Genomic DNA, 90,477 nt, shown 5'->3' with positions numbered 1-90,477 from the left:
AAAAAGAAATATGCTGAAGTAAAACAGCGGTTTGACGTAGTAGAAGCTGATTATTTACAGCAAATGAAGAACAACAGGGGGAATCCCGTCGATAGTAAGGCATTCCGAACCCTGGAAAAGGAGTATCAGGTCCTTAAAAATAAACTGGAACACCTTCCCGGGAAGCCTGGTTAAGCAGGTTTAATAATTTACCGGAAGAACTTTCATGTATTCGCTTAAAGGCATGTGGTCTGCTTTTCTGAAAGGAGAATCAGTTTGCCTTACCTTTACAATTCTGGATACCCGGAAGTCCCGGTATTCTTTCCGTAAATGACACCAGCCTATTAAATGCCAGTTAAAAGCATAAAAAATTAATCCTATGGCTTCGACTTCGCGTTTGCTTGTTTCTTTGTTGTTATTGCTATACTCTATTTCAATGATGCATTGGGCCGATATGGCATTTTGTAAGAGAGAAAGATATTCAAACTCATTATTTATAGATTGGGGTAATTGGAGCTTGATGTTGTTGTTCAGAAACTCCAGCTTTTCCTTTTGAGAGTTTCTCAGCACTGCCTTTACTTTGTTCAGGGCATTGGTATAGTGGTTTAGAATAGATTTATCTGCAAAGCCGGCCACAAGCCGCTCCATAATAAGTAGTGCATTTGCCTCTTCTGAGTTAAAGGAAACCGGAGGGAGGAAATAACCTTGTACTATATAATAACCTTTAGGTTGTTCAAAACTGATCGGGATTCCCTGCTCTGCCAAAGCTTTAATGTCACGATAAACCGTACGGACACTAATTTCAAAGCGGTCTGCGATTTGGTCTGCGGTTACGTGTTTCTTGGTTTGAAGTAAAAGCAGGATACCAAAAAGTCTGTCTATGCGGTTCATGAGGTTTGATTGATTAGAGGCTGATAAAGTTAAGCATCTTATGCTTTTTAATGCACAAAATATAAAAAGGAATTTAGGGGATCATCTAAAGGTTGGGAGCCTTGTCTGATTTTAAATAAATTTTGAAATATACATATTATACAATAAAGATATTTATTGTATAATATGTATATTTGAGGTGTTGAAATTCATTGAAACATGAAGGAAAGATTAAGGATGTTAGAAGATAAGCTGGATACCTTTATAGATGCGGTTCAGTCGGCTTTTGAAAAGATTGATAAAAATTTCGAATCGTTTAACAAAAGATTTGACACCATTGATACTAAGCTCAGTGCAATCAATGAAAAAATAGATTTATTACAAGGTGGTTCTTCTTCAACTATTGAAATCCTGGAAACAGGGTTTAACGATATTAAAACAAAAATCATCAAAAATGTAATCGTATGGCAAAGATAAATATTAAAGGGACCGAAGTAAGATTGATGTCTAAAGATAATGATGATCGAATTTGTCTCACTGATATGATAAAAGCAAAAGATGGGGATTTTTTTGTTAGTGACTGGTTGCGTAACCGCAATACTCTGGAATTTTTATCTGTCTGGGAAAAACTAAATAAGCCGAATTTTAATTATGGCGAATTTGCCATAATAGCATCAAAAGCAGGTTTAAATAATTTTAAGATAAGTGTTAAAGACTGGATTGAAAAAACTGGAGCAGTAGGCGTATCTGCAACTGCAGGAAGATATGGAGGAACATATGCTCATAAAGATATTGCATTTGAATTTGGCATGTGGATTAGCCCTGAATTTAAATTAATACTCATAACCGAATATCAAAAGCTAAAGCAAGAAGAGGCAGGCAGATTGAGTTCTGGCTGGGATTTTCGACGATTCTTGGTTAAAACAAACTATACTATACATACTGATGCTATCAAGGAGCATATAATTCCAGAGTTAACGGAGGAGCAATCTAAGTATGTATATTCAAGTGAGGCTGATATGTTAAATGTTGCCTTGTTTGGTTTGACGGCAAAAGAATGGAAAGATCAAAATCTAAGTCACGCAAAGAGAGGGCTTAATATGCGAGATTTGGCGGATATTCATCAGTTAATCGTATTAAGTAATCTAGAAAACAATAACGCATATTTAATAGAAAAAGGAATGTCTCAAGAGGGGAGATTGCTTGAATTAAGAAAGATAGCCGTCACCCAATTAAAATCATTAAGAAAGTCCTCTTATACGACGGAAAAAATCCAAGCAAAACTTAAAAAATCCATTGATAAAAACAAATGATAGTGTTGAATCTGATTTAATTATTATTTATAATAACAAGATGTTGTGCAAAGAAGTCCCTCGCTTTGAGGCAATAATTTGTGACCTCAAAGGATAATTTAGAGATAAGTTTACGCTATTGAGTTTTACACAACAGGTGTAGAATATTAACAAGGAATTTGATAATTGGAGGTCACAATTTGTGGCCTCAAAGCCAAAAAAAGTGGAGAGTTTGAGAAAGGTTCAGCTACTCGAAAAAATTCGAGTAGCTCAAAAAGGGGGTAGCAGAGATATAGCCCAAGAGTTCGGCTTATTGGTTATGGTGTTACCACCCGGTAACCAATAAGTTTTTAGCGGCACGAAGGCTGCATTTTTGATATTTGGAATAAGCTGCTGCTGCGCGTTGCTGAATTTGCTCATTGCTTTCATTGTTCATGTAGCCATTGAGTGCATCGTGCAGACTGTAAGCTTCTGGGCACATGAGGTTGCTGGTCCAGACCAGAGGATTAACCATTTTTTTGTCTAAATGGGGACCGAAAAACCTTTTGCTGTAGCAAGCCAGAATGATCACATCCCGTTTTTTCTTGTCTACATTGGCAAATTCATTATCCAGATTAAAGTCCATCAATCCATCGTGGCCGATATAGGCCATTAGCCTGGCGTTACCAGAGATTCCAATCGTTTTTTGATCTACCTGTAGCGTTTCCTTTAACTGACCGCTGCTACTTTTTAGAAAATTGATGGTACACTGCTTAATCTCTTTACCATTATACGCATCTGCAATCAGGTAATAATTTTTAGACCTATGCTTGTAAACCAGCCGCTCCAGAATTAAGCTATTAAGTTTTTGTTTTCGGATTAGTTTCCATTCGTTGCTCCGGTTAAAATATGTTTTGATTCCATATTGACAGCCCCAATAGAGGTTATTTGCTGGGTCTTGCCCATTGCCAATAGCCTTCGGTACGGGGACAATGCCCTGATGAGCATTGTCACAAAGGGCTACGAAGACATGTATAGTTTTTGCTGTGGAGTCATAAGAGGTGCTCGCTGGATTGCCTTGTTGAGGTATTTTGTTTTCCTTATTTTTGGAATTGATACAAGCCAGGTGGATTAAGCAGGATAATAATAAGAAAGAGTAGTAGTGATAAGGTTTCATTGGCTTGATGTTTAAAGGCCTATCTAAGGTAAAATAATTTTGATTACTTAAATGATTACAGAATTTGTTTAATCTTGTTCCTGAAAATGAGGTTTGGGTAAGACAGTTTAATTGATATATGAATTTTATAAAAGAGATTTTAATTAAAAAAAGCATATCAATGGAGGAGCTGTTGAATTGTTTTGAGCAGGTAAAAAATAAGGGTGATATCGCCTTAATAAAGTTTGATGGTCAAAGAAACGAAGATGAGTATACTGTACTTATCGCTTTTCCAGAGATCAAAAAAAGAGAAATGATTCGGGCTGACGAAAGCAGTTTGAGAATTGCATTAATAAAAGTGCTGACTGAGTACGTAGAAGGAGACCGTTAAAATTGATTTTCAAACGAAATGTCTTTTCTTTGTGATTATGGTTTCCTACATTTCTGCATCATACATCTATCCCGTATCAGCCGCCCCTTTGAAAGACGGGGTGATTGGCGTCGATTCCGAAGGCTTAATTAAAGAAATCCTTACTGCTGATGAGGCCGCGACTAAAGGGATCACTGACATCAAATACTATAAAGGAGCGTTGGTTCCCGGATTCGTGAACGCCCATTGCCACCTGGAACTTTCACATTTACAAGGTAAGATTGCCAGACATACCGGACTTCCTGGTTTTGTGGAGCAGGTGATCCGCCAAAGACAGGCTGAAGAATCAGAAGTAATTGCTGCAATGGAAGCGGCCGACAGAAAGATGTATGAAAACGGAATTGTGGCGGTAGGAGATATCTCCAATAAACTCATTTCAAAAGAAGTAAAGGAGATTAGTGGTATCTATTACCATACTTTTATCGAAGCAATGGGTTTCAATCCGGTTAAAGCCGGAGAAATTATCAAAGCTGCTATTGACTTAAAAAATGCTTTTAAGCCTTTGTCTGGTTCGATTGTTCCTCATGCTCCTTACTCAGTCTCTGATGAATTGTTTCATGAGATTCGTACAGAAGGAGAAAAGAACAATGACCTGATTAGTATTCATAACCAGGAAACTCCGGATGAAAATGCCTTTTTTGAACATAAAACAGGAAGCTTTTTGAAATTGTATCAGTTTCTGGGATTGGATATTGATTTTTTTGAAGCGACAGGAAAACCCTCTTTACCTTCTTATCTGCCTGAACTTTCTGCTACGCAAAAAACGTTACTCGTACACAATACGTTTACCAGTAAATCAGACCTTGACTTTGCTGAAAATCATCACCAATTGTTATACTGGTGTTTATGCCCGAATGCAAACTTGTATATAGAAGATAAACTGCCAGAACTAAAACTCCTGCAGGAGGCAAATGTTAAAATTACCCTTGGTACCGACAGTCTGGCAAGCAATGATCAATTGAGCATCATTGAAGAGATGAAAACCTTACAGGAACATTTTAAAGTTTCTTTTGATGAGCTGTTGAAATGGGCTACATGGAATGGTGCTGAGTTCTTAGGAATTGAAGACCGTTTTGGTAGCTTAGCTGTTGGAAAGACGCCTGGTATTGTCCTCCTGGAAATTGTGGAGAACCTTGTGGATAAGCCTGTGGATAACTATGTGGATATCCTGGTAAGTGGCAAAATTAAAAGAATAGCTTAGTTGATATGTCGAACAGAATTACAACTTTATTTAATATACAATATCCTGTTATTCAGGCGGGAATGATTTGGTGTAGCGGATGGAAACTTGCTTCGGCGGTTTCTAATGCTGGCGGATTGGGAATTATTGGCGCAGGGTCTATGTACCCGGAAGTGTTGAAAACTCATATTCGTAAATGCAAAAATGCCACTTCAAAACCCTTTGCTGTGAATGTTCCCTTGCTCTATCCAAATGTGGAAGAAATCATGAACATCATTGTAGAGGAAGGTGTAAAGATTGTATTCAGTTCTGCAGGGAATCCGGCCAGCTGGACCGGCTTCCTGAAAGAAAAAGGAATTACAGTGGTGCATGTCATCGCCAACACAAAATTTGCGTTGAAAGCTGAAGCCTGTGGGGTAGATGCGATCGTTGCAGAAGGCTTTGAAGCCGGTGGGCACAATGGTAGAGAAGAAACCACTACCTTATGTTTAATTCCTATGGTGAAGGATCAGGTGAAAATTCCGGTGATTGCTGCCGGAGGGATTGGAAGTGGGAGGGCAATGCTGGCAGCTCTTGCTTTAGGTGCTGATGGGGTACAGATCGGATCAGCTTTTGCTGTTGCAGAAGAATCCTCTGCACATCCTGATTTTAAAAACAGGGTCATTAATGCCACTGAGGGAGATACCAAGCTCAGAATGAAAAAGCTCGTTCCGGTCAGGTTGCTGAAAAATACGTTTGATGAAACCATTGCCCAGGCAGAAGCCGAAGGCGCGGATGCAGAAACATTGAAACAGCTTTTAGGGCGTGCACGCGCAAAATTAGGTATGTTTGAAGGAAATTTGGAAGAAGGTGAGCTGGAGATCGGACAGGTATCCGCCATGTTAAAGGGGATTAAGCCCGCTGCATCCATCCTCAACGAGATCTGGCAGGAGTTTTTAACAGAAAAACAACGAATCAGTTCGCTGGAATTTTAAGACAATTGAAAAATAATATTTGAATAATAAATGAATCACATCAAGATAAGAATTACCGGAAAAGTGCAGGGTGTATCTTTCAGGCAAACCACAAAAGCAATCGCAGATCAGATGAGTGTCCGCGGGATTATCAGGAATGAGAAAGATGGTAGTGTGTATATGGAAGCTGAAGGTGATGAGACTTCATTAGAAGTTTTTCTGGAATGGTGCAATGAAGGTCCGGACAGGGCGAAGATTGAAAAGGTTGAAGTAATTTCAGGGGAACTGAAGAACTATCGTAATTTTGAAATCCTCAAAAAATAGCACGTGTCTGTAATTAAAAAGTTCCTCGGTCAGACAGCAATTTATGGTTTGAGTACTGTGTTCTCCAGACTGTTTAGCTTCATCCTGACTCCAATCTATACCGGGAAATTTGCGGCAGGTACTTATGGGATCATGACGACCCTCTTTGCCTATGCCTCGATGATCAATGCGGTATTGGCCTTTGGAATGGAGAGTACCTATTTCAGGTACCTGAATAAACATGAAGACAGAAAGCAGGAGGTTTACAACAATTCCTTTTTGTGTGTGGCCTTTATTTCTGTTTTGTTCCTGATGACTGGCCTGGTTTTTTCCAATTCGATTGCCAATTACCTGACCGATGATCCTAAAAAACTGGAGGATTATAAAAACTACGTCCAGTATTTTCTGTGGATCCTGTTTACCGATGCGATATGCGTGATTCCGTTTGCCAGGTTAAGAGCTGATAATAAAGCCTTCAAATATAGCCTGATTAAGTTTTTGAATATTGGATGTTTTGTGGGGCTGAACCTCATGTTCATTTATGCCATTCCTTTTATCATTGATCAACAATGGCCTTTATCTGGATGGTTAAGTTCCTGGTTTCGCGGAACCTGGCTTGGGTATATATTTATCTCAAACCTTGCTGCAAGTGTGCTGACCTTTCTGTTATTGTTACCACAGTTCTTAAAGATTCAGTTGAAGTTTGATAAGGAGTTGTTTGGTAAAATGTTCTCTTATTCCTGGCCCATTCTGGTGGCCAACCTTTCCTTTATCGTCAATGAAAACCTGGACAAGGTGGTTTTGAGCTGGTTGTTGCCAGAGAAAATTGCAGATCATGAGGTAGGGGTATATGGTGCGGTTTGTAAGATTGCGGTATTTATCAGCATCTTTATTACGGCCTTCCGTCTGGGTGCGGAACCTTTCTTCTTCAGTCATGCGAAGAATGCAAATGCGAAAAAGACCTATGCTGCCATTCTGCATTATTTTGTAATTGCGCTGGCCATTATGTTTGTTGGCCTGGTCACCAATATCGAAATCCTGAAATACTTTATCCGTAAAGAGGAATATTGGGTTGGCCTTCCAGCCGTTCCTTTTCTGTTATTTGGTTATGTTTGTTTAGGGATCTATATGAACCTTTCCATCTGGTACAGGTTATCGGATCAGACCCGTTTCGGGTTATATATTTCGGTGATCGGAGCGTTGATTACCATTGCCCTTAACTTTGTGCTCATTCCCAGGTTCAGCTATATGGGCTCTGCATGGGTGTCTATGCTGGCTTACGCGGTAATGATGGTCATTTCGTACGTACTAGGGCAGAAATATTATCCGATTCCTTACAACCTGAAAAGAATCCTGACCTATCTGTTCATTTCTGTGGTTCTGGTGATTTTATCTTTCTGGGTATTTAACAGAAATATTTATATCGGAAATGCAATGCTGATCGTTTTCATTGCAGGTATTGCTTATTTTGAGAAGGACGATCTGAAGGCTATATTATTTAAGAAATAACCTGAAAGAGAAATAACCTGAAAGCCGTATTATTTAAAAAATAAAATAACAACAATATATACAACAATGAAGATTAATATCATTAACAATTCCGGACATGCATTGCCTCAATATGAAACTGCTCATGCCGCGGGAATGGACATGCGTGCTTTTACAGAAACTGAAATCACCATTAAACCTTTACAGCGTGTGTTGGTTCCAACAGGTTTACATATTGAATTGCCGGTAGGTTATGAAGCGCAGATCCGTCCACGTAGTGGTCTGGCCTATAAACATGGCATCAGTATTGTGAATTCTCCGGGAACGATCGATGCCGATTACCGTGGAGAGATTAAAGTATTGTTAGTGAACCTTTCTGATACAGATTTTGTAGTCAATAATGGTGACAGGATCGCGCAGATGGTGATAGCCAAGCATGAAACAATTTCATGGGAAGCAGTGGAAGAGCTAAGCGACACTGCACGTGGTGCAGGTGGATACGGACACACTGGAAAGTAAAACATACAAAATATGAAGCAAAGGTTTCTTTTACTGCCCTTACTTGTTGTGGGCCTGTCGGCTGTAGCACAACAGCCTGTAAAGCCCCTATTGGATAGTAATGCAGTAAAAAACCTCTTCTTTGCCGGCCTGAAAGAAAAGCTGAATGAAAATTATAGCAAGGCCGGGGAGAGCTTCAACAAAATATTAACCATAGACCCGAATAATGCAGCGGTGCATTATGAAATTGCAAACCTTAACTACCGGCAGAATAAGCTGGAAGAGGCAGAGATTTCGATTAAGAAAGCAGCGGCACTGGATGCCAATAACCTTTGGTATTGGAAACTCCTGGCCGAATTGTATAAGCGCAAAGGGAATATGGACGGGTTGGTCACGGTCTTTACACAAATGATCCGTTTGTCACCGGAAAATGATGCCTATTATTTCGATAAATCCAATGCTTACCTTTTAATGGGCAAGACAGAAGAGGCCCTAAAGGGTTATGATGTACTGGAACAAAAGTTTGGGCCATCAAAAGCATTGACCCAGGCCCGGCAAAGAATTACGCTGGGCACAGGGAAAGCTGCTACAAAACAGGAAGTGGAAAAGATTCTTGCAGAAGGGCAGGAGGATGTGAAAGGACTACTCGAAATGAGTGAGTCGCTGATGGAAAAAGGGCAATATGAAACCGCCCTGCCATTGCTTCAGAAAGCCAAAACGGTAGAGGCCGATAATTATGAGGTGGATCTTGCCCTTGCGGATTATTATAGAAATACAAAAAATAGTGTAGCGGCAGGTCAGTCGTTAAGGACTGCCTTCGCCAGTCAGATGATGCCTCCGGAGCGGAAGATGAAGATTGTCATGATGCTGCTTGGAGGAACAGGTAAAAACAAACTAAGGATTCAGGAAGCAGCAGATCTGGCAAAGATCATGGTACAGTCTAACCCAACGGATCCGAAAGCTCAGGCCTTGTATGGTGATGTGTTATACCAACAGGGGAATCTCCCTGCAGCCCTGGAGCAATATCAGGGAGTGTTGAAAATAACCGAAGATCTATATCCGGTTTGGGAGCAGGTATTGAACATTCAGACCAGTCTGGGATTATATAAAGAAGCGGTGAAAACGGGAGATGCAGCCCTGGGAATCTATCCCAATCAGGCGGTGTTGTACTATTATATGGCTTTTGCTTTACACCGCGATAACCAGAATGCGACCGCTTTAGGAAATATCAAATCGGCCTTGCAGCTGGATGGCGACAATAAAGAGCTTCAGGCACTGGTCTTGGGATTGCAGGGAGAAATATTCATTGATGAAAAGAAATTCTCTGAGGCCAATGCTGCTTTTGATAAGGCAGTGGCTCTGGCACCAGGCAATTACCTGCTTTTAAATAATTATGCTTTTTATCTTGCTTTGCGGGATCAGCATCTGGATAAAGCAGAAGCGCTGATTGCCAAAGCAGCTGCAGCAATGCCCGCTAACTCTTCCATTGCAGATACTTATGCATTGGTGTTGTTGAAAAGGGAAAAATACGAACAGGCTAAAGTCTGGGCAGAAAAGGCTCTGCTGGATAATGGTTCAAAAAATGGACTTTATCTGGAACGTTATGGTGACATTCTGTTCCTGAAAGGAGAAAAAGACCTGGCATTGACCCAATGGCAAAAAGCAAAAGAAGCCGGAAATGACTCCCCGAATTTAAACCGAAAGATCAATGAAAAGAAATATATTAAGTAAGGTCATACTCCTGGCATTGGTGGCATTCACGATGGCTTGTAAGACGAAAAAGAAAGTCGTTGTGGTGGTACCCCCGGTTTCGGATTCTGTGGTGGTAGACCGTAAAAAGTCAGAAACCTTACAGTTATTGCAGCAAAAAGATGTGGCTTTTACCACTTTGTCTTTGAAGGGAAAGGCCGTTCTGGAAATCAATGGGAATCCGAACGATGTCAGTATGAACATCCGCATCAGGAAAGATGAAGGAATCTGGGTAAGTGTTACCGGATTCATGGGGATTGAAGGGGCCCGCGCACTCATCACGCCAGATAGCATTAAGGTGTTGAATAAATTGCAGGGTGTTTACCTGAAAAAGCCTTTTAACTATGTTCACCGCTTCTCGAACCAGCAGGTGAATTTTAAAATGTTACAGGCGATCTTATCGGGGAATACGATTAATGAGCTCATGACTGAGGGTTCAGACCTGCAGCTGGAAAACGGCGTTTGGGTAGTGGAAGGGGAGCAGGCAGCGCTGGGCTACCGTGTTTTATTTAATACCCTGATGAAAGTTTCCGAGAACAACCTGAACGACCTGAAGTCATGGAAGTCGCTGAAGGTAGTTTACGGAGATTATCAAAATATGAACGGTGCTTTATTTCCTACCAGTTTAAGTATCAATTCGATGGCAGGTACACAAAAGATCAACCTTAAACTGGATTTTTCAAAAGTAGAAAGCAATGTTCCGGTTGAATTTCCGTTTAATGTTCCAGGTAAGTATGAAGTAATAAACTGATTTTTTTCATACTTTTGACGCAATGAAGCTAAATAAATTACTTTTACTCCTATTATTGGTATGCTCCGCAACAATCGCCGTTGCGCAAAACAGTTCAGAGCTTAAAAGAAAAAAGGAAGCTATTCAGCGTGAAATAGAACTCTTGCAGAGGAACCTCACTAAGACTGCAAAGAATAAGAAACTTACTCAGGCCCAGATCAATGCATTGAATACTCAAATCACTTTGATGCAGAACAAGATCACGGTCATCAACTCTGAGATCAAAAACCTTGACAATCAGATCCATGAGAATACCAATACCGTAATTAACTTAAAAGGGCAGCTTTCGCAGCTCAAAAAAGAATATGCAGGCATGATCCGTTTTGCACAACGCAACCGGAATGCCTACGAAAAGATCATGTTTGTCTTTGCAGCCAGCGATTTCAACCAGGCTTATAAGCGGATCAAATACCTTCAGCAGTTCGGTCAGTACCGTAAAAAGCAGGCCGGATATATTCAGGGAACACAAAAAGATCTGAATTATAAGATCGTTGTACTGGATAAAAATTTAAAGGAAAAAAGCAGTCTTCTGCACGAACAGGAGAATGAAAAAGATAAACTGGGCAAGAATAAAAACGAACAGGCTCAGGTACTGAATAAGATCAGTAAGCAGGAAAAGCAATACAAACAGGATATTGTAACCCGCAAGAAACAACAGGCACAGATCGATAGAAATATCCGTGCAGCCATTGCCCGTGAGATTGCCATTGCTAAAAAGAAAGCGGAAGAAGCAGCAAGGGCTGCGGAAAGAGCTGCCGCTGCAAAAGCTGCTGCCGAAAGGGCTGCTGCGATTGCCAGAGCGAAAGCTGAAAATAAACCAGCTCCTGTAGCTGCGGTGGCCAAGCCGAAAACGGTAACTGCCAATAGCAATAACAATTACCTGACTGCCACTCCGGAAGCTGCAAAACTGTCTGCTGCCTTTGAAAGCAACAGAGGCTCTTTACCATGGCCAGTGGCTACAGGTACCACTACAGAGAGCTTCGGTAAGCATAAAGAAGGTCAGGCGAGTTACGATAATGCAGGGATTACCATTCAAACGAGTGAAGGTGCTGCGGTAAGATCGGTATTTAACGGAAAAGTTACTAAAGTAGGAAATGCCCTTGGAAGGTATTATGTGCTGATCAAACACGGACAGTTCTTTACCGTTTATCAGAACCTGAAATCGGTGAGTGTAGGGCAGGGAGACGATGTGAGCACAAAACAGACCATTGGTACAGTGGCCTCATCGGGAGACATGCCGGAACTTCAATTCCAGATCTACAGAGGAACAGTTGCTCAGAATCCTGCAGGATGGCTTTCTGCAAAATAGAGGATTGAGCAAGAAATGTTTATATTTGTATTATAGATTTAAAAAATAGGGAGTAAAATGTATACAGGACCATTATTGGACTTCTTGAATATGGGTAGTGGAGAGATCATGCTCATTCTTGCTGCGGTGCTTTTGTTGTTTGGAGGTAAAAAATTACCCGAACTGGCACGTGGTTTAGGAAAAGGAATCCGTGATTTTAAAGATGCCTCGGAAGGGGTGAAAAGAGAAATCCACCGCAACATTAATTCCGTAGGTATAGTGGACGACATTGAGTCGGTGATTAAGGACAACAACAACGACCGTCACCACCCGACGGAATCCAGCCTGGATGAGCAAATGTATCCTGGCAGCAGTCCTGCGAAAGAAGGAATAGATTTAGAAAAAAAGGAAGTCGTTGCTGAGCCCAGCAATGAGAACCCTAGAATAGAAACAGATAAAACACAACTTTAACTAAAATATCATGTTAAACACAACCATATTAGCCGCTATTGGTGGCATGGAAATCGCCGTTATTCTTGTCATTGTATTGCTACTTTTCGGTGGTAAAAAAATTCCTGAATTGATGCGCGGTTTGGGTAAAGGTATTAAAGAATTTAAAGATGGAAAAGAAGGTGTGGACGGTACTGATGCAGTAGAACAAAACCGCACTAACAAACCTTTATAGGTTTTATAGTCCAATTTTTAAATTTAACCTATTCTTGAAATTTGAAGAAGTATAGCTCCTTATCAGAGATACAATCCCTTATTGCTCAAAAAAAACTAAGTTTATCTGAGCTTCTGGATCACTATTTTAAGCAAATAGAAAGTCATCAACACCTCAATGCTTTTAATGAGGTGTTTTTTTATTCTGCGGCCGCCCAGGCTAAAGCAGTACAGGAGAAGATTGATCAGGGAACTGCCGGCAAGCTGGCAGGGATGGTGATCGGTATTAAAGACAATATCTCTTATAAAGACCATGAGGTTACGGCCTCTTCCAAAATGCTGGAAGGTTTTATTTCTCCTTATTCCGCTACCGTTGTTGAACGTTTACTTGCCGAAGATGCCATCATCATCGGAAGGTTAAACTGTGACGAGTTTGCAATGGGTGGTTCTAATGAGACTTCTTATTATGGAGTGGTAAAAAATGCGGCTGATACTTCTCGTGTGGCCGGAGGTTCTTCAGGTGGATCTGCAGTAGCAGTACAGGCAGACCTTTGCTTATCGGCTCTGGGAACAGATACCGGTGGCTCTGTCAGACAACCAGCGGCATTTTGCGGATGTATCGGATTGAAGCCTACTTATGGCCGGATTTCCAGATATGGCGTGATTGCTTATGCTTCTTCTTTTGATCAGGTAGGAACCATTACTTCTTCGGTAAGCGATGCGGCCATTTTACTGGAAGTACTCGCAGGAGCAGACGATTATGACAGCACCGTTTCTCAAAGTGCAGTGCCGGATTATAAAGCTGCCCTGGCATCAGGAGGACCTAAAAAAATCGCAGTTTTAAAGGAAACGCTGGAAAGTGAAGCCCTGGATCCTGCCATAAAAGAAGCGATATTACAGGCAATTGAGCGTTTTAAAAGTCAGGGGCATACAGTGGAATATGTGTCTTTTGATTTGCTGGATTACCTGGTGCCTGCGTATTATGTATTGACCACGGCAGAGGCTTCTTCGAACTTATCCCGTTACGATGGGGTTCATTACGGACACCGGAATACGGAAGCAGCCAACCTGAACGATTTGTACAGGACTTCCAGGGCGGAAGGTTTTGGAGAGGAAGTGAAAAGAAGGATTCTTCTGGGAACTTTCGTGCTCAGCGCAGGATATTATGATGCTTATTATCAGAAAGCACAGCAGGTGAGAAGACTGATCCGTGAACGGATGGAGCAATTGCTGGTAGATTTTGATGTGATCTTAAGTCCCGTAACACCAACACCACCTTTTAAAATCGGAGAAAATATTGAAGATCCATTGGTCATGTATATGGCAGATATCTTTACCGTATTGGCTTCTTTGACGGGAATTCCGGCAATCGCTATCCCATTGGGCAATAATAAAGAAGGATTGCCGTTAAGTTTACAGCTTATGGCAAAGCACTTTAAGGAACAGGAACTACTTTCCCTGTCCCATACATTTTTAACCTAGACCCATGTCACGACACATTGTCTGTGAAACCTGCCTGCAAGTTTCATAGCCATTGAAGACAACTAAATGCCTATGAAAATAAATGTACTTTTTGCATCTTGTATTTTAGCACTAACCAGCTTTTCAGCAATTGCTCAGCAACAACAGGCTTTAATTCTAAACGACACTGTTTCAGTCCCTGTTTTACCGGAAACCCCAACTTTTTACAACCATAATTACGGCTACAAGGCCAGACTGGATTCCATTCAGAAAATGGTGCCGCTCAGTTATAATGAACATGTACAGAAATACATCGATATTTATAGCGGACGGAAAGACATGATGGGAAAAATGATCGGTCTTTCCGACTATTATTTTCCGGTTTTCGAGAAAGCATTAAAATATTATAATATTCCTGAGGAGATCAAATACCTGCCCATCATAGAATCTTCTATGAATGCACATGCGGTATCCAGAGTAGGTGCCACAGGTCTGTGGCAGTTCATGTTTGCAACAGCAAAAGATTATGGACTGAATATGGATAACTTTGTAGACGAAAGAAAAGACCCTATTCAGGCGAGCTATGCGGCAGCAGCTTATTTCAGAGATGCTTACGAAGAGCTGGGCGACTGGCTTCTGGCCATCGCGGCTTATAACTGCGGAATGGGAAATGTGAAAAAGGCGATGCTGAAAGCAGATTCCCAGGACTTCTGGGAAATCAGGGCTTACCTTCCTCTGGAGACCAGAAATTATGTGCCTGCATTTATTGCGGCAATCTATGTGATGAATTATCCGGGGCAACACCAGATCAGGGCGCAGAAATCACCATTTGTAAAAAATACCGACACAATTCATGTGAACCGCTTCGTTTCCCTTCCTCAACTGGCAGGGGCACTGAGCATCGATGAAGATGCTTTATGTAGCCTGAATCCTTCTTATAAGAAGAAAATTGTCAATGGAACAGAAATCGAACCTAAGCGGATCATCATTCCTAAAGTGAATATGGCTCAGTTTGCGCAGATCTATGAAGTGTTAAACAATACAGAACTGGATGTGAATCAGCATGTGGTATTGGCTTCCAATGACGACCGCAGAAGAAAGAAAAAAATCACTGAACGCCCTTTGGCTGAGGTTTCTTATCACAAAGTCCGGCCAGGACAGACCCTCAGCGCTATTGCGGATCAGTATCATGTGGAAGTTCAGGATTTAAAAGTCTGGAACGGACTCAAAGGCTCTTCGATTGTTCCGGGTCAAAAACTCAAAATCCACAATCCTAAATCTTCGAAAAAGCGGAAAATGGCTGTAAAAGGCTAATCACTGCTGCGCTATCCTGATTCTTTTTTATTTCTGGGCTAATTAAAAGATTGTAACTTTGGCCCTTTATAAATGACTGATTTATGAGTAAAATTAACAGGAAGCAAGATGCTTTGGACTACCACTCGCAAGGGCGACCGGGAAAAATACAGGTAATACCTACAAAACCAACCAACTCGCAGAGAGATCTGGCGTTGGCGTATTCACCGGGTGTGGCTGAGCCTTGTTTAAAGATTGCAGAAAACACAGAAGATGTTTATAAATATACAGCAAAAGGAAACCTGGTTGCTGTTATTAGTAATGGAACGGCGGTTTTAGGTCTTGGTGATATTGGTCCTGAAGCAGGTAAACCTGTAATGGAAGGTAAAGGCCTTCTTTTCAAGATTTTCGCCGATATCGATGTTTTCGACTTAGAACTGGATACCAAAAACGTTGATGATTTTGTTAAAATAGTAAAAGCCCTTGAGCCTACTTTCGGTGGGGTGAACTTAGAAGATATTAAAGCACCTGAATGCTTTGAAATTGAACGTCGTTTAAAAGAGGAGATGAATATCCCTGTAATGCACGATGATCAGCATGGTACAGCCATTATCTCAGCCGCAGCATTGATCAACGCCTGCGAATTGCAGAAAAAGAAAATGGATAAGATTAAGATTGTGGTAAATGGTGCCGGTGCTGCCGCGATTTCCTGTACCCGTCTTTACGTTTCTTTAGGTGCTAAAAAAGAAAATATCGTGATGTGCGACCGTAATGGCGTGATCCGTGATAACAGGGAAAACCTGGATGCCATTAAAGCAGAATTTGCAACTTCAAGAGCACTGACTACACTTGCAGATGCCATGAAAGATTCGGATGTATTCATCGGTCTTTCTTCGGCAGATTGCGTAACGGTAGACATGTTGAAATCAATGGCGAAAAACCCGATTGTTTTCGCAATGGCTAACCCTAACCCGGAGATTGCTTATGAACTGGCCATCAGCTCCCGTAAGGATTTGATTATGGCAACAGGACGTTCCGATTATCCTAACCAGGTGAACAATGTACTGGGTTTTCCATACATCTTCAGGGGAGCATTGGATGTAAGGGCAACGAGCATCAATGAGGAAATGAAAATTGCAGCAGTGAAGGCAATTGCTGAACTGGCCAAAAAATCTGTTCCTGAGGCTGTAAATATGGCCTATAATGAAAAGAATATTAAATTCGGTAAGGACTATATCATTCCAAAACCGGTGGATTTGCGTCTGATGACCAATGTTTCTTCTGCAGTGGCTAAAGCGGCAATAGAATCTGGTGTGGCACGTAAAGTGATTACCGATTGGGATGCGTACACCGAAGAGTTGAAACAACGCCTTGGAATGGATGATGCAATTATGCGTGCCATCACCAATAAAGCGAAGTCTGACCCTAAGCGTGTGGTGTTTACAGAGGCCGATAACTATAAAATCCTGAAAGCAGCTCAGATTGTAAAAGATGAAAATATTGCCATTCCAATTTTATTGGGAAATAAAGAAATCATCAAACAAATCATTGAAGAGAATGCTTTGGAACTGGATGGCGTGGAAATCATGGATCCTTTCTTAGAGCCTGAGCGCATGAAAAAATATGCGGAAGCTTTGTATCAAAAGAGACAAAGAAGAGGCGTAACCTTGTTTGAGGCAAATAAATTTTTGCGCGACAGGAATTATTTCGGTGCTTCAATGGTAGAATTTGGTGAAGCAGATGCCATGATCTCTGGTCTGACCAAGAATTATGTATCTACGATTAAGCCTGCATTACAGGTGATCGGTACAGAGCCGGGTGTAAACCGGGTTGCAGGAATGTACATGATGATGACCAAAAAAGGACCCGTATTTTTCGGTGATACCACCGTTAATGTAGACCCTACTGTAGAGGAATTGGTAGACATCACTTTGTTACTGGAACGTGCGGTACGTAAGTTCAATATCCAACCTAGAATTGCCTTACTTTCGTACTCAAACTTCGGTTCGAACGAAGGAGTAGTACCTGAAAAAGTAAGAAAAGCAGTAAAAATTCTTCACGAAAAGCACCCTGATATTATCGTAGACGGTGAAATGCAAGGAAATTTCGCAATTAACAATTCTTTGCTGAAAGATAACTTTCCTTTTAGTAGCTTAGTAGATGCTCCCGCAAATACCCTGGTATTCCCGAACCTGGAGTCCGGAAATATCGCATACAAGCTATTACAGGAACTGGGTGGTGCAGAAGCAGTTGGTCCGATCTTACTTGGACTGAACAAACCTGTTCATATTGTTCAGTTGGGAAGTTCGGTTCGTGAGATTGTCAACATGGTGACTTTAGCTGTTCTTGATGTGCAGTCGAAAGAGCAGGAAGCAAACGCCAGAAAAGGCGGTTTATTAAAAAGAATAACTAAGAAATAAGCAATTATGTTTGAATATATTGATGGTAAGCTGACCTTTAAATGCCCCGCTTATATTGTTGTGGAGGCCGGAGGAATTGGTTACCATATCAATATTTCACTGAATACTTATAGCAGTCTGGCTGATGTGGAACGTTGCAAGGTATATACCTGGCTCCACGTGAAAGAAGATGCACATACTTTATACGGATTTGCAGATGAGGGAGAGCGCAGGCTCTTCCTTCATCTGATCTCTGTTTCCGGAATCGGACCCAATACGGGGAGGATGATGCTCTCATCTATTACGCCTACAGAAATTCAAACAGCTATTGTGAATGGTGATTTGCCTTTAATCCAGCGGATTAAGGGAATTGGTGTGAAATCTGCCCAGCGCTTAGTGCTGGAATTGCAGGATAAATTGAAGAAAGAAGGTACCGGATCATTGATCGCAGCACCTTTAAATAATACTGTTAGAGAAGAAGCTTTATCCGCTTTGATGATGCTGGGCTTTGCAAAGCAACCCGCAGAGAAATCAATTGATAATGCAGTGAAAAACGGTGGTGTGGACTTATCAGTAGAACAAATGATTAAAATAGCCTTGAAGAACTTATAAACTTACCCTTGAGAACCTTATTAACGCTCCTTCTTATTTTTCTTCTCTGCCTTGGCGGACAGCAAGCATTTTCCCAAACGGGAACGCCCGGAAAAAGAACCGATACTACTAAGAACTCCTTCAGTCTGAAGGAAAAACAACGATTAGGACTCCGAAACCTAAACAATTCTTTTAAACCCCTTCCGGAAAATGTGAAGCGGGAAGTCGAATACGACGCAAAAAACAGAAGATATATCATCAGGCAACTGATTGGTAACCGACTCTTTGCTGCACCCCAATACCTGACTGTTGAAGAATATCAGCGCCTGGTGAACAGTGAGATGAAACGGGACAACTGGCGGATGTATTCCAGTGAAGAATTAAATGAAGTCAGAAAAAATGGGTTCATTCCAAGCCTTAAAATCAATAGTAAGGCTTTTGAACGTATTTTTGGAGGCACAACGATAGATATTCAGCCTCGTGGAGAAGCCGAACTGACCTTTCTTGGCAGAATCAATAAAAACGAAAATCCGCTGTTCAATGAACGCCAAAGGGTACAGTCGAACTTCGACTTTAACCAGCGTATCCAGATGGATGTCATCGGAAATATTGGTACACGGATGAAAATCAATATGAACTACAATACGGAAGCTCAGTTTGATTTTGAAAACCAGGTGAAACTGGACTATACCGGAGGGAAGGATGACATCATTCAGAAGATCGAAGCGGGAAATGTTAGCTTACCGCTGAACACGACCCTAATCAATGGAACACAGGCCTTATTCGGGGTTAAAACACAATTACAATTCGGGAAACTTAGTGTGAGCTCGGTCTTCTCTCAGCAGAAATCCCAATCCCGTGAGATCCGCATTAACAACGGAGCTCAGCAGAATGAATACCGCGTAACTGTGGACAATTATGAAGCGAATAAACACTATTTCTTAGCGCAGTATTTTAGAAATAACTACAATAAAACCTTATCAACCCCGCCTACGATTACCTCCGGGGTGCTCATTACCAAAATCGAGGTCTGGATCACCAATAAAACAGGAAATACACAGGATTCCAGAGATGTACTCGGGTTTATTGACCTTGCTGAAAATGCACCTTTTAACCCAACCATAGCGGGTGGAGGATCGGCCTTGCCTTCGGCATTTGACAATCCTCAGTTTCCAAGGCAATCCAACGACCTTCTGTCGCAATTGCCTCCAGGAGCAAGGGAGACAAATTCCAATGACATCATTGGTTTCTTTGCTGCAAATAAAGGAACAGACAATTATGCCAAGCTGACCTATGCGCGGAAATTGGCCGACAGGGAATATACCTTTCATCCTCAACTGGGATACATCTCCCTGAACAATGCTTTAAATACAGATGAAGTATTGACAGTAGCCTACCGTTATACCTATCGTGGGCTAGAATATCAGGTGGGAGAGTTCTCGACTGATGTTTCCTTTGATCAGGCGAAACCAAAGGTATTGTATACGAAATTATTAAAAAACGAAACAACAAAAACCATTCTGCCTACCTGGGACCTGATGATGAAAAACATCTATTCTATTGGCGGTTACCAGATCAGCCCGATGAACTTTAAGCTGGACATCTTCAGGATTGATGACAAGACCGGGGTAGAGAAACCATACATTGATGAGGGCGAGAAGCTGGATGCCGACCGCAGGCCATTGAAAAACAAACAATGGATTCAGGTAATGGGTTTAGACCGTTTGAACCAGCAAAGAGAACGGAGTCCGGATGGGATTTTTGACTTTGAAGCCGAGAACAAACCTTTTGGCTCTAACCAGAACATTGCCTTTAATACCCCGATTAATAACAACAACAATCCTAATGGAGGAAATACAAATGGCTCCAATACCAACCTGAGTAATTTCTCTACGAATACCAGCAATGGTTATGTAACGATAGATCCATTGAACGGACGGATTATCTTTCCATTGATTGAGCCTTTTGGTAAAGATTTAGCGAGTCAGTTTAGTCCGGCAGAGCAGGCATTGATTGACAAGTACACCTATCAAGCTTTATATGATACGACCAAGGTGATTGCCCAGCAATCGTTTACGAAACAAAACAGGTATATCATTAAGGGCGCTTACCAAAGTCGGGTGGCCTCAGAGTTCAGCTTAAATGCGATCAATGTTCCGGAAGGATCGGTAAAAGTATTCGCGGGAACAATCCCCCTTCAGGAAGGTGTGGATTATACGGTGGATTACCAGGGAGGTAGGGTAAGGATATTGAATACTGCGATCCTTATTTCCGGTCAGCCGATAAAGATTTCTACAGAAAATAATGAGCTTTTTGGTTTGCAGCAACGCTCGCTGTTTGGAACCAGGCTGGACTATAAGGTAAACAATAAGCTGAACCTGGGGGGTACGATTATGAACCTCACAGAAAAGCCGCTTACGCCAAAAGTAAACCTTGGCGAAGAGCCGATCTCAAACACGATGTGGGGATTGGACCTGAACTACAGCTCTCCTTCCAGGTTCTTAACAAAGCTGGTGGATAAGTTGCCCTTCATTTCTACTAAAGTACCATCGAGCTTTACGGTCTCAGGAGAGTTTGCACAACTGATTCCCGGACACCCTTCTGCTTTGAACTTCGGTGGTAAAAAGGGTGGGGTAAGTTATCTGGATGATTTTGAAGCATCGCGTTCGATCATTGACCTGAAAAGTGCGGTTGCATGGCAGTTGTCGGGTACGCCTCAGATGTTTTCTGAATCTTCAAGAATCAATGACCTGAGCTATGGATACAATAGGGCGCTGATTGCTTTTTATAACATCGACCCTATCTTTTACAACAAGAGTGACGCAACTCTTCCTTCCGCATTGAGGAATAATAAAAACGAACTTTCCAATCACTATGTGCGTCAGGTGGTGGAACAGGAAGTATTCCCTTTTAAAGAAATCGGTACGGGACAGCCTTTTGCATTGCCTACTTTAGATGTGGCGTTTTATCCGACTGTTCGTGGTCCTTACAATTACACGCCTACAGGCTTTAATCCTACAGGTGCCCTGAATAACCCGCGTTCCCGCTGGGGAGGTTTATTCAGAAGAATAGAAACCAATGATTTTGAAGCTTTGAACATTGAGTTTATCGAGCTTTGGGTGATGGATCCGAATATCTATAAGCCCAATTCTGCCGGTGGGGATCTGTACTTCAACATTGGTAACATCTCGGAGGATATTTTGAAAGACGGACGCAAGTCGTTGGAAAATGGTTTGCCTGCAGATGGTGATCCTAATAAATTTGAGGAAACCGTTTGGGGAAGAGTGCCAAAATTACAACCGGTAGTTCAGGCATTTGACAATAGTCCGGATGCACGTAAAGCACAGGATGTTGGTCTCGACGGAATGGGCAATGCGGATGAACAGAGAAAGTTTAGTACGTTAATCAATCAGATCAAAGGACAGCTAAACCCTGATGCCGCTGCTCAGCTTGAGAGGGATCCCTCATCTGATGATTATACTTACTTCAGAGGACCAGACCTTGACCGTGAAAATGCAGGGATCTTAAAACGTTACCAGAAATATAACGGAACGGAAGGAAACTCAAAAACAGCACAGCAGTCGCAGGCTGAACTGGGTGTGGAAAACTCTGCTTCAACTTCTCTGCCTGATGGTGAAGACATCAACAGGGATAACAACATGACACAGTCTGACGAGTATTTCCAGTATAAGGTATCTATGCGTCCGGCTGATCTGATGGTAGGATCGAAATATGTGACCGATAAAGTGACTTCACAGGTGAAACTGGCGAATGGGCAGACACAAGCGGTTACCTGGTATCAGATCCGTATTCCTTTGGCACAATATGACGAGAAAGTTGGAGGCATTCAGGATTTTAAATCGATCCGTTTCATTCGGATGTTCATGACCAATTTCGCAGATACTACGATCCTGAGGTTCGGTAAAATCCAGTTGGTAAGAGGAGAATGGAGACAATACAATGCGCTTAATGAAGCTTCACAGACCATCGTTGATCCGGGTTTAGGAACCATCAGTCCTGATGCTTCTACGATTGAAGTAGCCACTGTAAATATTGAAGAAAACGGTAAGCGTACTCCAATCCCTTATGTGATCCCTCCGGGAATCGAAAGGGAACGTGATTTCAGTAATTACCGCGGAGATACACGCCAGAATGAGCAGTCTTTATCGGTAACGATTAAACAGCTTCGTGATGGTTATGGCCGTGCAGCTTTTAAAACCGCGTTTAACGATTTCAGGTCTTACAAACATCTGGAGATGTATATCCATGCGGAAGCCTTAGGTTCAACGATTCTGAACGACAATGACCTGAGCGCATTTTTACGCATTGGTACAGATAATCAGGACAATTACTACGAATATTCGCAGCCTTTGAAGGTGACACTTCCGGGAACGAGTGATCCGGGAAACATCTGGCCGGAACAGAATAAAATGGACATCCAGCTGGAGTTGTTCCAGAAAGCCAAACTGGCAAGAAATAATGCAAAGACAAATACCGGCGCTCCATGGCCGATTAACATTCCTTTTAACTATATCGTAGACGGTAAAGTGATCACGGTAAAAGGGCAGCCGGATATGAGTAAGGTGAGGGTCTATATGCTTGGGGTGAAGAACCCATATAAGAATGTGACCGGCAATGACGATGGGCAGGATAAGACGGCAGTGGTCTGGTTTAATGAGCTTCGCTTAACAGAGTTTGATGAGCGCGGAGGTTGGGCAGCTACAGCGAGGTTAAGTGCGAAACTGGCTGACTTTGCGGATGTGAATGTTTCGGGAAGTAAATCGACGATTGGATTTGGTTCACTGGAAACCCGTGTGAGTGAAAGAAACAGAGCAGACAATGTCTTCTTTGACATTTCTTCCAGCATGGAGCTTGGTAAATTTTTCCCTAAAAAAGCAGGGATCAAGGTGCCGATGTTTATCAGTTATTCGAGCCAGGTAAGTACACCTCAGTACAACCCAAGTATGCCGGATATTGAGTTGAAAAATGCATTGGATGCAGCGACGAAATCACAGCGTGATTCTATCCTGAACTTTGCACAGGACTTCACCACAAGGAGCAGCATCAACTTCACCAATGTGAGAAAAGAAAGAACCAATCCGGATCAAAAGCCAAAGATCTGGGATATAGAAAACTTCAATGTCAGCTATGCCTATACCAAATATTCGCATAGAGATTTCATTATAGAAAACAACTTCCAGAAAACATACCGTGGTTCCCTGGCTTACAATTATGCGGGGCCGACAAAAACTTATGAGCCTTTTAAAAAGCTGATCAAGTCGAACAAACTGGCCTTGTTAAAGGATTTCAATTTCAGTCTGATGCCTACGGCGATTAATTTCAGAATTGATGTGGACCGCTTCTATTCGGAAAACAACCTGAGAAACAATGACCCGATGAATTCTATTCCTGTAAACACCACTTTCAATAAAAACTTCCTGGTATCGAGGGTTTACGGAATTGCATGGAACCTGAGTAAATCATTGACCCTGGATATCGATGCAACCAATTATTCGATCATCGATGAACCTTATGGACGGATAGAGGGATTGAAAAGAGATACTTTATGGCAAAACATGATGAAACTGGGCAGGACAACGGATTATAACCACAACCTGAACATTACTTATGCACTGCCAATCAATAAGATTCCCGGCATGGACTGGATCAATGTAGCCACACGTTACGGAACCAATTTCAACTGGCAAACTGAACCGCTTTCTACCCTGAGAGATCCAAACATCAATCTTGGAAATACAGTGCAAAACTCAAGAACGATCCAGATTAACCCGACGTTTAACCTGGCTTCACTTTACAATAAATTTGGTTTCGTCAGGAAATCGGGTTCAGGAGGAGCAGGGGCTGCACAGACCGGGTCTGGTGTGTTGGTCGGTTTGCTTACGAGTATCAAAAATGTGGTGGGTGCCTATACGCAGACCAAAGGAACTTTCTTGCCTGGTTATTTACCAAAAACAAATGTTTTCGGGATAGATAATGCCACAGGTGCTCCCGGACTGGGCTTTGTTTTAGGAAGTCAGCGGGACATCAGGGAAGAAGCATTGAGAAGAGGATGGATCACGACAGATACTTTGCAATCTCAGCTTTACATCAATACCATGAGAGAAGACCTGAGCATTACAAGTTTAATCGAACCAATCAAAGACCTGACCATCACGCTGACAGCGAACAGGAATAAGACGATGAACTATTCTACGAATTTCAGGTATGACGACCTGAGCAAAGGGTTCCAGAATTTCAGTCCTTTTACAACAGGTGATTACAGCGTTTCCTTCATCAGTCTGGGAACGGCATTCTCGGAACAATCAGGAAGTACGATGTCTAAATTGTTTGAAACGTTTATGTCCAACCGATCGGTGATCTCCCAAAGATTGGGTTCAGAAAACCCCAACTCTGCAGGAACAAGAGGAGGTTATGCCGATGGTTACGGACAGAACTCACAGGACGTGGTGATCTCTGCCTTCCTGGCGGCTTATACCGGCAAGAGCGCTTCTTCCTCAAGCCTGAATTCTATGCCTAACATTCCATTGCCAAACTGGCGTTTGAACTACAGGGGGCTAACGAGAATCGCTTACCTTGCGGAACACTTCAGTTCGATTGATCTGAGGCATTCTTACCGCTCGGTTTACAGCATCAACAGCTTTAACTCTTTATTAAAATATCAGGAACGTAATGGCATGTCGAGCAGCAGGGATCAGAACGATAACTTCCTTCCGAAATACCAATATGCACAGGTGACGATTGCGGAACAGTTTTCGCCACTGATCGGAATAGATACCCGTTTGAAGAATAACCTGACCGCAAACTTTGAGATTGGCAGAACACGTTTATTAGGGCTGAGCCTGGCCAATAGCCAGCTGGCACAACTCACAGAAAATAACATGGTATTCGGTCTGGGCTATCGTACCACGAAGTTTCGCTTCCCTTTCGGCTTGTTTAAACAATTGAAAATGGACAACAATATGGACTTTAAACTGGATATTGCCATCAGGGACAATAAGACGGTGATCTATCGTGCGGATATTCTGGAAGCAGAAGTTTCCTCGGGAGCAAAGAACATCACCTTAAGACCAAGTGTGGATTATATCCTGAACCAACGTTTTAACGTAAGGGTGTTCTACGATTCTAACATTACCAAACCATATACTTCTCAGACGTTCAATACTTCATTTAGTAATTTTGGATTTAGTCTGAGGGTAACACTGAATTAGAAAAGACTTTCATTTTGCCGCTTTACGCGCATATATTCTTAGAAATATATGCGCGTTTTTTATTGCCTTTACTTTTGGCCTCCTTTGTAGCCCTATGAAATTTGTATATTTAATTCCCGGATTGCAAATAGACCTAAGGTTGGGGCGTTTGCTAAATAAGCTAAGTGATGTGGAGCGACAGGTATAATTATTACAATATACAAAGTGATGAAGGTTACACTAAAAATGTAGCGCGGGAGAGGTTGTTGCAGCTTTTTCTGAACACCGGAAATTTCCTTCAGAAAGATCATCAGACCTTAGGTAACGCTGATCATTTTCCCTGGCTGGAAATTGTGTTGGCTGAAACAAAAGATGGTAGTTTTGCCACCTCTGAAAGGGAAGTCCCTGATGTGAATCTGATTGCAATTGTTTGCGCCAAAGGAGCACATATTGACCAGCAGGTTTATCTGAAAATTTTCCTGGAAATAGCCGGGGCACTGAGCTGGAAACTCTATTTGGAAGAGGATGACGAAGGAAATGAAGATGTTGAAATTAAAAATAATATGAATACTTATAAATAATAGTAAATTCGCAGAGGATAACGCGTGTTTTTTGCTGATTCCTATTTAAGTAACACATGATTTTTGTGCGTAACTAATTTATTATTAATATTATATAAAATGAATTTTCCATCAGAACTAAAGTACACTAAAGACCACGAATGGGTTAAGATTGAAGGTAACGAAGCCTATATCGGTATTACTGATTTTGCACAACGTGAGTTAGGTGATATTGTATACATCGATATCAATACCGTAGGTGATGAAGTAAGTAAAGACGATGTTTTCGGAACAGTGGAAGCTGTTAAAACGGTATCTGATTTATTTATGCCATTAACTGCAACCGTATTGGAAACCAATGCAGAATTGAATGACAATCCTGAACTGGTAAATTCTGATCCTTATGGAAAAGGCTGGATGGTGAAAGTATCGATCTCAGACGCTGCACAAGTGGATGGTTTATTAGATGCTGATGCTTATAAAGCCCTTGTAGGAGCTTAGTCAATGAACAACATAAAAGCGTTAAAATATCAGATCTGGGCCATAGTATGGACAGTTGTTATTTTGATCCTTTGCAATATAGAAATGCCTGCCTCTAATGGGACAGGCTTTTTTTTTGAAGGATTTGACAAGATGGTGCATCTGGGATTTTTCTTTGTCCTTACGATACTACTGTTTTACGGGAGAATCAAATACAGACATAACTATAGTTTTCGCTCACTGACTATATTTAAGGTGATCCTGATCACCGCAGCATTGGGAGGAGCGATAGAGATGCTGCAATGGAAAGTGTTTACCTACAGGTCTGCAGAATGGTGGGATTTTGCCTGCGACATGATCGGTGTATTTATGGGCGTTTTCAGCTTTATACTCTTACATAAATCTCATTATAATGAAAAAGAATCTCAGTAGATTTTTCCTGTTGATACTGGTACTTACAGCGAGCAGCTGCAGTATTTTTAAGCCAGGCTGTAAGTGTCCTCCGGTAAGTTATCGCAGCTACCCGCAGCGATAAAAACTGCCTGTATTCATTATGTTACTTTATCGTGACTTTTGGATTGCAGAATTCATCCTTTAGCTGCCCTGAAAGCCCTTTCCGGTAGGTCAGGGTGTTTTCGTTTATTTGGAACTATTATAAATTAAGCCTAAATTGCGCCTTGATTAGAGAAGGAATCAATATTGTCCTTCAAGAATTAAAATAAATTAATAAAGATGAAACTTTCACAATTGAATCCAGGGGAACGAGGAACTATAGTGGCATTTACTGATTTAGAAATGTCTGTTAAACTAATGGAGATGGGCTGTTTGCCTGGAGAAGTTGTAGAAGTGGAACGGTTTGCCCCACTGGGCGATCCGATTGCCATCCGTGTTTCAGGTTATCAGCTTTGCTTGCGTAAAAGCGAAGCATCGAGTATTATAATTCAGTAGTAATTTGGCAAAGGATTTGAAAATAGCTCTGGTTGGGAATCCCAATACAGGCAAGTCTACTCTTTTTAATCTGCTCACAGGATTAAATCAAAAAATTGGAAATTTTCCGGGTATTACCGTTGATAAAAAGGTCGGTTACTGCAAGCTTCCTGATGGCAGACGCGCAGAGGTGACCGATTTACCGGGTACCTATAGTTTATACCCTAAAAGTAAGGATGAAAGTATTGTCTTCCAGGTATTGGCCGACAAGAACAATTCCAGTTATCCTGATATGGTGGTATTGGTTGCCGATGCGACCAATCTGCGAAGAAATTTATTGCTTTACTCGCAGGTAGCCGACCTGCAGCTGCCGGTTATACTGGCGCTTAACATGACCGACCTGGCTAAAAAGGAAGGGATTAATGTAAATGTTAACCTGCTTGCGGAAAGATTGGGCATCCAGATTGTCGCGATCTCTGCGAGAAGTAATACCGGGCTTACCGAGCTGAAGCAAGCGATCGGCAATACCACAAAGATTGCCACGCAGTTAAAAGGTACCGATGTACTTGCCCTGGCTCCTGAAGCGATTCAGAAAGTCAAAGCCAAGATCGGAACAGAGAATGACTATTTTGCATTGCAGGTATTACACCAGCATTATAACCTGGATCATTTTTCTGAGGTAGACCATGCAGGATTTGATCAAATCAAAAAAGCAACTGGTTTTGAAACCTCTAAATTGCAAACTGAGGAGACGGTTGCACGTTACCGGGATCTGGGAAAGGCCCTGACGGGGGTAATTGAAGATACCGGAGCAGCAAAGAAGTTTGCTTTCAGTGATAAAATCGATTCGGTCCTGACCAATAGGTTTTGGGGGCTGATTATATTTATGGGATTGCTGTTCTTCCTGTTTAATGCCATCTTCTCCTGGTCGGCTTATCCGATGGAGATGATTGAATTTATCTTTGCGAAACTGCAGGAACTGGGACATGAATATTTACCTGCCGGACAGCTCAGTGATTTATTGCTGGATGGGGTGCTTGCAGGTTTAGGCGGAATTGTGGTTTTCATCCCTCAGATCGCCATCCTCTTTGCTTTTATCTCTATTCTTGAAGACACAGGTTATATGGCCAGGGTGACCTTTATGATGGATAGAATCATGAGAAAATTTGGTTTGAGCGGTAAATCTGTCGTTCCAATGATCGGAAGTCTGGCCTGTGCCGTTCCCTCCATCATGAGTGCCCGAAACATAGAAAACTGGAAAGACCGTATCATTACCATTATGGTGGCTCCTTTGGTGAGTTGCTCTGCAAGGTTGCCTGTGTATACCTTATTGATCAGCCTTGTTGTTCCTGAAAAAATGATTTGGGGATTCATTAACCTTCAGGGCTTAACCTTGATGGGAATGTACCTGATCAGTATTGTCGCAGCTATACTTGTGGCTTTTGTGATGAAGTTTATCCTGAAAGCAAAAGAGAAATCTTATTTCATCATGGAGATGCCGGTCTATAGAATGCCAAGGTGGGGGAATGTGCTTTTTACCATGTACGATAAGTCTAAAACCTTTGTATTGCAGGCAGGTAAAGTGATCATTGCCATTTCTATTGTGTTATGGGTAATGGCCACTTATGGTCCTTCAGAACGCTTTGAAGCAATTGAGAAAAAATATGCTGCTATAGAGGCGCAAAAAGATAGTGTGCAGATTTCCACGCTGGAAAGAGATAAGTCGGCTGAGAAGCTTGAAAATTCGTATGCAGGGATTCTGGGCCATGCCATAGAGCCGGCAATCCGGCCATTGGGGTTTGACTGGAAGATTGGTATCGCATTGATCACTTCATTTGCTGCAAGGGAAGCCTTTGTGGGAACGATGGCCACCATTTACAGTGTGGAAGGGGGAGACGAGAATGTATTGCAGATACGGGACAGCATGCGACAAGCGGTAAATCCGGCAACAGGCTTACCGGTGTTTACTTTTGCTACAGGATTTTCTCTGATGTTGTTTTATGCCTTTGCCATGCAGTGTATGAGTACGGTAGCGGTTGTGTTCAGGGAAACGAAATCCTGGAAGTGGCCGATCATACAGCTGGTATATATGACGGTAATGGCTTATATAGCCGCTTTGATTGCTTATCAGCTTTTAAAATAATATATTGAATCCTAAAATACACAGGTCATGAATAAAAGAATGGAAAAATTGCTCAATGAGCAGATCAATTTAGAGATGTATTCGGCAAATGCCTATTGGGCAATGTGTTCCTGGTTTTCTGATAAAGACCTCGATGGATTTGCCAACTATTTTAAAGTTCAGGCAAAAGAAGAACTTTTCCATGCAGAAAAGCAATTCAATTATATTCATGATGTTGGGGGTAAGGTAACGATCGGAGCGATTCAACAACCTGAATCTGATTTCAATTCCGTGCTGGAAGTTTTTGAAATTACCCTGTCACATGAAAAGGCAGTGACCAAAAGCATCGGGAATTTAATCAAAGCAGCATTTGAAGAAAGTGATTTCGCTACGCATACTTTTTTACAATGGTTCGTTACCGAACAGGTAGAAGAAGAAGCTACCGTATCTCAAATCATCAGTAAGCTGAAAATGATCGGTGACAATTCTTCTGCATTATATCTGCTGAATACAGAATTGGCTCAAAGGACATTTAATGCAGCTACAGGTGGTGCAGCCTAAGCGTCTCTTTTAATAAATTTCCTTATCTTGGGGGAGTGAAAAAGGAGGAGATTTTAGCGCAATATATGCCCCCGGCTGCAGCGCCAATCATCGCGAAGTGGATAGACTATTTTCAATGCGAGTTTAAAATATCTAAAAACAGAACGACGAAACTTGGTGATTACCGGCATCCTTACCGGGATTTAGGGCATAAGATATCGGTCAACAATGACCTGAACGCCTATGCCTTCTTAGTGACCACGGTGCATGAATTTGCACACCTGCTCACCTGGAATGACCATAAGAACAAAGTGAAGCCCCACGGTGCAGAATGGAAGCATAATTTCAAACGCATGATGGCTCCTTTTATCGAACAGGGGGTCTTTCCTCAGGATGTTCAGCAAGCGATCGTAAGTTACCTGAATAACCCTTCTGCAGCCAGCTGCACTGATCTGAAACTATCCCGCGCTTTAAAAAAGCATGACCTCCCCAGGGATGCTTCCAGACTGGAAGAGTTGCCTTTAGATGCTGTATTTACCATAAAAGATGGCCGGCAGTTCAGAAAGGGAGAAAAGCTGAGGAAAAGATACCGTTGCCTTTGTCTGACCAATGGTAATGTCTATTTGTTTAACCCCCTGGCAGAAGTAACTCTGGCAGCTACAGGTACATAAACGGCCTCTTTATCTTCCACTTTCCATTTAAAATTTAGTTTTTCATTTTTGAAATTTCCAGGCAGGGCTTTGAGGCTGTCTGTAAATGCGTCTGGTTCTTTTACCAGGATGCTGGCTGTAAAGCCATTTTGGGCCTTGCTTTTCAGCTGAATGATGTTTTCGCCAGGAATGTCGATATACTGATCAAACCACATTTCGTACTGGTTAGTTCCGGCAATGGCCTCATCCCATGTCCTGATGTTTTGCTGGTAATCATCTTCTTTAATGGAATTGTCTTTAATCGATTTAAGGGACAGGTAGGGCTGGGTTAGTAAGGCAGAGGCGGAATTGCCCTTGCGCTGTTCTTTGCTGAAAGCAATGTTATTTCTCAGAAAAACCCGGGTATCGGTATATTCATTATTGGATTTATTGCTTTCCTGTACCATTATTAAACTGTCGTTTTTGAAGTAGTATTTTTTAGTGCTGCTGTTGATAAGGCCATTATCTTTCTGTTCCACATATAAGATGGCTTTGCCATTGGAGCTGTACCTTTCTGCGTACATGGATTGCTCCCCCTGAAGGTACACCAGGCTGCTTTGTTTTTCCAGGTGATCCAGGTTGGCATCTATAGAATCTGCTAAAATCCGAATGGTTTTATCTGTCATTGCCGTTGCGGATGATTGCGTAATGAGATCTGCCTGCGGGTGCCTTGGCTGCTGGTTACAGCCTGATATTAAAAGACTGGCCGAAAGGGAGTATACAATATAAGAGATCTTCATAACGTTTTATTTAGGTATTGATAAAGGCGATTATCATGCCAAATGGCTTTCCTGTTATTAAAAAGAAAAAACCATGAAAAACAAATTATCCCCTTTCACTCTATTTCAACCTGCCAAACTAAAGGTCCTGTTGTCCCTGGGCTTTAAAGGTTATCTGGCCGAAAAAGGTTGGTTTGATGCCTACCGGACCAAGTCAGCAATCAGTGAAGATGGCGATCCCATTGCCTGGGTCACCTATTCTTTTATTGATTTTATTAAGGAGAGAATCAATAAGCAACATTCCGTGTTTGAGTTCGGTTCCGGTAATTCAACCTTATTCTATGCAAAACTTTCCAAGGAAGTTTATTCCGTAGAACATGATAAAAGCTGGTTTGAAAAGAATGCAGAACTGGAGGCTGCAAATGTCAATATGATTCATTGCGATCTTGCTGAAAATGGCGATTACTGCCGGAGTGCGAAGGACACCGGAAAGAAGTTTGAGCTCATTGTTGTGGATGGGAGAGACCGGCTGAATTGTTGCGAACAGGCCATTAGCTCCTTAACTGAAGATGGGGTGGTGGTGCTGGATGATTCTGAAAGAAATAAATATGCAGCAGCATTTGAGTTTTTTAAAAGACACGGGTTTAAACACCTTCCATTTACAGGAATGGCGCCCGGAGTGATCGTCTCTAAATGCACTTCTATCTTTTATAAACCGAATAACTGTCTGGATATTTAATAATGAGACGTTAATAAGCTGTTAATTTCTGGATGCTTGCTTTCAGGCGGCTTTTGGCAAGAAAACTTTCTTCCAGGATTTTGCTCATTGGAATGGCAGTGTCTGAACTCGCACAACGCATTACAGGGGCATCCAGGTGCTCAAAACAATGTTCGGCAATCCATGCTGCCAGTTCTGCTCCAAAGCCGTTGCTCAGGGTATCTTCATGCAGGATCAGTACTCTTCCTGTTTTCTTTACAGTTGCGGCTACTGCTGCTTTATCCCATGGTTGCAGACTACGTAAATCCAGGAGATCCGCACTGATTTCCGGATGTTCGTCCAGATAGGAAAGGGCCCAGTGTACGCCGAGTCCATAAGTAATGATACTCAGTTGTTCCCCTTCTTTGATCAGATTGGCTTTGCCTATTTCCAGGTTATATTCTCCAGATGGGACTTGTCCGCTTAAGCTGCGGTATAAATATTTATGTTCAAAAAATAATACAGGATTTGGATCGTCAATTGCCGAAAGCAATAATCCCTTCGCATCGAAAGGGAAGGCCGGATAGACGATTTTTAAACCAGGCGTTTTTGTGAACCAGGCCTCGTTGCTTTGGGAATGAAAAGGGCCTGCACCGGTTCCGGCTCCTGTAGGCATCCTGACCACCACATCGGCTTTTTCTCCCCATCGGTAATGGGTCTTTGCCAGGTTGTTTACGATCTGGTTGAATCCACAGGTCACGAAATCAGCAAACTGCATCTCCACCACCGCTTTATAACCATTGATAGAGAGGCCTAATCCGGCCCCTACAATTGCCGATTCACATATTGGGGTATTCCGGACCCTTGATTTGCCGAAAAGGTCTACAAACCCGTCAGTGATCTTAAACGCACCCCCATATTCCGCAATATCCTGTCCCATCAACACAAGGTTATCGTGTTTCTGCATACCGGTTTTTAAGGCATCAGTAATCGCATCAATGTACCTGACTTCTGTGGATGCTCCGACTGGTTCAATAGCTTGATAAATATGAGGAGCATACATGTCTTCCATCTCCCTGTCAATATCTGCTGCCGGTTCTTCTTCCAGGAAGGCGGCTTCCACTTCCTGTTCGATTCCGGCTTTAAAATCCGCCTTAATCTCTGCAATACTTTCCCGGCTAAGCACTTTCTGTTCCAGCAGGTATTCCTCAAAACACTTTACTGGGTCTTTCTTTGCCCAGAGGTCAAATAGTTCCTGTGGAACATATTTTGTTCCTGAGGCCTCTTCATGGCCCCTCATTCTGAACGTAAGGCATTCTACCAGAACAGGTTTAGGATCATTCCGCATCTTTTCTGCGATATCAGAAAGGGTGTCGTAAACTTCAAGAATGTTATTCCCATCGATTTGAATGCCTTCAATTCCATATCCTGCGGCTCTATCCACAAGGTCTTTACATTTAAATTGCTCGTTTATTGGTGTAGAGAGGCCATATCCGTTGTTTTCAATTAAAAAGATCACGGGCAGGTTCCATACCGAAGCCACATTTATGGCTTCATGAAAATCACCTTCACTTGTGGCTCCTTCGCCTGTAAATACAAGGGTAGCCTGTTTCTTATCTGCAATAAGATCTGCAAGGGCAATCCCATCGGCAAGTGCCATCTGAGGCCCCAGATGGGAAATCATTCCAATAATTTTATACTCCTGTGTGCCGAAATGGAAAGAGCGGTCCCGACCTTTTGTAAAGCCGGATATTTTACCCTGCCATTGGGCCATCAGCTTTTTTAAAGGGATGTCCCGGGCGGTAAATACCCCCAGGTTTCTATGCATTGGAAGAATATATTCGGTTTCCTTCATCGCTAAAGTACTTCCTACGGCGATGGCCTCTTGTCCGATTCCGGAAAACCATTTGCCTATTCTGCCCTGACGTAATAAGATAAGCATTTTTTCCTCTACCATCCGGGGGTAAAGCAATTGCGTGTATAAATCTAATAAGGTAGCATCATTCTTATCTTTTCTGTCAAACTGCATAGTTATATGTTTTTGTCCGCTTTATTTTTCTCCTGATAGCGTTTGGCAAAGGACTTTGGTGCAACTTCCGGCATACTGCGGTATTTGCCCCAGGTCTTCTTGAAAAGGAACTTCAAAAAGAAGTTTTTGATCTTTCCGCTTACCATATCCATTCTTGATCTTTTTTGCATCCCTGTATTGAACAGTTTCCAGCCAATCTCTTCAGATTTGCTGTTCTCATGATCTGCAGCTGCATCTCTTCTGTTGAGCAGGAGCATTTTATGGATGTCTATCTTTACCGGGCATACTTCAGAGCATTTACCGCATAGGCTGGAGGCATAGCTCAGGTGCTTGAACTCTTTCATTCCCTTCAGGTGAGGGGTAATGATGGAGCCAATAGGGCCACTATAAGTGGTGTTATAGGTATGTCCACCAATATTTTTATACACAGGGCATGCATTCAGGCAGGCTCCGCATCTGATACAATACAGACCCTGGCGCTGGTCTTTCTGAGCCAGCAGATTGGTACGTCCGTTATCCAGTAAGATGACATACATCTCTTCAGGGCCATCGGTTTCATCCGGTCGTCTTGGGCCACTTAAGATGGTATTGTAGACGGTTAGGTTTTGTCCGGTTCCATGGCTGGCAAGCAGCGGCCAGAAGAGGTCGAGGTCTGCCATAGAGGGGATGATTTTCTCAATTCCCACAATGGCAATATGGATTTTAGGAAATGTAGTACATAACCTGGCATTTCCCTCGTTTTCAGTCAGTGCAATACTTCCGGTATCTGCGATTAAGAAGTTTCCCCCGGAAATACCAATATCTGCTTTCAGGTATTTTTCCCTGAGCAGTTCTCTTGCTTTTTGTGTCAATTGCTCCGGTGTGGCATCGACAGGTGTTCCAAATTTGTCATGAAACAGCTTGGCGATCTCCTCTTTACTAAGGTGCATGGCCGGGGTTACAATATGGTATGGTGGCTGACCAAGAAGTTGTACGATGTATTCGCCCAGGTCACTTTCCAGGGATTCAATATTGTTCTTTTCCAGGAAATCATTAAGGTGGATTTCCTCGGTGGTCATGGATTTCGATTTGATGACCGTCTTCCCGCCATTCCGCTGAATGATGTTCAGGATTTCTTTTTGGGCCTCCTCAGCATCATTTGCCCAGATCACTTTTCCTCCTCTACGCTGAAAATTGGATTCAAATTCAGGAAGAAACTTGTCAAGGTTCTCCATCACCCGCCATTTAATCACATGGGCCTTCTTCTTTGAGTTTTCTAAATTCTCAAACCTCGATATGCCCCTGTCTACCGCAACATTATATTTGCCAATATTATGATTAATTGTCTTGCGATGCCCTAAATCAAAAGCCTTTTCATCGGCCTTAACCAAAAATTCATCAGATATCTTCATCATCTTCAAATATAAAAATAATTAGGCTTCGGTCATGATCTGCCTGATTTATTTCCCAATCTAATGTTTTTTATTGCTTCTGAAATGTAATCGGGTTCCGGAAGCTCCTGTTTCGCAGGTTTCGACGAAATTTTTTGTGTCCGTTGGTCGAATAGTTAGGGCAGTTGGTCGACAGTTACTGCGGCATGGTCTAATGCGCCAAAAAACGCTGAAACGTTTCTCCAGAGATGATGTCTTATCTACAAAACAACAATTAAATAATTAAAAACTTAAAATATAAAGTCATGAAAACTTCCATCAAAACCTTATTCGCCTCAGCTTTAACTGCTATCGTTTTAACTTCTTCAGCCTTCACTACTTTTGCAAAAGACACCACACCCGTAAGTGCAGCAGCTAACGTAAAATTCAACAAAGTAGTGGTAACCGGAAATGCCAAAGTGGTATTGGTACAATCAAATTCAGAAAGCATTACCAGCTATGACGAATTGAGTGCAAGCACTACAGTTCAACAAAAAGGATATACTTTGTACATCAACTCCACAGCGGTTAATCCAGAAACCATTTATGTATCGGTAAAAGACCTGCAAAGAATTGATGCATCCAACACTGCTCAGGTAAAAACCCGTGGTAACTTTGACCTGGCTGTTCTTCAGATTTTCCTGAAAGATGGGGCAAAAGCAAATGTAAATGCAAAAGTAGGTAGCCTTTATACTGACATGAAAGACCAGTCGGACTTGAAATTAAGTGGTTCATCAGCAGAACACAACCTGGTAAGAAATGATGTATCTAAATTAAACCTGAATGATTTTGTGATTGCCAAACTATAAAAGACCGACCCCATAAGAAAGAAATGAATTCATTTCTGCAAAAAACCGCTCATCCGAATGTGCGGTTTTTTTGTGCATAAAAAAACCTGCACGAGGCAGGTTTTCAGCGTATTGAAAATTTTTAGTTCTTTGGTGATCCGTCTTCGTTTTTATCTACTTTAGGACGGGTAGCACGATTGGCCAGTTCCCATGCGGTGTAATAAACCAATCTTGCTCTTTTGGCAAGCATAGGGAAATCTATTTTGCTGATTTCATCTCCTGGCTGATGGTAATCTTCATGCACCCCATTGAAGTAGAAAATTACAGGAATTCCGTGTTTGGCAAAGTTGTAATGATCAGAACGGTAGTAGAAGCGGTTCGGATCCGTTCTGTTGTTATATCTTTCATCCAGATTGATATTTACATAGTCCTTATTTGCTTTTTTACCGATTTTGTCCAGTTCAGTGCTTAACATATCCGAACCAATGATGTAAACGAAGTTGTTGTCGGCAGCATGATCTTTATCACCTCTTCCAATCATATCAATGTTCAGGTTGGTAATGGTGTTTTCCAAAGGAAATATTGGGTTTTCGGAATACCATTCCGAGCCTAACAGTCCTTTTTCTTCGCCGGTAACTGTCATAAACAGGATACTTCTTTTAGGGCCTTTACCTGCTTTTTTCGCTTTGGAAAATGCTTCTGCCATCAGGAGAACTCCCGTTGTTCCGGAACCATCATCATCAGCTCCATTGTTGATTTTATCGGTTCCTTTTACTTCAGGGGTAATCCCGATATGGTCATAATGGCCGGTAACGACTAACACCTCATGTTTAAGCTTAGGATCTGAACCTTCCAGGAATCCCAGTACATTTTCTGCCCTTACTTTAGTTTCCTGTTTCTTTGCATTTGCAGATATGGAAACGTTGATTTCCTGCGAAGCAGGTTTTCCAGTGTCGGTGATCTTCTTTTTGAGATCAGTGATGTTTGTTTTTGCAACAGCGAGGATCTGGTTGGCCACAGTAGTGCCAATTGTAATGGTTGGAATTCCTTTCGGTGCTTTCATTCTATCCAGCTCTTCTTTGGTTTTCATCACCATTTGTGAAGAAAGAAGATAGCTCCTGAGGTTTTCCGGCATCATGTCAACCGTAGGGTCGATGACCAATATGGCAGCGGCCTTATTTTCCGTTAAGTATTTTATTTTAGCGTTGATGGCTGTTTTGCTGTTCGAAGAAGCCGAACCGGCAGGATCTCCGGATTTGAAGAGCATGACTACTTTTCCATTGATATCGATCCCTTCAAAGTCATTGTAACCTTCTCTGTTTAACCCGTAACCAGCGAACACCACACTATTGGCGTTTACGGCAAAACCATCTGATGAAACGGATTGAGGGACGATATAAAAGTCTTTAATCGCTTCTGCCGGCTGTCCGTTAATGGTTAAGACTTGTGAAAGGTTAAAGGTAACCATATCAATTGGCTGAAAATAATCTCCGTTTACCGGTCCTTTCAGGCCAAGACTTTTGAAGTAATTTTTAATATAATCAGCGGCCATCCATCCTCCTTTAGTACCTGTTTCCCGGCCTTCGTAGGCATCAGAAGCAAGTACAGACAGGTGTTTATAAGCATTGTCTTTAGTGATGGTTTTACTGAACCTCACGGCATCCGGGTTTTGTGCGGAGGCCGAGCAGGCCATGGTCAGCACAAAACTGGCATACAGGAAATGTTTTTTCATCAGTTTATATTGGTTTTTAAGGTAATGAAACCATCATAAAGCTTATGATGGTTTCCTGAGTTGAGTTTTTATCGGTTGGTTGAGTTGATGATTCCGGAGCTTAGCAGGAGATTTTGTTCACTCTGCCTTCATGTCTTCCGCCTTCGAAAGGTGTATTTAAGAAAGTAGTGGTCATTTCTTTTGCCAGGTCTTCAGAAACAAATCTTGCCGGGATGCATAAAATGTTGGCATTGTTGTGCATTCTCGCCAATTCGGCAATCTCATTTAGCCAGCAAATGGCCGCACGGATATGCTGATGTTTGTTTGCCGTAATTGCTACTCCGTTTGCACTTCCACAAACCAGAATGCCAAAGGTGTATTCCTTGCTTTCTACTGCTGAAGCTACCGGGTGGGCAAAGTCAGGATAATCGACAGACTGTGTCGAATGTGTTCCAAAGTCTTTGACTTCATACTCGGTTAAAAAGGATTTTAACAACTCCTTGTATTCAAAACCAGCGTGGTCAGCGCCGATTGCAATTTTGATTTTTGTTTCTGTTGACATCTTCAAAAATATATAGAATAATAATAAACGAACGTAAGTATCTTGTTAGTCTTTTCTCACTTTAGCTACCCCGTAAAGTTCTTTATTTTTCTTGCGTTCTATGTTTGCTGAGATGTAAATACTCAATTCATATAGCAGGAATAAAGGAAGGGCAACAATCATCATGGTATAAGGATCGGCAGTTGGGGTAACCACTGCAGCAACGATCAGAATTAATATGGTGGAGTACCTTCTGCTGGCACGCATAAATGCAGGCGTCATGACCCCTAACTTTGAAAGGATATAGATGATTACCGGAAGCTGGAAGATGACACCCGAACCAAGGGTTAGGGTCATTACAGAAGACAGATAAGAGTCTATGGTAAACGTATTCTGAATCTCCGGACTGACAGTGAAATTGGTCAGGAAGTTGATCGACAATGGGCAGATCATGTAATATCCGAAAAGGATACCGAGAAAGAAAAGAATGGAAGCAAAGGCAACGAAACCACTTGCAGATTTTCTTTCATTTTCATGAAGGGCTGGTTTAATGAACAACCAGAGTTCGAACAAGAGGTAGGGGATACCCAGGATGATCCCTACCATCACACAGGAATTCAGCTGGAGGGTAAATTGCCCGGCCATTTCCGTGTTGATGATCTTTGCATCAATTTTGGTGATACAGAAGTCGGGCCCGATTGCAGGGAACTTCTCCACGAGTTTACACATCATTCTGTAGGTCCAGAAATTAGGGTTTTTAGGCCCCATGATGATGGTATTAAAGATAAAGTCAGTAAAATAAAACGCTCCGGCGGTTAAGACCAGGACCACGGCTAATGCGCGTAACAGATGTTTTCTAAGGACATCTATGTGGTCAAAGAATGACATCTCTGCCTCTAAAGTTTTTCCTTTTTCTTTTATAGCACCAATAAGGTCCCTTTTCTTAGTATCACTCATGTACGTTATTTGTAAAACAAAAATACCATTCTATTGTATTCAGAATGGTATTTACGTTTTAAATCTACTAAATAGTTTTTCTATTCTGAAAATTCGAAGGTTTCCATAAACTTCGTGGTAAAATTACCAGCCCTAAAGTTAGGATCTTTCATCAGTTTTAAGTGGAAAGGTATCGTAGTTTTTACACCTTCGATCACAAATTCGCTTAAAGCACGTTCCATGGTACTGATGGCTTCTTCCCGTGTTTGAGCCACACAGATCAGTTTTGCAATCATTGAATCGTAGTTTGAAGGGATTTGATAACCAGCATATACGTGTGTATCCACCCTTACCCCATGACCACCCGGAGAGTGGAAGTTGGTAATTTTTCCAGGAGAAGGTCTGAAGTTGTTAAAAGGGTCTTCAGCATTGATCCTGCATTCGATGGCATGCATATCCGGTAAATAATTTTTTCCGGAGATTGGAACGCCTGACGCAACTTTAATTTGTTCTTTGATCAGGTCATAATTGATTACCTCTTCTGTAACCGGGTGTTCAACCTGGATACGGGTATTCATTTCCATGAAATAGAAGTTGCGGTGTTTATCTACCAGGAATTCGATGGTTCCTGCACCTTCATATTGTACCGCTAGGGCACCTTTGATGGCAGCGTCACCCATTCTTTCTCTAAGCTCTGGCGTCATGAAAGGAGACGGTGCTTCTTCTACCAGCTTTTGATGGCGGCGTTGAATAGAGCAATCACGTTCTGACAAGTGGCAGGCTTTACCATACTGATCTCCGATAATCTGGATTTCAATGTGGCGTGGATCTTCGATATATTTTTCTAGGTAAAGACCATCATTTCCAAAGGCTGCACCCGATTCTTGTCTGGCACTGTCCCATGCATTTTCAAAGTCTTCATCTTTCCAGACTACGCGCATTCCACGGCCACCACCACCGGCAGTAGCTTTCAGAATCACAGGATAGCCCATTTCATTGGCAATTTTAATACCGTCTTTGAAGTTGTCAAGTAAGCCTTCCGAACCTGGAATGGTTGGAACACCTGCTTTTTTCATCGTTTCTTTTGCGGAAGCTTTATCACCCATAGAGTTGATCTGCTCCGGAGTAGCTCCGATAAATTTGATTCCATAATCACGGCAAACGGAAGAAAACTTCGCGTTTTCAGAAAGGAAACCGTAACCTGGGTGTATGGCATCTGCATTTGTTAATTCTGCAGCCGAGATAATATTTGGGATGCTCAGGTAAGAATCCTTACTTGGCGGAGGTCCTATACAAACGGCTTCATCGGCAAAGCGTACGTGTAAACTCTCTCTGTCTGCAGTAGAGTAAACCGCAACGGTTTTGATGCCCATTTCTTTACAGGTGCGGATGATGCGTAAAGCAATCTCGCCCCTGTTGGCAATTAGTATCTTTTTAAACATATATGTCTATTAAGTAATGAGCTGTTGATCTTTGTCTTTTATCAGGCAAGTTTCAACAAGACAGATTACATAGGTTCAACTAAAAATAACGGTTGGTCATATTCTACTGGAGAAGCGTTTTCTACAAGAACCTTAACGATTCTTCCGGAAACTTCACTTTCGATTTCATTGAACAATTTCATGGCTTCAATGATACAGATCACTTTACCTACCGCGATTTCATCACCTACATTGGCGAAAGAAGGTTTATCAGGGCTTGATGAACGGTAGAATGTTCCGATCATAGGTGATTTTATAGTGATGTATTTAGAATCGTCTTCAGCAGCAACGCTTGCTTTTGTTTCTGTTGGTGCTACCGGTTGAGGTGCTGCCGCCGCCGGAACTACTGCCGGAGCAATCTGAGCCGGAACGGTTGCATGAACAACTGTTGGTGCCTGATTGGTTTTGATAGTAATTTTGAAGTCTTCCTGCTCAATAGCGACTTCATTTACGCCCGAACGAGAAACAAATTTAATAAGTTCCTGAATTTGTTTGATATCCATTTTTTGGTGTTATTTAGAGAAAACAGTATGTCTTAACAATTACCTAAGTTAAGATTAATTATTTTAATAAAATTTAATAGGCCCATTTTAAGTACACGGATCCCCAGGTAAAACCACCTCCAAATGCTGCAAGGATAATGTTATCGCCTTTTTTTAACTGGCTTTCCCATTCCCATAAGCAAAGAGGTATTGTACCGTTAGTGGTGTTTCCGTAACGTTGAATGTTGATCATTACTTTTTCTGTGCCAAGGCCCATTCTGGATGCGGTAGCATCGATGATCCTTTTGTTGGCCTGATGAGGAACCAGCCAGGTTACATCATCTGAAGTCAGGTTGTTCCTGTCCATGATCTCTGCAGCCACATCTGCCATATTGGTTACGGCAAATTTGAATACTGCCTGACCTTCCTGGTGCACAACGTGCTCATTGTTGTCTACCGTTTCATGGCTTGCCGGTCTGGCTGAACCTCCGGCTTTCTGATGCAGGAACTGACGGCCGGAGCCATCGCTTTTCAGGATAGAATCCTGGATGCCCATTCCTTCTTCATTAGGCTCTAAAAGAACAGCACCGCAGCCATCACCAAAAATGATGCAGGTGGTGCGGTCCTGATAATTGATGATAGACGACATTTTATCGCCACCAACAACCAATACTTTTTTATGTTTACCCGATTCGATGAACTGTGCTGCGGTAGAAAGTCCGAAGATGAATCCGGAACATGCCGCCTGCAGGTCATATCCCCAGGCATTCTTTGCGCCAATTTTATCGGCTAAGATATTTGCTGATGCAGGAAAAGGCATGTCGGGGGTGGTGGTACAAAAGATGATCAGTTCGATCTCTTCGGCAGTAATTCCACGTTTTTTAAGCAATCCGTTCACGGCATGAACCGCCATGTCTGAAGTGCCTAATCCTTCACCTTTCAATATTCTCCGCTCCTTGATACCGGTTCTGGAGGTTATCCATTCATCCGTAGTGTCTACAATGGATTCAAGCTCTTTATTAGTCAGTACGTAATCTGGTACGTAACCATTAACAGCCGTAATCGCAGCGTGAATTTTATTCATTTTCAATGTTCTTATTTAAATGCAGCTTGAATTTTACCTACCAAGCCAGTAGTAATCATGTCCCTGGATTGCAGGATCATGTTTTTGACCGCAGTCGGACTTGAAATGCCATGACCTATGATCACAGGGGCATTGACACCTAAAACCGGGCTTCCGCCGTAGTTTTCGTAGTTAAAGCGGTCAAAGAATTCATCTTTTAACCCTCTTTTTAGTGTCAGTACATAAAATGATTCTGCCAGTTTCAGCATCACATTTCCTGTAAATCCATCGCATACAATAACGTCGGCTTTATCGTTGAATAAGTCCCTTCCTTCTACATTTCCCACAAAGTTAAAAAGATGGGTATCCTTCATTAAAGGGAAGGTAGCGAGACTGAGCATATCACCTTTCTCATCTTCCTCACCAATATTCATCAGGGCTACCTTAGGATTTTCTATCTGCATGACATATTCCGCATACAAACTCCCCAATATACCAAACTGAAGCAAGGTATCCGGCTTACAATCGGCATTTGCGCCAACGTCAAGCATCAGGCCTACGCCACCGCTAAGTTTAGGAAGAAAGGTTGTGAGACATGGTCTGATGATTCCGGGAATAGTTTTTACGCTAAATACGGCACCAACGAGCATAGCACCAGAGTTACCGGCACTGGCAAAAGAATCCAGTTTACCTTCTTTAAGTAAGGAGAAACCTATAGCAATACTGGAATTAGGCTTTTGAACAATAGCCTTAGTGGGATGTTCGCCCATACCAATCACTTCTTCGGTATGAACATATTCAAAGTGATCCGGATTGAATCCGTTTTCAGTGAGAAGGGGCTTAATCTGCTGCGTATCTCCGATCAGCACTATGTGCTCTCCGGGAGATAACAATTGATGGGCAGCTATTGCTCCTAAAACGTTTGCTTTAGGAGCATAGTCTCCGCCCATTATATCGAGACCTATTTTCATAGTAAAAAATCAGTTTGTGTTAGAAGGCACAATTGCCTTTGTTTCCAGTCGCTAAAGGTAAACTTAAACCGACTTAAAACACAAACTATTTTTCAAGAAAATTAACCTATTGACGTGTTTTCAATAACCAATTTACCGTTGTAGTATAGGTTACCATCAACGTTATATGCATGGTGAGGTACGTGAATTGCACCAGTGGTTTGACAAGTAGCCAAAGAAGGAGCTACAGCTTTATAGTGAGTTCTTCTTTTATCTCTTCTACTTTTAGAAATCTTGCGTTTTGGATGTGCCATTGCTGATTTGTTTAATTATTATTTTAATTTTTTTAATGCTGCCCAACGCGGGTCATCATCGTTGTTTTCTTCTACTTCTGGTGTTCCGGCCGACAAGCTTTTTAATCTGTCGATCATCTCCTGATCACATTTCTGGCCATCGCCATCCTGTTCACAGATTTTAATATAAGGTACTGAAACGGTGATGAGTTCATAAATAGGAAGGGCTACATCGAGCTCACTTTCTTTTTTATTCAGGATAATGATTTCTAAATCATCACTTTCCAGTTCATCTTCAGCAAACTTTACGATCTGCCTTTCCTGTACTTCTATTGGTGCATTAAATTCTGATAAACATTTATCACAATCCAATACAATTGTTCCTTTGACATGGATCTGCAAAATTAACATTGTTTCCTGTTTATCCAGTTCAATGTTCACTTTTACCGTTCCCTTTTTTACTAAAGAGTATTCAAAGGCGTCAAAAAAGCTGTTATCAACGTCAAAGTCAAACTGATGCTTGCCAATTTTTAAGCCGGTAAAGGGGATTGAAAATTGTTTTAATGGTTTCAATTGTAACAAAATTTTAGCCCGCAAATGTAGGAATTATTTTATAGAATTAAAATGTTTTTTCATTCTAATTTGCATCATCTTTTGTATCTGCTGCAGTTTCTATAATTTTTCCGCCACTTCTGAGCTGGTTTTTCAATAATTCTTCCTGTTCTCTTCTGTTCCTCACGATGTGAGTTGCTGCAAATAAGGCTTCTATAAATGAAGTCGGATCTGCGAGGTTCTTTCCTGCAATGTCGTATCCTGTGCCATGATCCGGCGAGGTACGGACAATTTTAAGGCCTGCAGAGTAGTTCACACCTGTGCTAAAAGCAATGGTTTTGAAAGGGATTAAACCCTGGTCATGGTACATCGCTAAAACAGCATCAAATTGTTTGTAACTGCCTTTGCCAAAAAATCCGTCGGCAGGGTAGGGACCGAAGCAAATTACCCCTTTATCGAAGGCTTGCTGAATGGCCGGCATAATGATTTCTTCTTCTTCTTTGCCTAATAATCCATTATCCCCTGCATGTGGATTCAGTCCAAGGACAGCAATTTTCGGTTTCTCAATCCAGAAATCTTTTTTTAAGCTTTCGTTCATCAGCACCAGTTTTTTAACGATTTTATCGATGGTAATGCTTTTTGGAATGTCGGCAATCGGAATGTGTCCGGTCACGACCCCCACCCTGATGTCTTCACTTAACAGGAACATCAGCACATCATTACTTCCACTGCGTTCCATCAGGTATTCGGTATGTCCCGGGAACTTAAAGGTTTCTGACTGGATGTTATGTTTGTTGATTGGTGCGGTAACAAGTGCATCAATCTCTCCTTTTATTAAATCTTCTGTTGCTTTCTCCAGCGAAAGGAGTGCATATTTGCCTCCAATTTCATTGGCCACGCCCAGGTCGATCTTTACATCTTCTTCCCAGCAGTTGATGATATTTGCCTTTTTGGGATTGGCAAGTTGTGCTTCAGTAATTACGTTGAAGTTGAAATCACTTAAGCCTAAGGCCTTGCGGTGGTATGAAGCAACCTTTGTATGTCCGTAAACGATGGGTGTACAGTAATCAAGGATCCTGCTTTCTGATAAAGTTTTAAGGATGACCTCTAAACCAATACCATTGACATCACCTATGCTTATTCCAATTTTAATTTTATTGCTCATACTTCAAGAAAAATTTAGCGCAAAATACAGATTTCATTTTAAAATGGCCGGATTTTTCCTTTTGAAGGGTATTCTATAGTGCTGGATCTACTGCTGACCAGGTTATTTTTCTATTGGTAAAGTGCTGAAAAGCATTAAATCCTGATTTTTCTCTGAGGCTCAGTATTTTCTGCAGGTCTGCTTGTTCCGCAAGTTGCGTGTCTGAATTGAAATAGCTGATGATGTATGGGCTTGCTTTTCCATTAATAAGTGGGATTTGGAGGGTGCAGAAGGCATTGAAAATCCCCCGGTCACCTAACATTAGAGCGGTTATTTCTTCTGGTGTCTCAAATATATAAAGACTGATTTCAGGCAGATGTCCGATGTATTCAAAAAGAAAATGCTCCCCTTTAAGCAGATCTCCTTCTACTTTATCAGGTTGTTTGAGCATCAAATCCTTGTGTATATCCTCTAATTCAAGAGACAATTCTTCTTGCCCGATTTGATTTATTTCTTGCCTGATGGTCTCAAGGATTTCATTTAGCCTCATTGTTGCTGATTTTTATCATTCAAATTTCCAATAATTTCAGCTGTAATTCAAAGCCCGATGATCAGGCTAAGATTTGATCGTCTTTCTTTGTGAAAATGAAAAGCCCGGTTTTAGTACCATTGAGGGGCTTTCAGCCGAATGTTAGCCCAATACTCGTAAAACTTTGCTTATTTTGCAGCTTTTAGGAGGAGTATATATGAGTTTGGTTAGGGCAAAGAAGCATTTAGGACAACATTTTTTAACCGATAAAAAGATTGCGGCAAAAATTGTAAACGGCCTGGTGCATACCGATCAGTACAGGCAAGTGCTTGAAGTTGGTCCCGGAATGGGAATTCTTTCCGATATTTTATTGGAAAGGGAAGATCTGGAAACTTTTCTGATTGATATTGATGTGGAATCTTACCATTTTCTTCAGGAAAAGTACCCTCAATTGGGAGGCCGCCTGATCAATGGCGATTTTCTGGCTTTGGACCTCTCGTCGATATTTAAAGAAAAATATGCGATCATTGGGAACTTCCCTTATAATATATCCTCACAGATTCTTTTCAAGATCCTGGAAAACCGCGGACAGGTAGTAGAGATGGTAGGGATGTTCCAGAAGGAAGTTGCAGAACGTTGTGCTTCCAAGTCAGGAACCAAAGATTATGGAATTTTAAGTGTGCTGATCCAGGCATACTATGATATAGAATACTTATTTACCGTGAAACCGGGAACCTTTAACCCGCCACCAAAGGTGAATTCAGGGGTAATCAGGCTGAGTCGTAACCAGGTAGAAATTCTTCCATGTGATGAAAAGCTTTTCTGGCGTACGGTAAAAGCAGGTTTCAATCAAAGGAGAAAAACTTTGAGAAATGCCCTTTCAGGTGTGGTTCCAAAGGATAAGATGGATGACCATGTTTTCTTTGATAAACGTGCAGAACAATTAAGTGTGGAGCAGTTCATTGAGCTGACTCAGCATTTGACCCATCTTTCACAATAACAACCATTCATTTTAAGCGTAATGAGCAAAGGGAAAATTTTAATTGTTGACGAATTGCATCCTGTTTTTAAGGAGCGTGCGATAGCTTTAGGATATGAAGTGGACGATGAGCCTCTTTTTACCAGAGCTCAGACTTTAGCTGCGATTTCTGCGTACCAGGGAATTGCAGTAAGAACCAAATTCAGAATTGATCAGGAATTGATGGAGGCTGCGCCTTCACTTAAGTTTATCGCCAGAGCCGGAGCAGGCCTGGACAATATTGATGAGGCTTATGCATTGAGCCGTAACATCGCTTTGCTGAATGCTCCTGAAGGCAATATGGATGCGGTAGGCGAACACGCTACCGGTTTGCTGCTGGCATTGATGAACAATTTCCGGAATGCCGACCAGGAAGTGCGCAATGGCATCTGGGACAGGGAAGGGAACCGGGGCTATGAGCTCAAGGGGAAAACTGTCGGCATTATTGGTTATGGTTTTATGGGAAGGAGTTTTGCGAAGAAACTTTCCGGATTTGAAGTGAACGTGATTGCCTATGATAAGTATAAAACTGGTTTTACAGATGCTTATGCAAAAGAAGTCAGTATGGAAGAGATCGTCAGACAAAGTGATGTCCTGAGCTTGCACATTCCATTAACGGGAGAAACACGTCAGATGGTGAATGAAGAGTATCTGTTTCATTTCCGTAAGCCTTTCTTTTTTATCAATACTGCAAGAGGAGAGATTGTGAATACTGAGGCAGTACTGACCGCCATCAAATCAGGGAAAATTTTAGCTGCCGGACTGGATGTTCTGGAAGTGGAGAAATTTCCTGCATTGGCAGATCAGCGCTGGTTTTCTGAACTAAAAGAGGCAGGAAAAGTCATTTTGACCCCGCATGTTGGGGGCTGGACCTTTGAATCTTACCGTAAAATATCAGAAGTTTTGGCAGAGAAGCTTTCTTCTGTCATTTAAACATACATTTTACTTAAACTACAGAAATTCAAATTAAATAATTTGTTTTTGTGGTTGTACCCGATTATCTTCGTTTTTATTGAAGCAAGACTATGTAGGTTTAAAAGCCGATGTAGTCTTGTTTGTTTTTATAGTAATACATAAAATAAATTGAGCTATGACAGAGGTTACCTATTATACCCAAGATGGTTTAGACAGACTAAAGGAAGAATTACATCATATGAAAACTACCGGAAGACAACTGATCTCTAAGGCAATTGCCGAAGCAAGAGATAAAGGTGATCTTTCTGAGAACGCGGAATATGATGCAGCAAAGGAGGCGCAGGGTTTGCACGAAGCTAAAATAGCAAAATTGGCAACAACGCTCTCTACGGCTAGATTAATTGATGAATCTAAGCTTGATACCTCCAAGGTATTGGCATTATCTATAGTAAAGATCAAAAATGTTAAAAACGGGGCTACCATGTCTTATCAATTGGTAGCGGAAAGTGAAGCCGACCTTAAAACCGGTAAGATCTCCGTAAAATCACCGATTGCCCAGGGACTATTGGGTAAATCAGTAGGTGATAAAACAGAAATTCAGGTTCCTGCGGGAAAGATTGAATTCGAGATATTAGAGATCACCCGATAATCCTTTAAAATTTTATCCAATGGCAAGCATATTTTCAAAAATAGTAGATGGTGAAATCCCTGCACATGTTGTAGCGGAAACCACCGAATTCCTGGCTTTCTTAGATGTAAATCCCCTCACCATGGGCCATGTCCTGGTGATTCCTAAAAAGGAAATTGATTATATCTTTGACATGGATGAAGAAAGCTATTTCGGACTAACCTTATTTGCTAAAATTGTAGCTACAGGCTTAAAGGAAGCTTTTCCTTGCAAAAAAGTAGGTGTAGCTGTGATTGGCCTGGAAGTACCCCATGTACATATCCACCTGATTCCTATGAATTCGGTGAGTGATATGAACTTTAGTAAAGAAAAGCTGAAACCTTCGCAGGAAGAACTGGCAGAAGCTGCGATAAAGATCAAGGCTGCGCTAAGTGAAAGCACCTCTTAAAGGGTAAAACATATTAGTTTATACCGTATAAAAAAGCGGATATTCCTAATGAATATCCGCTTTTTTATGTTTAAAGGTTTTTTAAAACGTACTGGAGAAGTCCAGGTTCTTTATTTGTTCGGGTATGTTTTTATGAAAGGTATAATTGATTTTTTCCGGATCAGAAATGATATCGCAGATCAGTTCATCAATTTGATCTTTGTCTACATTTGGCATGCAAATGATGTGTGATAAACCGCTTTCTGAGGCGAGTTGCCATTTCTGACACACCCATTTTGAAGGGGCAGGAAAAACAACGGTAATGGCATTCTGATTTCTCCAGGCCTCAATTCCCAGGCTCTTCAGTTGTTCTTCCGCATAAGCTGCGATGGACAGACTGTGCATCGCCCGTTCTTTCAATCCCTTCATGCCCAGTTTTTTTAAGGTATACCAAAGAAAAAGTGGGCTATGTCCATTTCTAGATCCGGTAATGGTGGTATCCACACTTCCGATATAGTCGATGGAACGGGCGATCCTGTCGCGATTTGTTTTTTTAACGATCACCAGGCCGCAAGGCATCGGAGAGCCAAGAAATTTATGACCGCTGATGGCAATGCTGTCTACACCATCGGCAAAGTCGAAAGCGGGGCGTGGTTCAATAAAGGCACTGTAGCTTCCTGATAAAGCACCATCTGCATGGATATAATGGTTTTTGATGGCGAGGTTTTTCAGGATGCTTTTAATTCTTTTCACATCATCTCTTGCCTCTGTCATGGTGGTGCCTATGTTGGCAAAGATCACTACCGGCAGGTGGCGGTTCATTAACAGACTGTTGTGCAGATCTTCATAATCCATCTCCCCGTTTTCCTGAGAACGGATGGCAATATTGGGCATGTTGAGCAACAGGAGGTTTTTCTGAACACTATAATGTGTGGAGTCGGAATAGTAAACCATTGCTTTCGGATACAGTTCTCTGGCGAGGTAAAGGCCATACATGTTTCCTTCTGAACCACCATTGGTTACATATCCCCACCAATTGTCCTGCTGTGCACGAAAGAGCTCTGCAAAGAAACGTACTACATCCCTTTCCATTTCCCTGGTATCCACGGCATAGGTAGATTCCGTGAAGGGATCTCCAAGGTTATTTATGGGATATTGCAGAAAAGGGAGAAGTGGCGTATAGTCGAAATCTTTAGATACAGGATAGCCAAGGAACAAACGGGTTTTCGATTGCACCTTTTCATATAGCTCCGAGAGTCTTTTATTATCTTCAGTTGAAAGATTAAATTCCATGGTTATTCAGATTGTTTAGACTTCAAATTTATAGATATCGATTTAATTGATCTTTAAATTGGATTATAATAGAAAATAAACACTTAATTTGTTGTGTATTTAGATTTATTGATCTAAAATGAGTTCAATTGTACCAAAATTCAGAAAAACTAAACTAGATGGAACACTTTGATAAGATGGATCAGCGCATTTTAAATGCCTTACAGCAGAATGCCCGGTTGAATACGAAGGAGATTGCACACAAGGTCGGTTTAACCATTACGCCAACTTATGAACGCCTGAAAAAGATTGAAAAATCGGGAGTGATTAAGAATTATGTGACTTTGCTGGACAGGGAAAAGATTGGCAAAACGCTGGCTGCATTTTGTAATGTCACGTTACAGGTGCATTCCCTTCCTTTATTAAAGAAGTTTGAAGCGGCAATGAGCAAACTTGATGAAGTAATGGAATGTTATCACGTAGCGGGAACCTACGATTACTTGTTAAAAGTAGTGGTCAATGACATGAACAGGTACCAGGATTTTTTAACGAATAAGCTGGCCGCTATTGAAAATATTGCCAATGTGAACAGCTTATTTGTGATGACAGAGATCAAGCACAGTACGGCCTATGTGATCGATAAATAAAAGATTATTTTAATTTCTCGTTATTTTTATGGCGGTCGGCATCTCTGATGCTTTTCTTAATCAGGTTTTTTTCCATGGCTTCTGTCAGGTCAATGCCTGTTTGGTTGGCCAGACAGATGAGCACGAACAGGACGTCAGCCATTTCATCCGCAAGATCTACTGCCTCATCACTTTTTTTGAAGGATTGCTCTCCGTATTTTCTGGACATGATTCTGGCCACTTCACCTACTTCTTCCATTAAGATTGCCGTATTGGTGAGCTCATTGAAATAGCGGATTCCTGTATTTTTGATCCATTGGTCTACGGTTTCCTGTGCTTCTGCTATGGTCATATTATTCTTTGTTTTTGGTATCTATCATGATGGTTACAGGACCATCGTTTAATAAGCTGATTTTCATGTCTGCCCCAAATATTCCGGTTTGTATCTCTTTTTGCAGAAGAGCAGATAACTTTCTGATCATTTCTTCATAAAGAGGGATGGCTTTGTCTGGTCGGGCAGCCCTGGTAAAGCCTGGTCTGTTGCCCTTTTTGGTAGCTGCGAATAAGGTAAACTGACTGATCAAAAGAATATTTCCATCAATATCGCTCAGTGATTTATTCATCAGGTCGTTTTCATCCGCAAAAATCCTCATGTTGACGATCTTTTGGCTAAGCCATTCCAGGTCTTCGGTGGTATCGGCATCTTCAATGCCTAATAATACGAGGAAACCAGAATTGATACTGCCGGTTGTCACTCCTTCGACTACACAGCTTGCTTCGGTAACTCTTTGGATAATTGCTCTCATGGAAAATTAAGCGCGGGTTTCGTTTCCGTTATAAATGCTCAGGTAGCTTTCGTACCTGCTGATTTCAATTTCTCCGTTTTCTACAGCTTTAATTACTGCACATCCGGGTTCGTTGACATGTCTGCAATTGTTGAATTTGCACTGGTTAAGCAGGGCCCTCATCTCTCTGAAATAATGTCCCAGCTCCTCGGGTCTGATGTCAAAGATGCCCAGTTCTCTGATACCCGGTGTATCGATCAGGTATCCTCCGAAAGGCAAAGTATGCATTTCTGCAAAAGTAGTGGTATGTTGTCCTTTGTCACTAGCTTCAGATATTTCGCCGGTTTTGATGCTTCTGCCAGGAAGCAGTACATTGATCAGGCTTGATTTTCCTACTCCGGAGTGCCCGGAGAATAGGGTGGTTTTATCTTTCAATAAACCTTCTATCTGAGGAATATTGGTTCCTTCCAATGCCGAAACGGTATAGCATGGATAACCAATGTTCTCATAAATACTTTTATAATCGTCCAGAATGGCTAAGCCATCTTCGTTGAACAGGTCTAGTTTGTTAAAGATCAGTACTGCCGGAATGCTGTATGCTTCGGCCGTAGCGAGAAACCTGTCGATGAAGCCTAAAGAGGTACGGGGTGAAGCAAGGGTAACGACTAAGAAAGCCTGATCCATATTGGCGGCAATGATCTGTGCCTGCTTAGACAGGTTTATAGACTTACGGATGATGTAGTTCTTCCGGTCATGTAATTTATTAATGACACCATTGTCTGAATTGGGTTCCAGTTCAAAGTCTACCTGGTCGCCAACAGCAATTGGGTTGGTGGTTTGAATGCCCTGAATCCGGAACTTCCCTTTAATGCGGCAGTCGTAGTCGATGCCGTTTTCTGCATGTACCTGATACCAGCTTCCTGTTGATTTTATGACTAATCCTTGCATATGATGGGGTAAAGGTAAGAAATTGTTTCAGGCTAATTATTTTTTGCGGAGATTGATCATCTTTATCGGTTGTTGGAATAGTTATTAAATAATAAAAGTATGAGTTACATTAATGTGATAGTCGATGCGGAAAGATTCCTGGGCTTTGTCAAAAGACTGGCGCTGAAGCATCATGTGTATTGTTATTTTGAATACAGATCTCTACTGGACAGGACGAAGAAGAGTTATGTAAAGGTTGACTTCAACTCAGAGAATTATGGTGAATTGTTAAATGAGGAGTATGAACATTTCTTTTTCAGTTCAAAGGAAGTGGATATTACCGGGGCTTTGAGTTTTTATGGTGGCAGCCTCTTTGAATATTCAATTGAAGGAGGGGGAGGTCGAAAATCAGCACATGAAATTGAGCTTCTCCAGCTAAGGATACTGGCTAAAAAACCGGATAAGGCTATCAAATCTTTTTTCAATGCGATTAATAACGGTTTGAAGAAAGATGAGAATTTCTCACAGGGTATTGGCCCATCCAGCTATTATAAAAAGTTTTTTTATCTGGAGGAGCTGGCTGATGGTCGTTTTGAAATCTGGAACAATCTGAGAAATAAAAATGTTCCAATGACCATTATCCGGCAGTGATTTTATTCAGGGTGTAATGTTTGTCGTTTTTATTGATTATTGGAATGGTTGTTGCGCTAAGAAATTATATTTGTCTTGTAGTAAATGTTGGTTTTTTATATGATATATGGTTAATGATGATAAGAATTCAGACTGGTTCTGGGATATAATTTTAAGGGCGGGTCAAAGCAGACCGAAATTGAAAGCCATCCTGTCTGCTTTTAGCAAAGAAGAACTCCTGAAATTTCAGGAGGAATTTGTGGAGGCTTCAGTGGAGTTACAGGATGATCCTTATTTAGAATTTATGGAAGAATCCGAAGATGGGGTAGAGGACATTGCCAACTGGGTAGTTAGTAAGGGTAAAAGTTATTACGACCACATTTTGCAGCACCCAAATGAAGTTCCAAATTCAGTAAATGATTATACTGACGAGATCTTGCATGGAGTGGCAGATGAGGTCTGTTATGAAGTTTTTGGGGAATCAACGGGAATTTATTAGTTGCTGCGTCGTATTTCTCGGTCTGCAATCCGATCATCAAAATAAATGAATCATAAGCCAGGTATGAATATAGAAGAGGCTTTAGAAAAGGTGCTGGATGAACTGTCAGATGACAGCAGCCCAAAACCCGTTGTTTCTTTTGAAAAAGGGATTCCAACATTGAAGGCTGGGTATTTCAGGCCATTGAGCCCAATGCTTAAATCACGATTTGAAAAATTAGGTGGCTGGGAGGAATCTACTCACGGTGATTGGCTGGATCCGGCTGAAATGGAATGTTTTTGGGAAAGTCAAATTGTTGATGAACGATTGAATGAAATTGTTCAGCAGGTGAAGGCTGCTGCTGATCATTGGCAAAATGATGCAGGTTCTTTATTCAGTTTGCACCGGATCTCCGTTTTTGCAGCAAGCAGGTACACTTATGAAAGGATATATCTTGTATGGTTTGATGAGACAGAGGAACCTGAACTATGGGTGTATGATGTGAATGGAGAAGCCAGGTATAAAGATTTGTTAAGCTATCTGGAATCTTATATAAAGGATGATCTCTCTGCATTTCTGAATAAATGGAAGCTCGGAGAAATGGAATAAATAAGGTTATTGATAGAAAAATTGCGCATAAAAAATAAGAATACTAATATAATCTTCAGATTAAAAATCCCCTGAACCAATGCTCAAGTCAAAAGACATCAACGATGCAATACATAATAATGATACTGATCAAATCGCATCAGTTTTGGCCGAAAGACCAGCTTTATTAACAACTGAATATTTTGGTGTTCTTGAAACACCACTACATTATTGTGCGAGGTATGGCTGTCTTAACGTCTTTAAATTTCTTGTAGAAAAAGGATTAGATATAAATGTTACCATAAAGGGGTATGAAACGCCTTTAAATACCGCCGCCGGAGGTAATCATATGGAGATTGCAGTCTGGTTATTGGAGCAGGGTGCATATGTAGATGGCGTGGAATCAAATTTGTTGTCTCCTCTCATGTGTGCAGTAATATCCGGACATTTCGAAATGGTACAACTACTGGTTAAACACGGTGCGAATGTCAACAGAATGCACATCAGGAATGGCAGAGTGCCTCTGGATTATGCCATTTCAAGAAAAGATACGAGAATTGCCGACTATCTTAAATTGCAGGGTGCTAAGAGTTCTTACATTTTACCGGAATGGGCCGAAAATGAAATCCCCGGAAGTGGCATCCTGGGTCGTATAACATTAAAATTAGGGAAAATATTACCAGTAGATATTACTGTTGACAGTGGGAATAAACCTGTTGTGCAGAAATTAATTCATAGTCAAAAATACTGCCTCTTGTTTACTTTTGGCCTGTTTGATTTTCATCAACCAATGATGGAACTGCTCATCGTATTGCCTCAATATTGGAATTTTTACGTCCAAACCGCAAAAAACCAATTTCCAATACAATTGTTAACAGGAATTATACAACTGCTTAAAACAGGAACGAATCTTTCAGAAGGTGATTATATCTTATCAGATGATGAGCATTTTAAGGCACTAAGCTGGCCGGAGACCATTGCGGCATTCCGTATAGTTCGTATAAAATGGTCCGAATTGAATGATATGGATCAAAATTTGACAAATAAGGAAGAAGAAGGCGTTTTATATACATTGAGGCCTGTTAAAAGGACAAAAGCCGGATTCAGCAGAGAGGACATTGAAAAATCCAGGTCTGCAGGTTGGAGAAAGCTGACACTTCAGATCTGATTTTTATATTTAATCAGTTATGCACATGATGTTGGGAACTTGTTAAGTAAATTTTTCTGTAATGCTCCAGTTATGAAATTGAATTTAAGTGAAATCAACTGGTTTGAAAATATTGGAAAGCCAGTACAGGAAGGTGAATTTGATATTCCAACACGGACTGTACTAAATATTGATGAATGTTTAAAATGCGATAGTGTTCTGAAGTGGGAAAATTTCATCTTGTACGCAAGGAATCGCTTATCCTGGTATGTTCAGTCTTTTCATAAAGAAGAATCAAGAAAATGGAATGAGATTTCCGTAAAGGCACGTTTGGACGACTGTGCAGATCTTGAACCAATGGTAAAGAAGATTTCCAAAACCTTCTGCCAATCGTGACGGAGCGCTTCGGGCAGTCTCCATTGATTTTTATTAAAATTGGGTAGCACTATGGATAATTTTATAAATAAAGAAAAATGAGCCGGTCATTATTTGCAAAGAAAGATATTGAAGAATTATTGCACTTGTTAAAAAGGCGGAAAGCCAGAGTTGAACATGTGGATGAAGTGCCGGTATCTGATGTTCATTATCTAATGTATATTTCAGCATATGAAGGTGTTGAGGTAACTCCTGATATTGAATTGTTTGGATATGAAAAGGCTTTAAAGGAGAATCGTTATATAGAAGAGAATTATCCTGATTTATCTCTTTCTCTTTGGATGATTGGCAGTTCAGGTCAGGGAGATGGCTGGTTTCTTGATCGGAACTCAGGATTCATTTTGTTTTATGACCATGATCAGGGAGAATACAATGAGAAGTCAGGTTTTTTGAGTTTTCAGATCGGCTTTTTGGAGTTTATTCAAGCTGCTTTCCTGTTTCAGGAGTTTGAATCGTTACTTGAGGAAGATCATTCCGTTGAAGAATCAGAGAAATTGTTAAAAATAGGATTAGATGCCATTAATCCTATTATTTTTGATTTATATCCATATAAATATTAATCCCTATTGTTATGAAAAAGATCGAAATAATACCATTGGAAGGAATTGATTTTGAAGAAGGAATAAGTATCAGATTTGGACAAACGATTCCCGAAATAAAAGCAGTGCTTGGTGACCCGACTGCTGAAGAGCCTCATCAACTTTATTATGATCATTTAGAGTTCAGGCTGGATTTTGATAAAAACGGAGAACTGGAGTTTGTTGAAATTCAGGGGCCGTTTTCCAGGCATCTTGCTCCTCAGATATACCATGTTAATCCTTTTGCCATTGAAGCGGATGACTTAGTGAAGTTGCTGACTGAAAAAAATGACGGAAGAATAGATGATTCAGAAAAACCTTATTGTTATTGCTTTTTAGAGAACTCTGTTGGCGTGTGGAGGGAATTTGTTGAAGATGATATCCGGGCCACTATTGATGAATTAAAAGATAATGGGGAATATGAAGAGTCAAAAGACTGGATCGAGCAGGATTTGGAAAAAGCAAAGTTCTTCTGGACAGTCGGAATAGGGAATAAAAATTATTATCACACTATATTATAAAAAGAGATCATATGAAACTATCAGATTACCCTTCAAACAAAACCGTTTTCAGCACAATTTATGTGACCAGGAAAAACGCGCCTCTTACTTATGTTTCTATCGATGAAGATGGAGATATTCAGGCCCTCAGTGATGACGAAGCTGAAATGGAAGAAGCAGTAATCATTACTGTAGAACAGCTATTATCAATTGATCCCTCTTTGAAGACAATTGATGATATCCATAATGGTGCTTCCTATGATAAAGACCCGGAATCCGATATTTGGGTTAAATCATAAAACAAGTTGGTATTGTTCTGTTTTGGGCCAGAGCTGGGAATGAGCCGCTTATCTGTTGCAGATCTGAAAGAATTGCCTGATATGCCTCAAACGCAAACTTTTGAAAAATCAGATAAATATTTTGCTAATCATTTGCTAATTAGAAAAATATAACTTTACTTTACGTCTGAGCACAGTAAGTGTAAAAAATACAATGTATAATAATTCAACCATTATTTCCATTATTACCACCACCGGGATATCTCGGAGGGAGGCTAGCTAATGGGTAAAAAATAAAAACTAAAAACCACAAAAAGCGCCTTCCTCTAATCGGGGAAGGCGCTTTTTTTTTAACCGTAAATTATGAATATTTTAAAATTTGGAGGTACATCAGTCGGTTCTTTACAAAGCATAACTGCCTTGTTAAGTATCCTTAAGGATCAGCAAGGAGCTGAAAATCCTATTGTCGTCTTATCTGCCATGAGCGGGGTAACCAATGCCCTGGTCGAGATGGCAGAAAACGCGGGTCATGGTAGTGATTATAGTGAGGAGTTAAAAATAATTGAGAAAAAACATTTTGATGTGATCCGGGCTTTATTGCCGGCGAATGCACAGAACCCGGTATTGACCAAACTTAAAATCTATTTTAATGAACTGGAAGAGATCTTACAGTCAGTCTATAACCTGCGGGAGCTGAGTTTGCAAACGAAAGATCTGATTTTAAGTTATGGAGAACGTTGTTCAACTGTAATGATCAGTCATATTGCCAAACAGAGCTTCTCAAATGCGCTATATGTTGACGGATCAGAGCTCATTAAAACAGATCATAATTTCGGGCAGGCAAAAGTAAATACTTACCTGACAGAAACCCTGATCAGGGACTTTCAGGAAAGCAATTCAGATAAGTTATTGTTCGTTACCGGCTTTATTGCCAGTAATGATGATGGCCGGATTACTACCCTTGGGCGTGGTGGAAGTGATTACACTGCTGCAATCTGGGGATCCGCACTAAATGCCGGAGAAATTCAGATCTGGACAGATGTAGACGGAATGCTGACTGCTGATCCAAGAATGGTTAAAAAAGCGTTTTCGCTGCCAGAGCTTAGTTATACAGAAGCGATGGAGCTTTCTTATTTTGGTGCAAAGGTGATCTATCCTCCAACAATGATCCCTGCATTCTTAAAAAGAATCCCTATAGTGATTAAAAATACATTCAATGTAGATTTTCCAGGAACTTATATCAAACATGGCACCAGTGCTTCGAAATTACCTATAAAAGGGATTTCTTCTATTGATGAGATCAGTGTGCTGAACCTTACCGGAAGTGGAATGGTTGGGAAAGCTGGTTTTAGCGGAAGGCTGTTCTCCCTGTTATCACGTGAGCAGATCAACATTATCCTGATCACACAGTCTTCTTCTGAGCACAGCATTACTTTTGCCGTTAAACCTGCAGATGCCCTGAAAGCATTAGCACTCATAAATAAAGAATTTGAACTGGAGCTTCAGGCTCGTAAACTGGAATACCCGGAAGTTGAAAATGGATTGGCTGCCCTGGCTATTGTTGGGGAGAATATGAAAAAAACACCTGGAATGTCTGGGAAATTATTCAATGCTCTGGGTAGGAATGGTGTAAATGTGAGAGCAATCGCGCAGGGTTCTTCAGAGTACAATATCTCGGTGATCATCTCCAAACCTGATCTTTCAAAAGCAGTAAATGCGGTTCATGACGCCTTTTACGCCAATCTGAAAAGAACTTTACACGTATTTTGTCTTGGGACCGGCAATATTGGAAAAACCTTATTCGCACAGCTAGAAGCTCAGATGGACTTTTTGGCTACCAACAATGACCTTCAGGTAAAAGTGATGGGTGTAAGTAATACCCGTAAGATGTACCAGAATGTGGAAGGAATTGCGTTAAGCAATTGGGAGAAAGACCTGGAGACAAAAGGTGAACCTGCGGATTTAGCGGTATTCATTAAGCAAATGAAAGCCATGAACTTACCGAACTGTGTGTTCGTAGACAATACTGCGAGTCATAATCCGATTCAGTTTTATCAGGATATCCTGCAATCAAGCATCTCTGTGGTGACCTGCAACAAGATCGGTAACTCTGCAGATTACGAACAATATGTGGCCTTTAAACAGGCAGCAAGGAAATATGGGGTTGATTTTTACTATGAAACAAATGTAGGTGCTGGTTTACCGATCATCCGGACTTTAAAGGATCTGATGATGAGTGGCGACCGGATTGACCGGATTGAAGCCATCTTATCGGGTACAATCTCCTACATTTTCAATAATTATAAAGGAGATAAATTATTCCATGAAGTGGTGAAAGAGGCACAGGACAAAGGGTATACCGAGCCTGATCCGAGAGACGATCTGAATGGAAAAGACTTTATGAGAAAAATGCTCATTCTTGCCCGTGATGCAGGTTATCCATTGGAAGAAAGTGATATTGAGATCGAAAGCATGCTTCCTCCTGCTTGTCTGGCAGCGGCTACAGTGGCAGATTTCTATCAGGAACTTGAAAACAATACCAGCTATTTTGAAAAACTGAAGCAGGAGGCTGCATCAGGTCATAAAGTATTGAGGTATATCGGTAAGCTGGAGGCAGGAAAAGTAGTGATTACACTGCAGATGGTAGATGATAGCCATCCCTTCTACATGCTATCCGGAAGCGATAATATCATTTCCTTCACCACAGATCGGTATAAGGACCGCCCCCTGGTGGTTAAAGGACCGGGTGCTGGTGCTGAAGTAACTGCTGCAGGTGTTTTTGCTGATATTATTAATGTAGGTAAACGATGAAAGAGTCTATAAAAGTTTTTGCCCCTGCAACTGTGGCCAATGTGGTTTGCGGATATGATGTTCTTGGATTTGCTGTAAATGAACCTGGGGATGAAGTGATCATGAAACTAACGGAATCTCCGGGAATCAAGATCACAAAAATCACTGGTGATGACGGCCGTTTGCCACTGGATCCAAAGAAGAATACAGTGAGTGCCAGTGTGCAGCATTACCTGAACCATATCGGCAAGCCAGATACCGGAATAGAAATTGAGTTGCATAAAAAAATGCCAATAGGTAGTGGGCTGGGTTCCAGTTCTGCCAGTACAGTTGCCGGTTTATTTGCGGTAAATACCCTTTTTGATCAATTACTGACAAATAAAGAGCTGGTTCCTTTTGCAATGAAAGGAGAGGAGTTGGCCTGCGGTTACGGACATGCTGATAACGTAGCGCCCGCACTTTTAGGTGGTTTTGTATTGATCCGGAGTTATCAGCCCCTGGACATCATCAGCTTGCCCCATCCGGATGACTTGTATGCCGCGATCGTATATCCTGAGGTTGATGTGCCTACAAAAGATGCACGACAAATGATCCGCTCCAAAGTGCTGTTGAAAGATGCCGTTACCCAATGGGGAAATGTGGCCGGTTTGGTAAGTGGTTTATTTCTGAAAGATCATGACCTGATTGGCAGGAGTATGACCGATATTCTGGTGGAGCCTACCCGCTCTATTCTGATTCCTGATTTTTATAAATTAAGAAGCTTGTCGATGAAAACAGGAGCTATAGGCTTCGGTATTTCAGGTTCTGGTCCTTCTGTTTTTGCGTTAACAAAAGATGAAGCCACAGCCAGGGCAATCACTCAGAAACTGCAGCAGCATTTAAAAGGAATTGGTATCAATAGCCTGTCTTTTGTGTCGGAAGTAAATAAAAAAGGTCCTGTTATTTTAGATTAACCCCATTATGAAATTATATAGTACGAATAACCACGATTTAAATGTAGACTTTCCTACTGCTGTCTTTAACAGCATGCCTTTGGATAAAGGTTTGTATATGCCGCTAAATATTCCGGTACTTGATCAGGAATTTATTCAGCAGATAGATCAATATACCCTACCTCAGATTGCTTTCAAGGTTGCCTCGGCCTTATTGGACAATGCCATTCCGGCATCAGATCTGCAAAAAATCGTTGATGAAGCATTTAATTTCGATGCACCTGTGGTACCACTTGAAGCAAATACTTATGTCCTGGAGTTGTTCCATGGTCCTTCGCTGGCTTTTAAGGATTTTGGCGCAAGATTCATGAGCAGGGTCATGGCTTATTTCTTAAAAGATGGAGAACAGTTACTGGATGTTCTGGTTGCTACTTCCGGTGATACCGGAGGAGCGGTGGCACTGGGCTTTCTTGGGGTACCCAATACCAGGGTCACGATTCTTTATCCGAAAGGAAAAGTAAGTGAAATCCAGGAATTACAACTCTGTACAAATGGAAATAATATCCATGCAATAGAGGTGGATGGGACTTTTGACGATTGTCAGCACCTGGTGAAACAAGCCTTTGCAGATGAAGAACTGAATAAAAAACTCCGCCTGACTTCCGCGAATTCTATCAATATTTCCAGGCTGATCCCTCAGACCTTATACTATTTCAATGCCTATGCGCAACTTCGCAGAGCAGGAAAAAAGGAAGTTATATTTTCTGTGCCCAGCGGTAATTTCGGCAATATTGCTGCGGGACTATTGGCTTATAAAATGGGCCTCCCTGTGAAACAGTTTATTGCCGCTACCAATGTGAACGATACCGTTCCCCGTTATTTAAAAACAGGGGTATATGAAACCAGACCTTCTGTCCAGACTTATGCAAATGCAATGGATGTAGGTGCCCCGAGTAATTGGGTGAGGATCATGGATCTTTTCGATCAGGATAAAGCGGCTTTACAACAGGTTTTGAAAAGTTATAGCTATACTGACGAGCAAACCATGAAAGGAATTCATGCCATTTATGATCAGTTCGAATATATTGCCTGCCCGCATACCGCAATTGCATGGCTGGCACTTGAGGATTATAAAAAAGAAAACCCGCAGGAAAATGCTACGGGTGTATTTTTATCTACGGCTCATGCCTGTAAGTTTCCTGATGTTTTTTCTGAGGAGATCAGCAGCAAAATCCAGATTCCTGCTCAGGTTAGGGAATTAAGTGCCAAATCAAAGTATGCAGAGCAGATGGATATTGAGTATGCTTCCTTTAAAAATTACCTCACTACTTTTTACTAAAGCGCATGATGGCAATATCACCCATCATAAAATTAAGGGTGCTGTCAGTTACATAATAAGTACTCGCTTTCTTTAACATGTCTAAAAAAGTGGCCTCTCCTTCACCAGGGCAGGCCATTTTTGTCATGGCTAGTGGCTGAGTCAGATTGATGGTGGTGTCATCTGCGATTAAAGCGCCTGAAAAGGAATTACAACTGGTATTTCCGCTTAATTTCTTTCCTGTGACATCAAAGGTAATGGTTGGTCTTGTTGCCGGATATAAACCATTAAAAGCTATTCTTGGGCCAGAGATGTAGCTCAGTTCCCAGGTTCCTCCCAACTCAGACAATCCTCCATTTCCTATTGTTCCCGGTTTTAGGGTGGTGCACGCAGCAAAAGTGCTGGTCATTACAATTGCCAGTAACATGATTCTTTTCATAGCCTTATTGTATTAATGATACCCGAAAGGTACAAAGAGTATTCGAAAATACACCTATCGGGTATCAGGAAAAGGCTAGAATACTGCTTGTACGATCTTCTTTGTAGGTTCTGGATTGCCCATCGTGTAGAAGTGAAGAACGGGCGCACCCATCTCTTTTAACTCCTGACATTGGTGGATCATCCATTCTATTCCAACTTCTTTTACGTCTTTCTCTGACTTGCATGACTGGATTGCTTCGCTCAATTCCATCGGAATATCCAGATGGAAAATTTTAGGCAGACTAACGAGTTGTTTGCTGCTGGTAATGGGCTTAAGTCCCGGGATAATAGGGACGTTAATGCCATTTGCACGGCATTTATCAACCAGGGCCTTGTATTTCTTATTGTCGAAAAACATTTGTGTAACGATGAAATCTGCACCGGTATCAACTTTATGTTTCAGGTATTTAAAATCAGTATCCAGGTTTGGCGATTCGTAGTGTTTTTCCGGATAACCCGCTACACCGATGCAGAAATCAGTTTTTGCGGCATCCTCCATATAATCATGCAGGTAACGGCCATTGTTCATGTCTACTACATGCTGTAACAATTCTGAAGCATAAGCATGCCCATCGGGAGTTGGAATAAAAGAATTGTCGCTTTTACGGGCATCCCCACGCAACACCAATACATTGTCGATTCCTAAGAATTGAAGATCGATCAGTGCATTCTCCGTTTCATCCTTTGTAAAACCTCCGCAGATTAGGTGAGGTACGGCATCCACATTGTATTTATTCATAATGGCTGCACAGGTTGCTACTGTACTTGGACGTTTGCGATAGGCAATCTTTTCCAATAAGCCATTTGGATGTTGTTTGTAGATATAATCTTCTCTTAAATAAGTTACATCAATAAAAGGAGGGTTAAACTCCATTAAAGGGTCTATTGCATCAAAAATCCCCTTAATGCTTTGTCCTTTTATGGGAGGCAATAGTTCAAATGAGAAAAGGGGTGTCCCTTTTGCATTGCTGATATGGTCTACGATCTTCATTAATATTTCTTGTAAGGTTGGTTGTCTGTAATTAGTAAGCCAGGTTAGGACTCAGCCATCTTTCTACTTCTTCAATTGGCATGTCTTTTCTGATGGCGTATTCTTCGATCTGATCTTTTGTGATTTTACCCAGGCCAAAATACCTGGACTGCGGGTGGGCGAAATAAAATCCGCTTACTGCAGCCGTAGGATACATGGCATAGCTTTCGGTTAAACGAAGGCCAATTTTATTTTCTGCATCCAGTAATTCAAAAAGAGTTCCTTTTTCAGTATGCTCCGGACAGGCAGGGTATCCTGGTGCCGGGCGTATTCCTGCATACTCTTCCTTGATCAGTTCTTCATTGCTTAAATGCTCATCTTTGGCATAACCCCAATAATCTTTACGTACCAGTTCGTGCATTCTTTCTGCAAAAGCCTCCGCAAGCCTGTCGGCCAGCGCTTTGGCCATAATGCTATTATAATCATCATAGTTCGCTTCAAATTCTGCTACGAGTTCATCACAGCCTATTCCTGTAGTCACTGCAAAACCTCCAAAATAGTCGGCAACACCGGATTCCTTTGGAGCGACAAAGTCGGATAATGCATAATAAGGCTCTCCTGCTACTTTTTCTGCTTGCTGACGAAGTGTATGGATGGTGACTTGCTGCCCTTCTACATCAAGGATAATGTCATCTCCAACGGTGTTTGCAGGCCAGAAGCCGATGACTCCTTTGGCAGTTAACAGTTTCTCATCGATGATGCGTTTTAACAGTGCCTGAGCATCATCAAATAATTTTTTGGCTTCATCTCCAACCAATTTATCGTTAAATATTTTAGGATAGCTGCCACGAAGCTCCCAGGTATGGAAGAAAGGTGTCCAGTCGATATAAGGAACCAGTTCTGCCAGTGGGTAATCTTCAAATACTTTTGTTCCTGTAAACACCGGTGCCGGAGCAACCAGGTCAAGATCTATTTTAAACTGATCTTTTCTGGCTTCTTCCAATGTTTTAAAACGCTTATCGGAACGTTTATTTAAGTGTGCTTCCCTTGCTTTATCGTATTCCTTTCTGATGCCATCAATGTAAGCGCCCCTGGTTTCTTCATTCATCAAGGTACTGCATACCGTTACACTTCTGGAAGCATCCAGTACGTGGATGGCTGGTCCTGAGTAATTTGGTGCGACCTTTACAGCAGCATGAATCCTGGAAGTCGTTGCCCCACCGATGATCAGGGGAATGGTAAATCCTTCACGTTCCATTTCTTTGGCAAAGTGTACCATTTCATCCAGCGAAGGGGTAATCAGACCACTTAATCCGATAATATCTGCATTAATTTCTTTGGCTTTCTGAATAATGGTTTGTGCCGGAACCATCACTCCAAGATCTACGATCTCGAAGTTGTTACAGGCCAGTACCACGCCAACAATATTTTTCCCGATATCATGAACATCACCTTTTACGGTAGCCATTAAGACCCTTCCCGCAGATGAACTTGCTTTTCCATCAGGATTATCAAGTTTTTCCTGCTCAATGAAAGGAAGGAGATAGGCCACGGCTTTTTTCATTACCCTGGCAGATTTTACCACCTGTGGAAGAAACATTTTTCCGGCACCGAAGAGGTCTCCAACGATGTTCATTCCATCCATCAAGGGGCCTTCAATCACATGTATTGGTTTGGGATATTTCTGTCTGGCTTCTTCTACATCGGCATCCAGGTATTCAATAATTCCCTTAACCAGGGAATGTGAAAGCCTGCTTTCTACACTTTCTTTCCTCCATTCTTCATCTCTGACAATCTCTTTACCCTTAGATTTGATGGTGTCTGCAAACTCCACCAATCTTTCTGTGGCATCTTCCCGGCGGTTGAGTAATACGTCTTCTACACGCTCCAGAAGCTCCGGTGGAATTTCCTGATAAACTTCCAGCATTCCGGCGTTTACAATCCCCATGTCCAGACCAGCTTTAATGGCATGGTAAAGGAAGGCCGAGTGCATGGCTTCCCTTACGGTATTGTTTCCCCTGAAAGAGAAGGAAATATTGGAAACCCCTCCACTTACTTTGGCATAAGGCAGGTTTTCTTTGATCCATCTTGTGGCGTTGATGAAATCTACCGCATAATTGTTGTGTTCCTCCAGACCCGTTGCTACGGTCAGGATGTTTGGATCAAATATGATGTCTTGAGCAGGAAAACCTACTTCATTTACTAATATATCATAAGAACGTTTACAGATTTCTTTTCTTCTTTCGAAGTTGTCTGCCTGTCCTTGTTCATCAAATGCCATCACCACCACAGCTGCGCCATAGTTCATGATTTTTAAGGCACTTTCTTTAAATTTTTCTTCTCCTTCTTTCAACGAGATGGAGTTGACGATCCCTTTTCCCTGTAAACATTTCAATCCGGCCTCAATTACTGTCCACTTGGACGAATCGACCATGATGGGAAGTTTAGAGATATCGGGCTCAGAGGCGATCAGGTTGAGGAATTTTACCATTGCGGCTTCCCCATCGAGCATCCCTTCATCCATATTTACGTCGATCACCTGGGCACCACCTTCTACCTGCTGACGGGCAACAGTAAGTGCGGCTTCGTAATCACCACCTAAAATCAGTTTTGAGAATTTAGGAGATCCGGTGATGTTTGTTCTTTCACCAATGTTAACGAAGATGCTTTCGGGGGTGATGGTTACGGGTTCCAGACCGCTCAGGCGTAAGTATGGGGCTACTTCAGTGATTTTTCTTGGGTTAATGTTTTTTGCTTTGGCAGCGATGCAGGCAATATGCTCCGGCGTAGTGCCACAACAACCACCCACAATATTGACAAACCCATGCTGGATGAAATCTTCTACCAAATGGGCAGTTTCATGTGGCATCTCATCATAAGCACCAAATTCGTTAGGTAAACCTGCATTTGGATAGGCCGAAACATAACAAGTGGCTTTCGCTGAAAGTTCTTCAATGTGCGGCCTCATGTCTTTAGCACCTAAAGCACAGTTAAAACCAATGCTGATCGGGTTGGCATGGATCACCGAATTTAAAAACGCTTCTACGGTTTGTCCAGACAGGGTTCTTCCGGAAGCATCAGTGATGGTTCCGGAGATCATGATGTCTATCGTTCTGCCGATTTCTTTTTCGTATTTTTTAATAGAATATATGGCAGCTTTGGCATTCAGGGTATCAAAGATCGTTTCGATTAACAAAAGATCTGAGCCTCCGTCTACCAGTCCGCGGACCTGCTGATCATAAGCGTCAACGAGTTCATCAAAGGTAAGGGCCCGGTATCCCGGATCATTTACATCCGGTGAGATGGAAAGGGTTCTGTTGGTTGGGCCTACAGCTCCCGCCACGAAAGACCTTCTATCCGGGTTTGAGGCCAGGAATTCGTCTACAGCTTCGCGGGCAAGTTTTGCGCCGGCAAAACTCATTTCATAATCCAGCTCTTCCATCTGGTAATCTGCCAGTGAAATGCGCTGTGTGCTGAAGGTATTGGTTTCAATGATATCTGCGCCAGCCTTAAGGTATTCGGTGTGTATGGCTTTAATGATGTCAGGGCGTGTGAGGTTCAGCAAATCATTATTGCCTTTCACATCACATGGATGATCTTTAAATCTTTCTCCTCTGAAATCTTCTTCTGTTAGAATATAGCGCTGGATCATGGTTCCCATGGCACCATCAATAATCAATATGCGTTTCTCTAACTCTTCTCTAATGTTCATTTGTCTTCTCCGGTAATGCGTAAGGAAAAGGCTTCCGGATATGTACTTCATATCGGTTACGATTTTATACGCAGTCAAAAGCTTATTGAAAAGTCCGGTGTAGGGTCGACTTTAACTTATCTTTCGGGAGCCAATGGTCCGGTTCCAGTAGAATGTAGCACCTTGTAAGCACAGGTTGCTAAGACTTCGCAGGGTCTAATCCCTCCGTCTTTCTCTATAAGCTCTGCAAAAGTGCAACAAAGAAAAATGATTTCCAAAAAAACAGTACGGAAAGCATATAAAATTGCAAAGGCCATGCAAATCTGCATGGCCTTCGGAATAATATTCTGGAAAATCTTGATTATCTTCTGCTTCCGAAGATTCTTAATAAGAACAGGAAGATGTTGATAAAGTCAAGATAAAGCGACAATGCACCCATGATGGCTAATTTTTTAGCGTCAGTAGCAACCATTTGATCGCCATTTTCTTCGATACCTGCACCAATGCGTTTTAGTTTTTGAACATCATACGCGGTAAGCGCAGTAAAGATGGCTACACCAAAGAAGCTCATCACATAGCTGAAAGTTGGACTTCCAAGGAACAGGTTAATGATACTGGCAATGAACAGACCTGCAACACCTACCATTAAGATTGGCCCGAATTTACTTAAGTCTACATCAGTCGTGTAACCAAGAACAGCCATGATTCCAAATATACCTGCCGCTGCGGCAAAACATGCAACGATAGATCCTGCGGTATAAATTAGGAGGATAAAGCTTAAACTCACCCCTAAAAGGATGGAGAATAAGACGAAAACGCCTAATAATGCACCATAAGAAAGGCGGCTAAAACCGGCTCCCATTAACAATACCAGTCCCAGAGGGGCAAACATGGCAATATATCCTAATACTGTTCTTTGTCCTGTTTCAAAGTTCACCAACTGGCCTAAAGCTGCAGGCGAAGTTGAGATAACCAAAGCTGCTACTGTTGATAGACTCAACGCTACAAACATCCATAAGAATACATTTGCAAAGAACTTCTTGGCAACCATTCCGGTTTGCTGCTCCACGAAAACAGATTTGTGAGCCCACTCGTAATTATTGTTGTTATCCATTTTATTTAAATTTTAGTTTAAAGTTACTAATTGTTTATCTTCTTACAAAACCTATGCCCCGAGTCTTTTTGTCAGGATTTCTTCTACTTTCTTAAAAAACTGAAGCGGTTTTAGGGTTCTCCATGCCAAATCGTCAAGCTGACCGCCAAAGTTGATGTAATAATCAATGTTGGCGCTTCTGAATTCATCGATCACATGTTGCTGAAAGTTGATTCCAGTGATCCATCCATCTTCGACATCCTGGAACCATTCCTCATAATAGCTGTCTTCAGAAGCATGAAAGTTCAGGACGTTTTCGCCAACAAGAATAAATTTATTGATTCCTTCATCGATCATCAGCTCAAGGATTTCCCGTTTCAACAACATAATGTCATTTCCGATGGCATCATTCCATTCTCCGATGAACTCGATGATGGTATAACCCCTTTCGTAATCTGTATACAATACCTTAAGATATAGGGTGTTGGATCCAAAATCATCCCATTGAGGGTGAATCAGAAAGTTGTACAGCTGCTTGTCGAAATAGAACTCCGAATATTCGGTGTTATAAAAAGGCGAACGATCATCTTCAGCAGCAATGTAATCATCGCGCCAAAGGTAGAAGGGCTCAATTTCGTGCATAATTTTTAGGGATTATTTAGTACCTGCTTCCACGGCTTTACGTACGCTTCCATAACGGATCAGTAAATCAGCAGCCTGATCATGGTCGATGTGCAGTTCTTCCATTACCATTTGCGTACCTCTGTCAACCAGTTTGTGATTGGTCAGTTGCATATCTACCATTTTATTTCCTTTTACACGGCCCAGCCTTATCATCACTGTTGTGCTGAGCATATTTAGTACTAATTTCTGTGCAGTACCTGATTTCATACGGGTAGATCCCGTTAAAAATTCTGGTCCAACGACTACTTCTACAGGGAAATCACTTTCGGCAGCGATCGGACCACCCTCATTACAAACAATACATCCGGTTAAGATACCGTGCTTGCGTGCCGTATTTAATCCACCGATCACATAAGGGGTAGTTCCTGAAGCAGCGAGTCCGATCAGGCAATCTTTTTCATTGATTTTGTATTCCTGAAGGTCTATCCAGGCTTGTTCCACATCATCTTCTGCATTTTCGACCGCTTTCCTGATGGCGGTATCGCCACCTGCAATGATACCCACTACCCAGTCAAAGGGAACACCGAAGGTTGGGGGGCATTCTGAAGCGTCTACTACGCCCAGGCGGCCACTGGTTCCTGCACCGATATAAAATAAGCGGCCTCCATTTATCATACGTTCTGCAACTGAGGTAGCTAGTTTCTCGATTTGTGGGATAACCTTCTCCACAGCCTGAGGAACAGTCTGGTCTTCTTTGTTGATGTCTTGAAGAATTTGAAGTACGGACATCTGATCGATGTTATTATACTTTGACTCCTGCTCAGTTACTCTTATCATATATGGTTTTTTTGATAAAAATCGGGATTTTCTTTTTAAACCGGAAATATTCCCGGAAATCAGTTTAAATAATACGATTTTAAGGCAATTCCGGGTTTTTGTAAAAATTATCAAACAATTATAAATGAATAGGACTTAATTTATTAATTGACAGGGTTATTTTATAACTTTACGCAGCATTTAACCATGAAAAAGACCACCCGATATAACCTTTTGATCGCCCTTACTTATTCCACTGTTTTGATAGGTGGCATGTTTGTAGGCTATAAATTTTTAAAAGATCAGGGATATCAGGTGAAAAAACAGGCTGGTTATCTGGCCGGGAATACTGAAAAAGTGGATGAAATCATTCATATCATCAATAAAAACTATGTTGATGAAGTCAATGCAGATAGCTTACATCACCTGCCAATAGACAGTCTGCTGCATCAGTTAGATCCTCATAGCGCTTATCTTCCTCCGGCAAAAGCAAACGAATTTGCCGAAACGCTTGGAGGTAATTTCGAAGGAATTGGAATAGAATATTATATCCTTAATGATACCCTGCTGGTGACGAATGTCATCAAGGAGGGGCCCGCTTTTCTTTCAGGCATCCGCCAGGGAGATAAAATTCTTAAAATTGATACCACTTTTGTGAGTGGGAGGTCATTACCGAGAGAAAAAATGATTGGTAAGATCAAGGGGAAAAAAGGAACTGCGGTGAAATTAAGTATTTTGCATCCCGGAAACCCTTTACCCGTTTTATTTACTGTTAACCGCGGGCGTGTAAAAGTGAGTAGTATAGACGCTGCTTATATGCTCAATACAGAAACCGGCTACGTACGCATCAGCAATTTTGGTGCAGAAACTGATCAGGATTTTGTGGAATCTGTCCGCTCACTCAAAACAAAAGGCATGAAAAAACTGGTATTGGATCTCCGTGACAATGGGGGAGGGTACCTGACAGCTGCTACAGGTCTGGCGAATCAGATTTTAGCAGAAAACAGGCTGATTGTATACACACAGGGCAAGCATGAACCCAGAACTGATTATTTTACCACTGGTGGCGGAGAGTTTGAACAAGGTAAACTGGCCATCCTGATCAACGAAAATTCAGCCTCTGCAAGTGAGATCCTTGCCGGTGCGGTACAGGATCTGGATAGAGGAATTATCATTGGCCGTCGTTCTTTTGGGAAAGGCCTTGTTCAGGAACAGTTCCCGTTTGTGGATGGTTCGGCCTTAAATCTTACCATTGCCAGATATTATACACCTTCCGGAAGAAGCATTCAGAAATCTTATAAAAAGGGCTACAATGCTTATCAGAATGAGATCGAAGATCGTTTTAACGATGGAGAGCTGACTGCAAAAAATGTGAGCGCAAAAGACAGTGTTAAGAAAGGAAAGTTGTTTTTGGGCGGTGGAATTCAACCTGATGTCTATGTGAAAATGGATACCAGTGGGTTTAACAGATTTTATGCGAAGCTGATTGCCAAAAAGGTGCTTTTCGATTTTGTCTATGATGTGCTCGCAAACCGTTATACCTCTTCTTTTATAGAACAGAACCTTGCCACCTTTAACATCAATGATGCCGATTACAAGGATCTGTTGAAATACATTCAGACCAAAGGTATAGTGATTGAGCCGAAGCTATTACAGGCGGCAAGACCTTTGATCTATAATGATGTGAAAGTATTGTTGTGCAAATACCACCTGGGTGATGCCGGTTATTACAAAGCGCTTAACTTAAGTGACGCAATGGTCAAACAGGCATTAACCAGTCTGCAGTAATTGTTTTTATTTCTGTCTGAAATAGATCTGAATCGGTACTCCGCTGAAATCGAAATTTTCTCTTAGCTTGTTTTCAATGAAACGTTTATACGGTTCCTTGATGTATTGTGGCAAGTTGCAGAAGAAAGCAAACATTGGTGATGTTCCGTTGATCTGGGTGATGTATTTGATTTTGATGTACTTTCCTTTTAATGCTGGTGGAGGATAGTTCTCGATGATCGGCAGCATCACATCGTTCAACTTCGAAGTAGGAACTTTCTTACCTCTGTTTTTGAATACCTCTAATGCAGTTTCAATAGCCTGGAAAATACGTTGTTTGTTCACTACTGAAGTGAAAACGATAGGTACATCAGTGAATGGTTGTAGTTTCTGACGGATCTGATCTTCAAAGATCTTAACCGTTTTACTGTCTTTCTCCACTAAATCCCATTTGTTAACCAGGATCACGATTCCTTTTTTGTTCTTCTCTGCAAGGTGGAAAATATTAACGTCCTGCGACTCTAATCCTTCCATGGCATCTATCATTAAGATCACCACATCAGCTTCTTCCAGCGCCTTAATGGTACGCATAACGGAATAAAACTCGATGTTCTCTTTTACTTTGGTTTTCTTGCGAAGTCCGGCAGTATCGATAAACATGAATTCGTGTCCGAATTGATTGTAATGGATATGGATGGAATCTCTTGTTGTACCTGCGATTGGGGTTACAATATTTCTTTCTTTACCGATTAATGCATTGATCAAAGATGACTTTCCTACGTTAGGTCTTCCAACGATGGTGATTTTAGGTAAAGCATTTTCTTCTTCCGGGATATCTTCGAAGTGTTTGATCACATCGTCCAGTAAATCACCTGTTCCTGAGCCAGTCATAGAAGAGATCGGATAGATCTCACCTAAACCAAATCCGTAAAATACGGAGGCATCATTTTGCAATTGGGTATTGTCTACTTTATTTACAACGATAAATACAGGTTTGCTGCTGCGTCTGAGTAATTGTGCGATTTCGTCATCCAGGTCGGTAATACCGGTTACCACGTCCACCATAAACAACAATACTGTTGCCTCTTCGATGGCAATAACCACCTGTTCGCGGATGGCTGCTTCAAAAACATCTTCAGAGTTGGCTACATAGCCTCCTGTATCAATTACTGTAAATTGTCTGTCTGTCCATTCTGCCGATCCGTAATGACGATCACGGGTTACACCGCTAAAATCATCAACAATGGCTTTGCGACTCTCTGTTAAGCGGTTAAATAGGGTAGATTTGCCTACGTTTGGTCTTCCGACTATTGCGATAATGTTGCTCATGTGTATTGGTATGAATTGTATTAGTTATTAAGGGGTTGCAAAGGTAAGCTTAATTTTCGTACCCGAAACTTTTTAAATAGTTCTTTTTACTTCTCCAGTCTGGTACCACCTTTACAAAGGTCTCAAGGAATACTTTCTGATCCAAAAATTTCTCAATATCCTTACGGGCTTCAGTACCTACTTTCTTTAACATTGCACCACCTTTACCAATCAGGATGTTTTTCTGTGAATCGCGTTCTACGATGATTTCAGCGCTGATTCTGGTGATTTTCTCTTCTTCTTTAAAGGAAGTAATTACCACCTCTGTACTGTAAGGGATTTCCTTCTGATAGTTGTTAAAGATCTTTTCTCTGATGATTTCAGAAACAAAGAATCTTTGGGTACGATCGGTCAGGTCTTCTTTATCATAGAAGGGGGCATGCTCCGGTAAATGATCCAATACCATATCCATGATTCCTTCTAAGTTATATAGATGTAATGCAGAAATGGCATAAATATGCTTTGGATTTAACTTCTCCTGCCAGTAAGCAGTTTTTTCTTCTACTTCTTCCTGTGTAGCATTGTCGATCTTATTAATGAGTACAATCATTGGAATGGTGGTGTCAATAATTTTTTCCAATACATCGTTTTCATCATACTGTTCATTAATGTCGGTAACGAACAGAATTAAATCGGCATCAGTAAGGGCTCCTTTTACAGAACTCATCATAGAATCTTGTAAACCATAACGCGGTTTTATGATGCCCGGAGTATCAGAAAATACAATCTGATAGTTTTCTTCATTGACAATTCCCAGAATCCGGTGACGGGTAGTCTGAGCTTTCGGAGTGATGATAGAAAGCTTTTCACCCACCAGGGCATTCATTAACGTTGATTTGCCCGCATTGGGCTTACCAATTATACTTACAAAACCTGCTTTATGTGACATGAAAATATTTTTTAAAATAAATTTGCACCACAAAGAAACGAATTATATCTTTGCATTCCAATTCGGAACAAGAGTTAAACAATTTAACAAAAGCGACGAAATGTATATAGTGCGGGGTGGAGCAGTTGGTAGCTCGTCGGGCTCATAACCCGAAGGTCATCAGTTCGAGTCTGGTCCCCGCTACCAAAAGGTTCGTAACCTGTAAAGGTTAAGGCAATCTTAAAATGGCCCGTTCGTCTAGGGGTGAGGACGCCAGATTTTCATTCTGGAAACAGGGGTTCGATTCCCCTACGGGCTACAGTAATCATTAAGCAGAGGCTTAGTGAAGTTTTTAAAAGGTATAGTGCGGGGTGGAGCAGTTGGTAGCTCGTCGGGCTCATAACCCGAAGGTCATCAGTTCGAGTCTGGTCCCCGCTACCAATTAGGTTCGTAACCTGTAAAGGTTATGGCAATCTAAAATGGCCCGTTCGTCTAGGGGTGAGGACGCCAGATTTTCATTCTGGAAACAGGGGTTCGATTCCCCTACGGGCTACGATCCCGCTTTACGATAAGTAGAGCGGGATTTTTGCTTTTTTAGGAGTTTTTTGCTTTTTCGTATTGAGAGTAATATTTGAAAACAGAATCAGCATATGCCTTAATTCTAGGGTTTTCTAAGTTTAGAGACATTTCCTTCTCTAAACTTATTTTATTTTTTTTAACAATTAAGCCTGTGATTTTACCCACATTTCTGGTGTAATGTATTTTTTTCTGGTTTAGAAAAAAACCATTTTGCTTGATTAAAGCAATTATTTGAGGTGTCAGGTGTTTAAAGTCTTTTTTTGCAGAAAACGTAAGGTCATCGATAAAACTAGTGAAGGTAATACCGTGATTCGCTGAAAATCTCTCTAGCGCCAATGCGGTCGAAGAGAATACGAGGTTTGCCAAGGCCGTTGATGAAGGAGCTCCTTGGGGGAGAGAGCCCTTGAATGTTGTTAATTTTGTTAGAATCCTAGCTTCTTTCCATGGAATGTTGTAACTAATCAGAGTTTGGTAAACCTGTTTATTGGTGATGTTGGTAAAAAAGTCCTTTAGATCTACGGTTAGAAAGAACCTGCTTTCCATATGCTCTAAGGCATTTAAAATGTTATTCCGTCCTCGTACTCCGCCAAACATTGAAAGTGGTAGCTCCATCGTTTGAATGTATTGGTTTATTTTTTGTTGTTTAATTTTTAACCTGCCGATAGGTTTGAAAATGGTGCGCATTCTGATTGAATGATCTTTGTTTTCCTGAGGGCGACCAAATCTCATCTTTTCTCTTTGATGCTCGCTGTAGAATGCATTCGGATTTAGTGTTAATTCTTTTAGGAAATTACAACTAGTTTGCAGGTTTAAAATGAATTTTGTATCCATAATTTGCGATCAAATGAACCGGGTCTAGAGCTTTAGTCATTTAAAATAGTTTATTAGTCTAAATAGATTGCGCATCACCATAATAGGAATACAATCCATTTTTAAATTGATAATAAATAATCTTAACATCCATCGCTCTGTCATTGAAAGATGTTTACTGTTCTTAACCTTCCATTTCTTCATTTGTTTAGATAGGCGTTTACGCTTTTTCATGGTTATTTTGTTTGTTCCGAAACTATTTTCGGCCGCAAGAACCATATACGTACCATGAGCATTTCAAAAAACTTCGACCCGGTTTTGTTGGTCATTATTTTTGGCTGCCTTGCCGCAAGGCAGCCTTTTGTAGTGCTTGTCGGCACTTTAAATAATGGTCCCGTATCACAAAAGAAGATTTGTTAAAGAACTTATCTCGAAAATAAAGAAAGAGATATAAAGGAGTGAAAAATATTTTATCAACAAATATTGATAACTAAGGAATGCATCTCATTCCTTTTGGATAGAAAACATACTCTTTATTGACCATCTTTTAAATCAATAGGAGGTTTAATGGATTTATATAAAGCTCTCTAGTTTTTTTATATTTAAAAATCTAAATCATCAAGAACAAACAGTTTATGATACTAGCGCTCGACTCTTATTATCCAGATAATGCCTATACGATTTGCCTTAGCTTTGAAAACTGGAATGATCCGGCTCCAAAGGAAATTTTTACAGAGATTACTCCATTGGCAGATGAATATGAACCTGGTTTCTTCTATAAAAGAGAACTCCCATGTATTTTGAGTATGCTGAAAAAGATCAATCTTGAAAACGTTGAGACAATTGTAATTGATGGTTTCGTGACCTTGGATGATTCCGGGAAATTGGGATTGGGAGGTTATTTACATGAAACACTGAATCGGAAAATTCCCATTATTGGTGTTGCAAAAAATGATTTTAAAAGTTTGATTCACCATAAACGACTGGTATATCGTGGGACAAGTTCAAAGCCCTTGTATGTTACTGCTGCCGGAATGGAAGTGGAGGTCGCTGCGAAGCTCATTAAGTCTATGCATGGTGATTTTAGAATCCCAACTTTGTTAAAGGAGCTGGATGTTCTGACAAAGAAACCTTTCTCCACCCAATGAATTTTGGTTAAAATCGAATCCCTTCGCAAATGGTTTTCATCCGCAGTATTGACTTTCTCGAATTGAGACTTTTATCTAATTTCAGATAAAGACGGCCTTCTGATGTTTTGATGCGAAATCTGGTCCGGTCACTTAGCGTAATTTCTTCATCCAGTTCATCAGAATGCCTGAAGATATGGCTTGGTTTTAAACATTCGTTAAGATAATGTGTGACGCTGTCCGTTTGATCTTACAGTCTGAGGGGCAAAAGCGGATTTGTCGCCATTTAGTATCTTTTCAACTAATTGCCGGTCTTTATTGCTGCTGTCATTTGAATGGCTCATCAGGTAGATTAGATCGGTCAGTGCCAATTATGTTGCAGGAAATTTATGGAAGGATCAAACTTTATGCATCTTTATCGTATTGTTATATAGAAGTATTAATTGATTATCCATTTGAACCCATAAACAGACATGAAAAAACCAGCCTTTTACCTTGCAATTCTTATGTTTCCCGCTTTTTTTAGTTGTACTCAGGGGGGAAGCGAAAAGACCTCATCAGGTGATACAGACTCCTTGATCAGCAGCCAGTGTTTTGTAGCCGTTGATGGCACGGACACTGCAGACCTTAATATAAAGACCCTCAAAAGCGGGAAAGTTTCCGGTGTACTTACCATTAATTACAAGGAAAAGGGAAAGAATGACGGACAAGTGGAAGGAAAGTTCAGGGGAGATACTTTATTTGTAGATTATACCTTTAAGATCGGAACTGAAAACAAAACCATTTATAAAAACCCTTTGGCATTTCTAAAGAAAGATGGTAAACTAGCCCTTGGGGTTGGTCAGATTCAAACTACTCTGGGCAGATCTTTTTTTGTAAAAGGGAAGCCAATTTCTTTTGAAAAAGGCAGGTTTACATTTGCCCCTGTTGATTGTAAAAAGTAAGACATTTAACTCCATCCGAAAGCCGTTTATCTACAGCATAAACGGCTTTCTCTTTTTATCTCCCAGACTAAGCTTTTATTTCTTCTTTGTTGTCATTAAGTATTTAGTTGTTAGTGTTTTATGTTTATTTTTCTGAAGGTTGAAATGAACGATTTGAATGTTGCTGAAAATCATTGTTCATTTTTTGGATAAACCTTGTTTCTGTTTAAACAGGGTGCTTTTTGACCATTTATCCTGAACTAATATTGGTTTTGGTCATTTTTAAGATAAGAGGTTCAGAAACACATATTGATTAACTTAGTTTTAGTGTTTGGCCACACGAGGCGCATCCCGAAAAGCCTTGGATAGAGTAGGGACCTAAATAACAATTATTCCTATTATGAAAAGTTTAGAATTAAAAAATCTTGATGTTCAGGAGATGAGTGCTACAGAAATGACAACTGTTGAAGGCGGAGGTTTATTAGGGGACTTCCTTACCGGAACTTTAGCTGTAGTTGTTACTGCCGCGGGGACTGTTGTAAAAGACACGGTTACTTATGCAGTAAAACAAGTAACTACCGTATTGGGCGCAATTTTTAGCCTGTAAAAATGCAATAACAACCGTTATTCAATTATAACGGTTGTTATTTTATGAAATTATGTCTTGAGTTTATGGAAGGGTGTGACTGTAATTTCGAAGGTCTTTTTCGTAAATACTATTTAATGTAGGTTAAAAACAATCCGTTATTAGATAAACAACTGATTGGTGTGTCTTTTTTTTGATGAACTGATTTTTATTGAATAATCGATGTCTTTTTAGGAAAACATGATGAATGTCATGATCATTTGCCAGATAAAAAATGAATAAATTGAACAAATGGGTGTAAAACGGCTAATAGGTAGAGTAAAACCATGTTTTTCGCTTTAAAGAGCCACTATTTTGGAGTTTTATTCAGAAAAACCGACCCCTCATCTGAAATGCCCCTCTTTATTCTTTCTGGATACTATCATTATATTCGTTTCAGCGTTTGGCCAACCTAGGCGTACCCTGAAAAGCCTCGAATAGAGTAAGGACCTTAAATTAAAATCCCTAATCATGAAAAATTTAGAATTAAAAAACCTTGGTGTTCAGGAAATGAACGTAACTGAAATGACACAAGTTGAAGGTGGTGGTTTAATCGGTGGTATCTTAACTGGTCTTTTAACCAGTGTTGCCGGAACTGTAAATGCTATCGCTACTGATACTTCTGCATTTTTAAACAAAACATTAACCAATGTTTTGAAATTTGTTTGGAGTCTATAAGAAAATTATAAATAACCGTTATTCTGAATTTCAGAATAACGGTTATTTTAATTCCTGAAACATGCCTCTATCTCCCTATTCAGCCGAAACCATTTCCAGTACCTCTATTGTCTACCGCTCACAAATCAGCAAATCATCCCAACTCATTTACCAGGTTACCCTGTTGGTTGTATTGTTGACTTTTGCGGCATTGCCATTTATTAAGACTCCCATCACCATTAAAGGGAATGGTGTTTTACAATCCTCTCTCGAAAAAACAGAATTAACTATACCTGTTAATGGCAGATTGATTAAGTATACACTTACAGATAATAAAAAAATAAAACAGGGAGACACCATCCTGGTAATTGATGCCGGCTTGCCAAAGCAGCAAAGTGTGCTTGTGCAGGGAAGGGAAGGACAACTCAGTCAGCTCCTTCAGGACATTAGTATGCTGCTATCTTTTGAAACTCTTGATAAAACAAATTCTCCAAGCCTGCAAACCGGGCAATACAATGCTTCCTGGCAACAATTTGTACAGGAACTTGAAAACGCAGGAATTGCAAAAATGCAGGCTGCAAGTACGTTTGCGCGATACAAAAAATTGTATGATAATAAAGTGCTCACCGAATCTGAGTACGAAAAATATAAATTCGAATTGGAACATGCGACCTCGACTTACCAAATGGTCCGGGCTAAATATAAAACACAATGGCAAACGGAAGCTAATGGTTTTCGTAATGAATTACGTCAACTCTCCGGCCAGCAGGCGGAGTTAACCGAACAGAAAAAACAATACGTATTGAGGGCACCGATGGCAGGCTCTGTTCAAAACCTCAGTGGTGTACAAAAAGGGGCCTACGTATTTGCGAATCAAAAAATCGGAGAAATATCTCCGGATGCCAGTCTGACGGCATTCTGTTACATCAAACCATCAGATATCGGATTGATCAAAAAAGGTCAGGAAGTGCGGTTTCAGGTCGATGCTTACAATTACAATCAATGGGGATCTGCAGCAGGTGAAGTCATCGATATCTCCGACGACATCATTATTTTAAATGGTAATCAGCCGGTATTTAAGGTTAAATGCAGCCTTAATCAGGATCATCTGATGCTAAAAAATGGGTATAAAGGTTATCTAAAGAAAGGAATGAATTTTACTGCCCGTTTCACGGTAACCAGCCGTAGTTTATATCAATTGTTATATGATAAAGTTGACGATTGGGTAAACCCAAATGTTAGCAACAAGACCTAAAGCTATGAGCACTAAAGTAAAACAAAGAGACATTACAGATTGCGGTGCAGCCTGTCTGGCCTCTATTGCATCTCATTATAAGCTGGATCTGCCAGTGGCAAAAATCAGGCAATATGCAAGTACCGATAAAAAGGGAACCAATGTTTTGGGGATGGTGGAAGCTGCTCAGAAGTTGGGTTTCGAAGCTAAAGGAGTAAAAGGACCTTTTGAAAGTCTATTTAAAATACCAAAACCAGCGGTTGCCCATTTAATTGTAAAAGATATTTTGCAGCATTATGTGGTCATCTATAAAGCCAATAATAAATTCATCGATGTGATGGATCCTATTGATGGTCAGATGCACCGCCGCACACATGAAGAATTTAAAAAAGAATGGACCGGTGCTTTAGTCTTACTGCTGCCTTCGGAAGATTTTGAAACCGGAAATGAAAAAACCTCTGTTCCCGGACGTTTCTGGAGCCTGATCAGGCCACACAAGAGTATTTTAATTCAGGCATTGTTCGGTGCAATTGTATATACTATTTTAGGCTTATCTACTTCCATCTTTGTACAGAAGCTGGTCGATTTTGTATTGGTCGATGGCAACAGAAACCTGCTGAATCTGATGAGTATTGCAATGGTGTTGATCCTGATCATCCAGTTATTTGTAGGAATGACGAAAACGATATTTACCCTGAAGACAGGACAGATGATCGATGCTCAATTGATCTTAGGATATTATAAGCACCTGTTAAGATTACCTCAACAGTTTTTCGATACGATGCGTGTCGGAGAAATCATTTCCAGAATTAATGATGCTGTAAAAATAAGGACCTTTTTAAATGACGTCAGCATTAACTTTTTGGTGAACATTTTCATTGTGGTATTTTCTTTTGCCATGATGTTCACCTATTACTGGAAGCTGGCTTTATTGATGCTTGCGGTAATTCCGTTGTACCTGTTGATTTACTTTATCACCGATAAGCTCAACAAAAAAGCACAGCGCTTATTGATGGAAGATTCTGCAGAACTGGAATCACAGTTGGTAGAGAGCCTCAACTCAGTCGGAACCATTAAACGTTTTGGGCTGGAATCGTTTGCCAACGAAAAAACCGAAGTTCGCTTTGTGAAACTATTGAAAGATAGTTTTAAATCTAATATGAACTCGGTCTTTGCCGGAACGTCATCTGAACTCACCTCCCGCTTACTGACCATCATCTTGCTATGGGTAGGTGCAGGTTATGTGATCGATAGTAAAATTACCCCTGGAGAACTGCTGTCATTTTATACACTGATCGGGTATTTTACAGGGCCTGTGTCCTCTTTGATCGGAATGAATAAAACCGTTCAGGATGCCGTAATTGCTGCCGACAGGTTGTTTGAAATCATGGACCTGGAACGTGAAAATGACGAAAATCAGGTAGAGCTGGATGCGGATAAGATTGGGGATATTCATTTCGAAGGGGTCTCTTTCCGATATGGAACGAGGGTTGCTGTTTTCGATAATTTAAACCTGACGATTCCGAAAGGCAAATTCACTGCTATTGTTGGTGAAAGTGGATCGGGTAAATCGACCTTAATGTCGATCCTTCAAAATATTTATCCCATACAGGGTGGAAACGTACGGATTGGGAAGTATGATCTGAAATACATTAAAACGGGATCTTTGCGTCGCGCCGTCTCCGTAGTTCCTCAGCAGATAGATCTGTTTGCCGGGAATGTGATTGAAAATATTGCCATCGGGGACTACGAACCGGATATGCAAAAAATCATCGATATTTCGACTCAACTCGGACTGATTGGCTTCATTGAATCATTGCCCAGAGGTTTTCAGACCTATCTTGGAGAAAATGGAACAACTTTGTCTGGTGGACAACGGCAGAGGATCGCTATAGCGAGGGCATTATACCGTGATCCGGAAATTCTGATACTGGATGAAGCCACCTCTTCACTCGATTCTGCTTCTGAAAAGTATGTGCAGAAGATGATCGAAATCCTGAAATCAAAACATAAAACAGTGATCGTTATTGCGCATCGCCTGAGTACCCTGAGCAATGCAGATAAAATCATTGTGCTGGATAAAGGAGTGGTGGTGGAACAGGGAAGTCATAAAGAGCTTCGCTTTAGTCCAAACTCAGCCTATGCTAACCTATGGAAGTTACAACTGCCTGAAGAGATCTGACCGGATATATAATGCCTTATTCTTTGTCCTGAAGCATCCCGATACCGGATGAGATGCGGCTGGGCTGAAAAACAATCAACCTGATTTGTCTGTTTATTAATAGTCCCTCAGTTCAATGAAAATAGCTTGTTAGTATTTCCCTCGGGTTGCACTTATATAAGCCCCTATGCGCGCGCTGAAGTGTATTATGAGGCAAGTCAAAGTCGGCTGTAAAGTTTTCTTTATTCTCAGAATCCATTTAAGTACCTGATCATTTCCCTCTTCTGAAGTCAGAAGGGGTTTTGTTGATGATTTTCTTAAAGATCTTATTGAAATAGGTCACATTATTGAATCCACATTCAAAACAAACCTGGGCAATGGTCTTGTCCTGTTGCAGGAAAAGACAGGCTTTTTGAATGCGGTAACGGTTCACAAACTCAGTAAACGTAATATGGGTTGTTTTCTTGAAGTAATTGCAGAAGGAGGGAACCGAAATGTTAACCAGCCCTGCCACCGTTTCTATGTCGATTTCTTCATGATAATAATGTTCCACATAGGTGAAAATCTTCTGTAACCTTGACCTGTGTTTGCTGACCAGATCGGCAATAATGGCCTTTTCGTTTAAAATGTGATAATCCTGACTACCGCCTAAAAGATGGAGCACCCGCAGAAAGCTCATCTTTTTTTCGAATGGGGACATGTCTTTCATTTTTACCAGTATCTCTTTGACTTCCTCCTTAATGGCACCATTAAATTTTATCCCATGTTTCGACCGTTCCACTAATGCTGCGATGGTTTGCATCTCTGGAAAATCTGAAACCCACTGTTGCATGACTTCGGGTTTGATCTGGACTACAATCTCCTCATGCGGATCCCGGGCGTTCAGCCCAAATCCAGAGTGCGGCACATTGGAGCCAATAAATACCAGATCTCCATCTTCATACATGCTGATATGAGAGCCCACATGGCGGGTTCCTCCACCTGCAATCACACAGACCAGTTCGTATTCCGGATGGTAATGGTATTCCCAAACAAACTCATGGATAGGCTGGTTCTGATAGAGGAAGCGCATGGATGAAGCTTCATCAGGTTTTACGATCTCAAAGTGAATTTTCATCCTTATTAAGGTAAGTTGATCAAATATGACTAATTAAATATTAATATAGTTCAATAAATAATGAATAAAGGATAATTATTGCAATTATAAAAACAAGAATTTTATCATACCCGATGAGTTGCCTGCAGCTGGTCGGAACTACTAACCAAATATATTTATCTTTTTAAAGCCTGGTTTAATGGAATTCTTAAAAATTAAGATCTCGGTATTCATCAACTATTTACTGTTCGGTATCATGTTGAATAGTGTGGGTACGGTGATCCTGCAGGCACAACGGTATTATGGAGTTTCGGCTTCTTCCGCTTCTGTACTGGAAGCTTTTAAAGACATCACTATTGCCGTCGTATCGTTTATTGTTGCTTCATTTATCACCAGGATAGGGTATAAGAAATCTATGCAGATTGGTCTTGCTGCGGTTGCAATAGGTTGTTTTATTGTCCCTTCGGTTAAGACTTTTATCGCAGTTAAGTTGTTATTTGCCATTACGGGAGCCAGCTTCGCCCTGATCAAAATTTCTGTATTCGGAACCATTGGATTAATTACCAAAACAGAGAAGGCACACATTAGTCTGATGAGCTTTATAGAGAGCTTTTTCATGATTGGCATCTTATCTGGTTATTTCATCTTCAGCTATTTTATTGACGATGCTGATGCAGGATCAGGGAGATGGTTCACAGTTTATTACCTTATAGGGGCCTTTTATGTGCTGGCATTGATCTTACTCAGTATTTCTCCCCTTGACGAATCTGCGGCAAAGCCGGAGGCCGGGCTTAAATTTAAACAGTCATATAAAGACATGCTCAGACTGCTGATGCTGCCGCTGGTGGTTTCTTTTGTGGTCTGTGCATTCCTGTATGTCCTGATTGAACAAAGTATCATGAGCTGGTTGCCAACATTCAATAACAAAGTCTTACACCTCCCTTCTTCAATTAGTGTGCTGATGGCGGGGATTATGGCCAGTTCAACTGCAATCGGACGTTTCCTTGCCGGTGTGGTTTTGAAAAGAATTTCCTGGTATATCTGTCTTACAGTTTGCCTGATTGCTTCTGCATGCCTGGTGCTGATCGCAATTCCATTGGCTTCCAATACACCCCCACATGACATCCGTTTATGGGCTGACGTGCCCTTTGCTGCTTATATCTTTCCTTTGATCGGATTCTTTCTTGCACCTATATATCCAGCCATTAATTCAGTTATCCTGGGTGCACTGCCAAAAAACCAACATGGAACAATGTCCGGATTGATTGTGGTGTTTTCGGCATTGGGCGGCTCATTAGGGTCTTTGATCACGGGTTATATTTTCCAGCATTACGGTGGTCAGACTGCCTTTTATTTTTCCCTTATTCCAATAACTGCCCTGGCGCTGGCCTTGTATCTGTTTCAAAAAATGAAGCAAAAACACCTCCTTCAAAGCAGCTTAAGTTAATTTATTACCCTATTTCATACTGATATGTCAAGTCCCTTATTCTATATTGAAGATTTACAAGAATTGTTTTCTGATGTTCAAACGCAACGGATCTTTGCCGATCAGAAGGTTTTTCCAGATTGCAAACCCAGGTTTTCTGCGCCCGAAATCCTGAAAAATTACCGCATTCAACAGCATAACCCTGGTTTTGATTTGCTCGGTTTTGTAAAAACATACTTTGTATTACCCAATAATGAGGAGTCAGAAACCGGAACACAGGCAACAAATCCAGTAGCCCATATCGAACTTTTATGGGATAAACTCACCAGAAAAACAGAGAATGAATTCAGCTCTTTAATCCAGCTTCCTCAGCGATTTGTGGTTCCTGGTGGTCGTTTCAGGGAGTTCTTTTATTGGGATAGTTATTTTACGATGCTGGGCTTACAAGTGTCAGGAAGAATTGACCTGATCGAAAACATGGTGGATAATTTTGCCTACCTGATTTCAGAGTTTGGCTTTATTCCAAATGGCAACAGGACCTATTTCCTTAGTCGCTCGCAACCTCCTTTCTTTTCCCTGATGGTAGAATTGCTTGCAGAAGAAAAGGGAGATGCCTGCTATTTGAAATACCTGCCTCAGTTAAAATCCGAATATGCCTTCTGGATGAACGGAGTGGAAAAATTAAGTGCATCTGAACCGGCTTATGAACACAGTGTGAAGTTGCCTGATGGAGCCATATTAAACAGGTTCTGGGACAAAGAAAATACACCTCGTCCTGAAGGATATTATGAGGATCTGGAGATTTTCAATCATGCAACTACAGATAAAAAAGAGCTGTACAGGAACATCAGGGCAGCATGTGCCTCAGGATGGGATTTCTCCGGAAGGTGGTTTGCCGATGGTCAGGATATCGGAACGATAAAAACAACTGATTTAATCCCTGCCGACCTGAACAGCCTGCTTTGGCACCTTGAAGCTACACTCGGAAAGGCTGCAAAGTTAGCCGGCAATGAAACTGAAGCCGGGTATTATGAGAAAAAGGCAGAAGAACGCAATTCTGCAATTAGAAAATACCTGTGGAATGATGATCAGGGAGGGTATTTTGATTATGATTTCAAACAGAATATTTCTTCTGAAGCATGGTCCATAGCCATGGCTTTCCCTTTGTTTTTTGGTCTTGCAAATGACGCTGAGGCGGCAAAAGTAATTGCTCATCTGCAAAACACTTTTCTCAAAGAAGGTGGTTTGCTGACGACGCCAAATACCACGGGCCAACAATGGGATGCGCCAAATGGATGGGCTCCTTTGCAATGGATCGGTTATAAAGCTGCGTTGAATTATGGTGCAGAGGCACTTGCTGCTGGTATTGCGGGGAATTGGATCGCTACCGTAGAGCGGGTGTTCAAAACCACCGGAAAGATGATGGAAAAATACAATGTTGTGGATACATCCCTGGCTGCGGGTGGGGGAGAATACCCCAATCAGAATGGCTTTGGCTGGACGAACGGCGTATACTTAAAAATGAAAATGAAGGAATAAAAATTAATCATACGGTACTAAACGAGTCTAAAACCTAACCATTAAATAACCAAATTATGAAAAAACAGCTATTATTAATTGTGGCCTGCTGTCTGCTTGGCAGCATAGAAACCGCCTATAGTAAAGAACCACTAAAACACCATAAATCTATAGAAACTGTGACAGGCATAGTGGTTGATAAAAGTGATCAGCCAATTGTAGGGGCGACTGTGGTGATCAAAGGAACTAAAACCGGAACCTCTACAGATAGGGACGGTAAATTTGCCTTAAATCTGACTCCGGATGCAAAAATTCTGATCATCAGTGCCATCGGTTTTAAGCCTGTTGAGCAACCGGTTTCTACTTCAGGAGCATTAAAAATCACGCTTTTGGAGGATTTGATGGAGCTAAATGCAGTCGTGGTAACCGGTTCGGTTAATCCACTAAAGAAAATAGAGTCCAGCGTGGCCATTACCAGCTTTAATAGCAAAACCATTCAGCAGCTGGCGCCTTCCAGTGCGGCCGATTTATTAAAACATGTACCAGGTTTTGTCGTAGAAACTTCTGGTGGTGAAGTGGGAAATAACCTTTTTTCGAGAGGTATTCCATCTGCAGGAGCTTATGAATATGTGCAGATTCAGGAAGATGGGATGCCTGTTTTTGAAGATGGAGCATTGCAATTTGCAAATGCAGATGGCTGGCTGCGTATAGATGAAACAATTTCTAGAATGGAAGCATTAAGAGGTGGTTCCGGTTCTATTTTTGCCACCAATGCCCCAGGAGGGATCATCAATTTTATTACTAAAACAGGAAGTAATGATTTCTCCGGAACAGCTAAAATGACCACCGGAACTTCCGGCCTGTTCAGGACAGACCTTAATGTCGGAGGTGCTTTGATTCCCGATAAATTGTTTTACAATATTGGAGGTTTTTACAGAACCGAAAACGGAGTCCGCAACCCGGGATTTAAAGGGAATGATGGCGGACAGGTAAAGATGAACTTAAAATACATCCTGGATAAGGGCTTTATCAAACTGTCTTACAAAAAACTCAATGACAGGAATTTGTTCTTATTGCCTATCCCCCTCACCGATAAGAACAATCCTAAAGGAATTGATGGCTTTAATCCCAATACAGGAACATTGACCTCCAGAAATTTTAGTCAGCTGGATGTTCCTCAATACGGAGGTGGAACTTTTAGAAGAAACCTGGAAGATGGGGTTCATCCTATCGTAGATGCATTGGGTGCGGAGTTTAAAACTGATTTAGGAGGTGGTTTTACCTTAAGTAACAATACCAGATATACTAAAATCAATTTGGAATATACGGCGATATTTCCAGGAGCAGAGCCACAATCAGCGGCTGATTTTGCGGCAAAATATAAGGCAAATAATGACATTGCATACCCTGTGTTAAATCCGGAATACACCAATGTCAACACTGGTGCGGTAGTGGATCCTGCACTGGTTGCTAAAGTTGGTTACTGGGCAATTGACAAACAAATGAAAAACTTCGCCAACAACCTGAGGTTTGATTATAAAAATGATAAAGTAGCTTTGTCGCTGGGTTATTATTATTCCAACTGGACTTCTGATCAGCAATGGAACTGGAGTAATATTCTGGTGTCGGTCTCCGACAATCCTCAGCTTTTAAATCTGGTTGATAAATCTGTTCCTGTTGGTGGGCCGAACCGTTCAAGAACCTATAATGGGGTGACTGATATTTCCTGGTTAACGAGACAGGCACAAACAAAAGGCAACTTAAATGCCGTTTTTGGAAATGCCGAAATTAAAGCAACGGAACAATTGACCTTTGATATTGGTTTGCGCTATGATATGGACCGTTATACCGGATACAAGGTCAACTCCAGAGATGGCTTCCAGAATCTGGACAACAATACGGCCTTTAACAATGATTTCGCAGGGACTACGGCTGATAACTCTATGAAGGTTTTGCAAGGTGCTTATCAATACTGGAAGTATGATGTGAACAGGTTGTCGGGGAGTGCTGCTGCAAATTATAAGTTTGCAGATGATATGGCTACTTATTTCCGCTATAGCAATGGGTTCCGTTCTCCAATTGAGGAGGCTTATTTTGAGAATGCGGATAAATTAGATCAATTGAAACCAACGGTGATCAATCAGTTTGAACTGGGATATAAATACCAGGCGAAGCAGTTCGCACTGTTTGCAAATGCTTTTTATATGGACCTGGCCAACCTGGCTTTCACAGATGTACTGCTAAACGGGAAATCTGAAAATAAATTTGCAAAGGCCCGTAACTATGGAATGGAGCTGGAAGGGCAATTCACCGCAGGAGATTTTAGTTTAACCATAAATGCAACTTTACAAGATCCTAAATTCACCGACTTCTCGGGAGAAGGAGTCGATAACAATGGGAATAGGGTGCGTAGGATTCCAGCTTTTTATGGAACCATTCGTCCGGCATATAACCTGACAAAAAATCTTGCCATCTATGCGGAAGTAAACCATTTTGGGAAGAAATATTCCGATAATGAAAATGTATTTGCGTTGCCTTCATTTGATGTGCTGAATGCGGGTGTATCGTTGAAAGTTAAACGGATGCGTTTCGCATTGGATGCTTCAAATTTAACGAATACAATAGGCCTTACAGAAGGAAATCCAAGGGTAACTACTGCCCCGGGGGCGATTTATTATGCCAGACCTATTTTAGGCCGGTTTGCTAAACTCTCTGCGGCATTTGATTTCTAAATCCGGATCATGAATTAAGCAATCGTCTGGAGTATCTTCTTCAGGCGATTGTTATTTTAAGGCATCAATTCTCAGGATAAAATCGGTGTCACCTGTAAGTTGTAATCCTTTCTTTAAAAGACCTGTTTTGATGTCGTACAGCCAGATATAGTTGCCCTCTTTGGTCGAGTTCACAGCAATATAAGCGATGTCTCCCTTCACGATTATACAAGCTCTTCTTGTTCCTTTATCCAATGGAAGCTCCAATTTTTTCAGGACCTTTCCGGAAGGTAAATCCAACAAATAAAACTCAAAATGGGCCGTGCTGTAATGGTCACTCAGTCCTTTAAACAGGTCTTTTCTTTCTGTCCGGATGATGGCTTGATTTCCTCCAAGGTACCATATGCCATAAGCATGGTTGTTGATCACCGAACCTGAAATGTTGAAAAAGTAGTCTTTATCCAAAGCATCTTCTCCGGCATTGATCCGAAATATTCCTGTCGGCCGGTCCGCACGGTTTCCCAATGCAATTCCCGGACAGCTCATAAAGTAGTAATTGCCCTTTTCATCATTAAACGAATACGGCTGCACCATGTTTGTTCCCCCGGGATAAGTGGACCGGATATCTTTATCTATCCTTACTTTAGTCATTTGAGGATAGTTGAATAGGGCAAGATAAGTGGTGTCGCTGGTGGTATAATCGTAAGATGTTAATCGTTGATGATAAGTATAACCTATAAAAAGTTGTTTATTTTTCAATTCCACAAATCCGGTAGAAACAGAGGTGTATTTTCCGGAAGGGGCTGGGATAGCCAGTCCACCCACGGTGAGGACTTTCATGTCGTCGGTTTTTACAATTACATATTTTACCTGGCTAAAGTCAGTCGTATTCGGGCCGATGAGCAGAACAGTATCCTGGTTTAACCAATAGTAATTGTCGATCGAAAAGTTTTCTAAAGCTGCGGATGCAACCTCCTCCATTTCAGGCCCTGCCGTTTTATATTTTACAAACGCGGCTCTTTTCCTGTTTAATTTATAATAATAGCCATGTGAGACGATAAGGTCACGGTCGAACTCCTGCCCATTGAGCAATACCCCGGCCTTCTCCGGGTATGCGATCCCACTGTCAAGTGTATTGCACTCTAAAATGTACTCCTTTGCGTCTTTACCTAAAATATAGAGGCTATAATTTTTTTCTATCGCAACCTTTGGATCGGTTTGTTTTTCCCGACAGGAGGCCAGACTATACAAAAAAAGAACTGAGGTAAGGTAAAAGACAGCTTTTTTTGCTGATAATTTCATGACGGCTGGGATGATCTAAGTTTATTGATTTCTATCCTGCAAACTTAGATAAAAAAAAATCACGATTTCAATAACGCTGATAAATCAATGGTCATCCTGCACCTGCCTTCATTTTTTTCCAGCGGAGGGCATTTTAGTGGGTGTATT

At 41.2% G+C, this 90,477-nt stretch carries 85 protein-coding genes, 4 tRNA genes and 1 riboswitch (1 of these 90 only partly in view); of the genes, 57 read left to right on the top strand and 32 right to left on the bottom strand.

All coding sequences use genetic code 11. From position 1 onward, the window contains the following. Positions 1–180 precede the first annotated feature (180 nt). Positions 181–870 carry a helix-turn-helix transcriptional regulator gene (locus BUC20_RS31945; RefSeq protein WP_073238381.1) on the bottom strand — a complete coding sequence of 230 codons (690 nt, stop codon included), beginning with the start codon at positions 868–870 and terminating at the stop codon, positions 181–183. 198 nt (positions 871–1,068) lie between these two features. Between BUC20_RS31945 and BUC20_RS31940 the strand changes: the two genes are divergently transcribed. Beyond that, positions 1,069–1,326 (top strand): hypothetical protein, encoded by a 258-nt coding sequence (locus BUC20_RS31940; protein WP_073238378.1) that lies wholly within the window; start codon positions 1,069–1,071, stop codon positions 1,324–1,326. Then, complete coding sequence (locus BUC20_RS31935; RefSeq protein ID WP_073238375.1) at positions 1,314–2,162, top strand: KilA-N domain-containing protein; 849 nt, start codon at positions 1,314–1,316, stop codon at positions 2,160–2,162. Before BUC20_RS31940 ends, BUC20_RS31935 begins: the two co-directional genes overlap by 13 nt. Before the next feature lie 304 nt (positions 2,163–2,466). Here the strand turns inward: BUC20_RS31935 and BUC20_RS31930 are convergent, their stop codons facing one another. Beyond that, entirely contained in the window at positions 2,467–3,297 is an 831-nt protein-coding gene (locus tag BUC20_RS31930; RefSeq protein WP_200801112.1) for a hypothetical protein, read from the bottom strand. 118 nt (positions 3,298–3,415) lie between these two features. Between BUC20_RS31930 and BUC20_RS31925 the strand changes: the two genes are divergently transcribed. The 23 genes from BUC20_RS31925 to BUC20_RS31815 all read left to right on the top strand — a co-directional run bounded on the left by BUC20_RS31925 (position 3,416) and on the right by BUC20_RS31815 (position 30,870). Then, positions 3,416–3,667, top strand: a complete 252-nt coding sequence (locus BUC20_RS31925) for a hypothetical protein (RefSeq protein ID WP_073238372.1) — start codon at positions 3,416–3,418, stop codon at positions 3,665–3,667. A gap of 37 nt (positions 3,668–3,704) precedes the next feature. Then, complete coding sequence (locus tag BUC20_RS31920; protein ID WP_073238369.1) at positions 3,705–4,907, top strand: amidohydrolase family protein; 1,203 nt, start codon at positions 3,705–3,707, stop codon at positions 4,905–4,907. 5 nt (positions 4,908–4,912) lie between these two features. Further along, positions 4,913–5,860 carry an NAD(P)H-dependent flavin oxidoreductase gene (locus tag BUC20_RS31915; RefSeq protein ID WP_073238366.1) on the top strand — a complete coding sequence of 316 codons (948 nt, stop codon included), beginning with the start codon at positions 4,913–4,915 and terminating at the stop codon, positions 5,858–5,860. Between the two features lie 30 nt (positions 5,861–5,890). Beyond that, entirely contained in the window at positions 5,891–6,163 is a 273-nt protein-coding gene (locus tag BUC20_RS31910; RefSeq protein ID WP_073238363.1) for an acylphosphatase, read from the top strand. Positions 6,164–6,166: 3 nt separating this feature from the next. Next, positions 6,167–7,651: an MATE family efflux transporter gene (locus BUC20_RS31905; protein ID WP_084529469.1), complete on the top strand. Its 1,485-nt coding sequence runs from the start codon at positions 6,167–6,169 to the stop codon at positions 7,649–7,651. A 66-nt stretch (positions 7,652–7,717) separates the two neighbouring features. Beyond that, complete coding sequence (gene dut / locus BUC20_RS31900; protein WP_073238361.1) at positions 7,718–8,149, top strand: dUTP diphosphatase; 432 nt, start codon at positions 7,718–7,720, stop codon at positions 8,147–8,149. A gap of 12 nt (positions 8,150–8,161) precedes the next feature. Next, positions 8,162–9,859 (top strand): tetratricopeptide repeat protein, encoded by a 1,698-nt coding sequence (locus BUC20_RS31895; RefSeq protein WP_084529467.1) that lies wholly within the window; start codon positions 8,162–8,164, stop codon positions 9,857–9,859. Continuing rightward, positions 9,837–10,628, top strand: a complete 792-nt coding sequence (locus BUC20_RS31890) for a lipoprotein insertase outer membrane protein LolB1 (RefSeq protein ID WP_073238355.1) — start codon at positions 9,837–9,839, stop codon at positions 10,626–10,628. Before BUC20_RS31895 ends, BUC20_RS31890 begins: the two co-directional genes overlap by 23 nt. A gap of 22 nt (positions 10,629–10,650) precedes the next feature. After that, positions 10,651–11,976, top strand: a complete 1,326-nt coding sequence (locus BUC20_RS31885) for a murein hydrolase activator EnvC family protein (protein WP_073238352.1) — start codon at positions 10,651–10,653, stop codon at positions 11,974–11,976. A 57-nt stretch (positions 11,977–12,033) separates the two neighbouring features. Beyond that, on the top strand, positions 12,034–12,426 hold the full coding sequence (locus BUC20_RS34420) for a twin-arginine translocase TatA/TatE family subunit (protein WP_073238350.1): 393 nt from the start codon (positions 12,034–12,036) through the stop codon (positions 12,424–12,426). Positions 12,427–12,436: 10 nt separating this feature from the next. Next, complete coding sequence (locus tag BUC20_RS31875) at positions 12,437–12,640, top strand: Sec-independent protein translocase subunit TatA/TatB (RefSeq protein WP_073238347.1); 204 nt, start codon at positions 12,437–12,439, stop codon at positions 12,638–12,640. A 41-nt stretch (positions 12,641–12,681) separates the two neighbouring features. Further along, positions 12,682–14,100 carry an Asp-tRNA(Asn)/Glu-tRNA(Gln) amidotransferase subunit GatA gene (gene gatA, locus BUC20_RS31870; RefSeq protein WP_073238344.1) on the top strand — a complete coding sequence of 473 codons (1,419 nt, stop codon included), beginning with the start codon at positions 12,682–12,684 and terminating at the stop codon, positions 14,098–14,100. A gap of 72 nt (positions 14,101–14,172) precedes the next feature. After that, complete coding sequence (locus BUC20_RS31865; protein ID WP_073238341.1) at positions 14,173–15,393, top strand: lytic transglycosylase domain-containing protein; 1,221 nt, start codon at positions 14,173–14,175, stop codon at positions 15,391–15,393. 83 nt (positions 15,394–15,476) lie between these two features. Continuing rightward, positions 15,477–17,792 carry an NADP-dependent malic enzyme gene (locus BUC20_RS31860; RefSeq protein ID WP_073238338.1) on the top strand — a complete coding sequence of 772 codons (2,316 nt, stop codon included), beginning with the start codon at positions 15,477–15,479 and terminating at the stop codon, positions 17,790–17,792. Positions 17,793–17,798: 6 nt separating this feature from the next. Further along, on the top strand, positions 17,799–18,383 hold the full coding sequence (gene ruvA / locus BUC20_RS31855) for a Holliday junction branch migration protein RuvA (RefSeq protein ID WP_069378652.1): 585 nt from the start codon (positions 17,799–17,801) through the stop codon (positions 18,381–18,383). 8 nt (positions 18,384–18,391) lie between these two features. Further along, positions 18,392–25,591, top strand: a complete 7,200-nt coding sequence (sov, locus tag BUC20_RS31850) for a T9SS outer membrane translocon Sov/SprA (RefSeq protein ID WP_073238336.1) — start codon at positions 18,392–18,394, stop codon at positions 25,589–25,591. 164 nt (positions 25,592–25,755) lie between these two features. Further along, positions 25,756–26,151 carry a hypothetical protein gene (locus BUC20_RS31845; RefSeq protein ID WP_143166984.1) on the top strand — a complete coding sequence of 132 codons (396 nt, stop codon included), beginning with the start codon at positions 25,756–25,758 and terminating at the stop codon, positions 26,149–26,151. A 99-nt stretch (positions 26,152–26,250) separates the two neighbouring features. Next, the gene (gcvH, locus tag BUC20_RS31840) at positions 26,251–26,631 is read left to right on the top strand and encodes a glycine cleavage system protein GcvH (RefSeq protein ID WP_073238331.1); all 381 of its coding nucleotides are present in this window, start codon (positions 26,251–26,253) and stop codon (positions 26,629–26,631) included. Between the two features lie 3 nt (positions 26,632–26,634). Beyond that, on the top strand, positions 26,635–27,042 hold the full coding sequence (locus BUC20_RS31835) for a VanZ family protein (protein ID WP_073238328.1): 408 nt from the start codon (positions 26,635–26,637) through the stop codon (positions 27,040–27,042). 300 nt (positions 27,043–27,342) lie between these two features. Continuing rightward, on the top strand, positions 27,343–27,558 hold the full coding sequence (locus BUC20_RS31830; protein ID WP_073238326.1) for a FeoA family protein: 216 nt from the start codon (positions 27,343–27,345) through the stop codon (positions 27,556–27,558). Positions 27,559–27,574: 16 nt separating this feature from the next. Further along, on the top strand, positions 27,575–29,680 hold the full coding sequence (gene feoB / locus BUC20_RS31825; RefSeq protein ID WP_234994636.1) for a ferrous iron transport protein B: 2,106 nt from the start codon (positions 27,575–27,577) through the stop codon (positions 29,678–29,680). 27 nt (positions 29,681–29,707) lie between these two features. Then, positions 29,708–30,220, top strand: a complete 513-nt coding sequence (locus tag BUC20_RS31820) for a ferritin (protein ID WP_073238320.1) — start codon at positions 29,708–29,710, stop codon at positions 30,218–30,220. 35 nt (positions 30,221–30,255) lie between these two features. After that, the gene (locus BUC20_RS31815; RefSeq protein ID WP_234994635.1) at positions 30,256–30,870 is read left to right on the top strand and encodes a SprT-like domain-containing protein; all 615 of its coding nucleotides are present in this window, start codon (positions 30,256–30,258) and stop codon (positions 30,868–30,870) included. Here BUC20_RS31815 and BUC20_RS31810 read toward each other — a convergent pair. Beyond that, the gene (locus BUC20_RS31810; RefSeq protein WP_073238314.1) at positions 30,819–31,628 is read right to left on the bottom strand and encodes a hypothetical protein; all 810 of its coding nucleotides are present in this window, start codon (positions 31,626–31,628) and stop codon (positions 30,819–30,821) included. The genes BUC20_RS31815 and BUC20_RS31810 overlap by 52 nt on opposite strands. A 73-nt stretch (positions 31,629–31,701) precedes the next feature. Between BUC20_RS31810 and BUC20_RS31805 the strand changes: the two genes are divergently transcribed. Continuing rightward, a complete protein-coding gene (locus BUC20_RS31805) occupies positions 31,702–32,346 on the top strand; it encodes a class I SAM-dependent methyltransferase (RefSeq protein WP_073238311.1) in 645 nt (214 codons plus the stop codon). A 10-nt stretch (positions 32,347–32,356) separates the two neighbouring features. Here the strand turns inward: BUC20_RS31805 and BUC20_RS31800 are convergent, their stop codons facing one another. Together BUC20_RS31800 and BUC20_RS31795 are read right to left on the bottom strand one after the other, a co-directional pair. After that, complete coding sequence (locus BUC20_RS31800) at positions 32,357–34,333, bottom strand: alpha-ketoacid dehydrogenase subunit alpha/beta (protein WP_073238309.1); 1,977 nt, start codon at positions 34,331–34,333, stop codon at positions 32,357–32,359. 2 nt (positions 34,334–34,335) lie between these two features. Then, the gene (locus BUC20_RS31795) at positions 34,336–35,727 is read right to left on the bottom strand and encodes a LutB/LldF family L-lactate oxidation iron-sulfur protein (RefSeq protein ID WP_073238306.1); all 1,392 of its coding nucleotides are present in this window, start codon (positions 35,725–35,727) and stop codon (positions 34,336–34,338) included. A 281-nt stretch (positions 35,728–36,008) separates the two neighbouring features. On the opposite strand from BUC20_RS31795, the gene BUC20_RS31790 reads away from it, so the two are divergent. Next, on the top strand, positions 36,009–36,551 hold the full coding sequence (locus BUC20_RS31790) for a GIN domain-containing protein (protein WP_073238303.1): 543 nt from the start codon (positions 36,009–36,011) through the stop codon (positions 36,549–36,551). Between the two features lie 121 nt (positions 36,552–36,672). On the opposite strand, the gene BUC20_RS31785 is transcribed toward BUC20_RS31790, so the two are convergent. The 11 genes from BUC20_RS31785 to BUC20_RS31735 form a co-directional block, all read right to left on the bottom strand. Further along, the gene (locus BUC20_RS31785; RefSeq protein WP_073238301.1) at positions 36,673–38,262 is read right to left on the bottom strand and encodes a M28 family peptidase; all 1,590 of its coding nucleotides are present in this window, start codon (positions 38,260–38,262) and stop codon (positions 36,673–36,675) included. Between the two features lie 100 nt (positions 38,263–38,362). After that, positions 38,363–38,803: a ribose 5-phosphate isomerase B gene (rpiB, locus tag BUC20_RS31780; protein WP_073238298.1), complete on the bottom strand. Its 441-nt coding sequence runs from the start codon at positions 38,801–38,803 to the stop codon at positions 38,363–38,365. A 45-nt stretch (positions 38,804–38,848) separates the two neighbouring features. Beyond that, a complete protein-coding gene (gene tatC / locus BUC20_RS31775; protein WP_073238295.1) occupies positions 38,849–39,739 on the bottom strand; it encodes a twin-arginine translocase subunit TatC in 891 nt (296 codons plus the stop codon). 80 nt (positions 39,740–39,819) lie between these two features. Further along, the gene (gene accC, locus BUC20_RS31770; RefSeq protein ID WP_073238292.1) at positions 39,820–41,160 is read right to left on the bottom strand and encodes an acetyl-CoA carboxylase biotin carboxylase subunit; all 1,341 of its coding nucleotides are present in this window, start codon (positions 41,158–41,160) and stop codon (positions 39,820–39,822) included. Positions 41,161–41,225: 65 nt separating this feature from the next. Beyond that, positions 41,226–41,702 carry an acetyl-CoA carboxylase biotin carboxyl carrier protein gene (gene accB, locus BUC20_RS31765; protein WP_073238289.1) on the bottom strand — a complete coding sequence of 159 codons (477 nt, stop codon included), beginning with the start codon at positions 41,700–41,702 and terminating at the stop codon, positions 41,226–41,228. Between the two features lie 73 nt (positions 41,703–41,775). Further along, positions 41,776–42,765, bottom strand: coding sequence for a beta-ketoacyl-ACP synthase III (locus tag BUC20_RS31760; protein ID WP_073238286.1), 990 nt, complete (start codon positions 42,763–42,765; stop codon positions 41,776–41,778). Between the two features lie 11 nt (positions 42,766–42,776). After that, on the bottom strand, positions 42,777–43,715 hold the full coding sequence (gene plsX, locus BUC20_RS31755; RefSeq protein ID WP_073238283.1) for a phosphate acyltransferase PlsX: 939 nt from the start codon (positions 43,713–43,715) through the stop codon (positions 42,777–42,779). A 101-nt stretch (positions 43,716–43,816) separates the two neighbouring features. Beyond that, the gene (gene rpmF / locus BUC20_RS31750) at positions 43,817–44,008 is read right to left on the bottom strand and encodes a 50S ribosomal protein L32 (RefSeq protein ID WP_073238280.1); all 192 of its coding nucleotides are present in this window, start codon (positions 44,006–44,008) and stop codon (positions 43,817–43,819) included. A gap of 18 nt (positions 44,009–44,026) precedes the next feature. After that, positions 44,027–44,560 carry a YceD family protein gene (locus BUC20_RS31745; protein WP_073238275.1) on the bottom strand — a complete coding sequence of 178 codons (534 nt, stop codon included), beginning with the start codon at positions 44,558–44,560 and terminating at the stop codon, positions 44,027–44,029. Positions 44,561–44,624: 64 nt separating this feature from the next. Next, entirely contained in the window at positions 44,625–45,704 is a 1,080-nt protein-coding gene (gene pdxA / locus BUC20_RS31740) for a 4-hydroxythreonine-4-phosphate dehydrogenase PdxA (protein ID WP_073238272.1), read from the bottom strand. Between the two features lie 73 nt (positions 45,705–45,777). Next, complete coding sequence (locus BUC20_RS31735; RefSeq protein WP_073238269.1) at positions 45,778–46,233, bottom strand: hypothetical protein; 456 nt, start codon at positions 46,231–46,233, stop codon at positions 45,778–45,780. Between the two features lie 196 nt (positions 46,234–46,429). Here BUC20_RS31735 and rsmA point away from each other — a divergent pair, with 196 nt between their 5' ends. From rsmA to BUC20_RS31715, 4 genes are all read left to right on the top strand, one after another. After that, positions 46,430–47,212, top strand: a complete 783-nt coding sequence (gene rsmA / locus BUC20_RS31730) for a 16S rRNA (adenine(1518)-N(6)/adenine(1519)-N(6))-dimethyltransferase RsmA (RefSeq protein ID WP_073238267.1) — start codon at positions 46,430–46,432, stop codon at positions 47,210–47,212. 21 nt (positions 47,213–47,233) lie between these two features. Further along, positions 47,234–48,163, top strand: a complete 930-nt coding sequence (locus BUC20_RS31725; RefSeq protein ID WP_073238264.1) for a 2-hydroxyacid dehydrogenase — start codon at positions 47,234–47,236, stop codon at positions 48,161–48,163. 157 nt (positions 48,164–48,320) lie between these two features. Further along, positions 48,321–48,794 (top strand): transcription elongation factor GreA, encoded by a 474-nt coding sequence (greA, locus tag BUC20_RS31720; protein WP_073238261.1) that lies wholly within the window; start codon positions 48,321–48,323, stop codon positions 48,792–48,794. Positions 48,795–48,813: 19 nt separating this feature from the next. Then, on the top strand, positions 48,814–49,221 hold the full coding sequence (locus BUC20_RS31715) for an HIT family protein (protein ID WP_073238258.1): 408 nt from the start codon (positions 48,814–48,816) through the stop codon (positions 49,219–49,221). A gap of 81 nt (positions 49,222–49,302) precedes the next feature. On the opposite strand, the gene BUC20_RS31710 is transcribed toward BUC20_RS31715, so the two are convergent. Continuing rightward, on the bottom strand, positions 49,303–50,493 hold the full coding sequence (locus BUC20_RS31710; protein WP_073238255.1) for a histidine decarboxylase: 1,191 nt from the start codon (positions 50,491–50,493) through the stop codon (positions 49,303–49,305). 158 nt (positions 50,494–50,651) lie between these two features. On the opposite strand from BUC20_RS31710, the gene BUC20_RS31705 reads away from it, so the two are divergent. Beyond that, the gene (locus tag BUC20_RS31705; RefSeq protein WP_073238253.1) at positions 50,652–51,119 is read left to right on the top strand and encodes an Lrp/AsnC family transcriptional regulator; all 468 of its coding nucleotides are present in this window, start codon (positions 50,652–50,654) and stop codon (positions 51,117–51,119) included. 4 nt (positions 51,120–51,123) lie between these two features. Here the strand turns inward: BUC20_RS31705 and BUC20_RS31700 are convergent, their stop codons facing one another. The 3 genes from BUC20_RS31700 to rsgA are packed head-to-tail and all read right to left on the bottom strand — an operon-like array spanning position 51,124 to position 52,831. Continuing rightward, positions 51,124–51,450 carry a nucleotide pyrophosphohydrolase gene (locus BUC20_RS31700; RefSeq protein WP_073238250.1) on the bottom strand — a complete coding sequence of 109 codons (327 nt, stop codon included), beginning with the start codon at positions 51,448–51,450 and terminating at the stop codon, positions 51,124–51,126. Position 51,451: 1 nt separating this feature from the next. Continuing rightward, positions 51,452–51,904 carry a D-aminoacyl-tRNA deacylase gene (gene dtd / locus BUC20_RS31695; protein WP_073238247.1) on the bottom strand — a complete coding sequence of 151 codons (453 nt, stop codon included), beginning with the start codon at positions 51,902–51,904 and terminating at the stop codon, positions 51,452–51,454. Between the two features lie 6 nt (positions 51,905–51,910). Further along, the gene (gene rsgA, locus BUC20_RS31690; RefSeq protein WP_073238244.1) at positions 51,911–52,831 is read right to left on the bottom strand and encodes a ribosome small subunit-dependent GTPase A; all 921 of its coding nucleotides are present in this window, start codon (positions 52,829–52,831) and stop codon (positions 51,911–51,913) included. Positions 52,832–52,930: 99 nt separating this feature from the next. Here rsgA and BUC20_RS31685 point away from each other — a divergent pair, with 99 nt between their 5' ends. The 11 genes from BUC20_RS31685 (at position 52,931) to thrC (ending at position 62,505) form a co-directional block, all read left to right on the top strand. Continuing rightward, on the top strand, positions 52,931–53,461 hold the full coding sequence (locus BUC20_RS31685; RefSeq protein WP_073238241.1) for a hypothetical protein: 531 nt from the start codon (positions 52,931–52,933) through the stop codon (positions 53,459–53,461). A 106-nt stretch (positions 53,462–53,567) separates the two neighbouring features. Then, positions 53,568–53,939, top strand: coding sequence for a DUF4240 domain-containing protein (locus tag BUC20_RS31680; RefSeq protein WP_073238238.1), 372 nt, complete (start codon positions 53,568–53,570; stop codon positions 53,937–53,939). 45 nt (positions 53,940–53,984) lie between these two features. Continuing rightward, the gene (locus BUC20_RS31675; protein ID WP_143166983.1) at positions 53,985–54,527 is read left to right on the top strand and encodes a hypothetical protein; all 543 of its coding nucleotides are present in this window, start codon (positions 53,985–53,987) and stop codon (positions 54,525–54,527) included. Between the two features lie 79 nt (positions 54,528–54,606). Next, complete coding sequence (locus BUC20_RS31670) at positions 54,607–55,674, top strand: ankyrin repeat domain-containing protein (protein ID WP_073238235.1); 1,068 nt, start codon at positions 54,607–54,609, stop codon at positions 55,672–55,674. Between the two features lie 72 nt (positions 55,675–55,746). Beyond that, positions 55,747–56,049, top strand: a complete 303-nt coding sequence (locus BUC20_RS31665) for a hypothetical protein (RefSeq protein ID WP_073238232.1) — start codon at positions 55,747–55,749, stop codon at positions 56,047–56,049. 77 nt (positions 56,050–56,126) lie between these two features. Further along, positions 56,127–56,648 carry a hypothetical protein gene (locus BUC20_RS31660; RefSeq protein ID WP_073238229.1) on the top strand — a complete coding sequence of 174 codons (522 nt, stop codon included), beginning with the start codon at positions 56,127–56,129 and terminating at the stop codon, positions 56,646–56,648. Positions 56,649–56,659: 11 nt separating this feature from the next. Further along, the gene (locus BUC20_RS31655; RefSeq protein ID WP_073238226.1) at positions 56,660–57,187 is read left to right on the top strand and encodes a hypothetical protein; all 528 of its coding nucleotides are present in this window, start codon (positions 56,660–56,662) and stop codon (positions 57,185–57,187) included. An 11-nt stretch (positions 57,188–57,198) separates the two neighbouring features. After that, positions 57,199–57,465 carry a hypothetical protein gene (locus BUC20_RS31650; RefSeq protein WP_073238224.1) on the top strand — a complete coding sequence of 89 codons (267 nt, stop codon included), beginning with the start codon at positions 57,199–57,201 and terminating at the stop codon, positions 57,463–57,465. Between the two features lie 342 nt (positions 57,466–57,807). Continuing rightward, entirely contained in the window at positions 57,808–60,255 is a 2,448-nt protein-coding gene (gene thrA / locus BUC20_RS31645; RefSeq protein ID WP_073238221.1) for a bifunctional aspartate kinase/homoserine dehydrogenase I, read from the top strand. Continuing rightward, complete coding sequence (locus tag BUC20_RS31640) at positions 60,252–61,187, top strand: homoserine kinase (RefSeq protein WP_073238218.1); 936 nt, start codon at positions 60,252–60,254, stop codon at positions 61,185–61,187. Before thrA ends, BUC20_RS31640 begins: the two co-directional genes overlap by 4 nt. A gap of 7 nt (positions 61,188–61,194) precedes the next feature. Continuing rightward, positions 61,195–62,505 (top strand): threonine synthase, encoded by a 1,311-nt coding sequence (thrC, locus tag BUC20_RS31635; protein WP_073238215.1) that lies wholly within the window; start codon positions 61,195–61,197, stop codon positions 62,503–62,505. On the opposite strand, the gene BUC20_RS31630 is transcribed toward thrC, so the two are convergent. The 6 genes from BUC20_RS31630 to murQ all read right to left on the bottom strand — a co-directional run bounded on the left by BUC20_RS31630 (position 62,492) and on the right by murQ (position 70,179). Beyond that, entirely contained in the window at positions 62,492–62,923 is a 432-nt protein-coding gene (locus BUC20_RS31630; RefSeq protein ID WP_073238212.1) for an META domain-containing protein, read from the bottom strand. The two genes, thrC and BUC20_RS31630, sit on opposite strands and share 14 nt — an antisense overlap. 75 nt (positions 62,924–62,998) lie before the next feature. Continuing rightward, on the bottom strand, positions 62,999–63,955 hold the full coding sequence (gene metF / locus BUC20_RS31625) for a methylenetetrahydrofolate reductase [NAD(P)H] (RefSeq protein WP_073238209.1): 957 nt from the start codon (positions 63,953–63,955) through the stop codon (positions 62,999–63,001). Between the two features lie 31 nt (positions 63,956–63,986). Next, entirely contained in the window at positions 63,987–67,646 is a 3,660-nt protein-coding gene (gene metH, locus BUC20_RS31620; protein ID WP_073238448.1) for a methionine synthase, read from the bottom strand. Between the two features lie 113 nt (positions 67,647–67,759). Continuing rightward, positions 67,760–67,869, bottom strand: a riboswitch (SAM riboswitch). Positions 67,870–67,986: 117 nt separating this feature from the next. Then, positions 67,987–68,739, bottom strand: coding sequence for a Bax inhibitor-1/YccA family protein (locus BUC20_RS31615; RefSeq protein ID WP_073238206.1), 753 nt, complete (start codon positions 68,737–68,739; stop codon positions 67,987–67,989). A gap of 51 nt (positions 68,740–68,790) precedes the next feature. Further along, a complete protein-coding gene (locus BUC20_RS31610) occupies positions 68,791–69,360 on the bottom strand; it encodes a hypothetical protein (RefSeq protein ID WP_073238203.1) in 570 nt (189 codons plus the stop codon). A 12-nt stretch (positions 69,361–69,372) separates the two neighbouring features. Then, positions 69,373–70,179, bottom strand: a complete 807-nt coding sequence (gene murQ, locus BUC20_RS31605; RefSeq protein ID WP_073238445.1) for an N-acetylmuramic acid 6-phosphate etherase — start codon at positions 70,177–70,179, stop codon at positions 69,373–69,375. A gap of 186 nt (positions 70,180–70,365) precedes the next feature. Between murQ and BUC20_RS31600 the strand changes: the two genes are divergently transcribed. Further along, positions 70,366–71,946, top strand: a complete 1,581-nt coding sequence (locus BUC20_RS31600) for a S41 family peptidase (protein WP_073238201.1) — start codon at positions 70,366–70,368, stop codon at positions 71,944–71,946. A gap of 6 nt (positions 71,947–71,952) precedes the next feature. On the opposite strand, the gene der is transcribed toward BUC20_RS31600, so the two are convergent. Then, a complete protein-coding gene (gene der, locus BUC20_RS31595) occupies positions 71,953–73,254 on the bottom strand; it encodes a ribosome biogenesis GTPase Der (RefSeq protein WP_073238198.1) in 1,302 nt (433 codons plus the stop codon). Between the two features lie 49 nt (positions 73,255–73,303). Further along, the gene (gene era, locus BUC20_RS31590; protein WP_073238195.1) at positions 73,304–74,182 is read right to left on the bottom strand and encodes a GTPase Era; all 879 of its coding nucleotides are present in this window, start codon (positions 74,180–74,182) and stop codon (positions 73,304–73,306) included. A gap of 110 nt (positions 74,183–74,292) precedes the next feature. Between era and BUC20_RS31585 the strand changes: the two genes are divergently transcribed. The 4 genes from BUC20_RS31585 to BUC20_RS31570 all read left to right on the top strand — a co-directional run bounded on the left by BUC20_RS31585 (position 74,293) and on the right by BUC20_RS31570 (position 74,714). Then, positions 74,293–74,368, top strand: a tRNA-Met gene (locus tag BUC20_RS31585). A 40-nt stretch (positions 74,369–74,408) separates the two neighbouring features. Further along, positions 74,409–74,480, top strand: a tRNA-Glu gene (locus BUC20_RS31580). Between the two features lie 46 nt (positions 74,481–74,526). Then, positions 74,527–74,602, top strand: a tRNA-Met gene (locus tag BUC20_RS31575). Between the two features lie 40 nt (positions 74,603–74,642). After that, positions 74,643–74,714: transfer RNA gene (locus BUC20_RS31570), tRNA-Glu, on the top strand. Positions 74,715–74,755: 41 nt separating this feature from the next. On the opposite strand, the gene BUC20_RS31565 is transcribed toward BUC20_RS31570, so the two are convergent. Continuing rightward, on the bottom strand, positions 74,756–75,571 hold the full coding sequence (locus BUC20_RS31565) for a reverse transcriptase family protein (RefSeq protein ID WP_073238193.1): 816 nt from the start codon (positions 75,569–75,571) through the stop codon (positions 74,756–74,758). Positions 75,572–76,185: 614 nt separating this feature from the next. Between BUC20_RS31565 and BUC20_RS31555 the strand changes: the two genes are divergently transcribed. The 6 genes from BUC20_RS31555 to BUC20_RS31530 all read left to right on the top strand — a co-directional run bounded on the left by BUC20_RS31555 (position 76,186) and on the right by BUC20_RS31530 (position 82,298). Beyond that, entirely contained in the window at positions 76,186–76,698 is a 513-nt protein-coding gene (locus tag BUC20_RS31555) for an endonuclease V (protein WP_073238187.1), read from the top strand. Between the two features lie 452 nt (positions 76,699–77,150). Further along, a complete protein-coding gene (locus tag BUC20_RS31550; RefSeq protein WP_073238184.1) occupies positions 77,151–77,621 on the top strand; it encodes a hypothetical protein in 471 nt (156 codons plus the stop codon). Between the two features lie 379 nt (positions 77,622–78,000). After that, positions 78,001–78,207: a hypothetical protein gene (locus BUC20_RS31545; protein WP_073238181.1), complete on the top strand. Its 207-nt coding sequence runs from the start codon at positions 78,001–78,003 to the stop codon at positions 78,205–78,207. A 489-nt stretch (positions 78,208–78,696) separates the two neighbouring features. After that, positions 78,697–78,903, top strand: coding sequence for a hypothetical protein (locus tag BUC20_RS31540; RefSeq protein ID WP_073238178.1), 207 nt, complete (start codon positions 78,697–78,699; stop codon positions 78,901–78,903). A 61-nt stretch (positions 78,904–78,964) separates the two neighbouring features. Beyond that, positions 78,965–80,137, top strand: a complete 1,173-nt coding sequence (locus tag BUC20_RS31535) for an HlyD family secretion protein (protein ID WP_073238175.1) — start codon at positions 78,965–78,967, stop codon at positions 80,135–80,137. A 4-nt stretch (positions 80,138–80,141) separates the two neighbouring features. Next, complete coding sequence (locus tag BUC20_RS31530) at positions 80,142–82,298, top strand: peptidase domain-containing ABC transporter (RefSeq protein WP_073238442.1); 2,157 nt, start codon at positions 80,142–80,144, stop codon at positions 82,296–82,298. 250 nt (positions 82,299–82,548) lie between these two features. On the opposite strand, the gene BUC20_RS31525 is transcribed toward BUC20_RS31530, so the two are convergent. Then, complete coding sequence (locus tag BUC20_RS31525; protein ID WP_073238172.1) at positions 82,549–83,394, bottom strand: AraC family transcriptional regulator; 846 nt, start codon at positions 83,392–83,394, stop codon at positions 82,549–82,551. A gap of 178 nt (positions 83,395–83,572) precedes the next feature. Here BUC20_RS31525 and BUC20_RS31520 point away from each other — a divergent pair, with 178 nt between their 5' ends. Genes BUC20_RS31520 through BUC20_RS31510 form a run of 3 tightly spaced genes read left to right on the top strand, consistent with a single transcriptional unit; the run spans position 83,573 to position 89,049 of the window. After that, positions 83,573–84,820 (top strand): MFS transporter, encoded by a 1,248-nt coding sequence (locus BUC20_RS31520; protein ID WP_073238169.1) that lies wholly within the window; start codon positions 83,573–83,575, stop codon positions 84,818–84,820. A gap of 24 nt (positions 84,821–84,844) precedes the next feature. Further along, positions 84,845–86,338, top strand: coding sequence for an alpha,alpha-trehalase TreF (gene treF / locus BUC20_RS31515; protein ID WP_073238165.1), 1,494 nt, complete (start codon positions 84,845–84,847; stop codon positions 86,336–86,338). Positions 86,339–86,394: 56 nt separating this feature from the next. After that, positions 86,395–89,049 (top strand): TonB-dependent receptor, encoded by a 2,655-nt coding sequence (locus tag BUC20_RS31510; RefSeq protein ID WP_073238163.1) that lies wholly within the window; start codon positions 86,395–86,397, stop codon positions 89,047–89,049. Between the two features lie 51 nt (positions 89,050–89,100). Here BUC20_RS31510 and BUC20_RS31505 read toward each other — a convergent pair whose 3' ends face one another. Both BUC20_RS31505 and BUC20_RS31500 read right to left on the bottom strand, forming a co-directional pair. After that, positions 89,101–90,330, bottom strand: coding sequence for a DUF4374 domain-containing protein (locus tag BUC20_RS31505; RefSeq protein ID WP_073238160.1), 1,230 nt, complete (start codon positions 90,328–90,330; stop codon positions 89,101–89,103). 108 nt (positions 90,331–90,438) lie between these two features. Further along, a protein-coding gene (locus tag BUC20_RS31500) for a glycosyl hydrolase family 28-related protein (RefSeq protein WP_073238157.1) crosses the window boundary here: on the bottom strand, positions 90,439–90,477 show its final stretch. It continues 2,919 nt past the right edge of the window; 39 of the gene's 2,958 nt are visible here — the last part of the coding sequence; its start codon lies beyond the right edge, outside the window; it ends in the stop codon at positions 90,439–90,441.

The sequence above is a fragment of the Pedobacter caeni genome (assembly GCF_900129215.1).
In the GTDB taxonomy this organism is placed as follows: domain Bacteria; phylum Bacteroidota; class Bacteroidia; order Sphingobacteriales; family Sphingobacteriaceae; genus Pedobacter; species Pedobacter caeni.
Note: the sequence above shows the minus strand (reverse complement) of the source record. Positions and strands in the feature narration are given on the sequence as shown.

Excerpts from the sequence above, each read along its gene's own strand:
- BUC20_RS31735 (WP_073238269.1), bottom strand. The coding sequence starts at position 46,233 with ATGAGGCTAAATGAAATCCTTGAGACCATCAGGCAAGAAATAAATCAA.
- BUC20_RS31520 (WP_073238169.1), top strand. The coding sequence starts at position 83,573 with ATGGAATTCTTAAAAATTAAGATCTCGGTATTCATCAACTATTTACTG.
- BUC20_RS31830 (WP_073238326.1), top strand. The coding sequence starts at position 27,343 with ATGAAACTTTCACAATTGAATCCAGGGGAACGAGGAACTATAGTGGCA.
- BUC20_RS31510 (WP_073238163.1), top strand. The coding sequence starts at position 86,395 with ATGAAAAAACAGCTATTATTAATTGTGGCCTGCTGTCTGCTTGGCAGC.
- BUC20_RS31790 (WP_073238303.1), top strand. The coding sequence starts at position 36,009 with ATGAAAACTTCCATCAAAACCTTATTCGCCTCAGCTTTAACTGCTATC.
- BUC20_RS31920 (WP_073238369.1), top strand. The coding sequence starts at position 3,705 with ATGGTTTCCTACATTTCTGCATCATACATCTATCCCGTATCAGCCGCC.
- metF (WP_073238209.1), bottom strand. The coding sequence starts at position 63,955 with ATGAAGATCGTAGACCATATCAGCAATGCAAAAGGGACACCCCTTTTC.
- BUC20_RS31655 (WP_073238226.1), top strand. The coding sequence starts at position 56,660 with ATGAAAAAGATCGAAATAATACCATTGGAAGGAATTGATTTTGAAGAA.
- tatC (WP_073238295.1), bottom strand. The coding sequence starts at position 39,739 with ATGAGTGATACTAAGAAAAGGGACCTTATTGGTGCTATAAAAGAAAAA.
- BUC20_RS31525 (WP_073238172.1), bottom strand. The coding sequence starts at position 83,394 with ATGAAAATTCACTTTGAGATCGTAAAACCTGATGAAGCTTCATCCATG.
- BUC20_RS31810 (WP_073238314.1), bottom strand. The coding sequence starts at position 31,628 with ATGAAGATCTCTTATATTGTATACTCCCTTTCGGCCAGTCTTTTAATA.
- BUC20_RS31760 (WP_073238286.1), bottom strand. The coding sequence starts at position 42,765 with ATGAATAAAATTCACGCTGCGATTACGGCTGTTAATGGTTACGTACCA.
- BUC20_RS31505 (WP_073238160.1), bottom strand. The coding sequence starts at position 90,330 with ATGAAATTATCAGCAAAAAAAGCTGTCTTTTACCTTACCTCAGTTCTT.
- BUC20_RS31910 (WP_073238363.1), top strand. The coding sequence starts at position 5,891 with ATGAATCACATCAAGATAAGAATTACCGGAAAAGTGCAGGGTGTATCT.
- rpiB (WP_073238298.1), bottom strand. The coding sequence starts at position 38,803 with ATGTCAACAGAAACAAAAATCAAAATTGCAATCGGCGCTGACCACGCT.
- gcvH (WP_073238331.1), top strand. The coding sequence starts at position 26,251 with ATGAATTTTCCATCAGAACTAAAGTACACTAAAGACCACGAATGGGTT.
- der (WP_073238198.1), bottom strand. The coding sequence starts at position 73,254 with ATGAGCAACATTATCGCAATAGTCGGAAGACCAAACGTAGGCAAATCT.
- BUC20_RS31715 (WP_073238258.1), top strand. The coding sequence starts at position 48,814 with ATGGCAAGCATATTTTCAAAAATAGTAGATGGTGAAATCCCTGCACAT.
- thrC (WP_073238215.1), top strand. The coding sequence starts at position 61,195 with ATGAAATTATATAGTACGAATAACCACGATTTAAATGTAGACTTTCCT.
- greA (WP_073238261.1), top strand. The coding sequence starts at position 48,321 with ATGACAGAGGTTACCTATTATACCCAAGATGGTTTAGACAGACTAAAG.
- BUC20_RS31700 (WP_073238250.1), bottom strand. The coding sequence starts at position 51,450 with ATGACCATAGCAGAAGCACAGGAAACCGTAGACCAATGGATCAAAAAT.
- BUC20_RS31540 (WP_073238178.1), top strand. The coding sequence starts at position 78,697 with ATGAAAAATTTAGAATTAAAAAACCTTGGTGTTCAGGAAATGAACGTA.
- BUC20_RS31860 (WP_073238338.1), top strand. The coding sequence starts at position 15,477 with ATGAGTAAAATTAACAGGAAGCAAGATGCTTTGGACTACCACTCGCAA.
- BUC20_RS31915 (WP_073238366.1), top strand. The coding sequence starts at position 4,913 with ATGTCGAACAGAATTACAACTTTATTTAATATACAATATCCTGTTATT.
- BUC20_RS31610 (WP_073238203.1), bottom strand. The coding sequence starts at position 69,360 with ATGCACGAAATTGAGCCCTTCTACCTTTGGCGCGATGATTACATTGCT.
- BUC20_RS31680 (WP_073238238.1), top strand. The coding sequence starts at position 53,568 with ATGGTTAATGATGATAAGAATTCAGACTGGTTCTGGGATATAATTTTA.
- BUC20_RS31640 (WP_073238218.1), top strand. The coding sequence starts at position 60,252 with ATGAAAGAGTCTATAAAAGTTTTTGCCCCTGCAACTGTGGCCAATGTG.
- BUC20_RS31930 (WP_200801112.1), bottom strand. The coding sequence starts at position 3,297 with ATGAAACCTTATCACTACTACTCTTTCTTATTATTATCCTGCTTAATC.
- BUC20_RS31890 (WP_073238355.1), top strand. The coding sequence starts at position 9,837 with ATGAAAAGAAATATATTAAGTAAGGTCATACTCCTGGCATTGGTGGCA.
- rpmF (WP_073238280.1), bottom strand. The coding sequence starts at position 44,008 with ATGGCACATCCAAAACGCAAGATTTCTAAAAGTAGAAGAGATAAAAGA.
- thrA (WP_073238221.1), top strand. The coding sequence starts at position 57,808 with ATGAATATTTTAAAATTTGGAGGTACATCAGTCGGTTCTTTACAAAGC.
- BUC20_RS31675 (WP_143166983.1), top strand. The coding sequence starts at position 53,985 with ATGAATCATAAGCCAGGTATGAATATAGAAGAGGCTTTAGAAAAGGTG.
- treF (WP_073238165.1), top strand. The coding sequence starts at position 84,845 with ATGTCAAGTCCCTTATTCTATATTGAAGATTTACAAGAATTGTTTTCT.
- BUC20_RS31795 (WP_073238306.1), bottom strand. The coding sequence starts at position 35,727 with ATGATGAAGATATCTGATGAATTTTTGGTTAAGGCCGATGAAAAGGCT.
- rsmA (WP_073238267.1), top strand. The coding sequence starts at position 46,430 with ATGAGTTTGGTTAGGGCAAAGAAGCATTTAGGACAACATTTTTTAACC.
- BUC20_RS31615 (WP_073238206.1), bottom strand. The coding sequence starts at position 68,739 with ATGGATAACAACAATAATTACGAGTGGGCTCACAAATCTGTTTTCGTG.
- BUC20_RS31705 (WP_073238253.1), top strand. The coding sequence starts at position 50,652 with ATGGAACACTTTGATAAGATGGATCAGCGCATTTTAAATGCCTTACAG.
- BUC20_RS31940 (WP_073238378.1), top strand. The coding sequence starts at position 1,069 with ATGAAGGAAAGATTAAGGATGTTAGAAGATAAGCTGGATACCTTTATA.
- ruvA (WP_069378652.1), top strand. The coding sequence starts at position 17,799 with ATGTTTGAATATATTGATGGTAAGCTGACCTTTAAATGCCCCGCTTAT.
- BUC20_RS31820 (WP_073238320.1), top strand. The coding sequence starts at position 29,708 with ATGAATAAAAGAATGGAAAAATTGCTCAATGAGCAGATCAATTTAGAG.
- BUC20_RS31530 (WP_073238442.1), top strand. The coding sequence starts at position 80,142 with ATGAGCACTAAAGTAAAACAAAGAGACATTACAGATTGCGGTGCAGCC.
- BUC20_RS31600 (WP_073238201.1), top strand. The coding sequence starts at position 70,366 with ATGAAAAAGACCACCCGATATAACCTTTTGATCGCCCTTACTTATTCC.
- BUC20_RS31925 (WP_073238372.1), top strand. The coding sequence starts at position 3,416 with ATGAATTTTATAAAAGAGATTTTAATTAAAAAAAGCATATCAATGGAG.
- BUC20_RS31555 (WP_073238187.1), top strand. The coding sequence starts at position 76,186 with ATGATACTAGCGCTCGACTCTTATTATCCAGATAATGCCTATACGATT.
- rsgA (WP_073238244.1), bottom strand. The coding sequence starts at position 52,831 with ATGCAAGGATTAGTCATAAAATCAACAGGAAGCTGGTATCAGGTACAT.
- era (WP_073238195.1), bottom strand. The coding sequence starts at position 74,182 with ATGTCACATAAAGCAGGTTTTGTAAGTATAATTGGTAAGCCCAATGCG.
- BUC20_RS31805 (WP_073238311.1), top strand. The coding sequence starts at position 31,702 with ATGAAAAACAAATTATCCCCTTTCACTCTATTTCAACCTGCCAAACTA.
- BUC20_RS31660 (WP_073238229.1), top strand. The coding sequence starts at position 56,127 with ATGAGCCGGTCATTATTTGCAAAGAAAGATATTGAAGAATTATTGCAC.
- murQ (WP_073238445.1), bottom strand. The coding sequence starts at position 70,179 with ATGATAAGAGTAACTGAGCAGGAGTCAAAGTATAATAACATCGATCAG.
- BUC20_RS31875 (WP_073238347.1), top strand. The coding sequence starts at position 12,437 with ATGTTAAACACAACCATATTAGCCGCTATTGGTGGCATGGAAATCGCC.
- BUC20_RS31550 (WP_073238184.1), top strand. The coding sequence starts at position 77,151 with ATGAAAAAACCAGCCTTTTACCTTGCAATTCTTATGTTTCCCGCTTTT.
- BUC20_RS31885 (WP_073238352.1), top strand. The coding sequence starts at position 10,651 with ATGAAGCTAAATAAATTACTTTTACTCCTATTATTGGTATGCTCCGCA.
- pdxA (WP_073238272.1), bottom strand. The coding sequence starts at position 45,704 with ATGAGCAATAAAATTAAAATTGGAATAAGCATAGGTGATGTCAATGGT.
- dtd (WP_073238247.1), bottom strand. The coding sequence starts at position 51,904 with ATGAGAGCAATTATCCAAAGAGTTACCGAAGCAAGCTGTGTAGTCGAA.
- metH (WP_073238448.1), bottom strand. The coding sequence starts at position 67,646 with ATGAACATTAGAGAAGAGTTAGAGAAACGCATATTGATTATTGATGGT.
- BUC20_RS31895 (WP_084529467.1), top strand. The coding sequence starts at position 8,162 with ATGAAGCAAAGGTTTCTTTTACTGCCCTTACTTGTTGTGGGCCTGTCG.
- accB (WP_073238289.1), bottom strand. The coding sequence starts at position 41,702 with ATGGATATCAAACAAATTCAGGAACTTATTAAATTTGTTTCTCGTTCG.
- BUC20_RS31650 (WP_073238224.1), top strand. The coding sequence starts at position 57,199 with ATGAAACTATCAGATTACCCTTCAAACAAAACCGTTTTCAGCACAATT.
- BUC20_RS31685 (WP_073238241.1), top strand. The coding sequence starts at position 52,931 with ATGAGTTACATTAATGTGATAGTCGATGCGGAAAGATTCCTGGGCTTT.
- BUC20_RS31710 (WP_073238255.1), bottom strand. The coding sequence starts at position 50,493 with ATGGAATTTAATCTTTCAACTGAAGATAATAAAAGACTCTCGGAGCTA.
- BUC20_RS31545 (WP_073238181.1), top strand. The coding sequence starts at position 78,001 with ATGAAAAGTTTAGAATTAAAAAATCTTGATGTTCAGGAGATGAGTGCT.
- BUC20_RS31835 (WP_073238328.1), top strand. The coding sequence starts at position 26,635 with ATGAACAACATAAAAGCGTTAAAATATCAGATCTGGGCCATAGTATGG.
- BUC20_RS34420 (WP_073238350.1), top strand. The coding sequence starts at position 12,034 with ATGTATACAGGACCATTATTGGACTTCTTGAATATGGGTAGTGGAGAG.
- BUC20_RS31565 (WP_073238193.1), bottom strand. The coding sequence starts at position 75,571 with ATGGATACAAAATTCATTTTAAACCTGCAAACTAGTTGTAATTTCCTA.
- BUC20_RS31865 (WP_073238341.1), top strand. The coding sequence starts at position 14,173 with ATGAAAATAAATGTACTTTTTGCATCTTGTATTTTAGCACTAACCAGC.
- BUC20_RS31630 (WP_073238212.1), bottom strand. The coding sequence starts at position 62,923 with ATGAAAAGAATCATGTTACTGGCAATTGTAATGACCAGCACTTTTGCT.
- BUC20_RS31935 (WP_073238375.1), top strand. The coding sequence starts at position 1,314 with ATGGCAAAGATAAATATTAAAGGGACCGAAGTAAGATTGATGTCTAAA.
- BUC20_RS31725 (WP_073238264.1), top strand. The coding sequence starts at position 47,234 with ATGAGCAAAGGGAAAATTTTAATTGTTGACGAATTGCATCCTGTTTTT.
- BUC20_RS31670 (WP_073238235.1), top strand. The coding sequence starts at position 54,607 with ATGCTCAAGTCAAAAGACATCAACGATGCAATACATAATAATGATACT.
- BUC20_RS31800 (WP_073238309.1), bottom strand. The coding sequence starts at position 34,333 with ATGCAGTTTGACAGAAAAGATAAGAATGATGCTACCTTATTAGATTTA.
- dut (WP_073238361.1), top strand. The coding sequence starts at position 7,718 with ATGAAGATTAATATCATTAACAATTCCGGACATGCATTGCCTCAATAT.
- BUC20_RS31535 (WP_073238175.1), top strand. The coding sequence starts at position 78,965 with ATGCCTCTATCTCCCTATTCAGCCGAAACCATTTCCAGTACCTCTATT.
- accC (WP_073238292.1), bottom strand. The coding sequence starts at position 41,160 with ATGTTTAAAAAGATACTAATTGCCAACAGGGGCGAGATTGCTTTACGC.
- plsX (WP_073238283.1), bottom strand. The coding sequence starts at position 43,715 with ATGAAAATAGGTCTCGATATAATGGGCGGAGACTATGCTCCTAAAGCA.
- BUC20_RS31665 (WP_073238232.1), top strand. The coding sequence starts at position 55,747 with ATGAAATTGAATTTAAGTGAAATCAACTGGTTTGAAAATATTGGAAAG.
- BUC20_RS31785 (WP_073238301.1), bottom strand. The coding sequence starts at position 38,262 with ATGAAAAAACATTTCCTGTATGCCAGTTTTGTGCTGACCATGGCCTGC.
- BUC20_RS31945 (WP_073238381.1), bottom strand. The coding sequence starts at position 870 with ATGAACCGCATAGACAGACTTTTTGGTATCCTGCTTTTACTTCAAACC.